Source organism: Pseudomonas moraviensis subsp. stanleyae (assembly GCF_036283065.1).
In the GTDB taxonomy this organism is placed as follows: domain Bacteria; phylum Pseudomonadota; class Gammaproteobacteria; order Pseudomonadales; family Pseudomonadaceae; genus Aquipseudomonas; species Aquipseudomonas stanleyae.
This window is the reverse complement of the sequence record NZ_JAADJI010000005.1, coordinates 342,260-431,993: the sequence shown is the minus strand read 5'-3', so window position 1 is coordinate 431,993 and position 89,734 is coordinate 342,260. Positions and strand designations below refer to the sequence as shown.

Annotated in this window: 73 protein-coding genes, 4 tRNA genes, 1 pseudogene and 1 riboswitch; of the genes and pseudogenes, 48 read left to right on the top strand and 30 right to left on the bottom strand. The window is 59.2% G+C overall.

Annotation, left to right across the window (positions count from 1 at the left end):
- Positions 1–11 precede the first annotated feature (11 nt).
- Positions 12–770, bottom strand: a complete 759-nt coding sequence (locus GXB78_RS11700) for an SDR family NAD(P)-dependent oxidoreductase (protein ID WP_329515489.1) — start codon at positions 768–770, stop codon at positions 12–14.
- A gap of 121 nt (positions 771–891) precedes the next feature.
- Between GXB78_RS11700 and GXB78_RS11695 the strand changes: the two genes are divergently transcribed.
- Positions 892–1,788 carry a LysR family transcriptional regulator gene (locus GXB78_RS11695; protein WP_329515488.1) on the top strand — a complete coding sequence of 299 codons (897 nt, stop codon included), beginning with the start codon at positions 892–894 and terminating at the stop codon, positions 1,786–1,788.
- A 118-nt stretch (positions 1,789–1,906) separates the two neighbouring features.
- On the opposite strand, the gene GXB78_RS11690 is transcribed toward GXB78_RS11695, so the two are convergent.
- Both GXB78_RS11690 and GXB78_RS11685 read right to left on the bottom strand, forming a co-directional pair.
- Complete coding sequence (locus GXB78_RS11690; protein ID WP_329515487.1) at positions 1,907–3,520, bottom strand: inorganic phosphate transporter; 1,614 nt, start codon at positions 3,518–3,520, stop codon at positions 1,907–1,909.
- Positions 3,521–3,722: 202 nt separating this feature from the next.
- Positions 3,723–4,745, bottom strand: a complete 1,023-nt coding sequence (locus GXB78_RS11685) for a transporter (protein ID WP_329515486.1) — start codon at positions 4,743–4,745, stop codon at positions 3,723–3,725.
- Between the two features lie 199 nt (positions 4,746–4,944).
- Here GXB78_RS11685 and GXB78_RS28305 point away from each other — a divergent pair.
- Positions 4,945–5,760, top strand: a pseudogene (locus GXB78_RS28305) (HAMP domain-containing protein); the annotation flags it as partial.
- A 117-nt stretch (positions 5,761–5,877) separates the two neighbouring features.
- A complete protein-coding gene (locus tag GXB78_RS28300) occupies positions 5,878–6,645 on the top strand; it encodes a methyl-accepting chemotaxis protein (protein ID WP_456239208.1) in 768 nt (255 codons plus the stop codon).
- A 453-nt stretch (positions 6,646–7,098) separates the two neighbouring features.
- Here the strand turns inward: GXB78_RS28300 and GXB78_RS11675 are convergent, their stop codons facing one another.
- A complete protein-coding gene (locus GXB78_RS11675) occupies positions 7,099–7,404 on the bottom strand; it encodes a PepSY domain-containing protein (protein WP_042607223.1) in 306 nt (101 codons plus the stop codon).
- Positions 7,405–7,560: 156 nt separating this feature from the next.
- Positions 7,561–8,688: a glycerophosphodiester phosphodiesterase gene (locus GXB78_RS11670; RefSeq protein WP_253504623.1), complete on the bottom strand. Its 1,128-nt coding sequence runs from the start codon at positions 8,686–8,688 to the stop codon at positions 7,561–7,563.
- 220 nt (positions 8,689–8,908) lie between these two features.
- On the opposite strand from GXB78_RS11670, the gene GXB78_RS11665 reads away from it, so the two are divergent.
- Positions 8,909–9,235, top strand: coding sequence for a DUF2025 family protein (locus tag GXB78_RS11665; protein ID WP_329515484.1), 327 nt, complete (start codon positions 8,909–8,911; stop codon positions 9,233–9,235).
- A gap of 148 nt (positions 9,236–9,383) precedes the next feature.
- On the opposite strand, the gene GXB78_RS11660 is transcribed toward GXB78_RS11665, so the two are convergent.
- From GXB78_RS11660 to GXB78_RS11650, 3 genes are all read right to left on the bottom strand, one after another.
- On the bottom strand, positions 9,384–10,088 hold the full coding sequence (locus GXB78_RS11660) for a CTP synthase C-terminal region-related (seleno)protein (RefSeq protein WP_329515483.1): 705 nt from the start codon (positions 10,086–10,088) through the stop codon (positions 9,384–9,386).
- A 100-nt stretch (positions 10,089–10,188) separates the two neighbouring features.
- Positions 10,189–11,508 carry a methyl-accepting chemotaxis protein gene (locus GXB78_RS11655; RefSeq protein ID WP_329515482.1) on the bottom strand — a complete coding sequence of 440 codons (1,320 nt, stop codon included), beginning with the start codon at positions 11,506–11,508 and terminating at the stop codon, positions 10,189–10,191.
- A 245-nt stretch (positions 11,509–11,753) separates the two neighbouring features.
- Entirely contained in the window at positions 11,754–12,362 is a 609-nt protein-coding gene (locus tag GXB78_RS11650) for a TetR/AcrR family transcriptional regulator (protein WP_329515481.1), read from the bottom strand.
- 212 nt (positions 12,363–12,574) lie between these two features.
- On the opposite strand from GXB78_RS11650, the gene GXB78_RS11645 reads away from it, so the two are divergent.
- Positions 12,575–13,630, top strand: a complete 1,056-nt coding sequence (locus GXB78_RS11645) for an MBL fold metallo-hydrolase (RefSeq protein WP_329515480.1) — start codon at positions 12,575–12,577, stop codon at positions 13,628–13,630.
- A 36-nt stretch (positions 13,631–13,666) separates the two neighbouring features.
- Here the strand turns inward: GXB78_RS11645 and GXB78_RS11640 are convergent, their stop codons facing one another.
- Together GXB78_RS11640 and GXB78_RS11635 are read right to left on the bottom strand one after the other, a co-directional pair.
- Complete coding sequence (locus GXB78_RS11640) at positions 13,667–13,984, bottom strand: helix-turn-helix domain-containing protein (protein WP_039758012.1); 318 nt, start codon at positions 13,982–13,984, stop codon at positions 13,667–13,669.
- A gap of 93 nt (positions 13,985–14,077) precedes the next feature.
- Positions 14,078–14,845 (bottom strand): AraC family transcriptional regulator, encoded by a 768-nt coding sequence (locus tag GXB78_RS11635; RefSeq protein ID WP_329515479.1) that lies wholly within the window; start codon positions 14,843–14,845, stop codon positions 14,078–14,080.
- Between the two features lie 112 nt (positions 14,846–14,957).
- Here GXB78_RS11635 and GXB78_RS11630 point away from each other — a divergent pair, with 112 nt between their 5' ends.
- The 4 genes from GXB78_RS11630 (at position 14,958) to GXB78_RS11620 (ending at position 17,775) form a co-directional block, all read left to right on the top strand.
- A complete protein-coding gene (locus GXB78_RS11630) occupies positions 14,958–15,773 on the top strand; it encodes a sulfite exporter TauE/SafE family protein (protein WP_329515478.1) in 816 nt (271 codons plus the stop codon).
- Between the two features lie 8 nt (positions 15,774–15,781).
- On the top strand, positions 15,782–16,360 hold the full coding sequence (locus GXB78_RS28160) for a DUF6933 domain-containing protein (RefSeq protein WP_408005125.1): 579 nt from the start codon (positions 15,782–15,784) through the stop codon (positions 16,358–16,360).
- Complete coding sequence (locus tag GXB78_RS28155) at positions 16,339–16,569, top strand: hypothetical protein (RefSeq protein WP_408005124.1); 231 nt, start codon at positions 16,339–16,341, stop codon at positions 16,567–16,569. The genes GXB78_RS28160 and GXB78_RS28155 overlap by 22 nt, the downstream gene beginning before the upstream one ends.
- 66 nt (positions 16,570–16,635) lie before the next feature.
- Positions 16,636–17,775: a hypothetical protein gene (locus tag GXB78_RS11620; RefSeq protein ID WP_329515477.1), complete on the top strand. Its 1,140-nt coding sequence runs from the start codon at positions 16,636–16,638 to the stop codon at positions 17,773–17,775.
- 3 nt (positions 17,776–17,778) lie between these two features.
- On the opposite strand, the gene GXB78_RS11615 is transcribed toward GXB78_RS11620, so the two are convergent.
- The 6 genes from GXB78_RS11615 to GXB78_RS11590 all read right to left on the bottom strand — a co-directional run bounded on the left by GXB78_RS11615 (position 17,779) and on the right by GXB78_RS11590 (position 23,863).
- On the bottom strand, positions 17,779–18,765 hold the full coding sequence (locus tag GXB78_RS11615; RefSeq protein ID WP_329515476.1) for a hypothetical protein: 987 nt from the start codon (positions 18,763–18,765) through the stop codon (positions 17,779–17,781).
- 249 nt (positions 18,766–19,014) lie between these two features.
- Positions 19,015–19,728: an HNH endonuclease gene (locus GXB78_RS11610; protein ID WP_329515475.1), complete on the bottom strand. Its 714-nt coding sequence runs from the start codon at positions 19,726–19,728 to the stop codon at positions 19,015–19,017.
- Between the two features lie 162 nt (positions 19,729–19,890).
- Positions 19,891–20,823, bottom strand: a complete 933-nt coding sequence (locus GXB78_RS11605) for an SH3 domain-containing protein (RefSeq protein WP_329515474.1) — start codon at positions 20,821–20,823, stop codon at positions 19,891–19,893.
- Between the two features lie 111 nt (positions 20,824–20,934).
- Positions 20,935–21,456, bottom strand: a complete 522-nt coding sequence (locus tag GXB78_RS11600; protein WP_329515473.1) for a BRO-N domain-containing protein — start codon at positions 21,454–21,456, stop codon at positions 20,935–20,937.
- A 348-nt stretch (positions 21,457–21,804) separates the two neighbouring features.
- Positions 21,805–23,055 (bottom strand): ribonucleotide-diphosphate reductase subunit beta, encoded by a 1,251-nt coding sequence (locus GXB78_RS11595; RefSeq protein ID WP_016773579.1) that lies wholly within the window; start codon positions 23,053–23,055, stop codon positions 21,805–21,807.
- 547 nt (positions 23,056–23,602) lie between these two features.
- Positions 23,603–23,863 carry a DUF2790 domain-containing protein gene (locus GXB78_RS11590; RefSeq protein ID WP_042607210.1) on the bottom strand — a complete coding sequence of 87 codons (261 nt, stop codon included), beginning with the start codon at positions 23,861–23,863 and terminating at the stop codon, positions 23,603–23,605.
- A 415-nt stretch (positions 23,864–24,278) separates the two neighbouring features.
- Here GXB78_RS11590 and acs point away from each other — a divergent pair, with 415 nt between their 5' ends.
- From acs to argR, 7 genes are all read left to right on the top strand, one after another.
- Positions 24,279–26,234, top strand: a complete 1,956-nt coding sequence (gene acs / locus GXB78_RS11585; protein WP_042607209.1) for an acetate--CoA ligase — start codon at positions 24,279–24,281, stop codon at positions 26,232–26,234.
- 715 nt (positions 26,235–26,949) lie between these two features.
- Positions 26,950–27,723 (top strand): ABC transporter substrate-binding protein, encoded by a 774-nt coding sequence (locus tag GXB78_RS11580; protein ID WP_039757969.1) that lies wholly within the window; start codon positions 26,950–26,952, stop codon positions 27,721–27,723.
- Between the two features lie 91 nt (positions 27,724–27,814).
- On the top strand, positions 27,815–28,504 hold the full coding sequence (locus tag GXB78_RS11575) for an ABC transporter permease (RefSeq protein ID WP_016773583.1): 690 nt from the start codon (positions 27,815–27,817) through the stop codon (positions 28,502–28,504).
- Positions 28,501–29,199: an ABC transporter permease gene (locus tag GXB78_RS11570; protein WP_130911161.1), complete on the top strand. Its 699-nt coding sequence runs from the start codon at positions 28,501–28,503 to the stop codon at positions 29,197–29,199. Before GXB78_RS11575 ends, GXB78_RS11570 begins: the two co-directional genes overlap by 4 nt.
- Position 29,200: 1 nt before the next feature.
- Complete coding sequence (locus GXB78_RS11565) at positions 29,201–30,313, top strand: succinylglutamate desuccinylase/aspartoacylase family protein (protein ID WP_329515472.1); 1,113 nt, start codon at positions 29,201–29,203, stop codon at positions 30,311–30,313.
- Positions 30,314–30,344: 31 nt separating this feature from the next.
- A complete protein-coding gene (locus GXB78_RS11560) occupies positions 30,345–31,109 on the top strand; it encodes an ABC transporter ATP-binding protein (RefSeq protein WP_007912705.1) in 765 nt (254 codons plus the stop codon).
- Positions 31,110–31,359: 250 nt separating this feature from the next.
- Entirely contained in the window at positions 31,360–32,340 is a 981-nt protein-coding gene (gene argR, locus GXB78_RS11555; protein ID WP_329515471.1) for a transcriptional regulator ArgR, read from the top strand.
- A gap of 13 nt (positions 32,341–32,353) precedes the next feature.
- On the opposite strand, the gene GXB78_RS11550 is transcribed toward argR, so the two are convergent.
- Positions 32,354–40,120: a dermonecrotic toxin domain-containing protein gene (locus tag GXB78_RS11550; RefSeq protein WP_329515470.1), complete on the bottom strand. Its 7,767-nt coding sequence runs from the start codon at positions 40,118–40,120 to the stop codon at positions 32,354–32,356.
- Between the two features lie 303 nt (positions 40,121–40,423).
- Between GXB78_RS11550 and GXB78_RS11545 the strand changes: the two genes are divergently transcribed.
- The 7 genes from GXB78_RS11545 (at position 40,424) to astE (ending at position 48,291) form a co-directional block, all read left to right on the top strand.
- Positions 40,424–41,644: an aspartate aminotransferase family protein gene (locus tag GXB78_RS11545; RefSeq protein ID WP_329515469.1), complete on the top strand. Its 1,221-nt coding sequence runs from the start codon at positions 40,424–40,426 to the stop codon at positions 41,642–41,644.
- A 206-nt stretch (positions 41,645–41,850) separates the two neighbouring features.
- Entirely contained in the window at positions 41,851–42,870 is a 1,020-nt protein-coding gene (aruF, locus tag GXB78_RS11540) for an arginine/ornithine succinyltransferase subunit alpha (protein ID WP_024014015.1), read from the top strand.
- 51 nt (positions 42,871–42,921) lie between these two features.
- Complete coding sequence (astA, locus tag GXB78_RS11535; RefSeq protein ID WP_024014014.1) at positions 42,922–43,947, top strand: arginine N-succinyltransferase; 1,026 nt, start codon at positions 42,922–42,924, stop codon at positions 43,945–43,947.
- Positions 43,944–45,413 (top strand): succinylglutamate-semialdehyde dehydrogenase, encoded by a 1,470-nt coding sequence (gene astD / locus GXB78_RS11530; RefSeq protein ID WP_329515503.1) that lies wholly within the window; start codon positions 43,944–43,946, stop codon positions 45,411–45,413. The genes astA and astD overlap by 4 nt, the downstream gene beginning before the upstream one ends.
- Positions 45,414–45,576: 163 nt before the next feature.
- The gene (gene astB / locus GXB78_RS11525) at positions 45,577–46,923 is read left to right on the top strand and encodes an N-succinylarginine dihydrolase (RefSeq protein ID WP_329515468.1); all 1,347 of its coding nucleotides are present in this window, start codon (positions 45,577–45,579) and stop codon (positions 46,921–46,923) included.
- Between the two features lie 57 nt (positions 46,924–46,980).
- The gene (locus GXB78_RS11520) at positions 46,981–47,271 is read left to right on the top strand and encodes a hypothetical protein (RefSeq protein WP_016773591.1); all 291 of its coding nucleotides are present in this window, start codon (positions 46,981–46,983) and stop codon (positions 47,269–47,271) included.
- Between the two features lie 12 nt (positions 47,272–47,283).
- The gene (astE, locus tag GXB78_RS11515) at positions 47,284–48,291 is read left to right on the top strand and encodes a succinylglutamate desuccinylase (RefSeq protein WP_329515467.1); all 1,008 of its coding nucleotides are present in this window, start codon (positions 47,284–47,286) and stop codon (positions 48,289–48,291) included.
- A 116-nt stretch (positions 48,292–48,407) separates the two neighbouring features.
- Here the strand turns inward: astE and GXB78_RS11510 are convergent, their stop codons facing one another.
- Positions 48,408–48,917 (bottom strand): 6,7-dimethyl-8-ribityllumazine synthase, encoded by a 510-nt coding sequence (locus GXB78_RS11510; RefSeq protein ID WP_329515466.1) that lies wholly within the window; start codon positions 48,915–48,917, stop codon positions 48,408–48,410.
- A gap of 103 nt (positions 48,918–49,020) precedes the next feature.
- Positions 49,021–49,191, bottom strand: a riboswitch (FMN riboswitch).
- A gap of 276 nt (positions 49,192–49,467) precedes the next feature.
- Between GXB78_RS11510 and ltaE the strand changes: the two genes are divergently transcribed.
- From ltaE to GXB78_RS11475, 7 genes are all read left to right on the top strand, one after another.
- Positions 49,468–50,472, top strand: a complete 1,005-nt coding sequence (ltaE, locus tag GXB78_RS11505) for a low-specificity L-threonine aldolase (protein WP_329515465.1) — start codon at positions 49,468–49,470, stop codon at positions 50,470–50,472.
- A gap of 146 nt (positions 50,473–50,618) precedes the next feature.
- Complete coding sequence (alaS, locus tag GXB78_RS11500) at positions 50,619–53,234, top strand: alanine--tRNA ligase (protein ID WP_329515464.1); 2,616 nt, start codon at positions 50,619–50,621, stop codon at positions 53,232–53,234.
- Positions 53,235–53,324: 90 nt separating this feature from the next.
- Positions 53,325–54,566: an aspartate kinase gene (locus GXB78_RS11495; RefSeq protein WP_253504549.1), complete on the top strand. Its 1,242-nt coding sequence runs from the start codon at positions 53,325–53,327 to the stop codon at positions 54,564–54,566.
- A gap of 187 nt (positions 54,567–54,753) precedes the next feature.
- Positions 54,754–54,942, top strand: a complete 189-nt coding sequence (gene csrA / locus GXB78_RS11490; RefSeq protein WP_002554426.1) for a carbon storage regulator CsrA — start codon at positions 54,754–54,756, stop codon at positions 54,940–54,942.
- A 62-nt stretch (positions 54,943–55,004) separates the two neighbouring features.
- Positions 55,005–55,095: transfer RNA gene (locus GXB78_RS11485), tRNA-Ser, on the top strand.
- A gap of 107 nt (positions 55,096–55,202) precedes the next feature.
- Positions 55,203–55,279, top strand: a tRNA-Arg gene (locus tag GXB78_RS11480).
- A gap of 71 nt (positions 55,280–55,350) precedes the next feature.
- A tRNA-Arg gene (locus GXB78_RS11475) sits at positions 55,351–55,427 on the top strand.
- Between the two features lie 19 nt (positions 55,428–55,446).
- Here GXB78_RS11475 and GXB78_RS11470 read toward each other — a convergent pair.
- A complete protein-coding gene (locus GXB78_RS11470; RefSeq protein ID WP_329515463.1) occupies positions 55,447–55,959 on the bottom strand; it encodes a cell envelope protein SmpA in 513 nt (170 codons plus the stop codon).
- A gap of 321 nt (positions 55,960–56,280) precedes the next feature.
- Here GXB78_RS11470 and mgtE point away from each other — a divergent pair, with 321 nt between their 5' ends.
- The gene (gene mgtE / locus GXB78_RS11465; protein ID WP_016773597.1) at positions 56,281–57,723 is read left to right on the top strand and encodes a magnesium transporter; all 1,443 of its coding nucleotides are present in this window, start codon (positions 56,281–56,283) and stop codon (positions 57,721–57,723) included.
- A gap of 114 nt (positions 57,724–57,837) precedes the next feature.
- On the opposite strand, the gene GXB78_RS11460 is transcribed toward mgtE, so the two are convergent.
- The gene (locus GXB78_RS11460) at positions 57,838–58,164 is read right to left on the bottom strand and encodes an Arc family DNA-binding protein (RefSeq protein WP_003178899.1); all 327 of its coding nucleotides are present in this window, start codon (positions 58,162–58,164) and stop codon (positions 57,838–57,840) included.
- A 388-nt stretch (positions 58,165–58,552) separates the two neighbouring features.
- On the opposite strand from GXB78_RS11460, the gene phnN reads away from it, so the two are divergent.
- A complete protein-coding gene (gene phnN / locus GXB78_RS11455) occupies positions 58,553–59,122 on the top strand; it encodes a phosphonate metabolism protein/1,5-bisphosphokinase (PRPP-forming) PhnN (RefSeq protein ID WP_329515462.1) in 570 nt (189 codons plus the stop codon).
- On the opposite strand, the gene GXB78_RS11450 is transcribed toward phnN, so the two are convergent.
- Together GXB78_RS11450 and GXB78_RS11445 are read right to left on the bottom strand one after the other, a co-directional pair.
- Positions 59,097–59,276: a PA3371 family protein gene (locus tag GXB78_RS11450; RefSeq protein WP_016773599.1), complete on the bottom strand. Its 180-nt coding sequence runs from the start codon at positions 59,274–59,276 to the stop codon at positions 59,097–59,099. The genes phnN and GXB78_RS11450 overlap by 26 nt on opposite strands.
- A 20-nt stretch (positions 59,277–59,296) precedes the next feature.
- A complete protein-coding gene (locus tag GXB78_RS11445) occupies positions 59,297–59,530 on the bottom strand; it encodes a hypothetical protein (RefSeq protein WP_329515461.1) in 234 nt (77 codons plus the stop codon).
- A gap of 298 nt (positions 59,531–59,828) precedes the next feature.
- Here GXB78_RS11445 and GXB78_RS11440 point away from each other — a divergent pair.
- Positions 59,829–59,905 (top strand) — tRNA-Arg (locus GXB78_RS11440).
- 75 nt (positions 59,906–59,980) lie between these two features.
- On the opposite strand, the gene GXB78_RS11435 is transcribed toward GXB78_RS11440, so the two are convergent.
- Positions 59,981–64,117: a CheR family methyltransferase gene (locus tag GXB78_RS11435; RefSeq protein ID WP_329515460.1), complete on the bottom strand. Its 4,137-nt coding sequence runs from the start codon at positions 64,115–64,117 to the stop codon at positions 59,981–59,983.
- A gap of 394 nt (positions 64,118–64,511) precedes the next feature.
- Between GXB78_RS11435 and GXB78_RS11430 the strand changes: the two genes are divergently transcribed.
- From GXB78_RS11430 to GXB78_RS11415, 4 genes are all read left to right on the top strand, one after another.
- Positions 64,512–66,116 (top strand): tetratricopeptide repeat-containing response regulator, encoded by a 1,605-nt coding sequence (locus tag GXB78_RS11430; protein WP_042607193.1) that lies wholly within the window; start codon positions 64,512–64,514, stop codon positions 66,114–66,116.
- Positions 66,113–66,805, top strand: a complete 693-nt coding sequence (locus tag GXB78_RS11425) for a sensor histidine kinase (RefSeq protein WP_329515459.1) — start codon at positions 66,113–66,115, stop codon at positions 66,803–66,805. Before GXB78_RS11430 ends, GXB78_RS11425 begins: the two co-directional genes overlap by 4 nt.
- Before the next feature lie 308 nt (positions 66,806–67,113).
- Complete coding sequence (locus GXB78_RS11420) at positions 67,114–68,355, top strand: glutamine synthetase family protein (RefSeq protein WP_329515502.1); 1,242 nt, start codon at positions 67,114–67,116, stop codon at positions 68,353–68,355.
- A 69-nt stretch (positions 68,356–68,424) separates the two neighbouring features.
- Positions 68,425–69,804, top strand: coding sequence for an MFS transporter (locus GXB78_RS11415; protein ID WP_329515458.1), 1,380 nt, complete (start codon positions 68,425–68,427; stop codon positions 69,802–69,804).
- 186 nt (positions 69,805–69,990) lie between these two features.
- On the opposite strand, the gene GXB78_RS11410 is transcribed toward GXB78_RS11415, so the two are convergent.
- The 4 genes from GXB78_RS11410 to flgA form a co-directional block, all read right to left on the bottom strand.
- Positions 69,991–70,737: a flagellar brake protein gene (locus GXB78_RS11410; RefSeq protein ID WP_253504530.1), complete on the bottom strand. Its 747-nt coding sequence runs from the start codon at positions 70,735–70,737 to the stop codon at positions 69,991–69,993.
- A 92-nt stretch (positions 70,738–70,829) separates the two neighbouring features.
- Complete coding sequence (locus tag GXB78_RS11405) at positions 70,830–71,297, bottom strand: flagella synthesis protein FlgN (RefSeq protein ID WP_041479278.1); 468 nt, start codon at positions 71,295–71,297, stop codon at positions 70,830–70,832.
- Between the two features lie 48 nt (positions 71,298–71,345).
- A complete protein-coding gene (gene flgM / locus GXB78_RS11400; RefSeq protein ID WP_329515457.1) occupies positions 71,346–71,672 on the bottom strand; it encodes a flagellar biosynthesis anti-sigma factor FlgM in 327 nt (108 codons plus the stop codon).
- A gap of 162 nt (positions 71,673–71,834) precedes the next feature.
- Positions 71,835–72,596 (bottom strand): flagellar basal body P-ring formation chaperone FlgA, encoded by a 762-nt coding sequence (flgA, locus tag GXB78_RS11395; RefSeq protein ID WP_329515456.1) that lies wholly within the window; start codon positions 72,594–72,596, stop codon positions 71,835–71,837.
- 82 nt (positions 72,597–72,678) lie between these two features.
- Here flgA and GXB78_RS11390 point away from each other — a divergent pair, with 82 nt between their 5' ends.
- The 6 genes from GXB78_RS11390 (at position 72,679) to flgE (ending at position 77,793) form a co-directional block, all read left to right on the top strand.
- Entirely contained in the window at positions 72,679–73,611 is a 933-nt protein-coding gene (locus GXB78_RS11390; protein ID WP_016773611.1) for a chemotaxis protein CheV, read from the top strand.
- 46 nt (positions 73,612–73,657) lie between these two features.
- Positions 73,658–74,485, top strand: a complete 828-nt coding sequence (cheR, locus tag GXB78_RS11385) for a protein-glutamate O-methyltransferase CheR (protein WP_016773612.1) — start codon at positions 73,658–73,660, stop codon at positions 74,483–74,485.
- 340 nt (positions 74,486–74,825) lie between these two features.
- Entirely contained in the window at positions 74,826–75,236 is a 411-nt protein-coding gene (gene flgB / locus GXB78_RS11380) for a flagellar basal body rod protein FlgB (protein ID WP_016773613.1), read from the top strand.
- 3 nt (positions 75,237–75,239) lie between these two features.
- Positions 75,240–75,683 carry a flagellar basal body rod protein FlgC gene (gene flgC / locus GXB78_RS11375; RefSeq protein WP_186552329.1) on the top strand — a complete coding sequence of 148 codons (444 nt, stop codon included), beginning with the start codon at positions 75,240–75,242 and terminating at the stop codon, positions 75,681–75,683.
- Positions 75,684–75,698: 15 nt separating this feature from the next.
- Positions 75,699–76,427 (top strand): flagellar hook assembly protein FlgD, encoded by a 729-nt coding sequence (flgD, locus tag GXB78_RS11370; protein WP_329515455.1) that lies wholly within the window; start codon positions 75,699–75,701, stop codon positions 76,425–76,427.
- Between the two features lie 31 nt (positions 76,428–76,458).
- Positions 76,459–77,793: a flagellar hook protein FlgE gene (gene flgE / locus GXB78_RS11365; RefSeq protein WP_329515454.1), complete on the top strand. Its 1,335-nt coding sequence runs from the start codon at positions 76,459–76,461 to the stop codon at positions 77,791–77,793.
- A 1,083-nt stretch (positions 77,794–78,876) separates the two neighbouring features.
- On the opposite strand, the gene GXB78_RS11360 is transcribed toward flgE, so the two are convergent.
- Complete coding sequence (locus GXB78_RS11360) at positions 78,877–81,771, bottom strand: ribonucleoside-diphosphate reductase subunit alpha (protein WP_024013986.1); 2,895 nt, start codon at positions 81,769–81,771, stop codon at positions 78,877–78,879.
- An 855-nt stretch (positions 81,772–82,626) separates the two neighbouring features.
- Here GXB78_RS11360 and GXB78_RS11355 point away from each other — a divergent pair.
- On the top strand, positions 82,627–83,349 hold the full coding sequence (locus GXB78_RS11355; protein WP_329515453.1) for a response regulator: 723 nt from the start codon (positions 82,627–82,629) through the stop codon (positions 83,347–83,349).
- On the top strand, positions 83,346–84,956 hold the full coding sequence (locus GXB78_RS11350) for an ATP-binding protein (protein WP_329515452.1): 1,611 nt from the start codon (positions 83,346–83,348) through the stop codon (positions 84,954–84,956). The genes GXB78_RS11355 and GXB78_RS11350 overlap by 4 nt, the downstream gene beginning before the upstream one ends.
- A 106-nt stretch (positions 84,957–85,062) precedes the next feature.
- Here GXB78_RS11350 and GXB78_RS11345 read toward each other — a convergent pair whose 3' ends face one another.
- Both GXB78_RS11345 and GXB78_RS11340 read right to left on the bottom strand, forming a co-directional pair.
- On the bottom strand, positions 85,063–85,788 hold the full coding sequence (locus tag GXB78_RS11345) for a 4'-phosphopantetheinyl transferase family protein (protein WP_329515451.1): 726 nt from the start codon (positions 85,786–85,788) through the stop codon (positions 85,063–85,065).
- Positions 85,789–85,980: 192 nt separating this feature from the next.
- Entirely contained in the window at positions 85,981–86,772 is a 792-nt protein-coding gene (locus tag GXB78_RS11340; protein WP_329515450.1) for a dienelactone hydrolase family protein, read from the bottom strand.
- 143 nt (positions 86,773–86,915) lie between these two features.
- Here GXB78_RS11340 and GXB78_RS11335 point away from each other — a divergent pair, with 143 nt between their 5' ends.
- The 3 genes from GXB78_RS11335 (at position 86,916) to GXB78_RS11325 (ending at position 89,689) form a co-directional block, all read left to right on the top strand.
- Complete coding sequence (locus GXB78_RS11335) at positions 86,916–87,521, top strand: hypothetical protein (RefSeq protein WP_329515449.1); 606 nt, start codon at positions 86,916–86,918, stop codon at positions 87,519–87,521.
- Positions 87,522–87,668: 147 nt separating this feature from the next.
- A complete protein-coding gene (locus tag GXB78_RS11330; RefSeq protein WP_329515448.1) occupies positions 87,669–88,346 on the top strand; it encodes a response regulator transcription factor in 678 nt (225 codons plus the stop codon).
- Entirely contained in the window at positions 88,343–89,689 is a 1,347-nt protein-coding gene (locus GXB78_RS11325) for an ATP-binding protein (protein WP_329515447.1), read from the top strand. Before GXB78_RS11330 ends, GXB78_RS11325 begins: the two co-directional genes overlap by 4 nt.
- The last annotated feature ends 45 nt before the right edge of the window (positions 89,690–89,734 follow it).

Here is an 89,734-nt window from a genome sequence, read left to right as displayed (position 1 = left end):
CGGGTCAAGCGCTACAGGAACATCCCGCCGGATGCCTCGACCCGCTGGCCATTGATCCACTGCCCACCCTCCGACAGCAGCAGCGCCAATGCCCCGCCAATATCATCCGGCTGCCCGACGCGACCCAGCGCGGTGTTACTGGCGACCATGGCGTTGACAGCGCTGTTGTCGCGCACCGTACCGCCACCAAAATCGGTTTCAATCGCCCCCGGCGCCAGAATGTTCACACCAATCTGCCGCGCGCCAAGCTCCTTGGCCTGATAACGGGTCAGCACTTCCATCGCGCCTTTCATCGCCGCGTAGGCGCCATAACCCGGCAGGCTGAAGCGGGTCAGGCCGCTGGAAATATTGACGATGCGCCCACCGTCATTGATCAGCGGCAGCAACTGCTGAGTCAGGAAAAACGGCCCTTTCAACTGCACGTTCATCAGCAGATCGAATTGCTCCGGGGTGGTTTCGCTGAACAGCGCATGCACGCCGATCCCGGCATTGTTGATGAGGAAATCAAAGCGCTGGCGCTGAAAGGTTTGCTCCAGCGTTTGCGCAACCTGCCCGGCGAACGCGGGGAAGTTTTCGCTGCGGCCGACGTCCAGTTGCAGCATCGCCGCGTGCGCGCCGAGTGCCTGTAATTCGCTGACCAGAGTTTGCGCCTCGTCGGCGCGGCTGTTGTAGGTGCCGATGATGTCGATGCCTTGCGCGGCGAGGTGCAGGGCGGCGCTGCGGCCGAGACCACGACTGGCGCCGGTGATCAGTGCGATTTTGCGATTCATGCGGACTTCCTCGATTGCGTTGGGTGGTGATGGAAGAAGTGTATTTATCCGCCCTGAGCTGATAAACATGGCAGAAGCGGAATCACTGATCGGTTCAGCCGAACAATCACCGGGGCTTGTCATGAACAAACTGGAACTGCTGCGTACCTTCGTTCGGGTCAGCGAACTGTCGAGTTTCACCCTCGCCGGTGAAAGCCTCGGCCTGCCGCGCTCCACGGTGTCCGAGCAGGTGCAGGCGCTGGAAGCCTTGCTCGGCACGCGGCTGTTGCAGCGCACCACGCGTAAGGTGCAGGCCACCCAGGACGGCCTGGTGCTGTACGAACGCAGCAAGGATCTGCTTTCGCACATGGACGAGATCGAAGGGCTGTTTCGTCAGGATGAGGCTTCGCTGACCGGGCGCATCCGGGTCGACATGCCGAACATCCTCGCGCGACGGTTGATCATGCCGCGCTTGCCGGAATTCATGGATCGCCACCCGAATCTGCAGATGGAAATCAGCAGCACCGACCGCCGCGTCGACTTGCTTGGCGAAGGTTTCGACTGCGTGTTGCGCATCGGCGCGCAGCCGGATCAGTCGGTGGTCGCCCGGCATTTGGGCGACTTCCCGATGGTCAACTGCGCCAGCCCCGCTTATCTGCAACGCTACGGCGTGCCGCAGACCCTGGAAGATCTGACACAGCATCGGCTGGTGCATTACGTCGGCGTGCTGGGCTCGCGTTCGGAAGGGTTTGTCTATGAGGAGGACGGTGAGGTGCGGCGGGTGGCGATGGCTGGCAGTGTCACGGTCAACAGCACCGATGCCTATGAAGCAGCGTGCCTGGGCGGTTTCGGCCTGACCCAGGTGCCGCGCACCGGCATGCAACCGCATCTGGAGAACGGCGAACTGGTGACCGTGCTGGCGCAATACAGCGCACCGCCGATGGCGATTTCCTTGTTGTATGCGCGGCAACGGCATTTGCCGCTGCGGGTGCGGGTGTTTATGGATTGGCTCGGCGATGTGGTTCGCTCGACGCTCTGACTGACCACCTTCGACCGAACTGTGGGAGCGAGCCTGCTCGCGAAGAGGGCGTTGGCGCAGAGTTGTCTGACCCAGCGCTTTCGCGAGCAGGCTCGCTCCCACAGAGATTTGCATAGGGTCAGAAGATTTGGGTGAACAGCCAGTACAGGCTGCCCGACAACAGAATCGCCGCAGGCAGCGTCAACACCCAGGCCATCAACAGATTACGGATCGTTGTCATCTGCAACCCGGCGCCATTGGCAACCATGGTCCCGGCCACGCCCGAGGACAACACATGGGTTGTCGATACCGGCAAACCGAACATGTCCGCCGCGCCGATTGTCAGCATCGCCACGGTTTCTGCCGAGGCGCCCTGGGCGTAGGTCAGGTGAGTCTTGCCGATCTTCTCGCCGACGGTCACGACAATGCGCTTCCAGCCGACCATGGTGCCCAGCCCCAGCGCGATGGCCACGGCGATCTTCACCCATAGCGGAATGAAGCGCGTGGCGTTGTCGATCTGTTGTTTGAACAACTGCAGTTTGCTGTTGGTGTCGGCATCGAAGTTACCCACCTTGTTCTTGTCCATCAGGCGAATGCTTTCGCTGGCCAGGTACATGTCGTTGCGCACGTTGCCCATGGCTTCGGCCGGGACTTTTGCCAGCGAACCGTAACCTCTGACTTCCTCACCAATGTGCCCGGTCAGGGCGGCGAGGGCGGGAATCAGTTGCGGCGTAGGTTCCTTGCTGCGCACGTAATCCGAGAGCACCGGGCGCGGATCGGCAGGTGCCGGCATTGGTGCGCTTTTCACCAGCGCTTGCTGAGTGACTTGGGCGACGGCGGCGAATTGCAGCGATTGTTCTTCCGGCATGGTCCGGTTTAACGCATAGGCCATCGGCAGCGTGCCGACCAGAATCAGCATGATCAGGCCCATGCCTTTCTGGCCGTCGTTGGAGCCGTGGGCGAACGACACGCCAGTGCAGGTGGCGATGAGCAAACCGCGAATCCACCACGGCGGCGGGGTGTTGCCTTCCGGTGCCTTGTACAGCGCCCGGTTCTTGACGAACGCGCGCAACGCCAGCAGCAACAGCGCCGCGCAACCGAAACCCACCAGCGGCGACAGCAGCAAGGCATAACCGATTTTGGTTGCCTGCGCCCAGTCGACGCCGCTGGTGCCATCGCGGCCGTGCATCAAGGCATTGGCGACGCCGACGCCGATGATCGAGCCGATAAGAGTGTGCGAAGAAGAGGCCGGCAAGCCCAGCCACCAGGTGCCGAGGTTCCACAGAATCGCCGCGATCAACAGGGCGAAGATCATCGCAAACCCGGCGGACGAGCCGACCTGCAGAATCAGCTCCACCGGCAACAGCGCGATGATGCCGAACGCCACCGCACCGCTGGACAGCAGCACCCCGAGGAAATTGAAGAACCCCGACCAGACCACCGCGACATTCGGCGGCAGTGAGTGCGTGTAGATCACCGTCGCCACTGCGTTGGCGGTGTCGTGGAAACCGTTGACGAACTCGAAACCCAGCGCAATCAGCAGCGCCACGCCGAGCAGCAGAAACGGCGTCCAGGTGGTGACGACCGTGCCGAGTTCGTGCATGTCGTGCATCAGGCTGTAGGCGGTAAACAGCATGCCCATGGCGAGCACGGCGAAAAAGATGACATAGGTGAACGGACCGGTTTTCTTGTCGAGCGCCGGTCTGCCACTGGCGGCGGACGCAGGGCTGGCGGTCAGTGAGGGCGTGGCCATGGCGGACAATCCTGAGCGAGGGAAGGAATGTCGCCCATGATCGTTGCAGAATGTTACAGAGAGACTGCGTCAGGTCAGTGTTTGGCTTATTGGTCTGACTATTGATCAGAGGGAAAATGCCAAAAGATCGCAGCCTTCGGCAGCTCCTACAGCGGAACACATTGCAAATGTAGGAGCTGCCGAAGGCTGCGATCTTTTGATTTTAGTAATCCCCACGCTTGCGAAACGCCCAGCGCCCGGCGATCACTGTGAACGTCGCCACCAGCGCAACCAGTACCCAAAATCCATGGGGATCCTCCGACAGCGGCACACCCCCCACATTCATGCCGAAAAAACCGGCAATGATGTTGATCGGCAGGGCCAGCACCGTCACCACGGTCAGGGTAAACAGCGTGCGGTTGCTCTGTTCGTTGAGGTTGGCGGCGATTTCTTCCTGCAGCAATTTGATCCGTTCACCAAGGGCGGTGAGGTCGTTGATGATCAGCGCAAACTCCTCGGTGGATTTGCGCAACTCCTTGACGTCCTCCTTCTGCAACCACGGCGGCGGGCGGTTGAGCAGGCGCAGCAGAGAGCCCGGCTCCAGTGCCAGCAGGCGTTGCAGACGCACCAGCACGCGGCGATTGGCACCGAGTTCAGCGCGGTTGGTCGACAGGCGCGAGGAAAGCAATTGGTCCTCGACCAGATCGACGCTCAGGCTGGTCTTGCGCACGATCTGTGTCAGCACTTCGCCCTGATCGCGCAGCAGGTGCACGAGCAATTCCGAGGGGGAACGAAAGCATTCGCCGGCCTTCACTGAGGAGCGCAGTTTGTCCACCGAGTGCAGCGGTTGCAGGCGTGCGCTGACGATCAATTTGCTGCGTACGCAAACCCACAGCGTCGACACGTCCGAGGAGACCATGCTGCTGAGGTTGAACACCACATCGTTGACCACTGCCAGCAGCGCCGAGTCGACATGCTCGATGCGCGTCGAACGCGAGCCTTCGTGCAACGCCTCGAAAAACTCATCGGGCAGTTGCAGATGGTTTTTCATCCAGCGCTCGCACGCGGCATGGGCCAGGTTCAGGTGCAGCCAGAGGAATTCGCCACTGTCGCCGTCGTCCTGCAAACAGCGCAACGCCGTCGCCGAATCGATCTCCCGACCGCGCTCGCCGGGCAGAAAGCGAAAGCCGTAGAGCAAGCCAAACAGGTCCGGGTCGCGATGGCTGATATCGAGGCTGTGATTCATGACGGCTCGCTGCGAGGAGGGTGTCTGGGGGCAGGATTTTCAGGTTCACCTGAGCGGCATGATCGCAAGCTCACATGACCGTTTTGTGACAGTGAAATGACGTCAAATCAATGTGTTACCGGCTGTCGGAAGAATCTCAAGCAGCGCTCTGGCGCGCCGATCTCAGGTGAGTTAGCTTGCGCGCCATTGGCTTCTTGCCATGGTGCGACGACAGGGAAGTCCGGCCATTTTTCACGCCCGCTCGGGCGTGCCTCATCCCTGCTTCGAGTACCTTGCAATGCTGCAAAAATCCCTGAGAGCGCAAATTCTCGCCCTGCTGAGCGGCAGTCTGCTGGCGATGCTGTTGATCGCCCTGGCCTGCTTTCATTTCCTCTCCAACGGCGTGCAAAGCTACAGCCAGTTGATCGCCGGCCCCTTGCACACTTCGCAACTGATCGATGAAGCCAACCTGCAATTCAAGGTTCAGGTGCAGGAGTGGAAAAACGTCTTGCTGCGCGGCAAGCAACCGGCGGATCTGGCGAAATACTGGAGCCAGTTCGAAGAGCGTCAGCGCGACGTGCAGACCATACTCGGCGAACTGGCCGGCCAGAAAGGTATCGAGGCCAGTCTCAAATCACGCATCGAACGTTTGCGCGAAGAGCATCGCCAGTTGGGTGCTGCCTATCAGAAAGGTCGCGATGCCTACGTCGCCACCGGTGGTGATCCGAGCGCCGGCGACGCTGCGGTCAAAGGCGTCGACCGCGCCACGAGCGAGCAGATGAGCGAACTGGTCGCCGAGTTGCGCAGGCAGGGCAACGAGCAATCGGCGATGATCAGTGCCAGCGCCGATCGCACTGTGTGGCTGGGCCTGTTGGTGATGCTCGGGTCAGGCTTGCTGATCGGGCTGCTGAGCCTGTGGCTGGTCAGCCGCAATCTGATCGAGCCGATCCGCAACCTCATCGATTACGTCACTCGTTTGAGCCGTGGCCAGTTGGCCGAGCGCGTGGTCAGCGCGCGTCGCGATGAGCTGGGCAACCTCGCCGCCGCCGCGAACACCCTGCGCGATTTTCTTGCCGACACCTTCACCCGGTTGCAGCGCAGCGCGAGCAATCTGGACAGCGCCAGCGGCGAGCTCAACGCCATTGCCACGACCATGGCCGGCGGCACCAGCGAGCAATTCAATCGCACCGATCAGGTGGCCACGGCGATGAACGAAATGTCCGCCACCGCCCAGGAAGTCGCCCGTCACGCTGCCGATGCCGCACGTGCTGCCGACGATGCCGATCAGTCGGCGCAGCAGGGCGAAAAGGTCATGCAGAGCACCATTCACTCGATCACGCAAATGCGCGGTGAGATCGCCAATACGGCCACGGTGATCCGTCGTCTGGAAACCGACAGCGGTCGTATCGGCAAGGTGCTGGAAGTGATTCGTGGCATTGCCGAACAGACCAACCTGCTGGCGCTCAACGCGGCCATCGAAGCGGCACGGGCCGGTGAGGCCGGGCGCGGTTTTGCGGTAGTAGCCGACGAAGTACGCAACCTCGCCCAGCGCACGGCGGAGTCGATCATCGAGATCAACCAGATCATTCAGAACGTGCAGACCGGCGCTGTCGATGCGGCGCAGGCCATCGAAAGCGGCCAGGCGCGTAGTGATGAAAGTGTCGAGCAAGTGACTCAGGCTGGCGCGATGCTGGAGCGCATCACCCTGGCCGTGGAGGCGATTCGCGACATGAACCGCCAGATCGCCACGGCGGCAGAGGAGCAGACGTCGGTGGCCGAAGATATCTCGCGCAACCTGACTGAAATCACCGCGATTGCCAGTACCAACCTGGACAACGTACAGCGCACCGAAAGTGCCAGTCAGAATCTGCATGGGTTGTCGGGGCAGTTGAACGAAGTGACGGCGCGGTTGAGTGCCTGATTTGGCTGGATACCGGTTCGTCAGCAATTCGGTGTGATGGCTCTTCCCCCTCACCCTAACCCTCTCCCAGAGGGAGAGGGGACTGACCGTGTTGATTGTTCGAGGTACGCCGACCTGCAGTACCGAGTCGAACACAAGCTCGAAGTGCTTACAAATCAGCTCCCTCTCCTTGGGATGAGGGCAGGGGTGAGGGGTGAATTCACCGCGGAGATACGCCGACCTGAGATGTCGAGGTGAACTCAGGCTAATAGTCCTTTGTGATGGCTTTTGAATTTTGAGGCGAACTCAGGCTCCGAAATTTCCCCGATCTGCTCCCTTTCCCCCTCGCCCCCTTGGGGGAGAGGGCTGGGGTGAGGGGGTAAAGTTTTCACTGACAACTCATCAACAAAGCCAAACGCAAATCATAAAAAAACCGCACGATCTTAAATCGTGCGGCTCTTTAACAGCGGTCTATCAAGTATCTTGCTTGTCGCTCAGCACTTTACCGGTGGTGGCATCAAAGTCCACGTCGAACTCTTTGCCGTCAGCAGTTTTAAGTTCAACTTCGTACTCGTAACCGTTGAAGTGGTTATCCAGGTCGGTGTCGGTAATCGTTGCGCCCGGGTGCAGTTTCAGGGCTGCTTCGTTCATCGACTCCAGCGATTTGATCTTGCCGTCCTTGACCAGTTGCGGGATCTGGTCGATGCGCACGTCAGCCTGAGCCAGGCCAGCGGTGAGGGTCAGGGCAGCGGCGGTAAACAGGGCAGTCAAAGTTTTCATCGGTTCATTCCTTGGCAGTGCGTTGAAGTGGTTGATCTGTGTAAGTGGGTTCAGATTAACCAGCGCAACTTAATTCACCCTTAAATCTCTGCCTCGCGATAAAACTGCTCTTTGTGGGAGCGAGCCTGCTCGCGAAGCAGGCAACTCGATAACGGCTCAGAAACCGTTCTTCTTCAAAACTTCATCAACACTGCCAGCCGCCGGACGCTTGTAAAACTTCAACAGTTCACTGGCGCGGTTGGTAAAGATGCCATCAACCCCGGCCGCCATCACTTTCTCGTAGTCCACCGGCTCGTCGACGGTATAAACATGCACCAGCATGCCTTGATCGTGGGTGTACTGATTCATCCACGGTTGCACCAGATCGGAATAGCTCTGGTCACCACCATGAGTCAGCTTCGCCGAAGGGCCAGTGCCGATCGCGCCCTGGGCCTTGGCGTAATCGACCCATTGCTTGAATTCAGCTTCGGATTTGGGCTCCTGCTTGCCGTAGAACACGTTTTTGTCTTTCTCACCGGACGCAGCAAACGTCACGGCGGATTTCGGCTCTATGCTGCCTTCGCCGACCCACAACAGCAGAATCTTCGGCACTTGCGGCATTTCTTTCTCAAGCAGTTCGAGGCTGGATTTGTCGAACGTCTGCAGGATCACCTTGCCTTTGCCCTGACCGACGCCCAGCGCACTTTTCGCCAGTTTCGATCCCGCCGGGCTCAACCAGCCGCGATCCTGAAGTTTTTCCTTGAGGTCATGTTCGATGCCGGGAAACAGCTGCGGCTCTTTGGTCTCGATGTACAGGCCCGGCTTGTGCTGCGGGTTGGCGCGGGCGATGTCGATGATTTCATCGAGGGTGAGAATTTTCAGCCCGGCGTAGGAAGGGCGCGCGCGATCCGGGTATTTGGTGTTGAACCAACTGCCGGCGTCGAGGGTTTTCAGCTCGGCCATGGTGAACGCGGTGGCCGGGCTGTCCTTGCGCTCGGGGAATTTGCTCGCCACGTCGGTGGTGCGTTGCAGGTTGTCGTCGTGCAGGGCGAAGAGCACGCCGTCCTTGCTGCGCTGCAAATCCATTTCCAGGTAATCGGCGCCGAGGTCACGGGCCAGTTTGTAGGCCGCTGCGGTAGATTCCGGGGCATCGAACGACGCGCCACGGTGGGCGATCACCGCCGGATGCGGAATGCCATGGGCGGCAGCGATTGCCTTGGGCTCAGGGTGGCTGTCGGCGTGCGCCTGACCGAGGCCGAACAACAGACTCAGCACCAGGGCGCTTCGGGTAAAAGTAGCAGGCATGGTCGAGTTCCTTTCGCAGGTTTTTTTCAAGACGTACCTTTTAACAACTGAAGCGCCGCAGGGCTATCGCCAGACCGACATAAAGCGTGCAAAACGGAAATTTCCTGCACTTTTGTGGCGCTGTTTGCAGTACGCTTGCCCTCGGCAGACGCCCCGGTAGAGGGCGCGCCGCTCCATTGCCCTGCGTGTAAACCATCGATCATCTTTCGTGAGGTTTACCATGCGCATCACCTCCCAACTCATCTGCCAGGCCGCCGGCGATCTCAAAGGCTTCGTCGGCCTCAACCGCAAGACCGGTCAATACCTCGTGCGCTTCAGCGAAGATTCGTTCGGCATGGACGTGGCCGACGACGGCATCATTGCAGCCAGTGAATTCGTCTGGGCACCGCTGTCGGACACCACCATGACGCTCAAGCGCGAACTGATTAAGTTGCTGCTCGATCAACACATCGACGAGCGCATCAACATCACCGAGCCGTTGCGGGTTTACATGAGCAAGGTCGAGGTGCCAGAGATTGTTGCGGTGCGGAGTCTGGTGCGCGGTTGAGGTTTTGTAGTGTGGTTGCGGGCCTCTTCGCGAGCAGGCTCGCTCCCACAGGGATCTTGTGAACGCCACAAATCCAATGTGGGAGCGAGCCTGCTCGCGAAGGCGGCGTTGGGGGCGCCGCCAACCTCAATGGCCGAGTGCATAACGCTCAATCCCGCAATCCGCAGGCTTCGATAAATGCGCGAACCAGCGGTGGCATTTTTCCTTTTAGTGCGGCGCGTTCCGGCTGGAACAGCGTGGCAACGAAGAACGGGTGGCTTTTCAATTCCACAGCGCGCAGATCCCCCGCCGAATCATGGCCGACCGCTTGTAGCCGGTCGCTCAACAATTGCCGCTCGAACAGCGGATTCACTCCATAACGGCAGCGATAGCCTTCTTCAATTTCAGACTTTTCGTACGCCTTGGCGATTAACGAAGCGGGCAAGAGGTGAATGCTGTCCACTGCCTCGACCAACGAACACGTCAAGGGCGTGAGCACAGCACGTTCGGATTCCGGAGAGGTCTCCCCGTGCTCGGCATCGTTCCACCCCAGCACATTGCGCGAATATTCCAGAACCGCATGTTGAAAACCCCCGCAGGTGCCGAGAAAAGGTCGGCCTTGTTCGCGGGCATAGCGGATCGCGCGTAGCGCACCTTCTTCACTTTTGTAAGGGCTGGCGGGTACACACCAGAACCCATCGAATTGGTTCAGCACCGTCTCGGTGCCGATTTCTTCAGTGGCCAGCCACTCGAACTGCACGGTCCGTTGCAGGTGTTCGGCGACCAGGCCGAGTGCAACCGGGATCGCTTGGTGGGCGGTGACTTGCGGATCGTAGTCGCCAATCAGGGCGATGCGGATGGCGCGATTTTCCATGGGATTGTCCCTGCGCTTGTTTATGGATGGCACCCACTATAGATGGCGCGCCATCGCCAATCACTGTCTTGATTTCAACTACGACTGCGGGCCAGCCCAATCACCCCGGCACCCGTTCATTGGCAAACATGCTCACCGCATCCACCGCTTCACTGGCGCCATCGCGAATCTGCAAAATCACCGTGCCAGCCTGATTGGCCAATTCCACGCCTTCGGCTGCACGATCGCGGGTGCCTTGCATGCTCTTGATCGCTTGTCGCGTCTCGCTCTGGATCAGACTGATCATGTTCGAGATTTCGGCGGTGGAGCCGCTGGTGCGCGCCGCCAGTTGCCGCACTTCATCGGCCACTACGGCAAAACCGCGGCCCTGTTCACCGGCGCGCGCGGCTTCGATGGCGGCGTTGAGGGCGAGCAGGTTGGTCTGATCGGCGATCGCGCGGATGGTGTTGACGATGGCGGTGATTTGCTCGGAGCGGTCGCCCAGTTGCGCGATCAGGGTTGAAGACTGGCTGATGTCTTCGGCGATTTCGCGCATTTCGCTGGCAGCCTGTTGAATCACCTGCGTACCTTGCTCGGCGACTTTTCGCGTTGCCACCGAGATGTGATAAGCGGTGCTGGCACTGCGCGCGTCCTGCTCGTGTTGCTCGACACGGGCGGTAACGTCAGACGCGAACTTGACCACTTTGTACAAGCGCCCCGAGGCGTCGTAGACCGGGTTGTAGTTGGCCTCGAGCCACACGGTCTGGCCGCGTTTATCCAAGCGCTCGAACTGACCGTGGAAGAACTCGCCCTGATTCAGACGCCGCCAGAAATCCTGATAGGCGCCGCTGTTGACCAGCGCCGGGGTGCAGAACAAACGGTGATGCTGGCCCTTGAGCTCGGCGAGGTTGTAACCCATACGCGTAAGAAAATTCTGGTTGGCGGTAAGAATGTTGCCGTCGAGATCGAACTCGATCACCGCCATCGCGCGATCGATCGCCTGGAGCTTGGCGTTGGCCTCGTTCTCCTGCTGCACCTTGGCGGTGACATCCATCGCGTACTTGACCACTTTGATCACTCGCCCCGACGCATCCTTGATCGGGTTGTAACTGGCCTCGAGCCAGATCGGCTGGCCTTGGCTGTTGACCCGCTCAAAGGTGCCGGACTGGAACTGGCCGTTTTTCAGGCGCGACCACAACTCTGTGTACTGGGCACTGCGACCGAATTCAGGCGTGCAGAAATGCCGGTGCGGCTGGCCGATTGCCTGGGCAGCCGTGTAACCCATGGTCTTGAGGAAATTGTCATTGACACGCAACACCACGCCATCAAGATCGAACTCGATCACCGCCATCGAGCGGTTGATCGCTTCGAGCATTGCAGCTTGGTCAAAAAGGCTGTGTTGCAGTTCTTCGAGGGCGGCTTTGTGGCGATTGAAAAACATGCTTGCGATACTCGGGAGTGGGGAAAATCAAAAGGATTCAGTCCCTATTCCTGCGCCGGCAGACCGAAATGCAACAGGCGACATTTCGGCGGTGACTGCTCAATGCCAGCGTTCCGTTACTGGCAGATGGCTACTTATACAAAACTTCATAAAGTTGTACAAGGAAGGAATTTTTGCCGCGTTTGTATAACTTTTTGCTAAGTTAGTTGTACACGTTTCGCGACCTGCCTCGGCTACAAAGTAAGTCAGCGTTGATATCGCGCCAGGAACATCTCCAGCGCCGACTCGGCAACCGAGTCCTGCGCGTCTGGATCAAGGGCTGCGCGTCCGAGCGAGATCTGCGGCCAGAATGCAAACGCCTTGAGCAAGCCTTGCACTTGATGCGCGGCAAACTCTGGATCCACCGGTTTGAGCCGCCCATCGGCTTGCGCCGCGCGTATCCAGACGGTTAGGCCTTCTTCACGCTCGCCCATGCGCTCGATCATGTTCTGCGCCCGCTCGGGGGAATGAATGGTTGCGGCAATCGCCACCCGGGCGAGGGTGAGAAAGTTCTCGTCGGCCATCATCTGCACCTTCTCCGTCAGTATCTGCCTGAGCTGGTCTTCCAGCGGCCGATCGCGGTTATAGCTCACCGATGGCTCGGCAATGATGCGCGCCCACAGCTGATTGAGGATTTCGGCGAACAGCTCTTCCTTGCTGGGGAAGTGGTTGTACACCGTACGCTTCGACACGCCAGCGGTGGCGGCGATCTTGTCCATGCTGGTGATTTCGAACCCATGGGCACGGAATTCGGCGATAGCTGCCTGGATGATGGCTTCGCGTTTGCGGTCGGTGAGGCGTTGTGGAGCGGTCATGAGCGGGCTTCGGCAGAGAAGGGAGGAAATTACACTCAGCAGTTTACTTGGCGTCGGCTTTGATGCAACCTAGAAACTACACCGCTCGGTGTAATGTTGAGTTAATCCTCGCGACTTACAAACCAGAGCGTTTGGCCTTTGCGTGCAGCTTGGCCATTTTCATTTCCCGTGGAATGCCGTGCAAGCACACGGTTTTTCGGAGTCGTTCAGTCATGGTCAATCCAGTCTCTCTCCCGGATAACACTCCCACGCCTGAAGCCTCTCGACAGGATCAAGGGCTGTTTCGCAATCACGCGCCGGTACAACGCGAAGGCCTGCGCAAAATGCTGCGGATCATGTGGAACATGATTTTCCACAAACCGCGCAACACCCGTCCGACCGCCGCCATTCCCGTGCAGCCGCTGACGCGCGAAGATCTGCTCGCAGCGCCCAACCACAGCGTTTACCGCTTGGGGCACTCGACACTGTTGCTGAAGATGCGCGACAAGTTCTGGATCACCGACCCGGTCTTCGCCGAGCGCGCCTCGCCCGTGCAATGGGCGGGCCCGAAGCGCTTCCACCAGCCACCGATCAGCATCGACGAGCTACCGCCGATTGAAGCAGTGATCCTCTCGCACAACCATTACGACCATCTCGACTACGAAGCGGTACGCAAACTCGCCGCCAAAACCACGTACTTCCTGACCCCGCTGGGCGTGGGCGACACCCTGATCAAATGGGGCATCGACGCCAGCAAGGTGCGCCAGTACGACTGGTGGCAGGGCACCGAAATCGCCGGCATCCGCTTCATCGCCACACCGTCGCAGCACTTTTCCGGCCGTGGCCTGTTCGACGGCAACAGCACGCTGTGGGCGTCATGGGTGATGATCGATGGCGACACACGCATCTTTTTCAGCGGCGACAGCGGTTACTTCGACGGATTCAAACGCATCGGCGAACAATACGGCCCGTTCGATCTGACCCTGATGGAAACCGGTGCCTACAACGTCGAATGGCCCCACGTGCACATGCAACCGGAAGAAACTCTGCAAGCCCACATCGACCTCAAAGGCCGCTGGCTCTTCCCGATCCACAACGGCACCTTCGACCTGGCCATGCACGCCTGGCACGAACCCTTCGATCGCATCCTCGCCCTCGCATGGGAACGCAGTATTGCGATTACCACACCGCGAATGGGCGAAGCGTTCAACATTGCGCAACCAGAACGGGGGAGCGCTTGGTGGATGGCGGTGGAGGAGGAGGGGGAAGCGGTGTTAGAGAACGCATGAATTGCTCAGTTGGTGAGGGGCATCCCCCTCGCCAGCTTATTCAGCCATCGCAAAATCCCCACGCCCCACCGATTCCCCCGCCATACCCTGCGCCCTGACACTGCGCCCCGGTGCAAACCCCGGGAAGAACACCAACCCCTGCGCCTCAAACCGATAAGCCAGTGCCAGCCTCGCGGCATCCGCCACGTCCTGCTGCGCTTCGAACCGCTGAATATCTGCCACCGCCACTTCGGCCTCGCGCGACAGTTGTTCAACGCTCCAGCCCAGCATGGCGCGGGCCTGGACGCAGTGGGTCGGGGTGAACTGGAAAAGGGCAATGCGTTCGAGGACGTGGTTCATCGCAAGAGAGGCCATGGTGTGCTCCGGGCTCAAAAGTGCTGATTGAAAATGTACTGTGTTTTTGTACAGTTGTTTTCGGCCGGGATCAAACGCAATTTTCGAATTTGCCTAGTTCCCCGGCTCCAACCAGACGGACGGTGCCTGTCCGAGCACACGCCTAAACATCGTCGAAAACGCCGCCGGGCTCTCGTAGCCGAAATCCATAGCAATCCGCGTCACCGTTTCCCCTGCCGCCAACCGTGCCAGTGCCTGCACCACGCAGGCTTGCTGCCGCCACTGACGAAAGCTGAGCCCGGTCTGCTGCCGAAACAATCTGTTAAAGGTACGCAAGCTTATGTGTAACTGGTCTGCCCAATGCTGCGGGGATTGATGGGAATTGGGCATGTTCAGAAAGGTCTGACACAGACTGAGGAGCTTTCCTTCGGCGGGCATGGGAATGTGTAGGGGAAGGGGCGCGCTACGTGTCAGTTCGTGCAACAGCAAGTTGATCAGTACACCGTCGCGTCCGGCCTGATCGTACAACCGTGGCACGTCCACCGCTTCCATCAGCAAATGCCGCAGCAGCGGCGACACACTGAGCACCTGGCAGTCCGGCCCCAGATCCACTTTGCCCGGTTCGATATAGAGGCTGCGCGTGCTCACCCCGAGCATCAAAACCTCGTGGGCCACACCCGGCGGAATCCACACCGCGCGCTGCGGCGGCACCACCCAGTTACCGTTCTGAGTGCTGACCTGCATCACACCGGTGGCGCCGTAAAGCAATTGCCCACGTCGATGCGTATGAAATGGGAGTAGGTGGCCGTGGGAATAATCGGTACCGATGGCCACGACCGTGCGAGGCGTGTCATCAAGCTGATTGATCGAAATATTGCGCATCAGGCGTGGTTCCGGCGATTGGCGTAAACGCGAACATTATTGGCTGAACTACTGAAGCCGGCCAATGCCTGCCGCACTAATGTAGTGGGCTTGCCAATCCAGGACGCTCACCATGTTCTACCTCCTGCTTACACTGTTCGGCTGCCTCACCGGCATCAGCGCCGTGCTCTTCGGTTTCGGCGGCGGCTTCGTCATTGTGCCGCTGCTTTATCGCATGCTCACCGCCAGCTACGCAGCCGACGACCCCATCGCGCAATCGGCCATGCACATCGCCGTGGCTACCTCGACCTGCGTAATGATCGTCAACGCCCTGATCGCCACACGCAAACACCAGCGCGCGGGCAATCTCATTCGGGACTACCTTTGGCCATTGGGCGGGTTTATCGGCCTGGGCGCGGTCGTCGGGGCAATTGCTGCGATGTGGGTCAGCGGCGAAGTGATCCGCTACGCCTTCATCGCCTCCCTGGGCGTGACCATCGTCGATTGCCTGCTGCGCCGCGGATTTCTCACACAGTCTCAAACCACGATCCCACGGCGACTGACCTCGACGGAAACATCCGCCGGCGGTGTAGGCATCGGCGCCATCGCGACCTTCCTCGGCGTAGGAGGAAGCGTCATGACCGTGCCGCTGCTGCGCCGTTGCGGGCTGAGCATGTCGCAAGCGACCTCCATGGCCAATCCGCTCAGCGTGCCGGTAGCATTGGCCGGGACGTTTACGTACATGGCGCTGGCCGGTTTCACTGAGTCTGACTTGGGTGTCTGGTATGTCGGATATGTCGATGTGCTGGCGTTTGCGCTGCTGACGGTTGGTTCGTTGGTGGGGATCAGATTGGCTGCGCGGTGGATTGGGCGGATACCGGATCGGCTGCATGCGTGGATCTATATTGGTTTGCTGATCGTGGTGCTGCTGAGCATTTCGCTCAAATGAATCGTTGATTGACGCAGGCGAAAGAAATCAGAATTGGCGGCAGAGCGTTGCCCGCCAGTCTTCAGCAGAGAACCACGATGTTGATCTTCAATTGCACCGAAGCCGCCAGTAAGTTCTTCAGCCGTGTTCATAAAGGCAAAACGATCACGCCGGTGGACACCAAACCGCGGTCATCAGTTATTGAGGATGATGAGCTGAACGGCGCGGACGAACAGTGGTTGGTTCATGCGATCACTGTGCAGCGCAAACATGTGTTGTTGGTCCTGCACATCAAAACCCGCTATTGCGTGATCCTGGCTGATGCGAAAAAAGCCGACGATCACGAGTTCGTTTTGCGCTTCACCGAGCGTTGGGTGAATGGCCTGATGATCAATGCCCAAAACCATGGCCTCGGACAATGGCTAGACCCCGAGGTGATGTTGGCGCGGATGCAACAGACTTGTGAGCACCAGCGATTCTATCGGCGCGGCCATCGCAGCGCGCAAAACACATTGATGAAATTGCCTGGTGTTTCCGCAACAAGGTCGCTGGAACAGGGTGCTTGCCACCCAATGAAGTCACGGCGATGGTTTTCGACGAACAAATGAACGACACGCCAAGAAACAGCAAGGGAGCCAAGTCCTACTACTTCCCGGACGAGGAAATGACGCTTCACTGGCTGCGCCATTATTGCTTCCTCGATGATGTCCAGCTGCATGCTGCGAAAGAGCGTCGGCATCAAGTCGCGAGGGAAATAGCGGAGATGGAGCGCAAGGCTTTTATGGAAGACTATGAGAGGCAGAATTCGAAGAATTGAGTCTGGCCCGTCACCATTTGCGACGCTTTTTTACGGGCAATGGCCCGCTCATTCAAGGATGGAACGATGCATCTTGGACTGTTGCGCATCAACCTGGCTTTAGCACTTGTAGGTTTATGTCTCTCACCGCGCATCTGGGCCGAAGACAGTAGGCAAGTCTTTACCGGCACCTTGGGTAAAGCCGCGATTGTTGTTGAGCTCGATGCGCGCTACAACGAAGGACGTTACTTTTACCGAAAATACCGAACCGACCTTGCGCTGGAAACTAGTAAAGAGGGCGACGCGTTGGTGATGCTGGAAGGCGCTGCAATGGACGGTGACTCGCGCCCGACCTTGCGCTTGCTGCCCACACTCAGCGGTTGGAGCGGCGAGTGGAAGGCTCCTTCCGGAAAAACGCTAAAAGTGGACTTACAACCCGCCAGGCTTCCTGATGTTCCTGCAGATGCCGCGCCCTATCTGGCGCAACTGCACGACACACAGCCCTACGAATACCTGCGGCTTGAGGGTTTGCTGTTGAAGAAAGGCACGACCGAAACCTTCATGGGCTACACCCTGCAATGGTGGCGCGAGCCGAAGTCGGGGGCTTCGCTGTTTGAAGTGGTATCGGGTTACGCCCCGGCAGCGCAGGAACGCATCAATCAATATTTGAGGGCGCGGTTATGGAGCGAAGTGTCGCAGTATTACGGTTGTTCGGGGAGTTACGCGCAATCCGCGCAGCCGCTGTGGATGTCCTCTTCAGTCATGAGCGTGCGAGTTTCCACCGAGTATTATTGCGGCGGTGCGTATCCTGATCAAAATAATGAATCGCTGAACTTCGATACGCGGACTGGGCAACTGTTGAGCCTTGAAGATGTGCTGTGGGTGGGCCAGGGCGAGCCGCTGCATCGTGAAGAATTACCAGACGCATCTTCGGAGGAAAACTCCAATTACCGCGCCAAAGAACTCGCCCCTTGGCTCGTCGAACAATTGTCGAAGCGTTACCCTACCGAAATGACCGTTGTCGCTGAGGGCGAAAATGATTGCGGCTATGACGAGCCAGAACCCTGGCAATTTCCTACGTGGCAGTTTGGAGAAAAAGGCGTCACCTTTTTTCCGTCCTATCCGCATGTCATGGCAGTTTGCGGATACGTCGAATGGGGCGTTCTACCCTATGGTCTGCTCAAGCAGCATCCGGGTGCCGTGAAACTGCTACTGCCCGAAAGCTGACTCTCACTCCAACCCCGGCGCTTCACGAATAATGAAGTGATCCAGGTTCTCGATATTGGCATTGAAGACCTCGAAAGGCTTTTCGGGGTTCTTCTTGCCGGGCACCTGCTTCAACTCCGGCGTCACCCCATAGAAGAAACAGAACAACGCCTTGTCGCTATCCACCGCGTGCTTGATCTCCTCCAGAAACGCCTTGCGCTTGCGGTAGTTGTCGATCAGCTTCTTGTTCAGATAAACACTGACCGGATACGGCTTCTTCTTGCTGTCCTCGGGCTTCTTGAACCAGACCTTGTCCTCGAAATCGATACGAAAACTGGCACTGTGGAAGTCCTCGATCTTCTTGATCCGCCCCCAGTAAATCAGCCCCTTGTTGTCCGTCAGATACTCGATCTTCTTGAAGAACGAACTGTACGGCGCCGTATGCTCGCCGACCTTCAAAGGCATGCGCTTGAGCAAGTCCTTGTCGGCGTAGTTGGAAACAAAACACTCCACCGGATGCGCAAACACACTGGTCTTGTCCGGCGCCGACTCACGACTCGCCGACTCTTTACCAGCGTCCGCCGCCGCCCGCACCGGATCATCCCGCAACACATCCGCCGCCACCGCCGGCGCGACAGGCTTGCGCACATATTCGCGCCGCGTCAGCAACAACTCTGATGGGAAGTGTTCCTCACGCCCATCATCCACCTCACCATCCGCCGTCTCAACACCAGATGCCGACGCCTTCAAACTCACATACGGACAACCCGCCACATGCTGCGTCGTGGGCAGATTCTTGAAGTGCGGCGTGCGCACGTAATTCACATTCTTGGCATTGAACGTACCCAATTCATTCGAAGCCTCGAATGCCGAACGACAGGCATCGTTGGGGCACTGGAAGTGCTCTTTCGCAGAGTCAAACGCCACCGTCTCATCGAAATTGAGATCGCGAACGTCATAGATCGACAACTTGTCGTCGAGGCTGAGGCAGTAGGCGAGATCGAATTTCATGGTGGGGCTCGGATCCTTGAGTAGGGGAGGGGTATTAATAGCGGGAGGCGGCGCGGGTTGCACTGATTGTTTTCAGGATGATGTGGAATCTGTGGGAGCCAGGCTGCTGGTGGTTGGTGGCATCAACCTAATCTCGAATCCAGACACCCACCCAGCAGCGACACATTGAATTGTGGTGAGGGGATTTATCCCCGATGGGCAGCGAAGCTGCCCCAAATCCAGCAATGAGGTTAGCCAGACAAACTGCAATTATTCCTTTTCGAGTCTTCCAACGTTGTCATAAAGCCAAGCAGTGAATTCCGATCTGTCGTCCGAATGGTGGCAACGTTGGTGACAGTTGGGACACAACGCCACAACATTCGTGTCAAGGTCCGAACCCTTTTGCGACAGGTGCTTGACGTGATGCACTTCTAAAAACGGTTTCCCATCCTTTTCAAATGGCGCTGCTTTGCCACAACCTTCGCACTTTCCATCGGCTTGCTGACGAACCCAGCCCCTCAATTCAGGATCGCGAAAGTAAACCTTTCTAGTGGAAGTCGTTTGGATCGGTGTTTTTATCCCCTTAGGGACGTAATCAAATTGCTTTCGTTCAAATTTAGCCGCGCGTTGCTCAAGCAATGCTTCGTCCGCCGTTGGATCGGAATCTTCAAGTGTCAGAACAGTGGAAGCATCAAGCGCCATACGAATGCTGCGCGCTACATTCGCGCCAACATTCTTGGCCGGTTTGTAGCCTTCAATGCGCGTTCTACCCATTTCGACCAGCACGGTAGATATGTTCTGCATCCGAAACTCAACAGAACCCTTAGTCCGACCGGCTAATGGGCCTTCACGCAAAATGCGATTTTCCTCAGTCTTGACGAATTTCTGACCGCTCTGCTCGCGTGCCAGCATCTTGAGATAGGCATCGACTGCCGCCTGAATCTCGACCTCACTCCAATCGCTGTTACTTTTTTCCGTGTCCATACAATCGCCGAGGGTTGAAAACCCTCGGACGATACTGAGTGGCCATCACTGATGTCCACGAAATTTCCTACGCCGCTGGAGGATTTTTCATTCGCGTCCTCCTAGGATGAGGGCGAGCACCGTTGCGATAGGCATTAGCGTGAGCACTGTGAGTCTGATAATTTAAATTTTTACTAAATAGCTTCTATATATCCAACCATCGATATGTTCATCGTTAACTTCTGCTCTGACATGGATCCAGTCTGATGTATCGCCTTCTAAATTTTCTATCCAAACCCCCTTCTCTAAACGGGTCAGTTCGGCTGAGTTTTTGTTGGGTTCTTTTCTAAGGATTACTTCATGGCCGGTTACAATACTCTGACCTTGGAGGAAAGCTCTTTGGCCTTTTGAGAGTGCCCGAACGGATGAGCGTATTTCTTCAGAGGTTTTTGAAGCGTCTATATTGTTTTGGTAAGTGGTGATTAGTGCTATCAATGCAACGATATTAAGAAATTTCTGTAATTTTTCCCAGAAAAAACTAAGGAATACAGTCAGATATCGATGAGCTTCGAAAGAGAGCTCAGTAAGTTTTCCGCCTCGCTCGATGACGCTAACTATTTCCTCTTCTAGTTTTGACCGGTTAGCGAGCGTTTCGGATTGGTTTTCCGCATAGGAATCAAGGTCGGATGCTTCGGCGCTAAGTTCTTTGGTTGTTCGAATGGCTTCTGACGAATGTGTCGTTAAATAATTGAACAGAAAAGAGCTCTTTTGCCTTTCGAGCCACTCTGGGCCTAATTTAGATATGTCAAATTCAGTTAATCGCACGACAGCGTTGCGAATGCTGTTGCTTACATTGGCGCCGATATTGTTCGAGGGTTTATAGCCCGAGATTCGTTGTATGCCTAACTGCTCAAATACAGTAGAAATATTTTGCATGCGGAACTCGATTGAGCCCTTCGTCCGGCCGGATAGAGGGCCTTCACGCAGTACACGATTTACATGCGCCTTATTCATAGGTTGGCCACTTTTTTCGCTTAAAAGCATCTGAAAGTAGGCTTCTACCGTTGCCTCAATCTCCTCTTCGCTCCAAGCGTTGATGCCAATCACAGTATCCATAAATCGTCCGAGGCTTGAAATTCCTCGAACGATACGTATTGGCCATCATAGGTGTCCAGGAAAAATCCTACAGATGAGGCTGTGCATCTGATCTTTCAATATGCGGTCTCGTCAGCTGATTGACTGTTTAGACAGTAGTAGTCTTTGCCACCATGGCTTGGCTGCTTTCATCTCTCGTTTGGTCGGTTCATTTAATAGATAAGGCATATCCCGAAGCCGAATCCAGCCCTCATCCTGCCAATGCAGCAAACTCAACGACATCTCCGGCCAATCCAACAAGCTCAACATTGGCCGATTCAAATCTTGCGAATCCGCAGCGTCACGCAAGGTTGGCACGACCTCGTTGGTCAACCACTCACGCAACAACCGATTCCCCGGAATGTAGTGATACACCAACAGCGCATACACCCCAGATTCACTGAGCATCAGATGCTGTTCTGGTTCTCGAAAGTACTCGATCCGCATGACGCGGCGTTGATCGTTATGTAGCTTGTTGACCACCCGATCATTCAGATGGAAACCCATCAAACGGCCGACATCGCGGGCGGAGAACCAAGGCTGGTTCTCTAATAGAAGAGCATGCAGAGAAAGATTGTGGCGAGAGAAGACGGTTACCGAGCATGGATCAGACATATCTATGACCTCTACGTTTTGGATTTTGGGAGGGCCTGATCCCAACGTAGAGCGGACTTAAGAAACCCCAACGAGCAGAGCCGTTGCCACCGACGAATTACACGTCTGTGTCACTGACCAAGCTTTCTACGTTGGGCGTTTCTTAGGCACCTGCGATAGAGCTTAGTAGTGCTCGCAGCAGGCTTCAATGGGAAGCGACTGTAAGTGCTGTAGGAGATTGAGCGCTGTGACGTAGGCGTAAATATGATTACCGATCGCCCATAAAAAAGCCCCGATCAGATCGGGGCTTTTTGCTTTCTCGACTTGGCGAATCAGGCAGTAGTCGTCAAATCTCACCAAGCGAGACTATTAGTCCCAGCTCAGAGCACCACCAGTCTGGTACTCAATCACTCTCGTCTCAAAGAAATTCTTCTCTTTCTTCAAGTCCATAATCTCGCTCATCCAAGGGAACGGATTCGTAGTCCCTGGATACTCCTCCTTCAAACCAATCTGCGACAAACGACGGTTAGCGATGAACTTTAGGTAGTCCTCCATCATCGCCGCATTCATACCCAACACCCCGCGAGGCATGGTATCTCGTGCGTATTCGATCTCCAGCTGCGTGCCCTGCAGAATCATCTGGGTCGCTTCTTCTTTCATCTCGGCATCCCACAAATGTGGGTTTTCGATTTTGATCTGGTTGATCACGTCGATGCCGAAGTTCAGGTGCATGGATTCGTCGCGCAGGATGTACTGGAACTGCTCGGCGACGCCGGTCATTTTGTTGCGGCGGCCCATGGAGAGGATCTGGGTGAAGCCGCAGTAGAAGAAGATGCCTTCCAGAACGCAGTAGTAGGCGATCAGGTTGCGCAGCAACTCTTTGTCGGTTTCCGGGGTGCCGGTTTCGAACTTCGGATCGGAGATCGAGCGGGTGTACTTCAGGCCCCAGGCTGCTTTTTTCGCGACCGATGGGATCTCGTGGTACATGTTGAAGATTTCGCCTTCATCCATGGCCAGCGATTCGATGCAGTACTGGTAGGCGTGGGTGTGGATCGCTTCTTCGAAAGCCTGGCGCAGGATGTACTGGCGGCATTCCGGGTTGGTGATCAGGCGGTACACGGCCAGGACCAGGTTGTTGGCAACCAGGGAGTCGGCGGTGGAGAAGAAGCCGAGGTTGCGCATGACGATGCGGCGCTCGTCGTCGGTCAGGCCTTCCGGGTTTTTCCAGAGGGCGATGTCGGCGGTCATGTTGACTTCTTGCGGCATCCAGTGGTTTGCGCAACCGTCCAGATACTTCTGCCAGGCCCAGTCGTACTTGAATGGTACGAGCTGGTTGAGGTCGGCGCGGCAGTTGATCATGCGCTTTTCGTCAACGGCGACACGGGCGGAGGCGCCTTCGAGTTCGGCGAGGCCTTCGGCGACGTCGAGGGAGTTCAGTGCAGCCTTGGCGCGGGCCACGGCGGCCGAGTCGTCGGCGGTCACGGCGCGGGCTTCGAGCGCCGCGGCGCCGCCGGCGTTGTCGAGGCGGTCCATGTTGGCTTCGCTTGCGTGGCCGGCGTTGGCGCCTTTCACGGTTGCGACTTCACTGTCTTCTTTATCGAATTCGTCCCAGCTCAGCATGACGTGTCGTCTCCTGCGTGAGGGCTTGTGCCCGTGTGAAACCTGAAGGGTTGGTTTTTCACACGGCCAAAGCCGCGTTGGATGTCGTTTTTTGCAGCGCTGCACGCAGGCAAATAAACAGAAATTTTGACGGGTTCCGAGAGCCTCTGATGGGCGCAATCAGCGTCTGGCACTGTTGCGGGGCTTCAGAATGGCTTTTGCTCCCTGTAAGGGAATATTGCTGACCCGTATGGGGCGGCATTATAGGGAAATTTTTACCGGCGTGGTGCGGCGAATCGGCTCATGGCGAGGCCGAGGAGGGGGTGGATTTCGGTCCGACCGAGGGATTACAGGGCTTTGCGCGGAGTCGAGGCCGGCAGATTTTTTTTCGTTAAATTTTTGGCAGGTGGTTTTCTGTTTAAAAAATAGCCAGAAAAGCGCGTTTTTCACTATATCTTGTGTTTTGCAACCCTTCTGAGCGTCTCCAGACACAACTGAGCCCGACCGAAGCCGGGCTGGAATCGACCCTCAATGTGGCGTTGAGCGATCCGATTCGGTGCAGTCTGATTCAGTTCGTGCAGCCGTTGCCCATGATGCTGTAGCGCAGGATGTGGCGTTGGCCTTTGGAGTCGTCGTATTCCATCTTCGCCGGTACTACTTCGCAGACATTTGGAATTTCGCTCATGGATACAACTTTGGCGATGTCCAGGTGTGTGGAGTAAGTGTATTCCTCGATAACCGGTTGTTGCTGTGCGACATCAGTCGGACCCTCGTTTGCCATGGCGGTTGCGCACAGACTGCTGAGGGCCAGAACCAATAAAGCTTTCATTTCTAATTCACCTTTTTGAGGTCGAGTGGGGTCACGCAACCTTTTTAGGGTTGCGTGTGGAGCTTGGGTATTTGATGCGTTACTTGGAGAGCTGGATTAACGGCCTTCGTGGGGGCTGTAACGTTGTTAATCGCGGTTGCCTTGTTGGCGAGGTGAATTTTAGGGCGGTGGGGCCGGGGTAAACAGACCGGGTTTTGATAAACACTTTTGGCATATTTGGTAACAATCCCCCGCACGGCCCTTGTAGGAGCTGTCGAGTGCAACGAGGCTGCGATCTTTTGATCTTGCTTTGGAGATCAAAAGATCGCAGCCTTCGGCAGCTCTCCTACAACCATCGTCGAATGGTTCTATGGGCCCCACCCGGCTACAACAGGGTCATACAAAAACAACTATTTATTACACCGAGGTAGGAAAGATGAGTGCGGCTTCTCTGTATCCCGTTCGTCCCGAGGTTCTGGCAAACACGCTGACTGACGAGGCGACCTACAAAGCCATGTACCAGCAGTCGGTCGTCAACCCGGACGGCTTCTGGCGCGAGCAAGCCCAGCGTCTGGACTGGATCAAGCCCTTCACCACGGTGAAACAGACCTCGTTCGACGATCACCATGTCGACATCAAGTGGTTTGCCGACGGCACCCTGAACGTTTCCTACAACTGCCTCGACCGTCATCTGGCCGAGCGCGGCGATCAAATCGCGATCATCTGGGAAGGCGACGATCCTTCCGAGAGCCGCAACATCACCTACCGCGAACTGCACGAGCAAGTGTGCAAACTGGCCAACGCCCTGCGTGGTCAGGATGTGCACCGTGGCGACGTGGTAACGATTTACATGCCGATGATTCCCGAAGCCGTGGTCGCCATGCTGGCCTGCACCCGGATCGGCGCGATTCACTCGGTGGTGTTCGGTGGTTTCTCGCCGGAAGCCCTGGCCGGTCGCATCATCGACTGCAAATCGAAAGTGGTGATCACCGCTGACGAAGGCATCCGCGCCGGCAAGAAGATTTCCCTCAAGGCCAACGTCGACGACGCCCTGACCAATCCGGAAACCAGCAGCATCCAGAAAGTCATCGTCTGCAAGCGCACCGGTGGCGACATCAAGTGGAACCAGCATCGCGACATCTGGTACGAAGACCTGATGAAAGTCGCGGGCACTGTGTGCGCGCCGAAAGAGATGGGCGCCGAGGAAGCGCTGTTCATCCTTTATACCTCCGGCTCCACCGGCAAGCCGAAGGGCGTGCAGCACACCACCGGCGGTTATCTGCTCTATGCGGCGATGACCCACGAGCGCGTGTTCGACTACCGCCCGGGCGAAATCTACTGGTGCACCGCCGACGTCGGCTGGGTCACCGGCCACAGCTACATCGTCTACGGCCCGCTGGCCAATGGCGCGACCACCGTGCTGTTCGAAGGTGTGCCGAACTACCCGGACATCACCCGGGTGGCGAAGATCATCGACAAGCACAAGGTCAACATCCTCTACACCGCGCCGACCGCGATCCGCGCGATGATGGCTTCGGGTCAGGCCGCGGTCGAGGGCGCCGATGGCAGCAGCCTGCGCCTGCTCGGTTCGGTGGGCGAGCCGATCAACCCGGAAGCCTGGGACTGGTACTACAAGAATGTCGGCAAGTCGCGTTGCCCGATCGTCGATACCTGGTGGCAGACCGAGACCGGCGGCAACATGATGAGCCCGCTCCCAGGCGCGCATGCGCTGAAGCCGGGTTCGGCGGCACGTCCGTTCTTCGGCGTGGTGCCGGCGCTGGTCGACAACCTCGGCAACATTATCGAGGGCGAGGCCGAAGGCAATCTGGTGATTCTCGATTCGTGGCCAGGCCAGGCGCGCACGTTGTATGGCGATCACGATCGTTTCGTCGATACCTACTTCAAGACCTTCCGTGGCATGTACTTCACCGGTGACGGCGCGCGTCGTGATGCCGACGGTTACTACTGGATCACCGGGCGCGTGGACGACGTGCTCAATGTTTCCGGTCACCGCATGGGCACCGCCGAGATCGAAAGCGCGATGGTCGCGCATCCGAAGGTTGCCGAAGCTGCCGTGGTCGGTGTGCCGCATGACATCAAGGGGCAGGGCATTTATGTCTACGTGACCTTGAAGAATGGCGAGGAGCCCACCGAGCAACTGCGTCTGGAGCTGAAGAACTGGGTGCGCAAGGAGATCGGCCCGATCGCTTCGCCGGACGTGATCCAGTGGGCGCCGGGGCTGCCGAAGACCCGTTCGGGCAAGATCATGCGCCGGATTCTGCGCAAGATCGCCACGGCGGAATACGACGGGCTGGGCGATATCTCGACCCTGGCGGATCCGGGTGTGGTGCAGCATTTGATTGATACGCACAAGACCATGAATGTTGCTTAAGTAGCAGGTCTGAAAAGAAGAAAGCCCCGTCCGGTGTATGCCGGGCGGGGCTTTTTTGTGTCTGGAGGTTTTGGAGTGGTTGGGCTGGCCTCTTCGCGAGCAGGCTCGCTCCCACAGTTTGACCGAGTCCCTTCAGACAAATGCAGATCCCTGTGGGAGCGAGCCTGCTCGCGAAGGCGATCTGTCAGACACCGCAGTAGTCAGCTGTAGGAAACCGCAACACCCCAACCAATAATTATCGATCTGCGCCGTCAGGCCTTTCCCGCTGTTACCCGCTACAGGCCAATGTGTAACCGTTCGCGCGAAAGCGGGGCGAAGTGAAACGCTACGCCCCGTATTAGAGCCTCAGAGCCACCTCTGAAAAATAAGACACAACGCTGCGCTTGCCGGATTAGAAGGGTTTGCGAATAATGGGCCCGCAACTTGCAATATGTATCGGTTCACTGTCTTTCGCTCTTGCATGAAATTGCAGGGCTGTCAATGAGCTCAAACCGCTTTCTCGGTGCATCTGTAATTAGTTGTCGCATTGAAGAAATATCGGCTTCGGGCCTGTCGTTAGAATGCCGATCACTCGCTCATCGTGGCTGATGTTGAAATCGCCTGCGGTTTCAACGGGAAATTTCCGCCGATGCGCAACCGATTTCCGATTCACCCATTCGCATATTGGGCTGTCGCTCATTCTGCCGTTTTTGCCCTTTACCGATGGAGTCCCAAGATGAAGAAACTTGTGCTGCTTGGCGCCCTGGCACTGTCCGTGCTGTCGTTGAATGCCGTCGCTGACGAAAAACCTGTGAAGATCGGCATCGAAGCGGCTTACCCTCCATTCGCCTCGAAAGCTCCGGACGGCAGCATCGTCGGTTTCGACTACGACATCGGCAACGCGCTGTGCGAAGAAATGAAGGTCAAGTGCGTGTGGGTCGAGCAAGAGTTCGACGGCCTGATCCCGGCACTGAAAGTGCGCAAGATCGACGCGATCCTGTCGTCGATGTCGATCACCGAAGATCGCAAGAAGTCGGTCGACTTCACCAACAAGTACTACAACACCCCGGCGCGTCTGGTGATGAAGGCCGGCACTCAGGTCAGCGAAAACCTGGCTGAGCTGAAGGGCAAGAACATCGGCGTACAGCGTGGTTCGATCCACGAGCGTTTCGCCCGCGAAGTTCTCGCTCCACTGGGCGCCGAGATCAAGCCGTACGGCTCGCAAAACGAAATCTACCTCGACGTGGCCGCCGGTCGTCTCGACGGTACCGTGGCTGACGCAACCCTGCTGGACGACGGTTTCCTGAAAACCGACGCCGGCAAAGGCTTCGCGTTCGTTGGCCCGGCCTTCACCGACGTCAAGTACTTCGGCGACGGCGTAGGTATCGCGGTGCGCAAGGGCGACGCCCTGAAAGACAAGATCAACACGGCCATCGCGGCCATCCGCGAAAACGGCAAATACAAGGCAATCCAGGACAAGTACTTCGCCTTCGACATCTACGGCAAGTAAGACGTCTCTGCGACAAGTCCGAAATGGCGCAAGCAACAGAGTCTCTGCGGTTTGCGCCATTTTTTCATCCCAACTTTCGAGGACCTGAATCATGTTGAAAGGCTACGGGGCTGTCATCCTCGATGGCGCATGGCTGACGCTTCAGCTCGCCTTGTCGTCCATGGCTCTGGCCATCGTTCTCGGGCTGATCGGTGTCGCGTTGCGCCTGTCGCCGGTGCGCTGGCTGGCGTGGCTGGGCGACCTGTATTCGACGGTGATCCGCGGGATTCCCGACCTGGTGCTGATCCTGCTGATCTTCTACGGCGGTCAGGACCTGCTCAACCGCGTGGCGCCGATGCTCGGCTATGACGACTACATCGATCTGAACCCGCTGGCCGCCGGTATCGGCACCCTCGGTTTCATCTTCGGTGCGTACCTTTCGGAAACCTTCCGTGGTGCATTCATGGCGATCCCCAAGGGCCAGGCCGAAGCGGGCATGGCGTACGGCATGAGCAGTTTTCAGGTGTTTTTCCGGGTGATGGTGCCGCAGATGATTCGTCTGGCCATCCCGGGCTTCACCAACAACTGGCTGGTACTGACCAAGGCCACCGCGCTGATTTCCGTGGTCGGTCTGCAAGACATGATGTTCAAGGCCAAGCAGGCGGCGGATGCCACGCGCGAGCCTTTCACCTTCTTCCTCGCAGTGGCGGCGATGTACCTGGTGATCACCAGTGTGTCGTTGCTGGCATTGCGTCACCTTGAGAAGCGCTACTCGGTAGGCGTAAGGGCGGCTGATCTATGATCTTCGACTACAACGTCATTTGGGAGGCGCTGCCGCTGTACTTCGGCGGCCTGCTGACCACCCTCAAACTGCTCGCCCTGTCGCTGTTCTTCGGCTTGCTCGCGGCGTTGCCGCTGGGGCTGATGCGCGTCTCGAAAAACCCGCTCGTCAATGGCGCGGCGTGGCTGTACACCTATGTGATTCGTGGCACGCCGATGCTGGTGCAGCTGTTCCTGATCTACTACGGTCTGGCCCAGTTCGAAGCTGTCCGCGAAAGCTTCCTGTGGCCGTGGCTGTCGAGCGCGACGTTCTGCGCCTGCCTGGCCTTTGCGGTCAACACCAGCGCCTACACCGCGGAAATCATTGCCGGCAGCCTCAAGGCCACGCCGAACGGTGAGATCGAAGCGGCCAAGGCCATGGGCATGTCGCGCTTCAAACTGTACAAGCGCATCCTGCTGCCGTCGGCCCTGCGCCGGGCGCTGCCGCAGTACAGCAACGAAGTGATCATGATGCTGCAGACCACCAGTCTGGCCTCCATCGTGACCCTGATCGACATCACTGGCGCGGCGCGCACCGTCAACGCGCAGTTCTATCTGCCGTTCGAGGCGTACATCACCGCCGGCGTGTTCTACCTGTGCCTGACCTTCATTCTGGTCAAGCTGTTCAAACTGGCCGAGCGTCGCTGGTTGAGCTACCTCGCGCCACGGAAGCACTGATATGCAACGCATCGATCACGTATTGCCGTGGAGCCATCTGGGCAGCGAGCGCAAGGTGTCGGTTTTCCGGTTTGGTAGCGGCGAGCGCAAGGCCTACATCCAGGCCAGCCTGCACGCCGATGAACTGCCGGGCATGCGCACCGCCTGGGAGCTGAAAAAGCGCCTCGGCGAACTCGAAGCCCAGGGCTTGCTCAACGGTGTGATCGAGCTGGTGCCGGTGGCCAATCCTCTGGGTCTCGGGCAATTGCTGCAAGGCAATTTCCAGGGGCGTTTCGAGGCCGGCAGCGGCAAGAATTTCAACCGTGATTTTGTCGAACTGAGCGCGCCGGTTGCAGCCGCGCTGGGCGACAGGCTCGGTGATGATCCGCACGCCAACGTGCGGCTGATCCGTCAGGCGATGGCCGATCACCTGGCCGCATTGCCTGAAGCGGGCACCCAGTTGCAAGGCATGCAGCGTGTGCTGCTCAGCCACGCCTGCACCGCCGATGTGGTGCTGGATCTGCACTGCGACGCCGAAGCCGCGCTGCACATGTATGCGTTGCCGCAGCATTGGCCGCAGTGGCGTTCGCTGTCGGCACATCTGAACATCAAGGTTGGTTTGCTCGCGGAAGATTCCGGTGGCAGCTCCTTCGACGAGGCTTGCTCGCTACCGTGGCTGCGCCTGTCGCGGCAGTTCCCCGATGCGCAGATTCCGCTGGCGTGTCTGGCGACGACCATCGAGTTGGGCGGGCAGGCCGACACCGGTCGCGTTGAGGCCGAGGCTTACGCCGAAGGCATTCTGGCGTTTCTGGCCGAGCAGGGCCTGATCACCGGCGAGTGGCCGGACCCGGCGTTTGAACCGTGCGAAGGCATGCCGTTCGAAGGCACCGAATTGCTGTTTGCGCCGCACCCCGGTGTGGTGAGTTTTTCCCGCAGGCCCGGCGAATGGGTCGAGGCGGGCGACGAGATTTTTCAAGTGATCGACCCTGTGTCCGATCGGGTCAGCACGGTATGTGCTGGTACGTCCGGGGTGCTGTTTGCCATTGAACGGCTGCGCTATGCCCAACCCGGTTTCTGGCTGGCCAAGGTGGCGGGGCGCGAAGCGCTGCGTCACGGGCGCTTGCTCAACGACTGACTGACTGACTGTTTTTGTGAGAACCGACCGCATGTACAAACTTGAAGTCCAAGACCTGCATAAACGCTATGGCAGTCACGAAGTGCTCAAGGGCGTGTCCCTGAAAGCCGCCGCCGGCGATGTGATCAGCATCATCGGCTCCAGTGGCTCCGGCAAAAGTACTTTCCTGCGTTGCATCAACCTGCTCGAGCAGCCGCATGCCGGCAAGATCCTGCTCAACAACGAAGAGCTGAAACTGGTGGCGAACAAGGACGGCGCGCTGAAAGCCGCTGACCCGAAGCAGCTGCAACGCATGCGTTCGCGCCTGTCGATGGTGTTCCAGCATTTCAACCTCTGGTCGCACATGACCGCGATCGAAAACATCATGGAAGCGCCGGTGCACGTGCTCGGCGTACCCAAGTACGAAGCCCGCGAAAAAGCCGAGTACTACTTGAACAAGGTCGGCGTGGCCCATCGTAAAGACGCATTCCCTGGGCACATGTCCGGTGGCGAGCAGCAGCGCGTGGCGATTGCCCGGGCGCTGGCGATGGAGCCTGAGGTGATGCTGTTCGACGAACCGACCTCGGCCCTCGACCCGGAACTGGTCGGCGATGTGCTGAAAGTCATGCAGGCACTGGCGCAGGAAGGCCGCACCATGGTTGTGGTGACCCACGAAATGGGCTTCGCCCGTGAAGTGTCGAACCAGTTGGTGTTCCTGCACAAAGGCGTCGTCGAAGAAAGCGGCAACCCGCGCGAAGTGCTGGTCAACCCGCAGTCGGAGCGCTTGCAGCAGTTCCTGTCGGGCAGCCTGAAATAAATCAGGGCTGCCGTTGTGCACCAGATTAGGTCATGCTTCGCGATCTTCTGGCTGGCTCAGATCCCCTGTGGGAGCGAGCCTGCTCGCGAAAGCGGTAGAACAGCTAGCAATCATGTTGACTGCTACACCGCCTTCGCGAGCAGGCTCGCTCCCACATTCTGATCTTCACCGGTTTCAGGAATTGTGTTCATTTCCGGGCTAGCATTGGCCCATGCCTTCATCACCGTTGTTCGTTTCGGATTGCCCGCCCATGACTGCCCATCGAATTGGTTTCCTGATTTGGCCCAGCACTAAAGCGTTGACGCTGGCGCTGGCGGAGGAGGCCTTGCGTGTTGCGCAGCGGGTGCACCCGGACGTGGTTTACGAACTGTCGTTCCTGCAGGCCGAGCCGCAGACCGAAGGCGCCTGGCAACTACCCGGCGAGCCTTGGGCCGGCAAGCTCGAGAACTTCCAGAAACTCTTTCTGCTCGCTGATGAGCCACCAACCACCCTCGCGCCGGCGCTGAGCAGTGCGCTCAAGCAAGTGGTGCGTGCCGGTTGCGTGATCGGTGGTCTGTCGGCCGGTGTCTATCCGCTGGCGCAGCTCGGTTTGCTCGACGGTTATCGCGCCGCCGTGCACTGGCGCTGGCAGGATGATTTCGCTGAGCGTTTCCCGAAAGTGATCGCCACCAGTCATCTGTTCGACTGGGATCGCGATCGCCTGACTGCCTGCGGAGGCATGTCGGTGCTCGACCTGCTGCTGGCGGTGCTCGCCCGTGATCACGGCGCCGAACTGGCCGGTGCGGTGTCGGAAGAGCTGGTGGTGGAGCGCATCCGCGAGGGCGGTGAGCGTCAGCGCATTCCCTTGCAGAACCGTCTCGGCTCCAGCCATCCGAAGCTGACCCAAGCGGTGTTGCTGATGGAAGCCAACATCGAAGAGCCGCTGACCACCGACGAAATCGCCCAGCACGTGTGCGTATCCCGTCGGCAGCTGGAGCGGATCTTCAAGCAATACCTCAACCGCGTGCCGAGCCAGTACTACCTGGAACTGCGCCTGAACAAGGCCCGGCAGATGTTGATGCAGACCAGCAAGTCGATCATTCAGATCGGCCTCTCGTGTGGCTTCTCTTCGGGGCCGCATTTCTCCAGCGCCTATCGCAACTTCTTCGGTGCCACGCCGCGGGAAGATCGCAACCAGCGGCGCAGCAGCAGTCCGTTCGAATTGTCGTCAGTACCGCCGGAGCGGGGCTGATCGCGGGTCGACCTCAATCGATCTCCATGCTGGCCGAGAAGTCATGGAAATCCTCAATCGTCTGATACACGGTGTTGTTGCTCGACTGTTGCTCGACCATGCGCGTTTGATACGCGGCGTCATAGCGTTCCAGGCGCTGCTGGCTGTCGGCAGTCAGCGGGTTGTCGCTGAAGTCGTATTCGGTCACCACCTCGCCGGGCTGTGAAGGGAACTCGCCTGGCAACTCGGTAATCGCGTTCTCGGACAAGTCCGCATACATCAATCGAGGCAGTTCGAGCAGGCCGTCAGGCACCTTGCTCAAGGCGCAATTGCCCAGGCGCACGTCGGTCATCTGCGGGAAATGGCTCAGGTCTGGAGCATTGTTGAGCGGATTGTCGCTCAGGTCGACGGATCTCAGGTTTTTCAACGCCGCGAACGCCTCTGCCGCCGGCGCAGTCAGGGTGATTCCACAATCGGGCAGATACAGGCTGCGCAGCCTGTCCATAACGAATATCGGGCTGGGAATCTCGCCCAGCGGGTAGTTGCGGATGTCGACGCCTTTGAGCTTAGGGAAAAGCGCCAGCAGGCGATCGATCCGCGGCGGGGCGGACGCCGTGGTGGTCAGTTTCAATTGTTCGATGTGGTCGAAGCGCGCGGCCAGCGGCGGCAGCTCGCCGGTAAACGACAGCTCGCAGGTAACCCTTGGACCGGTCAGGAAGGTGGGCGCCCGACGCAGGTCGTTTTCCAGGCTGTGCCTGAAGTGCTGGCGGCCGAGTTTTTCCGTGGCTGCCGCGCCGTCCCCAAGTGGCATTTGCGTCACAGGATCGCTGGGGATTTCATTGACCCAGCTGCCCAGGCGTTCGAGCAGGCTGGTGAGTTCGGTTTTCCTGCGCATCAGCTCAAGACGTCCATCGGCAAGCGTACCCGGCAGGCCGTAAAGCAGATCGTTGGCGTCGAAGCCGGACAGCGACGGGTACAGGTCTTGAGCCAGTTCGATGTCGTCTTGTTGGACCCAGACACCAAAATTATCGGCCCTGGCCTGGAAAACGGCTTTGATTCGTTCTCTGGAGGCAACCGACAACGGGTTGGCGCCAAGTTCAATGCCGCGATCGCAATAAAGCGTCAGTTGCGCCGGCAATTCGCTGATGTTGTTGTCGCTCAGCAACGCGACCTCCAGGTGCGGCAGCTGTTCCAGCCCGGCAGGCACACTGTCGATGCCAGTGTTGATCAAATCGATGAACGTCAAGTTCTGCATGCTCGATACATCGGGCGTGGCCTGCAACGCGTTGCTGTACAAGTCCAGCCACTTCAATCGGGTCAGTGTGGACAGGATCGCTTGTCCGGCAGGATCCAGAGTGATCTGGCACTTGCTCAGCATCAACCTCTCAAGCAACGGCAGGCTTTGCAGCGTTTGAGGCATCCGGCCGAGGGCGAAGCCCTGCAGTTCCAGCCCCCGCAGGCCGCTGAAGCTTCGGAAAAACCCATCCGGAATGTTCAGCCCCGGATTGCCCTGAAGGTTGAGATGCGTGATGTGGCTGAAGTCAGCGGTCAGTTCCGGCAATTCGCCGGCGAACGGCGCATTGGCTTCGAAGGTATTGAACCGCAGGGCTGAATTTTCGTTTTGCCTGCCGCGCCAGAGTTTCTCAAGGTCGTTGCTGAATCTTTGTCTGGCGGCAAGTTCTGCAAATTTTTCCGGCGCAGTCCAGGGCAGCGCCGTCGAAGGGTTGTTGACCGGCAGGCGCGCGCTCCATGTATTGAGATCACTGGTCATGCGGGCGATTTCCGCCTCCCATCTGACCAGTTGTGCCGTACCGGTCTGTAGTGTCCCGGGCAGGCGATAAATCATGTTGATCGCAGCGTTTTCGCCCAGTCGCGGGAACAGTCTCTGCGCCATGGCAATGTCAGCCGATGCCGGCTTGATCCGGAAGTTGCGCCCCTGTGCGGCGTAGTAGCGCTTGACGCGCTCGCGGGCATTCATCGACAGAGGATTGTCGTTCAGATACACGCTGTTGGCCCGATCGGGATTCAAGTTGAAGAACGCGTCCGGCAGCTCGGTAATCTGGTTGTTATTGAGGTGAAGCTCTTGCAGCAGCGGATGCTCGGCGATTCCCTCGGGCACGCTGATGAGATCGGTATGGCCAAGCCAGAAGTGGCTCACCTTGGGGAAGATTGTAAGATCGGGCGCGTTTGTCAGTGGGTTGTGACTCAGATCGAGCAACCGCAACTCGGGCAGAGCGCCGAGTATTTGCTGCCCGGCAGGCGTGAGCGTCAGCGCGCAGTCATTCAGTGTGAGCTCTTTGAGATAGTGCAGACGGCTGACGAATGAAGGGATGTCATAGAGAGTGAAGGCTTTCAATTCCAGCGTTTGAAGATTCGGGAACAATCCGGCGAACGGCTCCAGTCCTGCGGTCGTTACATTGCCAGCAAGCTTGAGGCTGGTCACGTGATCGAAGTTGACGGTCAGGCGCGGCATTTCGCCGAAGAACTTCAGGTCTGCCGCCAGAGATGCTCTGCGCTCGCCGGTTCCCATCAACCTTTCGCTCCAGAAATCCTCTATCAATTGCTTGAAGTCGGAGCGTGCGGATCGTTGCGCCAAAAGCTCGCTTGCGTTGAGGACCTGACCTGTACCCGGATGCGTGGACGGAGTTGCCAAGGCCCAGCGGGTCAGATCATCGCGCATCTGTTGCTGCTCCACTTGCCAGCGCAGGAGCTGTTTGCGGCCGTCGGCCAGGTCGCCGGGCAAGTCGTAGATCATCTCGCTGGCCTCCTGGTTGTTCAGACCGGGAAACAGCTGCCGGGCGAGGGCAACGTCTGGCTCGGCAGCCATTACGTCAAAGTCGTTTCCATGGATTCGATAGTAATTTTTGACCTGGTCCCGGGTGGCTGCCGACAGCGGATTGTCGGCAAGGTCAATGCCGTCACTGCGGTCGGCGGCGAGGTCGAACAGAGCGTCAGGCAACTGCGTGATGCGGTTCCCCGAAAGCACTGCGGTTCGGAGCCCCGGATGGCTGGTCAGTCCCTCAGGAACGACGGTCAGCCCGCAGTTGGACAGATCGAGATGGAACAATTCCGGCAACAGGTTCAGGTCGGGAAAGGTCCCCAGCGGATTGTTGCTCAGGTCCAGCGTGTCCAGAGCGTTGAGTGACAGCAGCGCAGCCTGATTTTCCGGGGTCATTATCACGCCACAATTTTTCAGCTCCAGGTCGGTCAGTCGAGGCAGTTTTGCTTCGCCGAGCGCAAGCGGTTCCAGTTCGAAGCCGTTCATTTTCAGCTTGGCAAGGTTGGGGAAACACTCCACGAAGCGCAGGGCGGCGGTGATATTGGCGTTGCCAACGAGGTTCAACCGGGTAACACGCTCGAAACCGATGCTGAGTATCGGCATGTCTCCACTGAACGTCGCGGTAGCCCTGAGTTCTTCAAGGCGCGGGTACGTCGTGGGCGGGCTGCGCCAGAATTGTTCGATCTGTCGGGCAAAATCTCGCCTCGCATCCAGTTCGCGGGTCTGCGCCTCGAGAGGCAGGCGTTCTCCCGATTGCGCGGCAGTCACGGCGGCCTGGTTGATCCATTGGTTGAGTTCCAGATGCAGAACGCCGAGCTCATTTTCCCAGCGTGACAACTGTGCACCGCACTCGGCCAATGGCCCGGGCAACCCGTACAAAACCCGTGTCGCGCCTTCGGTGTCAAGGGAAGGGAACAAGGCGATGGTGCGCTGCAGATCCTCCTGCACAGGCCGGACACCGAAGTGCTTGCCGGTGTGCTCGTAGAACACTTTGACCCGTTCACGAGAGGCCGCCGTCAACGGGTTGTCGGCAAAGGTGTAACCATCGCTGAGGGAGCTTGCCAGGTTGAAGAACTTTTCCGGTATCCGGGTAATGCGGTTGCGATCGAATTGCGCCGAAATCAACCGCGGGTGATCCAGCAGATCGTCGGGCACCGTATGAATGCCCGTATCCGACAGATTGACGTAGCGCAACGAGGGCATCGTGCGCACGTCCGGCGGCAAGCCCAGCGCGTTGCCTTGCAGATCGAGCAGGGTGAGTTGTGGCAAGGAAGCCAGCACCGACTCTGTGACCGTCGTCAGGCTGACTCGGCAATCACGTAAACGCAACTCGCGCAGCGAGGGCATTGAAGTCAGTGCTTGCGGCAGGCTCGGCAGATTGAGGTTGCGCGCATCAATATTCTGCAACTGACTGAAGGACTGCAGAAAGCTGTCGACAGATGTTGTCATCGGGCTGCCATCAATGGCGAGCGAGGTGATATGGCTGAAGTTTGCTGACAACACCGGCAAGTCGCCCATGACCGCCGGTGTAAGGCGCAACGCGTATCCGGCGGCGAAGCCCTGTTGATTGATACCCGTGACGTGCTCCCGCCTCCAGGCTTTGAGCAATTGCTCCCTGAGCAGCCGGCGATTCTGGAGTTCGGCGCGCTTCTCCAGCGGCGTCAGCGCCGTGCCGGTTTCGGGATGCACGGCGGGCGGATTGTTGGCCCAGACATGCAGCTCGTTCTGCAATTGCAAGTAGTCATTTTGCAAGCGAAGCATCTCTGCGCGCGGGCCTGCGGGACTCCTGCGCATGCTTTCGGCGAGAAAGCGCATCTCATGATTCGACATGCGTGGATAGAGCACGCGGATGTCTTCTTCGAGGGTGTGTGGCTGGTAAGCGGGACGCGGCGGACGCGGAGCATGGGCGTAACCATCGGTCCCCAGCAGGCGCAGGGTGTCGACAGTCGGCGCTCGGGACGGCGTATCGGCAATCACCTGACGCCACTCGTTGCGCTCGAGCGTACGTTCACGAATGGCCGCCTTCAGCGCCTGACTCTGACCGATGCGCAGGTCCAGGCTCTGGCGCTCGCTGTCGGGCAATGCGTACAACAGGCTGGAATAAAAATCAGTGAATGAATGCAGCTGCTGCCCACGATCGTCACAAGGTTGATATTGGCCATCGTCGCGACGAACCAGCACCTTGTGTGCAGGCGCATCGTCACGGCCGATGGTGTCCAGTAACGGGCCCTCATAGCGCCCGTCACGGATCTCGATGCGTACATCACCGCTCCAGCCCGGCAGCAATTTGAGGCTGTGCAGCGCCAGGGAATCAGAGTCGGTGTTGTTCACAGAACCCAGCTCGAGCCCTTCGTAAGCGCGGGTTACGCGCACCTCCGCACTGGCCATTTGCATGAGTGCCTGCTGGCGCGCGGGCAGCTGTCCTTCGCTTATCTGCAGCAGTTCGCTGCCGGTCGCAGTATCGAGCAGTTCGCGGGTAACGCTGGCCGGCAGTTCGGGAGGGTGCATCTTCAGTCGTGCAGCCAGCGGATCGTCGAGTTGCTGCAGGGCTTGATAGCGCGACTCGAACAGCGCGCTTCTGTTGCGTCTGGCGAGGTCGGCCACTTGCTTGCGCAGGTTCTGGCCGCGTACCTCGATGGACGGCGTCGGTCCTGCGAAGGGCTCGTCCAACAAGGCTCTGATCTGCGTCTCGTCGAGGGTGTAGAGCAGAGTTTTGAGCACGTCGCCACCAACCAGTCTGTCCTGGCGCAGTTCGATCACCGGCAGGCTTGCGTCGGCAGACGATTGCCACAGTTGCTCGCCTTGGCGATCCAGCAGACGCAGGCACTTGTCGCCTGGCCAACGGCCGTATTCGCTGAGCACCTGTAGCTGAGTGAACGGGTCGGCGCGCAAAAACTCTTCGGCGACATCGCTGTCAAGCTGGTCGATGAAGCGTTGCAACTGCTGATCAATCTTGAAGCGCTGGATGCTGTCCGCCAGCAGCGGTGGAACTTTTTCCTGCTCGACATGCATCTTGCGCAACGCGTCTTCGCTGGTTCCGCTGATCCGCAGGACGGTTGCGCGCTCGTTCGAAGATAAACTCTCGACCGAGGGACCGATACGGCGCAGCGCGGTTGCGCCATCCCACTGCAGCGGTTGCTCGAGTTCTGTGTGCCAGGCGCCTTCGCCATTGTGGCGCAGCAGCGGCTGGTAAGCGTCGGGGCGACTCGGATGTTCGATGCGGTACTGACCCGGCGCTGAGCTTTCTTTCACCGCAAAGTGCGCGTCCTCCAGGGGCAGCAGAAGCTTGTCCTGGTGCGTATGCAAACCCAGTGCATCGGGTTGTGAATCGGCGATCGGGCTCTGCGGGTGTTTGTAGCGTTCGAGATCCGGTTGCCAATAGCGGGTTTCACCATTGGCCAGTCGTACCGGTTTGAAGCGGTCGATGAACGCTACGATTTCCTTGGGCAATACCTTGCGAAACTCGGCCGCGCCAATCGCACCGCCGACGGCGAACATGCCCAGCTGGATCATCGATTCCACGGTCCCCATCAAGTGTTCGACCGCTTCGGTCGTGCGCCCCTGCGCCCACTCGACAATGCCTTCGAATACTTCATCGAGCATCTGATAGGCCATGTACGCCATCATCGCTTCACCCAGCACCGGCACGAACGGCGCGACGATCATCGCGGCGGTCTGTGCGATGGAGGAGATGATGTTGACCACCGAATCCCAGAACGCCCAGCGCGCCCTCTGATCGACCAGCGCAGTCGGTACGGCAATGGTTCGGGCGTCATTGAAGATCTTGTTCAGCTTTGCCCGGTACAGGTGCTGCCACAAGTCATCGTGAAACGGCGTCAGCGCAGTCTGCAGATCCGGCCGCTCCACCGCGGCTTCGCGCCACGCCGGCCGAGGGTCGCCGGGTTCGTGCGGGTGCCATCTGATTTCACTCAGCCGGCTGTTGAGGGTGCTGAAGAAGAAACCGCGTTGGTCGTGATTGACGAAGCGGCTGAAGAACTGCTGATACTCTCTGGAGCGCAACTGGCGCGTCAGTTCCACGACCATTTCCAATGGCGAGGCGTATTCCTTGAACGGATGTTCGGGGTCATCCGGGACGTAGGCGACGACGCGCGCTGCATTGCGCGTCATGTACAGGTCCGGGGCAAATACCAGAATGCCGGTGAGCGGTGCGCAAAGCATTGTCATGTCATGACACAACAGCGGGGCGCCGTGCACATGCAGGCCTTTCATGCCGTCGAGCATGGCCTCGATCAGGCGCACCGCATTTTCCGAGACATCACGGTTCATCCGCGCCCATTGCAGGGCAGACTTCATCGCAGCCTTCTGGCTGGCGTCGATTTTGCCGCGCAAGACCGACGCGACCATCGGATCGGAGTAGCCAAGATTGTCTTCAAGGCTGGCTTTGTATTTCGCGCCGATATCCAGTCGACGGCACAGTTTTGTGAAAGCCGGAATGCTCAGTCTGGCCTTGATGTCGGGCAGGGTTTCAAACTGCCCTGTGGCCGAGGGTGCGCTGGTGAATGTCGACTCGGCTTCGAAGGCGTCATCTTCGGTTTCCCTGTCTTCGAAGTTATGCAGCGCCGCCTCGAGCAGTGACACCGACCAGGCGCGGGCGCCGGTGCGAATGGGAAACCAAGGGGTGGTGGCGGGAATATACAGGCGCACATAGGTGTTTCTGACATCCACATCCAGATCGAAGCTGCGTTTCAGCTCGGCCTTGAGCAGGGGTTCGGCGAAGGCCGCCGCGTCTTGCAAATGCTCCAGGCTTTTATCGACCTGGCTCTGGGCGGTGATATGCGCCGCCCCAAGGCTTTTCATCAGCGCATGCTGTTCGGCTGGCGCGGTCTTGAGCGTTGCCGACTGTTGCGCAACGCTGTTCTTCAGCGCCGCTCGCCGCGTGGCTGAGGTGTCGCCCAGCCAGGCGGGAATCGCGTTCTTGAGTGGTTGATAATGTTCGTCCGCATGGTGCGCGTCATTTGCGTCATCCGGGGTTGCCGATGGGTGTCGTTCAGACAGGTGCATGGCCATTCCTTGGCGTTGAAAAGAACCCTCAGCAAATCAGCAGGAAGCGATTGCCGGGCGGTAGATATTTATATCTCTGGCGCGAGGCTGAATTGGTATTCTGCGCGGCCTGCCGCAAATCCGCCGCGCCCGGTAAACTGCGCCTTTGCGACGCTATATGTCGCATTGCCGTAAACCCGGGAAAATCCGGGGTTTGCGCTATAAGAAGTTGTCGCTTGGCGACAAGGCCGGGCACCAAACTGTCCTTACAATCCCCTCATCGCTCGCCAGTTCCAGGCGGGTGTTCCTCTTCAGGAGACTCCGATGTCCGTTGAGCACGCTGCGGTACAACGCGCCGATTTCGACCAGGTAATGGTTCCCAACTACGCGCCTGCCGCTTTCATTCCGGTGCGTGGCGCCGGTTCCCGGGTCTGGGATCAGGCCGGCCGCGAGCTGATCGACTTCGCCGGCGGGATTGCCGTCAACGTATTGGGCCACGCACATCCGGCGCTGGTCGGCGCGTTGACCGAACAGGCGAACAAGCTGTGGCACGTGTCCAACGTGTTCACTAACGAACCGGCCCTGCGCCTGGCCCACAAGCTGATCGACGCCACGTTTGCCGAGCGCGTGTTCTTCTGCAACTCCGGCGCCGAAGCCAACGAGGCCGCGTTCAAACTGGCCCGTCGCGTCGCATTCGACCGTTTCGGCAGCGAGAAATACGAAATCATCGCCGCGCTGAACAGCTTCCACGGCCGTACCCTGTTCACCGTCAACGTCGGTGGCCAGTCGAAGTACTCCGACGGTTTCGGCCCGAAAATCACCGGCATCACCCACGTTCCCTACAACGATCTGGCCGCGCTGAAAGCCGCGGTGTCCGAGAAGACCTGCGCGGTGGTGCTTGAGCCGATCCAGGGCGAGGGCGGCGTGCTGCCGGCCGAACTTGAATACCTGCAAGGCGCCCGTGAGCTGTGCGACGCGAACAACGCGCTGCTGGTGTTCGATGAAGTGCAGACCGGCATGGGCCGCAGCGGCAAGCTGTTCGCCTACCAGCATTACGGCGTGACCCCGGACATCCTCACCAGCGCCAAGAGCCTGGGCGGTGGTTTCCCGATCGCGGCGATGCTGACCACCGAAGCGCTGGCAAAACATCTGGTGGTCGGCACTCACGGCACCACGTACGGCGGCAACCCGTTGGCCTGCGCTGTCGCTGAGGCAGTGATCGACGTGATCAACACCCCGCAAGTGTTGAACGGCGTGAACGCCAAGCACGACAAGTTCAAGACCCGCCTGCAACAGATCGGCGAGAAATACGGCCTGTTCACTCAGGTACGTGGGCTCGGTCTGCTGATCGGTTGCGTGCTCAGCGAAGCGTGGAAAGGCAAGGCCAAGGACATCTTCAACGCCGCCGAACAGGAAGGCCTGATGATTCTTCAGGCGGGCCCGGACGTGATTCGTTTCGCCCCGAGCCTGGTGGTGGAAGATGCCGATATCGATGCCGGTCTGGACCGCTTCGAACGTGCTGCGGCGAAGTTGACGCAAGCCTGATGGACCTTTCGGCGCCTGAAATTTTGCAGGCGCCGAACTCAATTTTTGACACCGGGCGAGTTTCCAATGTGGGAGCGAGCCTGCTCGCGAAGAGGGAGTGTCAGTCGCCATCTATGCTGACTGACAAACCGCTTTCGCGAGCAGGCTCGCTCCCACAGTGTCCGGTGTTCTTTCTGTGATTTTTTGAAGAGAAAAGGAGTGACACCATGCTGGTGATGCGCCCCGCGCAAATGGCTGATCTGGGCGAGGTACAGCGTCTGGCTGCGGACAGCCCGATTGGTGTCACTTCCTTGCCGGATGACGTGGAACGTCTGAGCGACAAGATCGCCGCGAGCGAAGCTTCGTTCGCCGCCGAAGTGAGCTTCAACGGTGAAGAGAGTTACTTCTTCGTCCTCGAAGATTCAAGCACCGGCAAGCTCGTCGGTTGCTCGGCCATCGTCGCTTCGGCCGGCTACTCCGAGCCGTTCTACAGCTTCCGTAACGAGACCTTCGTCCACGCCTCCCGCGAGCTGAAGATCCACAACAAGATCCACGTGCTCTCGCAGTGCCACGACCTGACCGGCAACAGCTTGCTGACCAGTTTCTACGTGCAGCGCGAACTGGTCGGGTCGCCGTGGGCCGAGCTCAACTCCCGTGGCCGTCTGTTGTTCGTCGCCAGCCACCCGGAGCGCTTTGCCGATTCGGTGGTGACCGAGATCGTCGGTTACAGCGACGAGAATGGCGACTCGCCGTTCTGGGATGCGATCGGGCGCAACTTCTTCGACCTCAACTACGCCGAAGCCGAGCGCCTGTGCGGGCTGAAAAGCCGCACCTTCCTCGCCGAGCTGATGCCGCATTACCCGATCTACGTGCCGCTGCTGCCGGACTCCGCGCAAGAGGCGATGGGCCAGGTGCACCCACGGGCGCAGATCACCTTCGACATCCTGATGCGCGAAGGCTTCGAGACCGATCACTACATCGACATTTTCGATGGCGGCCCGACCCTGCATGCGCGGGTGTCCGGCATCCGTTCGATCGCCCAGAGCCGCGTGGTGCCGGTGAAGATCGGCGAGCCGGTCAAAGGCGCCGGGCGTCAGTACTTGGTGGCCAACGCACAGTTGCAGGATTACCGCGCGGTGTTGCTGGAGCTGGACTATGCGCCGGGCAAACCGGTGACGCTGGATATGGAAGCAGCCGAAGCCCTGGGCGTCGGTGAAGGTGCCAGCGTGCGCCTGGTGGCGGTTTAACGCCTTAGCGAGTTTCACGGGTGGCGCGAGCGGCCCGTTTGAGGAGATAGCATGATTGTTCGTCCCGTACGCAGCAGCGATTTATCCGCGCTGATCGATCTGGCCCGCAGCACCGGCACCGGCCTGACCACTTTGCCGGCCAACGAAGAGCGCCTGACCCACCGGGTCGGCTGGGCCGAGAAGACCTTTCGCGGCGAAGCCGGGCGTGGCGATGCCGACTATCTGTTCGTGCTCGAAGACGATGACGGCCGCGTGGTGGGCATCTCCGCCATCGCCGGCGCCGTTGGCCTGCGTGAGCCCTGGTACAACTTCCGCGTCGGTCTGACCGTCAGCGCTTCGCAAGAGCTGAACATCTACCGTGAGATTCCGACGCTGTTTCTGGCCAACGACCTGACCGGTAATTCCGAGCTGTGCTCGCTGTTCCTGCACGCCGATTATCGCAACGGTCTCAACGGCCGCATGCTGTCCAAGGCGCGCATGCTGTTCATCGCCGAGTTCCCGGAGCTGTTCGGCAACAAGATCATCGCCGAAATGCGTGGCGTGTCCGATGACGCCGGGCGCTCGCCGTTCTGGGAAAGCCTCGGCCGGCACTTCTTCAAGATGGAATTCAGCCAGGCCGACTACCTGACCGGCGTCGGCAACAAGGCATTCATCGCCGAACTGATGCCGAAATTCCCGCTGTACACCTGCTTCCTTTCGCCGGATGCGCGTAACGTCATCGGCCAGGTGCACCCGGACACCGAACCGGCGCTGGCCATGCTCAAGAGCGAAGGTTTCAGCTATCAGGGTTACGTCGACATCTTCGACGCCGGCCCGGCCATCGAATGCGAAACCAGCAAGATCCGCGCGGTGCGTGACAGTGAAGCGCTGGTGCTGGCCGTCGGCACGCCGGGCGATGACGCCACGCCGTTCATCATCCACAACCGCAAGCGCGAGGATTGCCGCATCACGGCTGCCCCAGCGCGTCTGGCAGCGGGCACCCTGGTGGTCGATCCGCAGACCGCAAAACGTCTTCAACTCAGCGCCGGCGATCAGGTTCGCGCCGTGGCGTTGTCCGCTGCACGGGAGTCGAAATAATGAATTCGCTATACATCGCAGGTGAGTGGCTGGCCGGTCAGGGCGAAGCCTTTCAATCGCTGAACCCGGTGACCCAGCAAGTGCTGTGGGCGGGTGAGGGCGCGACGGCCGCGCAGGTCGAGTCGGCGGTGCAGGCTGCCCGTCAGGCGTTTCCTGAATGGGCACGTCGCACCCTCGAAGAACGCATCAGTGTGCTCGAGGCTTTCGCCGCGTCGTTGAAAAATCACGCTGACGAACTGGCTCGCACCATCGGCGAAGAAACCGGCAAGCCGCTGTGGGAGTCCGCGACTGAAGTGACCAGCATGGTCAACAAGATCGCGATTTCGGTGCAGAGCTACCGCGAGCGTACCGGCGAGAAGAGTGGCCCACTGGGCGACGCCACCGCCGTGTTGCGCCACAAGCCGCACGGCGTGGTCGCGGTGTTCGGCCCTTACAACTTCCCCGGTCACCTGCCCAATGGTCATATCGTCCCGGCGCTGCTGGCCGGTAACACGGTGCTGTTCAAGCCTAGTGAACTAACGCCGAAAGTCGCCGAGCTGACGGTCAAGTGCTGGATCGAAGCCGGGCTGCCAGCGGGTGTGTTGAACCTGCTGCAAGGCGCGCGGGAAACTGGCATCGCTCTGGCGGCGAACCCGGGCATCGACGGACTGTTCTTCACCGGTTCCAGCCGCACCGGCAATCACCTGCATCAGCAATTTGCCGGGCGTCCGGACAAGATCCTTGCCTTGGAGATGGGCGGCAACAACCCGCTGGTGGTCGATCAGGTCGCCGATCTGGACGCGGCGGTGTACACGATCATTCAGTCGGCATTCATTTCCGCCGGCCAGCGCTGCACCTGCGCCCGGCGTCTGCTGGTGCCGCAAGGCGCGTGGGGCGACAGCCTGCTCAAGCGTCTGGTTGAAGTCAGTTCGACTATTGAAGTCGGTGCGTTCGATCAGCAGCCGGCGCCGTTCATGGGCTCGGTGATTTCCCTCGGCGCGGCGAAAGCGCTGATGGATGCGCAGGAGCAACTGCTGGCCAACGGCGCGGTGGCGCTGCTGGAAATGACTCAGCCGCAAGCGCAATCGGCCTTGCTGACCCCGGGCATCGTTGATGTGACGGCAGTCGCTGAGCGCCCGGACGAAGAACTGTTCGGGCCGTTGCTGCAAGTGATCCGCTACAGCGACTTCGCCGCGGCGATCACTGAAGCCAACAACACCGCTTATGGGTTGGCCGCCGGTTTGCTCTCGGATTCCGAAGCGCGCTACCAGCAGTTCTGGCTGGAAAGCCGCGCCGGCATCGTCAACTGGAACAAACAGCTGACCGGCGCCGCGAGCAGCGCGCCGTTCGGCGGCGTCGGCGCCTCGGGCAACCATCGCGCCAGCGCCTATTACGCAGCGGACTACTGCGCGTACCCGGTGGCATCGCTGGAAACCCCGAGCCTGGTGTTGCCAGCGGCCCTGACGCCTGGCGTGAAAATGGCGTAACGGCCAATCGCGAGCAGGCTCGCTTCCACAGGTTCAGTAGTGTTCACACATTTTGTGTTCAACATAAATCCTGTGGGAGCGAGCCTGCTCGCGAAGGCCGCGCCTCGGTCTAAAAGAATAGTTACTGAAGCCTATAACAACAGATTCTCGTGGAGCCTCGCTGATGAAATCCTATGAAGTCAATTTTGACGGTCTAGTGGGGCCGACCCATAACTACGGTGGTCTGTCCTACGGCAACGTCGCCTCGCAGAGCAACAGTCAGCAATCCTCGAATCCGAAGGAAGCGGCGCTGCAAGGTCTGGCGAAAATGAAAGCGCTGATGGACATGGGTTTCCAGCAAGGCGTGCTGGCTCCGCAGGAACGTCCTGACGTGGCCGCGCTGCGCCGTCTGGGCTTCAGCGGCACTGACGCGCAGGTGATCGAGCGCGCTGCAAAAGAGGCGATGCCCCTGCTGGTCGCCAGTTGCTCGGCGTCGAGCATGTGGGTGGCCAATGCCGCCACGGTCAGCCCGAGCGCCGATACCGCTGACGGCCGCGTGCATTTCACCGCCGCCAACCTCAATTGCAAATATCACCGCAGCATCGAGCACCCGACCACCAGCCGCGTGCTCGGCGCGATGTTCGCCAATCAACAGCACTTCGCCCATCACGCCGCATTGCCGGCAGTGGCGCAGTTTGGCGACGAAGGCGCGGCCAACCACACGCGTTTCTGCCGTGAATACGGCGAAGCGGGTGTCGAGTTTTTCGTGTTCGGTCGCAGCGCGTTCGACAACCGTTTCCCGGCGCCGCAGAAATACCCGGCGCGGCAGACCCTCGAAGCCTCGCAAGCCGTGGCGCGTCTGCACGGTCTGCGTGACGAAGGCGTGGTTTATGCGCAGCAGAATCCCAACGTCATCGATCAGGGCGTGTTCCACAACGACGTGATCGCTGTGGGCAACGGTGAAGTGCTGTTCTATCACGAGGACGCGTTTCTCGAGACCGACAAGATGCTCGCCGAACTGCAAGGCAAACTGGCCAAGGTCGGCGGCAACTTCCAGTCCGTTTGCGTGCCGCGTTCGGCAGTCAGCGTCGACGATGCCGTGCGTTCCTACCTGTTCAACAGCCAGCTGCTGTCGCGTCCCGACGGCTCGATGCTGCTGATTGTGCCGCAGGAATGCCAGGCCAACGAACGCGTCTGGGCTTATCTGCAGAGCCTGACCAGCTCGGGTGGAATGATCCGCGAAGTAAAAGTCTTCGATCTCAAGCAAAGCATGCAGAACGGCGGTGGCCCGGCGTGCCTGCGTCTGCGCGTGGCGCTGAATGAATCCGAACTGGCGGCGGTCAATCCAGGGGTTATCATGACGGCCCCGTTGTACGGTTCGTTGACCGCATGGGTTGAAAAGCACTACCGCGACCGCCTGAGCGAAACCGATCTGGCGGACCCGCAGTTGCTGCTCGAATGCCGGACGGCACTGGATGAACTTACGCAAATCCTTAAACTGGGCGCGGTTTATCCTTTCCAGATCAATTGATCGCCGACGCGCTGCCTGAACGCGGCGCGCGGCGTGTCACCCCAAGAGAGTAAAAACATGAGCGATTCCCTGCAGCTGATCCTTGAAGACACCGACGGCACGCAACTGCAAACCTCGTGCACCCGCGTCGCGGTCATGTGGCAAGGCAAAGAGCTGTGGATCCAGCAGGATGGCCGTGGCCAGCTGCTGATCGGCGTCGACGTCGAGGAAGGTGACGAAGAGTACGCCAACCTGCTGCTGCGCCCATTGGCGACTAATCTGGTAAGTCTGCAACTGGAAATGGAACCGGCTGACCTTGGCGCTGACGAGGACCACGTACACGGCCCGGATTGCAACCACGACCACTAAGGAAACCGCTCTATGCTCGCCCTCGGCAAACTGCTTGAACTGACCCTCGCCGGCCGCGAACCGGCGGAGAAGACTCAACTGACTGTCGAAGGCGTGCGCATGCGCTGGTTGAGCGAAGGGGCGCTGGAAGTCCGGCCCCCGGAAGCGCGCGACAATGGCCTGGACCTGCTGCTGTCGGCAGGCATCCACGGCAATGAAACCGCGCCGATCGAGTTGCTCGATCGGTTGCTGCACGACATCGCACGCGGCGACTTGAAGCCGCGCGCACGCATTCTGTTCCTGTTCGGCAACCCGGAAGCGATCCGCAAGGGTGAGCGTTTCGTCGAGCAGGACGTCAATCGGCTGTTCAACGGCCGCCACGAACAAAGCAGCGGCAGCGAAGCACTGCGCGCCTGTGAGCTGGAGCGGCTGGCGGCGAGTTTCTTCAGCAAGCCCGAGCGTCAGCGTCTGCACTACGACCTGCACACGGCGATTCGCGGTTCGAAGATCGAACAGTTCGCCTTGTACCCGTGGAAGGAAGGGCGCCAGCATTCCCGGCGTGAACTGGCGCGGCTGCGCGCGGCCGGCATGGAGGCGGTGCTGTTGCAGAACAAGCCGTCGATCGTGTTCAGCTCTTACACCTACGACAAGCTCGACGCCGAGGCTTTCACCCTGGAACTGGGCAAGGCGCGGCCGTTCGGGCAGAACGACGGCGTCAACGTGTCACTGCTGGAAACCCGCCTGAAGCAGATCATCGAAGGCACTGAGCCTGAGACAGAAGCAGGGCTGGACGGCTTGCAGCTGTTCAGCGTCGCGCGGGAAATCATCAAGCACAGCGATGCGTTCCGCCTGAATCTGCCGCAAGACATCGAGAATTTTTCCGAGCTGGAGCCGGGTTATGTGCTGGCCGAAGACCTGGCCAATACCCGTTGGGTGATCGAAGAGCAGGGCGCGCGGATCATCTTTCCCAATCCCAAGGTCAAGAACGGCCTGCGCGCCGGCATCCTGATCGTCCCGACCAGCGACGAAAACCTCGCCTGAGGTCACTACATCCCATGTAGGAGCTGCCGAAGGCTGCGATCTTTTGATCTTGCTCTTGAAGATCAAAAGATCGCAGCCTCGTTTCACTCGTCAGCTCCTACAGGTTTTGCCGTGCCTTAGACAGCTAGCGCGCGCTGCTCCGTGCGGCGCAATGCACGAATCTTCTGCAACGTATCGGCGCAAGTCCGCGCTGCTTCCTGGCCTTTGTGCACAAAGTGTTCGAAGAAGAACTTCTGATGTTCTTCGCCCGAATGGAAGTGATGCGGGGTCAGCGACACCGAGAACACCGGCACTTCGGTTTCCAGCTGCACCTGCATCAGGCCGCTGACCACCGATTGCGCAACGAACTCGTGGCGGTAGATGCCACCGTCCACCACCAGGGCGGCGGCAACGATGCCGGCGTAACGGCCGGACTTGGCCAGCAGCTTGGCGTGCAGCGGCATTTCGAAAGCGCCGCCGACTTCGAAGAAATCGATGTCCGATTCCTGATAACCCTGCACCAGCATTTCGGCGATGAAGCCTTTACGGCTCTGGTCGACGATTTCCTTGTGCCAGCAGGCCTGGATGAACGCGACGCGCTCGCCCTGTGGGTGTTTGCTTTTGCTGTCGATTGCGGTGGGTTGCATGTTCTGACTCCTGTTTGTGTGAAAAACAGGGCGTTATGAATCGAAAGGGATGCAAGGGTGCGAGCGCAGGCACGAATGCTCGCGGACGGCCCTTTGGCGTCGATCCCGTTCTCTCTTCATCCGGACTATGACCGTCGGCCCCGGAATCACACCGGGTCTGCTGACCTTGCCGACGCACCCGATCAAGTCGTGTGCAGCGCCAAGCGCTCGCGGGCTATGCGCAATGCGCGCAATTACCGCCGGTGGGGAATTGCACCCCGCCCTGAGAACGTTTTCGCCGCCCATAGGCGGGCGGCGGGCAGTTTGTAACACATATTTCCCAGCCATGCACATGACACTGTGGGAGCGAGCCCGCTCGCGAAAGCGGCTTCACATTCAACGAATATGCTGACTGTTACTGCGCTTTCGCGAGCAGGCTCGCTCCCACATGGATTATGGTTTTTCCTGAGAGCGGTGATTTTTGCTCGTTCAAGGCTTGATTAATCTGCGCGATGACCGCAGTAATCCCACTTCATAAAGGGATTTCCCCTGCTGACCAGAGGCCAGGTTCATGAGTGTTATCGATCTTCGCAGCGACACCGTCACCCAACCGACTCCCGCCATGCTCGATGCGATGACCGCAGCGGACACCGGAGACGATGTGTACGGCGAAGATCCAACGGTCAATCGCCTCGAAGCCGAACTGGCCAAACGCCTGGGCTTCGCCGCTGCGTTGTTCGTGCCCACCGGCACCATGAGTAATCTGCTCGGCTTGATGGCCCATTGCGAACGTGGCGACGAGTACATCGTCGGTCAGCAGGCGCACACCTATAAGTACGAAGGTGGCGGGGCGGCGGTACTTGGCTCGATCCAGCCGCAGCCACTGGAGGTGCAGGCCGATGGTTCGCTGGATCTGGATCAGGTCGCGGCGGCGATCAAGCCTGACGATTTCCATTTCGCCCGCACCCGCCTGCTGGCGCTTGAAAACACCATGCAGGGCAAGGTGCTGCCGCTGGAGTATCTGGCCCGTGCCCGACGCTTTACTCAGGAGCATGACCTGCAATTGCACTTGGACGGCGCGCGGCTGTACAACGCGGCGGTCAGGCTCGGCGTCGATGCCGAAGAGATCACCCAGCATTTCGATTCGGTGTCGGTGTGCCTGTCCAAGGGCCTCGGCGCGCCGGTCGGCTCGGTGCTGTGCGGCTCCGCGCAGTTGATCGGCAAAGCGCGGCGCTTGCGCAAAATGGTCGGCGGCGGCATGCGTCAGGCCGGGTTGCTCGCGGCGGCTGGTTTGTACGCGCTGGATCATCACGTCGAACGGCTGGCCGACGATCACGCCAACGCACAGGTGCTCGCCGATGGTCTGCGTGAGGCCGGTTTCGTCGTCGAACCCGTGCAAACCAACATGGTTTATGTGCAAATGGGCGACAAGGCCGAAGCGCTCAAGGCCTTCGCCGGCGAACGCGGTATCAGGCTCAGCGCCGCCGCGCGCTTGCGCATGGTCACGCACATGGACGTGAGTCGCGCGCAAATCGAGCAAGTGATCGCGACATTCGTCGAGTTTTCGCGCAAGTGACAGCGTTAGCCGTCCAATTGACCGTTTCTATCGTATAAACACGCTGTACCCCGCGCGCAGGGCCGATATAATGCGGCCCTTTGCCGTCGCTTCGTCTCATGACGTTTCGAACAGGCCTTTGGCCGCAGCCTCCGTGGAAGAACCTAATGAAAAGCGCAGAAATCCGTGAAGCCTTCCTTCGCTTCTTCGAAGAGCAAGGCCACACCCGTGTAGCCTCCAGCTCTTTGATTCCGGGCAACGACCCAACCCTGCTGTTCACCAACGCGGGGATGAACCAGTTCAAGGACTGCTTCCTGGGCCAGGAAAAACGTGCGTACACCCGTGCCACCAGCAGCCAGAAATGCGTGCGCGCCGGCGGCAAGAACAGTGACCTGGAAAACGTCGGTTATACCGCGCGTCACCACACGTTCTTCGAAATGCTCGGCAACTTCAGCTTCGGCGACTACTTCAAGCACGACGCGATTACTTTCGCCTGGACCTTCCTCACCGGCGTGCTGAAGCTGCCGAAGGAAAAGCTCTGGGTCACCGTCTACGCCACCGACGACGAGGCGTATGACATCTGGACACAGAAAATCGGTGTGCCGGCCGAGCGCATGATCCGCATTGGCGACAACAAGGGCGCGCCGTACGCTTCCGACAACTTCTGGACCATGGGCGATACCGGCCCGTGCGGCCCGTGCACCGAGATTTTCTACGATCACGGCGAGCACATCTGGGGCGGCCCGCCGGGTTCGCCGGAAGAAGATGGCGACCGTTACATCGAGATCTGGAACAACGTGTTCATGCAGTTCAACCGCACCGCCGATGGCGTGTTGCATCCGTTGCCAGCGCCGTCGGTGGACACCGGCATGGGCCTGGAGCGGATCAGTGCGGTGATGCAGCACGTCAATTCCAACTACGACATCGACCTGTTCAAGAACCTGCTGAAGGCTTCGGCGGAAGCGATCGGCTGCGAAAACGGCGATCAGTCTTCGCTCAAAGTTGTCTCCGACCACATCCGTTCCTGCGGCTTCCTGATCGCCGACGGCGTGCTGCCGTCCAACGAAGGTCGCGGTTACGTGCTGCGCCGGATCATCCGTCGCGCCTGCCGTCACGGCAACAAGCTCGGCGCCACCGGGAGCTTCTTCTACAAGATCGTCGCGGCGCTGGTTGCCGAAATGGGCGAAGCCTTCCCGGAACTGAAAAAGCAGCAAAGCAACATCGAGCGCGTGCTCAAGGCAGAAGAAGAGCAGTTCTCCAAGACCCTGGAGCACGGCCTGAAAATCCTCGAGCAGGATCTGGCCGAGCTCAAAGGCACCGTGGTGCCGGGCGACGTGGTGTTCAAACTCTACGACACCTACGGTTTCCCGATGGACCTGACCGCCGACATCGCCCGCGAACGCGGCCTGACCGTCGACGAGGTCGGCTTCGAGCGCGAGATGGAAGCGCAGCGTGTGCGCGCGCGTTCGGCCAGCTCGTTCGGTCTGGACTACAACACCCTGGTCAAGGTTGATGTAGCCACCGAATTCACCGGTTACGCCGCCACCAGCGGCTCGGCGAAAATCGTTGCCATCTATAAGGATGGTCAATCGGTCGACGTGCTGAGCGAAGGACAGGAAGGCGTGATCGTCCTGAATCAGACGCCGTTCTACGCCGAGTCCGGTGGCCAGATCGGCGACTGCGGTTTCATTCAGGCCGGCAACAGCCGCTTCGACGTGCGCGACACCACCAAGACCGGCGGCGCATTTCTGCACCACGGTGTTCTGGCCTCGGGCAGCCTGACCATTGGCGCGCCGGTGGAAACCCACGTTGACGCCGAAGTGCGTCACGCCACCGCGCTGAACCACTCGGCCACCCACTTGCTCCACGCCGCGTTGCGTCAGGTGCTGGGCGAGCACGTGCAGCAGAAAGGTTCGTTGGTCGACAGTCAGCGTCTGCGTTTCGACTTCAGCCACTTTGAAGCGATCAAGCCAGAACAGATCAAGCAGTTGGAAGACATCGTCAACGCCGAGATTCGCAAGAACTCCGCCGTTGAAACCGAAGAAACCGATATCGAAACCGCGAAGAACAAAGGCGCCATGGCGCTGTTCGGCGAGAAGTACGGCGACAGCGTGCGTGTGCTGAGCATGGGCGACTTCTCCGTCGAACTGTGTGGCGGTATCCACGCCAACCGTACCGGCGACATCGGCCTGCTGAAAATCATCAGCGAAGGCGGTGTGGCATCGGGCGTGCGTCGTATCGAGGCAGTCACCGGTGCTGCAGCGCTGGCCTACTTGAACGCGGCGGAAGAACAACTCAAGGAAGCGGCCAGCCTGGTCAAGGGCAGCCGCGACAACCTGATCGACAAGCTCTCGGCGGTACTGGAGCGCAACCGTCTGCTGGAGAAACAACTCGAGCAGTTGCAGGCCAAGGCAGCCAGCGCAGCGGGCGACGATCTGTCGGCCTCGGCGGTGGACGTCAAGGATGTGAAGGTGTTGGCCGCCCGTCTGGACGGTCAGGATGGCAAGGCGCTGCTGGCGCTGGTCGATCAACTGAAAAACAAACTCGGCCGCGCAGTGATCCTGCTCGGCGGTGTCCATGAGGAAAAGGTCGTACTGGTTGCTGGCGTAACCAAGGACCTGACTGGCCAACTCAAAGCCGGTGATTTGATGAAACAGGCTGCTGCGGCAGTGGGCGGGAAGGGCGGTGGTCGTCCGGACATGGCGCAGGGCGGTGGTGTCGATGCCGCTGCGCTGGATGGCGCACTGGCGCTGACCGTTCCATTCGTCGAGCAGGCTTTATAAGACGGCTCGCCGGGCCCGCAGTCCAGTGGCGGGCCTGGCGACTGTTCGAAAGATTATTGGGCGCCCTTCATGGGCAGAGGCGGCTTTGAAATGGCTTTGATCGTACAGAAATTTGGAGGCACCTCGGTCGGCACTGTCGAGAGAATCGAGCAGGTCGCCGACAAGGTTAAGAAATTCCGCGATGCCGGCGATGACCTGGTGGTTGTGCTGTCTGCAATGAGCGGCGAAACCAACCGTCTGATCGATCTGGCCAAGCAAATCAGTGGCGAGGCGCAACCGGTTCCGCGCGAGCTGGACGTGATCGTTTCCACCGGTGAGCAGGTGACGATTGCCCTGTTGGCCATGGCGCTGATCAAGCGCGGTGTGCCGGCGGTGTCGTACACCGGTAATCAGGTGCGGATCCTGACCGACAGTGCGCACAATAAAGCGCGTATCTTGCAGATTGATGACCAGAAGATTCGCGGTGATCTGAAGGCCGGTCGCGTGGTGGTTGTCGCCGGTTTCCAGGGCGTCGACGAGCATGGCAACATCACCACCCTCGGGCGTGGCGGTTCCGATACCACTGGCGTGGCACTGGCTGCAGCCTTGAAGGCGGATGAATGCCAGATCTACACCGACGTCGACGGTGTCTACACCACCGACCCGCGTGTGGTGCCGGTCGCTCAGCGTCTGGACAAGATCACCTTTGAAGAGATGCTGGAAATGGCCAGCCTCGGTTCCAAGGTGCTGCAGATCCGTGCGGTGGAATTCGCCGGCAAGTACAACGTACCGCTGCGCGTACTGCACAGCTTCAAGGAGGGTCCGGGCACCCTCATTACTATTGATGAAGAGGAAACCATGGAACAGCCGATCATTTCCGGCATCGCTTTCAACCGCGATGAAGCCAAGCTGACCATCCGTGGCGTGCCAGACACCCCGGGTGTGGCGTTCAAGATTCTCGGCCCGATCAGTGCCGCGAACATCGAAGTCGACATGATTGTGCAGAACGTCGCGCACGATAACACCACCGACTTCACCTTCACCGTGCACCGCAACGACTACCAGGCCGCACAGACCGTGCTGGAAAACACCGCTCGCGAGATCGGTGCCCGTGAGGTCGTTGGCGACACCAGGATCGCCAAGGTCTCGATCGTCGGCGTCGGCATGCGTTCCCACGCAGGCGTGGCCAGCCGCATGTTCGAATCCCTGGCCAAGGAAAGCATCAACATCCAGATGATCTCGACTTCGGAAATCAAGGTTTCCGTGGTGATCGAAGAGAAGTACCTGGAACTGGCCGTGCGCGCGCTGCACACGGCTTTCGAACTGGATGCTCCGGCCCGTCAGGGCGAGTAATCCGCTTCTGTGAAGGGCGCGGTCTGACCGCGCCCTTTATTTTTGAATGGCGTGAGCCCCGGAACTGTTCTTTTGCTCGCGCTGGTCAATACTCAGGCATGTAGGGCTACGATCGCTGCGGTTGTAGGTCGGGTGCCTTTTTTTTGCAGACTGTTGTCCCTGAAATGAATGGCGTAAGGAGAAAGGTATGCTGATTCTGACTCGTCGGTGCGCGGAAAGCCTGATTATCGGTGACGGCGAAATCACCGTGACCGTGCTCGGCGTCAAAGGAAACCAGGTGCGTATCGGCGTCAACGCTCCGAAAGAGGTTGCGGTGCACCGTGAAGAAATTTACCTGCGTATAAAGAAAGAGAAGGACGAAGAACCAAGCCATTAATTTTTATCGATTTTTATGTTTGCAAACGGGGAAGAAGCTGGTTAATATACGCCCCGTGTTGCGGAGAGCTGGCCGAGTGGCCGAAGGCGCTCCCCTGCTAAGGGAGTACACCTCAAAAGGGTGTCGGGGGTTCGAATCCCCCGTTCTCCGCCATTATTTGCTTAGTACGTCGTAATCTGGCTTCTTCTGTAAGTTGTTGAAATTACTAGAAAAAGTGTTTGACATAGAGATTAGACGGCCTATAATGCGCGGCAACAAATGCACTCGTAGCTCAGCTGGATAGAGTACTCGGCTACGAACCGAGCGGTCACAGGTTCGAATCCTGTCGAGTGCACCATTTAAGAGTTATTTGCTGTAAGGTGAGTAACTCGGTTTCAGCCAGTTGTGGTCTGGTTTAAAAACACAAATGCACTCGTAGCTCAGCTGGATAGAGTACTCGGCTACGAACCGAGCGGTCACAGGTTCGAATCCTGTCGAGTGCACCATATACCAAAAAGCCCGCGTTTAACGCGGGCTTTTTGCTGTCCGGGATTTGGCTTTTCCCTTCACACACCCTCTTTCATCAAAATCAATTTGAGCACTGCGGCCTCGCTTGAGGTCGTAACGATAGCTTGTGGTCGACGTTCGCGTGTTGATCTTGTCCGGCTTGCCCAGCGCGCTTTCGACATCACGCTGGCTCATGCCGGCAATCACTCGCCGATTGATGATCGCTTCGCGCCGCTGCCTGTTATCGATCCGGTTTCCACATTGGTGTTCGGCGCCGCCGACGATGCCCGGTTCGCGCCCCCTGTCTTTCATGCCTGTCACGGCTTCGTGATTGAACTCCGGCATGATTGCCACCCAGCCGGGAGCATAGGGATGAACCTCCTGAACTGAGAGTTGCTCGCCGGCTGCGCAGCTCATCGATGTGAAGGTGACGCCGCCGTCAGCGGCCTGGCAACGATGCAACGTGGTGGCGTTGGAAGCTGTGATGTGGAGCAGGGCGGGCAGTAGAAAAAGCGCTGGTTTTGCTGGCATTCGATGTCCTCCATGACGATCTACGCTCAAGGGTAGTCGCTGCTTTTTGCATCGACGGTGTGTTTTCTTTTCAAGATGAGTCGTCGCATTTGCACGGATCAGGAAGGCGCTCAGGTTTGTTTCGCAAGCGCTTGTTTCAGCCGTGATTTTTTCAACGTTTTAAACCGTCAGGCGTGTATCATTGCGCCCGTCAGCCCCGCCGGGGCTTATGGAAAACCTCCATGGACTTACCCAGTAGTTGTTCAGTAAACCGTTTCACCAATCATGAATTGACTGATTGATCCTTCCGGCGTGCCCCGCTGCTGGGAGTGGAGTTCGCCTATGTCCGAAATCGAAGTAAAGAAAACTCAGGAAAGCCTGCAGGACCGCCTGGCTCAGGTTGTCGAGTTGTTGCAGCGCCAACGTGTCGTTGAAGACCTGACTCATCGCCAGGAAGGTCCGCACCACGACCGCGTGGAGAACCTGGTTCACCGGCAAAACCTTGTCGAGCTGCAACGCAAGCTCGATGATCTGCACTCCGCCGACGTTGCCTATATTCTCGAAGCCTTGCCGCTGGACGATCGTCTGACGCTCTGGCAACTGGTCAAGGCCGATCGCGACGGCGACATTCTTCTCGAAGTATCCGATTCCGTCCGAGAGACGCTGATCGCCGACATGGACGATCACGAGCTCCTGGCTGCGGCCAAGGACATGGACGCCGACGAACTCGCTGACCTGGCCTCCGAGCTGCCGCGAGACGTTGTCCATGAGCTGATGGAAAGTCTGGATAACCAGCAGCGCGAACGCGTGCGCTCGGCCCTGTCCTATGACGAGGATCAGGTCGGTGCGTTGATGGACTTCGAGATGGTGACGATCCGTGAGGACGTCAGCCTCGAAGTGGTTCTGCGTTACCTGCGCCGCCTGAAAGAGCTTCCCGGCCATACCGACAAACTGTTTGTGGTCGATTACGACGGCGTGCTCAAAGGCGTGCTGCCGATCAAGCGTCTGCTGGTCAATGATCCGGAGAAGCAGGTCGCCGAAGTGATGGCCAGCGATCCGGTGAGTTTCCATCCGGACGAAGATGCCTACGACGCTGCTCAGGCATTCGAGCGTTACGATTTGATCTCCGCGCCGGTAGTCGACAAGAACGGCAAACTGATCGGCCGTCTGACCATCGATGAAATGGTCGACCTGATCCGTGAGGAAAGCGAAAGCGAAGTCCTCAACATGGCCGGTCTGCGCGAAGAGGAAGACATTTTCGCGTCGGTGTGGAAATCCCTGCGCAACCGCTGGGCCTGGCTGGCGGTGAACCTGATCACCGCGTTCGTGGCATCGCGGGTGATCGGTCTGTTCGAAGGCTCGATCGAGAAGCTCGTGGCACTGGCGGCGTTGATGCCGATCGTCGCCGGTATCGGCGGCAACTCCGGCAACCAGACCATCACCATGATCGTGCGCGCCATGGCGCTGGATCAGGTCAGCACCGGCAATACATCGCGATTGATGCGCAAGGAACTGGCGGTTGGTCTGATCAACGGTCTGGTCTGGGGCGGGGTGATCGGTGTGGTCGCGTACATGCTCTACGGCAGTTGGTCGCTTGGTGTGGTGATGACCGCAGCAATGACGCTCAACCTGTTGCTGGCCGCGTTGATGGGTGTGTTGATTCCGATGACGCTGGCGAAGATGGGCCGCGATCCGGCGATGGGCGCCAGCGTGATGATCACCGCAATGACCGACAGCGGTGGCTTCTTCATCTTCCTCGGGCTGGCGACAATCTTCCTGCTCTGAACAGCTGCAATACAAAGCCCGTCAAATTGACGGGCTTTTTTACGCCTGCGAAATCTCAAAATCGAGGCAAAAAAAAGCCAGCAATCATGCTGGCTTTAATATGTTCGGTATAACTCAGGACGCGTCTGCGGCCATCTCAGCGTCGTGGGCGATCAGCGACACCAAGGCGTTTTGCTGACGATGCGACAGCTGACGGAAGCGTTGCAACAGCTCGCGCTCGTGCAGCGACAGCTCCGGGCTGTCCAGGCGCATGCTCAGCTCTTCGCCCAGTGCGCCTTCCTGAATAAGACTCTGCTCAAGGCGCGCAATGATCTCGGAGTTCATGCTGCGATGATGATTGCGAGCCACCTCGGCAATGCGTTCACGCATTCCGTCTGGCAGACGTACGACAAACTTGTCAGCCGTACGGCTGGAATAAATTGCCTGTTTCAATGGGCGCATATATTTAACCGGTTAGTTCAGGGGAGCGGTTCTCGGGATTGGCCGCAGGATGTGTGGTAGGACAAGCATCCGGACCAATTGGTTCAACCTGAATTGTTAAGAGGCCGGCATCATGCCTCAAAATTGCCAGATCATTGGCGTCAATTCTGTGACAAATATTGAGCCGGGTAAAGGCGTAATGCCAGCACCAGTTGTCAGAAATGCGGACTGGTTGGAAAACTTTCCATCCATCCGTATCGCTGCCCGCTTCCGCAAGCACATTTGTTGATGTCCATAGACATCAGAACGTGCATGCTATGCGGCTCGCTGTCCCAGATCCCTATGGGTACAGGATAGTGGCAATTTGCCGATTTACTAGAGGCGGAACCCATCGGAGGGCGTTTTCAGGATGGATGGCAAGCTTTTTTACCTGATGGGGCCGTCCGGTTCGGGCAAGGACAGCCTGATTGAAGCATCGCGTGAGTCGTTGCGTGCGTTGAACTGTGAGGTGATGCGCCGGGTGATCACCCGATCAGCGGAGTCCGTCGGCGAAGATGCAATTGGCGTGACGCCTGAAGAGTTCGAGCGGCGACAGCACGCCGGCGCTTTTTCCCTGGCCTGGCAAGCCAACGGCCTCTCCTACGGCATTCCAAGGGAATTGGATGAATGGTTGCAAGCGGGCCGGCACGTACTGGTTAACGGGTCGAGAGCGAACCTGCGTCAAGCAATGGAAAGGTATCCAACGCTGGTTCCGGTTCTACTGACAGTCAACGATGAGGTCCTGCGCAAGCGCTTGCTCAGCCGTGGTCGGGAGACCCCCGAGCAAATCGATGCGAGGCTGGCTCGCAATGCCTTGTTCAAAGACCGAAGATCCAGCGACAGCCCCGTTCAGCAGATCGACAATTCCGGCGACCTTGCTGCCGCTGTTTCCGCGCTACTGGAATTGATTCGGCTCAACGCAGAACCGGATCAAACTTGATTTTGCGCCCTGCAATCAGCGCCAGCACAAACAGCACCGCAAACACGCCACAGCCAACCAGAGGCAAGGTGACTTCCGTCTCCTCGAACAGCGCCAGATGGGTAACGCCACTCAGTAAAGCGAGGATCAGAAATCCCGTCGCCGATTTGGACATGTTGTACTCCTGAAGATATTTCAAAAAACCAGACGTTCGGTGGTTGGCGCCGAGGCTTGCTCCGGCTCGCTGACCATTTGCGTAGAAGCGTCGCTGCGATCACTCAACACTGCCCACTGCGGCGCTTTCTGCACTTGCAGGTAATGCGGCATGCGCTGCGCCACTGGCTGCCCGACGTCAGCCTTGGGAAAAAAATGCGATCCGAGCAAGAAAGCCAGAGCCGCTGCGTTTGCAAGCAAGAGGGTGCTGTTCATGGCACGACGCTCCAAATTGTTCTTTTTGATAGAACAGGCATAGCAGTCGCCGTGCCAACAGTGTAACGGCTGATAAGTCCTTTAAAAACAAGGGTTTGGTAAGGTTTTTCGAGCGACGCTGATTGCAATCTGCAATGACTGCATTTTCGCGCAGTGCAATTTGCCCGGTAAAAGTTCCCGCAATCTTGCAGGGCGCTTGCCTACACTTAAAAAGCCCTACGGACGACATGACAAAACAGGGCCTGGCCGTTAACATGCACGCCGTCTGTCGCACCGCGTACAGCCCGCGTCAATCAGTGTCTCAGTAGCTCAATTGGATAGAGCATCCCCCTCCTAAGGGGAAGGTTGCAGGTTCGAACCCCGCCTGGGACACCACCTCTTCAAAAAACAAAAAGCCCCGTCGCACTTACTCGTGCGGCGGGGCTTTTTGCGTTGGAGCGCTGGCGAGCTTTACAGCAATTCCGAACGACGCAACGCCTCGATGGTTTCAATCAGGTCGTCGTACGCCACCGGTTTGCCCAGATGCTGATCGAATCCGGCTTCACGGGACTTCTGCATGTCACTCTGAGTGCCATAGCCGGTCAGGGCGATAGCGGGAACGTTCTTCAGCAGCGGCAGCTTGCGCAGTGCGGCCATCAGTTCATAGCCGCTCATGACCGGCATGCCGAGGTCGGAGATGATCAGATCGAAGCGCGTCGTCTCAGCGGCTTTCAGCGCTGCCACGGGATGATCGAAGGCCGTCACGTCGGCATCTTCCATTTCCAGCAGCAGCTTCAAGGTCTCCAGCACTTCCGGCGAGTCGTCGACCAGCAGGATGCTCAAGCCGGCGAGCTTGCCGGAAGACGGTTCGACCTCGGCTGTTGCAGCGGTTTCTTCGACATCAGTCGACAGCGGCAGGCGAACGGTAAAGGTACAACCAGCGCCGAGCCCCGGCGAAGCAACCTTGACCGTGCCGTGCTGGGCTTCGGTCAGTTGCCGCACCAGTGACAGGCCGATGCCCAAGCCTTCACGTTGATGGTTGGTGTGCTGTTTTTCCGCTTGGCCGAACAGATCGAAGACGTGTTCGAGGTTTTCCGCAGCGATGCCGACGCCGTTGTCCTTGACGTCAAGCTGCGCCATTTTCCCGCTCTTGCTGGCGATCAGCTCGATGCGCCCGCTCGGTGGCGTGAATTTCAGCGCGTTGTTGACCAGATTCCAGATGATCTGCTCGACCCGGGTCGGATCGGCATGGATGATCAGCGGTTCGTCAGGCAACTGCAGGTCGATGCGCGTGGCGTGCTGCTCATTGAGCACCACCGTGTGGATGTCACGCAGAACCGCGCTCAGATCGACCCGCGCCAATTGCAGTTTGAGCTTGCCGGTGCGCACCCGTGCTACATCAAGCAGGTCGTCGATGATCCGCGCCTGACTGTTCACCGCATCGCAAATGGTGTTGACCGCCTTGGTCGCCGGTCCGGCGGTGCGGATCATTGGCAAGCGGCGCAGCAGTTCGGCGTTGAGCTGAATCAGGTTCAGCGGATGCTTGAGTTCGTGGGACATGACCGCGAAGAACTCGTCACGCAGGGACACCGTGTTGCGTGTCTGCGCCAGTTCCTGGGTCTGCTCGTCCTGCTGGCGCTTGTGCCCGGTCAGGTCGCGGGCGATTTTCACGTAGCCCTGCAAGCGATCGCCGCTGAGCAGGGTGACCTCGCCGCTGCAGAAGAAACGGCTGCCATCCTTGCGCACATGCCAGCGCTCATCCTCCGAGCGGCCGTGTTGGCGAGCGGTGGACAGCTCGCTTTCGGCCATGCCGGCGGCGCGGTCCTCGGCGGTGAAGATGAAATCGTAGTACTGACCCTCAGCCTCGCTTTTGCTGTGTCCGAAGATCAGTTCGGCGCCTTTGTTCCAGCTGGTGATCAGGCCCAGTTCGTCGAGAATGATGATTGCGTAATCGCGGGTGCTTTCGGCGACCAGGCGCATGCGCTCTTCGCCCAGGCGCAGCTCTTCTTCCGCTTCGCGGCGCTTGCTGATGTCGATGAAGGTCAGCACCGTACCGTCGATGTGGTCTTCGCTGGAGCGATATGGCAACAGGCGGGCGATGTACCAGCGATGGTCGGTGCTGCTGACTTCGCGCTCGATCATGTTCAGCGACTCGAACACCTGTGCGGCGTCTTCGGCCAGCGTCGGATAATTCAGCCGATGAGTGATATCGAGCAGCGAACGGCCGGTGTCCACTGGCAGCATGCTGAAAATGTCGGTGGCGCGCGGCGTGAACCATTTGATGCGCATACTGCGGTCGACGAACACCGTAGCAATGTCAGTGGAAGCGATCAGATTGGTCAGATAATCGTTGATCTTGTCAGTTTCTTCGACTTTGGTCTTCAGCTCGAAATTGACCGTCAATAATTCTTCATTGATCGACTGCAATTCCTCCTTGCTGGTTTCCAGCTCCTCGGTGGCCGAGCGCAGCTCTTCGTTGATCGCCTGCATCTCTTCATTGGAGGCCTTGAGCTCTTCGCTGGAGACTTCCGACTGTTCGATGGTGTCCTGCAGGTGCAGCTTGGTGCGTTGCAGTTCACGCTCAAGGTTGGACAGCACCTGGCTCTCAGTCTGCAGGACTGTGGTCACTGCCTGCACGTGTGGATCAATCTCGGTTTCCTCGAAGACCACCAGCACGCATTCGCTGTCGAAATCCTCGTCTTTGTACGGCTGGGCAATCAACGTGATGCGGAACTGATGCTCCTGGCGCGTGAGCAGCACTTCACGCGAGCGCACGGTGAGATTGCTTTGCTGCACCTGGAACAGCGTCGTGCGGATTTCCAGGCGCAGCTCCGGCAGGATCAGCGTCAGCAAGTTGCGTGACAGCTCGCCGCCGACATGCCGCAGGAAGCGCCCGGCGGCTTCGCTCATGTGAAGGATATCGGCGTTGGTGTCGACGATAATGCTCGGCGGGGCGAAGCGTTCTATGGCGCGGCGGTGGATATCGGCAAACGACAGCTTGACGGGCTCGATGGCTTTCGATGGCGGTCGGGAAACGCTGGTGCGCATATAACCGCCACGCGGCATGGTCGGGGTGCGGCGGCTGTTCGCCGTACCAGTCTTGGCGCGGAAGATGCGGTTGCGCTTGTCCACTGGCGCGAACAGTTCATGGCAGGCATCGGCGCTTTCCGAGGTGCCGAGAAACAGGAAACCACCCGGTCGCAGGGCAAAGTGGAACATCTGCAGGATTTCCCGCTGCACCTCGCGATCCAGGTAAATCAGCAGATTGCGGCAAACGATCAGGTCGATCTGCGAGAACGGCGGATCGGACAACAGGCTGTGCTTGGCGAACAGCACTTTCTCGCGGATTTCCTTGCGGATCCGGTAGTGGTCATCGTCTTTGACGAAATAATGCCGAAGGCGTGTTGGCGGTACGTCGGTGACGATGGCTTGCGGATAGGTGCCGGCGCGGCCAGTGGTGATCGCGCGTTCGTCGATATCGGTGGCGAACACTTGCAGGTTGGCCTTGCTGCTTTGTACCTGCATCTGATCATCGAGCAGGATTGCCAGGCTGTAGGCTTCTTCGCCGGTCGAGCAGCCGGCAGACCAGACGCGCAGTTCTTCTTTTTCCGACGAGTCGGCAACCGATTGCACCAGTTGCGGCAGCACATCGCGCTCAATGGCTTCGAAGGCTTCGCGGTCACGGAAGAAGTTGGTCACGCCGATCAGCATGTCGCCGAGCAGGGCCTTGGATTCTTCCGGGGTGTTTTGCAGGTAGTCGTAATAGGCGCCGAGGTCAGACTGGCTGGTGACCTGCATGCGCCGCTCGATGCGGCGCAGCACGGTGGCGCGCTTGTAATGTTTGAAGTCATGGCCGGTGCTGCTGCGCAGGTACAACAGGATCTCATGCAGGCGTTGTTCGGCGATCAACGCTTCGTGTTCGTTTGCAGGCTTCAAGGCTTTCAAGTCGGGATCATTGGCGCTGGGTAATTTGATGTTCTGAGAGTTGCGCCACAGCTCCATCAGTTTCTGCGGCATCTCGACCACTGGCAGTATCAGATCGACCATGCGCGTCTCGATGGCGGCGCGCGGCATGCCGTCGAACTCGGCGTCTTCCGGCACTTGTACCAGCGTCACGCCACCCTGTTCCTTGATTCGCGACAAGCCCACCGCACCATCGGAACCGGTGCCTGAAAGCACCAGGCAAAAAGCCCGCTCGCGATGCACATCGGCCAGATCGCGGAAGAACAGGTCGATGGCAGTGTGGCGCGCTTGCGGTGAGCCAGCGGGGCTGACGCGCAGGTAGCCGTCATTCATCGTCAGCGAGTGCGCCGGAGAAATCACGTACACGCAGTTCTTTTCGATCGGCACCGGCTGCGTCACTTGGAGGACCGGCATGCGCGTTGATTCCTGGATGATCTGGTCGGCAATGCTCTGGTAATCGGGCGACAGGTGCAGAATGATCACGAACGCCATGCCACTGTCCTTCGGCATATGTTCGAAAAACAGCTTGATCGCTTGCAGGCCGCCTGCTGAGGCGCCGATGCCCACCACCGGGAAATTCAGATGGCTCGGGATCAGGTCCTTGCGCTCGGGCGCAGAGGGCGAGGCAGGGGTTTTCGAGGTCATGACTTCGGCCTTTTCTTGTGGCGGTACGAGCGTATCGCAGACGTCCGGGGGCGCAGGTAATGCAGCAGAATAAACCTCATTTGCGCATCTGCCTTCTATTTTGAGAGACAAATGCGCGGCCTGTGCTTTTGACATCCCGCAAACAGCGAGCGTGCCGATTATTGTGCGGGTGTGGTGATTGGCGGTCAGTTGTCGTTGCGTTCGAGCGGTAGACGCTTCATTGGGCGCTCAAGAATCTTCAAATGCCACCCTCAGGCCCCGGCACTTTTGGCCGATAACCCGAACGGTGAGTTCAGACTCGCGCGAAATCGCTTGATGACGCATGGCCTCCAGCTATCATCTGCGCGCCTGAAATCGCCTCGGTTCGTTTTCTTCAATTGCCTGGAAATCTTCGATGTCGTCGTATCACCAAAAAAGCTTTCTGATCGTCGATGATTTTTCCGATTTCCGCAGTTCCGTGCGTTCGATGTTGCGTGAGCTCGGCGTCAAGGATGTCGATACTGCCGACACTGGCGAGCAGGCGCTGAAGATGTGCTCGCAGAAGTCCTACGATTTCATTCTTCAGGACTTCCACCTCGGCGACGGCAAGAAGAACGGCCAGCAGGTGCTCGAAGACCTGATGTCGGAAAAGCTCATCAGCCACGAAGCCGTTTTCGTCATGGTCACCGCCGAGACCAGTCAGGCGATGGTGCTCAGTGCACTTGAGCACGAGCCGGATGCCTACCTGACCAAGCCATTCAACCGTTCCGGACTGGCCCAGCGCCTTGAGCGTCTGGAACAACGCAAGACTTTGCTTAAACCGATTCTGCAGGCCCTTGATCGCGGTAAGCCAGTCGAAGTGCTCAATGCCTGTATTGCCCTGTGCAAACAAGACATCCGCTATTCGCCGCTGTGCCTGCGTTATCGCGCCGATGCGCTGCGTGACATGAACCAGAACGAAGCGCTGGAGCGGCTCTACGACGGCATCATCGCCGACCGCCCGCTGCCCTGGGCCTTCGCCGGATTGGGCAAGTTGCTGTTCAAGCGCGGGCAGGTAACGCAGGCCAAGGAAGTCTATGAAAAAGCCCTGAAAGTCTTCCCGATGATGCCGGCGCTGTATGACGGCATGGCCGATGTGCTGGTGGCCGAAGGCGACAGCAAAGGCGCGCAGCGCGTGCTGGAAGAAGCGATTCGTCTGTCGCCGCTGGCGGTGCGTCGTCAGGCGCTGCTGGGCAAACTGGCGATGGCCAACGAAGATTTTGAAACCGCCTCGCGTGCTTATCGTCAGGCCGTGGCGCAGGGTGCGCAGTCGCGTTTCAAGGACCCGGAAAGCAATCTCGGCCTGGCTCATGCGCTGATCAGCAAGGGCAGCGATCGCGGCCTCGACACGCGCACGCGGCTGGAGATCAACACGACACTCAGCGCCGTGGCCAAAGAAAATCCAAGCGACCCGGGCCTACAGATTCGTGCGCGGCTGATGAAGGCCACCAGCCTGTTGCTCAACGACGCCGAAACCGCTGACAAACTCACCGAACAAGCGCTGATGCGCCTCGACGGCATGGAGCAATTCATGAGTCCCGAGGCGGCGTTGCTGGTGGCCAAGCAGTTGCAGATGCTCGGTCAGGCCGAGGCGGGCACTTCGATGCTCAAGAGCTGCGCGGAGATTTACGGTGATGACCCGGCGGTGATGAAAGATATTGCCAAGCTCACCGACGATCCGACGATTCTCAGTTCGAGTAACGCTGCGGCCGATCTCAATCGCCAGGGCGTGCGCGTGTACAAGACCGGCAATCTGGTCGAGGCCCGCGAGGTGTTCCGCAAGGCGCTCAAGCTGCAACCGAAAAACATCAGTATTGCGCTGAACCTGGCCCAGTCGCTGCTGCACGGCACCGACACCAGTGTGCCGTCGGCGGAGCTGGAAGAATGTCGGGCCTGCCTGAAACTGGTGGGCCTGATGCCCGACACCGACGCGCGGTTTGCGCGTTATCAGAAGCTGAAAAGCAAGGCGTTTGGCGAATGAACCCAATTGATCCGGCGCTGGATTTTTCCACGGTGATTGCCTCCACCGTTCACGACATGAAGAACTCCCTGGCCATGCTGATGCAAGCGCACAGCCAATGGCTGGCGCGTTTGCCGAAAGAGCTGCGTGACGGCTCGGAGCAGGGCGTGATCGATTTCGAGTTCGCCCACCTCAACGGCATGCTCGTGCAGTTGCTCGGGCTGTACAAGCTCGGCGTGAATCAGTTGCCGCTGCAACCGGCCTATCACGAACTCGACGATTTCATCGAGGCGCAACTGGCCGCGCATCAGGAGGTGTTCGCCAGTCGCGGGATCATCGCCACGTACGAAGTCGATCCGCTGAGCCCGCTGGGTTTCTTCGATCGCGAGCTGATCGCTTCGGTGCTCGGCAACTGCATCAACAATGCGATCCGTTACGCCCGCGAGTCGCTGCTGATTACTGCCAGTGATGAAGCCGGGCAACTGGTATTGAGCATCAACGACGACGGCGACGGCTATCCAGCAGAGATGCTCGAGCGTCAGGCCGATTATGTCCAAGGCATCAATCACAGCAGCGGCAGCACCGGCCTCGGTCTGTATTTCGCCAATCGCATCGCCGCGCTGCATCAGCGCAATGGTGTCGAAGGGCGCACCGAAATCAGCAATGGCGGGCCGCTGGGCGGTGGGGTGTTCAGCCTCTACTTGCCCTGACATGACCTGTAGGAGCTGACGAGTGCAACGAGGCTGCGATCTTTTGATCTTGAAAAATCAAAGTCAAAAGATCGCAGCCTCGTTGCACTCGTCAGCTCCTACGCAAGATCCGGGATTTTTGTGGGCGCTGCTTGATATTCCGAACAGCCGCAGCCTATTTTGTCCGGGTCGCCGTTCGCGGCTCGCACAACAACAAGGATTGCGTCATGACAACCGATGGCCAGGGTTCACTCGCGCAGCGATTGACCGGCATTGATGAGATTGAATGTGTCACCCCGGATCTGAACGGTGTGCCACGGGGCAAGGTGATGACCGCCGAGGGTTTCCTCGAGGGGCGGCGTTTGCAGTTGGCGCGGGGTGTGCTGCTGCAATGCATCATGGGCGGCTATCCGCCGGCGCGGTTCTATGGAAGCGATGACGGCGATCTGGCGCTGGTTGCCGATCCTGCGCAGATTCACCGTTTGCCCTGGAGCGACGAGCCGCGCGCCGTGGCGATTTGCGACGCTGACGAACTGAGCGGGGGGAGCTCAAGTCTCTCGACCCGTGGCCAGCTCAAAGCGGTCATCGCCCGTTACGCCGCGCACGGGCTGGCGCCGGTGGTGGCGACCGAACTGGAATTTTTTGTCTTCGCACCCAATACCGATCCGACTCAGCCGTTCCGTCCGCCGGTAGGCCTCGATGGCCGTCGCGAGGATGGCCAGTCGGCGTTCAGCGTCAGTTCCAACAACGGTCTGCGGCCGTTCTTCAGCGAAGTGTATAAATGCATGGCGGCCCTCGGCCTGCCGCGTGACACTTTCATGCATGAAATGGGCGTCAGTCAGTTCGAGATCAATCTGCTGCACGGTGATCCGCTGCTGCTGGCCGATCAGACGTTCCTGTTCAAGCATCTGCTCAAGGAAGTCGCGCTCAAGCATGGCCTGAGCGTGGTGTGCATGGCCAAACCGCTGGCGCACACGCCGGGCAGTTCGATGCATATCCACCAGAGCATCGTCGAAATCGGCAGCGGCAAGAATGTCTTCACCGACTCGAACGGCGAGCCGACGGCGATGTTCCGTCACTTCATCGGCGGGCAACAGGCCGGGCTGGCCGACTTCACTGCGCTGTTCGCGCCCAATGTGAATTCCTATCAGCGCCTGTGTCATCCGTACGCGTCGCCGAACAATGCCTGCTGGTCCCACGACAATCGCGCCGCCGGCTTGCGTATTCCCGCCAGTTCGCCGGCCGCACGTCGGGTCGAAAATCGTCTGCCGGGCGCCGATGCCAATCCGTACCTGGCGATTGCCGTCAGTCTGGCCGCGGGTTTGCACGGCATCGAACAGGAACTGGAGCCGAGCGCAGCGATCCAGGGCGAATTCGCCGTGCCGGATAATCTGGCCTTGCCGTGTACCTTGCACGCCGCGCTTGAACGTCTGAAACGTAGCCAGTTGGCGAGGGAACTGTTCGGGTCGGAGTTCATCGAAGGCTACATCGCTTCGAAGACCATGGAGTTGACCAGTTTCTTTGATGAAATCACTCCCTGGGAGCGCCGTGTGCTGGCCGCCCAGGCCTGACGTATCGCCGCCACCGGGCTATCAGTGTGATAGCCCGGTATTCACTGCAAGGAGCCGCTCGGAACGCCGATGCGCCAAATCTGGAAATCCTTTCGAGCGCTGTATTTCGCCTCGCTGATGATGTTGATCGGCTCCGGCCTTCTCTCTACTTATCTGGCTTTGCGTCTGGCCGCCGACAATGTCGACGGGCTGTGGGTCGGTGCGCTGATGGCGGCCAACTATTTCGGTCTGGTGCTGGGCGGCAAGATCGGCCATCGCCTGATCGCCCGGGTCGGGCATATCCGTGCTTACTCAGCGTGTGCCGGGATCGTCGGCGCGGCGGTGCTCGGCCATGGACTGGTGGACTGGCTGCCGGCGTGGCTGGTGCTGCGGACGATCGTCGGTCTGGGCATGATGTGTCAGTACATGGTCATCGAGAGCTGGCTCAACGAGCAGGCCGATGCCAATCAGCGCGGCCTGGTGTTCAGCGGTTACATGATCGCGTCGTATCTGGGCCTGGTACTCGGCCAACTGATTCTGGTCATGCACCCCGGCCTCGGCCTGGAACTGCTGATGCTGGTGGCGCTGTGCTTTGCCCTGTGTCTGGTGCCGGTGGCGCTGACCCAGCGGATCCACCCGGCGCCTCTGCATCCGGCGCCGATGGAGCCGCGCTTCTTTATCAAGCGCGTGCCGCAATCGCTGAGCACGGTGCTCGGCGCCGGTTTGATCATCGGCTCGTTCTATGGTCTGGCGCCGCTTTACGCCTCGCAACAGGGGCTGACGACCGAGCAGGTCGGTCTGTTCATGGGTAGCTGCATTTTTGCCGGTCTGCTGGTGCAATGGCCGTTGGGCTGGTTGTCCGACCGCTATGACCGCGCGCTGCTGATTCGCTGCTTTGCCGGGTTTCTCGCGGTGGCTGCGTTGCCGTTGGCGATCATGCCGCAGGTGCCGCTGGAGGTGCTGTTCGTCGTCGGCTTCTTCTGTTCGCTGGTGCAATTCTGCCTGTATCCGCTGGCGGTGGCGTTTTCCAACGACCACGTCGAAGGCGATCGCCGGGTGTCGCTGACCGCCATGTTGCTGGTGACTTACGGCGTCGGCGCGAGCATCGGGCCGCTGCTCGCCGGTGTGCTGATGAAGTTTCTCGGCAGTCAGAGCCTGTATGCGTTCTTCAGCTTCTTCGCGTTGGTGCTGGTCTGGCGGATTCGTCCGAAAGCGGTCACCAACCTGCACCAGGTCGACGATGCACCGCTGCATCACGTGGCAATGCCGGACAGCATGTCGAGCTCACCGCTGGTGGCGGCGCTTGACCCGCGTGTCGATGAGCAGGTGGTGCAGGAGCAGATGGTCCAGGACCCGGCGCCGGTCAATCCTGAGCCGGACCCCGTCGCCCAACCGGAGGCAGTGGTCGAAACCGATTCCGCCGATGAAGATGACTCACCTGCGGCGGATATCAGCGGCGGCAGACCCTGAGATATCACGCGCTAACTGTGGCGAGGGAGCTTGCTCCCGCTGGGGCGCGAAGCGGCCCTTTCTTTGTTTGAAGGCAAGGCCTGCTGCGCAGTCCAGCGGGAGCAAGCTCCCTCGCCACAGAAGCTGTGAAGGCATAAAAAAAGGGCAGTCCTGTGCGGGACTGCCCTTTTTATTGATCGTCGCGACTCAGAAATCGTCTTTGTCGAAACGTCGCGCTTCACGCTGCAGCTGGTAAACGAAACGCTCGACGTTGCGCGCAGCCTGGCCACTGATGTTGTGGAAGCGCAGACCGGCAAAGGTGATATTGAGTTTTTCTTCGAAGTGCAGGTAGCGCAGCTCGACCGATGTTGGTTGGTTGCCGAACAGCGGCGGGGCGACCAGGCGATCGTAGACCTGGCCCAGTTGCAGACGGTCAGTGATGTCGCCTTCGAAGCGGAACTTGCAACCGGTCGCAGAAATATCCAGCAGCTTGCCGTGCAGAGGGGTCTTGAGCTTCTCGCCGCCCAGTTCAACGCTGACCAGGTCAGTGAGTTTCAACGCAGCGCGGAAGGCGTTGCGGCGCTGGTGGTAAACCACTTCGCTGGGCAGGTCGCCAGTGTAGAAGCGGTCGCCGTCGGATTCTTCGATATTCAGCGTGCCGTTGCATTCCCAGGCGATGCGCACGCCGTCATGAAAACCTTCGACCTTGAACGGTTCGCCCGCTTGCAGGAAGCGCTCGCCATCGCGCGGGATCATTTCGTCGAGTGCAATTGTCGCGGTTTCACGGTCGACCTTGATCAGGTAACTCTGAAAACGCTGGCTGCGTTCATGGAAGGTGATGATCAGCGGATCGTGGCTGTCTTGCAGCTGGCGCAGGTTGCTGGAGATTTCCAGTGGCGTGGTGAGCACCTTCGGAGGCTGCGGAGCATCATCCGCGCTTAGGGTGTTGGACACGGTTCTTCAATCTCCAGACAAAATAAGACTACGACTGGCCAGTATTTTGCCAGCATGTTGCGCGGGTGGATAGTGCAGGGCCACCGAATGGCTCATGCCTGGCTGAGCGTTCGCGGCTTGACCGGTTTGGCAAAGGTCCCGCTGGCGTCGTACAGCGCTGGCGGCTCGCCGCCGGTGAGGATTTTCAGCTGATTGGCCGTGGTCGCCTGCTGGATCTGGATCGACTGGCCGTTCTTGACGTTGGCAGCCTGGCACTGGGCGATCAGCGCGGTCAGGGCATCGCCCTGGGTCAGCAACTGGTCGCCAATGCTCGACTGGCTGGCCAGTTGCTCAAGACCTGTGCGATCGGTCGGCAGGTTGAGGCTGGCGAGGATTTCGCTGCGCTTGCGGCCATGCTGCTCGAGCAAAATGATCAACGCCTGCTTGGTTGCCAGAATTTCTTCCAGCAACGGCATGTCGCGACCATGCAAAGCGAGGGATTCGGTTTGCAATAACTCCAGCAATTGTTGCGCTGGAGCAAAGTCGTCGTTGATCAGTTGCAATAAGTTAGTGTCGTGCATGGCTGGCCTTGGGGTTTAAGCGTCCAAAAGCCTGGCGCCGGCAAAAGCCTAGCGCTGGGCTTCGAAGTTGAGCAGTTTGCTGGCTACACGGTTGCTGTCGACTTTATAGCTGCCATCGGCAATCGCGGCTTTCAACTCGGCCACGCGGGCTTTGTCGACAGCAGGCTGATCGCGCAGCTTGTCAGTGACCTTCTGCAACTGTTGAGCCTCATTGCTGAGGTGTACCGATTCCCCGCTTTTGGCGGCACTGGCCGGTTCGGCCTGGGTATTCAGCGGCGCGGAGGGGCTGTTTTCAGCGCTTTCCCTGGCGTTGCTGGTACGTGTACTGCCGGTAAGTGACGAGGAACTGTTCAATCGGTTGAAATCGATAACCATGATAAAAAACCTCTGGGAATTTGGACGCTTGCCATGTTTTCGGCTATCCCCTGAAAAACTTTAGGCCCAATCAACCATAAGCTTGCATGCGCCGTTGCGAGACCTGCTGCGGCACAGTTTAGGGAAGCGACGGGATCGGCGCCAGTTTTCTCCACGAGGCTTTTACATGGCCACTTCGACCTGCCCGGGCGCAATCACCTGCGCCTTGATAACTCTTTGAGAATTAAGGTTTTTTACTCGAATCTGTTCTTTCATGCCCCCATTGGAGAGGGCTTCCCCCGGCATGCGTACGGCAAGGGTGCCGCTGCGCGCAGTGATCACCACCTGGTCGCCTTTACGGATCACTTCAGCCTGTTCCAGATGCACCAGGGTGATGACCTGATCGGCGACCGTTGGTCGGGTCAATTTCTGCCCGATCGCTTCGTCGACCGAGGTCAGGAAACCTTGGTTGATCGTGCTGACATCGCGCTCGCGCAACGTCACGTCCTGCGGCTCGATGATGCCGGCGCGTTTCAGCGGACGGGTGGTCGTGACGATCTCGCGAAACAGGCGGACTTGAGCGGGTACGAACACCGTCCAGGGCGAGCTGCCTTCGCAGCGGACCTTGACGGTAACGCGGCCCAGCGGGCGCGCCGGGCTCTCCAGCGTGGCTGTCAATTCCTTGTCGCACATGGGCATGCGCATGCGCGGGTCGAGCTGGTTGACTTCGATTTCGTAGCGGCCTTCGGTTTGACTGGAAGCCAAATAGTCTTCTACGGTGAATTCAAGAAAGCCCTGAGTCACGCCGATAAGCATATCAGGCAAGGTAACCGCATCTGCATTGGCAGGACTGCCAGCAAGCAAGCAGCAAACGGCGGACACCGCGCAAAGCCCTTTGCGAAGGGAAGATGTCAGGCGTCGGGAAAATGTCGTTTGAGCGTTCATACGAGTTAAAAAGCAAGCGCCGTGCCGTTTAGCAATGAATGTGCGTCGCAACAACACTTGGCGTTGGTGTAGGAGTCTGGGCATGGCTGGTGTAATGGATTCGGTGAACCAGCGCACGCAACTGGTAGGGCAGAATCGCCTCGAGCTGCTGTTGTTCCGTCTCGACGGGCCGCAGCTCTACGGGATCAACGTGTTCAAGGTACGGGAAGTGTTGCAATGCCCGTCACTGACGTTGATGCCCAAATCCAGTCCTGTCGTGTGCGGGGTAGCAAATATACGGGGAGCGACCATTCCGATCCTGGATCTGGCAATGGCAACGGGCTCCGGTGCGTTGAAAGACAAGAACAGTCCGTTCGTGATCATCACGGAGTACAACACCAAGACCCAGGGTTTCCTGGTCCGCTCGGTGGAGCGCATCGTCAACATGAACTGGGAAGAGATCCATCCGCCACCCAAGGGTACCGGTCGCGATCACTACCTGACCGCTGTGACTCGGGTCGACAACCAATTAGTCGAAATCATCGACGTCGAGAAGGTGCTGGCGGAAGTGGCGCCGACGCCGGAAGCGATTTCGGTGGGCGTGGTCGATGTCGAGACGCAGACCAAGGCGTTATCGCTGCGGGTGCTGACGGTCGACGACTCGTCGGTGGCACGCAAGCAGGTCACGCGTTGCTTGCAGACCATAGGTGTCGAAGTGGTGGCGCTGAACGACGGCAAGCAGGCGCTGGATTACCTGCGCAAGCTGGTCGACGAGGGCAAGAAGCCGGAAGAAGAGTTCCTGATGATGATTTCCGACATCGAGATGCCGGAGATGGACGGGTACACCCTGACGGCGGAAATCCGCGGCGACGCACGCATGCAAAAGCTCCATATCATCCTGCATACTTCGTTGTCGGGGGTATTCAATCAGGCGATGGTGAAGAAAGTCGGTGCTGATGACTTTCTGGCCAAATTCCGTCCTGATGACCTCGCATCCCGGGTAGTCGACCGGATCAAAGCAGCAGATATCAGCTAGGGGCCTTCTGCCCCTGGCGGTCAACACGATTTAAGAGGCGGCATCATTGTCTACGGGTAATTTGGATTTCGAACAGTTCCGGGTCTTCCTGGAAAAAGCCTGTGGCATTCTGCTCGGTGAAAACAAGCAGTATCTGGTCTCGAGCCGTCTCAACAAACTGATGGAGCAGCAGGGCATCAAGTCTTTGGGTGAGCTGGTCCAGCGCATCCAGACCCAGCCGCGCAGCGGTTTGCGCGAGCAGGTGGTCGATGCCATGACGACCAACGAAACCCTGTGGTTTCGTGACACCTATCCGTTTGAAGTCTTGAAGAACAAGGTACTGCCGGAAGCGATCAAGGCCAGCCCCAACCAGCGTCTGCGGATCTGGTCGGCGGCCTGCTCGTCGGGTCAGGAACCGTACTCGCTGTCGATGTCGATCGACGAGTTCGAGCGCAGCAACCTCGGCCAGTTGAAGATGGGCGTGCAGATCGTTGCCACCGATCTGTCGGGGCTGATGCTCAACAACTGCAAGACCGGCGAGTACGACAGCCTGGCGATCGGCCGCGGTCTGTCGCCGGAACGCCTGCAACGCTATTTCGACCCGAAAGGGCCGGGGCGCTGGGTGGTCAAGGCGCCAATCAAGAGCCGGGTGGAATTCCGCTCGTTCAACCTGCTCGACAGCTACGCAGCGCTGGGCAAGTTCGATATCGTGTTCTGCCGCAACGTGCTGATCTACTTCTCTGCCGAAGTGAAGAAGGACATCCTGTTGCGCATTCACAGCACGTTGAAGCCGGGCGGGTATCTATTCCTTGGCGCGTCCGAGGCGCTGAACGGTTTGCCGGATCATTACCAGATGGTTCAGTGCAGCCCGGGGATTATCTACAAGGCGAAATAACCGGTTCGCGGCAATACAAAAACGGGAGGCCCTCAAGGTCTCCCGTTTTTTGTGCCTGACACCGCATCCCCATGTAGGAGCTGCCGAAGGCTGCGATCTTTTGATGTTGCTTTTAAAGATCAAGATCACAAGATCGCAGCCTTCGGCAGCTCCTACAGGTTCGGTGTTGGCAGGCGGCTAGCGGCAGAAAAGCGGCATGCGGCGGTAACCGGTTGCCGCTTTTCTGGCATTGCCGCTTTGTCTGTTCGGCGCAAAGCCCCGGAATACGGGGCTTTGTTCATCTGGCACGGCGCTTGCTAAAGCTCAGATACGAAAAACCGGTCACCTGAAGGTTCCCGACATGAGCATCAGCTTCGACAAAGCGCTGGGCATTCACGAAAAGGCATTGGGCTTCCGCGCCCAGCGTGCCGAAGTGCTGGCCAACAACATCGCCAACGCCGATACCCCGAACTACAAGGCGCGGGATCTGGATTTCTCCAAAGTGCTCGAAGCACAGACCGAGAAGACCAAGACCGGCGGCCACTTTGCCCTGAACATGACCAACAGCCGTCACATCGAGGCTGAAGGGCTGGGCAATGGCGACGAGTCGCTGATGTATCGCACGCCGATGCAGCCTTCGATCGACCAGAACACCGTCGACGCTCAACTGGAACAGTCCAACTACGCGGAAAACGCCGTCGGCTTCCAGGCCAGCTTCACCTTGCTCAACAGCAAATTCAAAGGGCTGGTGTCAGCCCTGCGCGGAGAATAATCCATGTCCCTGTCCAGCGTTTTCAACATTGCCGGCAGCGGCATGAGCGCGCAGACCACCCGTCTGAACACCGTGGCGTCGAACATCGCCAACGCCGAAACCGTTTCGTCGAGCATCGACCAGACCTACCGCGCCCGTCACCCGGTATTCGCCACCATGTTCCAGGGCGGCCAGGCTGGCGGCAGCAACTCGCTGTTCCAGAACCAGGACGCGGCCGGGCAGGGCGTGCAGGTACTGGGTGTCGTTGAAGACGACAGCAACCTCGAAGCGCGCTACGAGCCGAACCATCCGGCGGCCGACGCTAAAGGCTACGTCTACTACCCGAACGTCAACGTGGTGGAAGAAATGGCTGACATGATTTCCGCGAGCCGTTCGTTCCAGACCAACGCCGAAATGATGAACACCGCCAAAACCATGATGCAGAAGGTACTGACCCTCGGTCAGTAATAAGGGGCGACTGCCATGAGCGTTACGGATTCCACCAGCACCCTGAGCATGAAAGACATCCTGGCCAACTCGTCGAAAACGGCCAGCAGCACGACTCCGGGCGGCATCGCCTCGGCGACCAACAGTGCCACTGGCGGTCAAGCGCTGGGCAAGGATGCGTTCCTGCAGTTGCTGGTCACCCAGCTGAAAAACCAGAACCCGCTCGACCCGCAGGACAACAGCGCTTTCGTTGCGCAACTGGCGCAGTTCAGCAGCCTTGAAGGCATCACCACGCTGAACTCCACCGTGAGTGGACTTGCCGGTAACTACAACTCCTCGCAAGCGTTGCAGGCGTCGTCGCTGGTCGGTCGCAACGTGATCGTGCAGACCAACACCGCCCAGCTCGATGACCCGAGCAAAGGCCTGACCGGTTCGGTCAGCGTGCCGTCGTCGATTGCCGGCGGCACCGTGACCATCACCGACAAAGACGGCAAAGCTGTGCGCACCATCGATCTGGGCAGCCGCGCCGCCGGCGATGCCAGCTTCACCTGGGACGGCAAGGACACTGCCGGCACCGTGGTTCCGGTCGGCACTTACTCGTTCAAGGCCAGCGCACCGATCAACGGCACCGCGACCGACCTGGCGACTTACCTGCCAGCGACCGTCAACAGCGTGACGATCAGCCAGACCGGTGGCGAGCTGATGCTCAACCTGGCCGGCAAGGGCACCGTCGCCCTGTCCAAAGTACAAACCATTGGTATATAGAGCCGACTAACCCGGCACGAAGGAGTGGAACATGTCTTTTAACATCGGCCTTAGCGGTCTCTATGCCGCCAACAAACAACTCGACGTGACCGGCAACAACATCGCCAACGTCGCCACCGCCGGTTTCAAATCCTCGCGCGCAGAATTCGAAGACGTCTATTCGTCGACTCGTCTGGGCAGCGGCAGCAAAGTCATCGGCAACGGCGTGCGTTTGGCCAACGTTTCCCAGCAGTTTACCCAGGGTGACATCAACAACACTGGCAACGTGCTGGACATGGGTATCAACGGTTCCGGTTTCTTCACCATGAGCAACAACGGCTCGATTTCCTATACCCGTGCCGGTACGTTCAAGGTCGACAACAACGGTTTCATCACCAACACCGACTACACCTCGCGTCTGCAGGGTTACGGTGTAGATGCCAACGGCAAGATCATCAACGGCGTGTTGACCGATCTGAAGATCGACACCTCGAACCTGGCGCCGAAGTCGTCTTCGTCGGTGACCTCGAGCATCAACCTCAACTCGTCGGCGCCAGTGATCGTCGACACCGGCGCCAGCGCCGTCAAGTTTGATCCGTCGAAGCCTGAGACTTACACCAAATCCTTCAGCACACCGATCTATGACACCCAGGGCAACTCCCACGTCATGGATCAGTACATGGTCAAGACTGGCGAAAACACCTGGAAGGTTTACACCCTGGTCGATGGCCGCAACCCGGATGCTACCGGTAGCAATCCGGTGACCACTGCGCCGGTTGCCTCGACATTGTCGTTCGACAGTTCCGGCAAGCTGGTTCAGGTGAGCACACCCAACCCGGCGGATCCAGCCAACCCGATCATCAGCAGTGATCTGAAACTGACCGGCTGGGTGCCGGGCACTGTGACCAATGGCGTGTTCACGCCTAACGGCGCGGCAGCGAACCCGAATGGCGTGACCATTTCGATGGCCAAGACCACCCAGTTCAACGCTGATACCTCGCGTACGATTCCGACTCAGGATGGTTACGCCACCGGCCAGATCACCAACCTGACGATCGATGGCACCGGTACGCTGTTTGCCAACTTCAGCAACAACCAGAGCAAGGCGATCGGCCAGGTTGCGCTGGCCAGCTTCACCAACGAACAGGGCCTGCAGGCGGTTGGGGGCACCAGTTGGAAAGAGACTTTCGCTTCGGGTATTCCGGGTTACGACGCGCCGAAGACCGGTACATTGGGTGAGGTGGTGTCCAACTCGCTGGAAGAGTCGAACGTTAACCTGACCAATGAGCTGGTTGATCTGATCAAGGGTCAGAGCAACTATCAGGCGAACGCCAAGACCATTTCGACGCAGAGCACGATTATGCAGACCATTATTCAGATGACCTGATTCGGGTTTCTGACTGGTTTTTTTGGGCCCCTCGGTTTTGAGGGGCTTTTTTTTGGCCTTGGCGGCCTGTGGGCCGACCAGGCTCTTGGGGCTTTGGGTGAATATCCGTTGCTTCGGTAGCGGCTGCTGGCGGTTTCGCCCTTACGGCGAGGCACTTTTTCCAGACGCCCGGAATGCCGGCCCAGAAAAAAGTACCCAAAAAGGCTTGCTCCTGCGTTCGGCCCTCGCAGGCTCGGGTTCCTTCGCTGCGGGATCGATCCGGGCGCAGCGGCTCCGGTTTGCTTCGCTGCACCTCCTTGCGCTGTGTACGACTGCGTCGTACGGTCGCTGCGCTCCCACGCCCGGATCAATCCCTCCACTCAGCCTTCCGAAGTCGCCCGTGGATCAAGATCAAAAGCGGCACTCGAGCTAACGCTCATTGTGTTGAGTCGTGAAGGGCGTGCGGTTGGCTTTGGAGTTGTGGTGGATTCGCCCCTCACCCCAGCCCTCTCCCGAGGGAGAGGGAGCCGATTTCTGAATTGTTCGAAATCTGCATTCGACTCGGTATCTCAGGTCGGCGTACTTCGCCCAAACAACCCGGTCAGTCCCCTCTCCCTCCGGGAGAGGGTTAGGGTGAGGGGCTCTTGATCTGGCTTTTGCTTTTGCTTTTGCTTTGCTTTGGCTCTTGATCTTCCGCCCCTTCGGCAGGCTTCGTTACGGGATCGATCCGGGCGTGGGAGCGCAGCGACCGTACGACGCAGTCGTACACAGCGGGAGGAGGTGCAGCGGAGCAAACCGGAGACGCTGCGCCCGGATCGATCCCGTAACGAAGGAACCCCGAGCCCCAGCGAGCGGGCCGTACGCCGGGGCAAAGCCTTTTGGGTTACCTTTTCGGCGTTTGGAAAAGGTGACTCGCTGTAAAAGCGAAACCGCCAGCCGCAGCACCGAGAAAACGGATATTCACCCAAAACCCCAAGAGCCTGGTCGGCCCAGAGGCCGCCAAGGCCGCCAAAAAACAAAACCCCCAACAAACCAGAAGTCTGTCGGGGGTTTTCTTTTGTCTGAAGATCCCAGGCGTCTCGCAACGCCTGAAATCAGCTCAGCTTATTGGCAAGCTTCGCAATCCGGCTCGTCGATCGCGCAAGCCTTTGGCACTGGCGCCGGACCTGCCGGAGCGGCCAGAACCGAATCGTCGCCGTGGTTGCCGCCGCTGGAAACAGCGTTCAGCTTACCGGTGTTGATGGTCGACTTCTCGGTGCTGGTCGCGGCCAGGGCACGGAGGTAGTAAGTGGTTTTCAGACCACGGTACCAGGCCATGCGGTAGGTCACGTCGAGCTTCTTGCCCGATGCGCCGGCGATGTACAGGTTCAGCGACTGGGCCTGGTCGATCCACTTCTGACGACGGCTGGCGGCGTCAACGATCCACTTGGTGTCCACTTCGAACGCGGTCGCGTAGAGCTCTTTGAGTTCTTGCGGGATGCGCTCGATCTGCTGCACCGAACCGTCGTAGTACTTCAGGTCGTTGATCATTACCGAGTCCCACAGACCGCGAGCTTTCAGGTCGCGAACCAGGTACGGGTTGATCACGGTGAATTCGCCCGACAGGTTCGATTTCACATACAGGTTCTGGTAGGTCGGTTCGATCGACTGCGAGACGCCGGTGATGTTGGCGATGGTCGCGGTCGGGGCGATGGCCATGATGTTCGAGTTACGGATACCTTTCTGTACACGGGCGCGAACCGGTGCCCAGTCGAGGGTTTCCTTCAGGTCGACGTCGATGTACTTCTCGCCACGCTGTTCGATCAGGATCTGTTGCGAATCCAGTGGCAGGATGCCCTTGGACCACAGCGAACCGTTGAACGTCTCGTAGGCGCCGCGCTCGTCGGCCAGGTCGCAGGAAGCCTGGATCGCGTAGTAGCTGACCGCTTCCATCGACTTGTCGGCGAACTCGACGGCAGCGTCGGAGCCGTAGGCGATGTGCTGCAGGTACAGAGCGTCCTGGAAGCCCATGATGCCCAGACCGACCGGACGGTGGCGGAAGTTGGAGTTCTTCGCTTGCGGCACCGAGTAGTAGTTGATGTCGATCACGTTATCGAGCATGCGCACGGCGGTGTTCACGGTGCGTTGCAGCTTGGCGGTATCGAGCTTGCCGTCGACGATGTGGTTCGGCAGGTTGATCGAGCCCAGGTTGCAAACGGCGATCTCGTCCTTGTTGGTGTTCAAGGTAATCTCGGTGCACAGGTTCGAGCTGTGGACCACGCCGACGTGCTGCTGCGGGCTGCGCAGGTTGCACGGGTCTTTGAAAGTCAGCCATGGGTGGCCGGTTTCGAACAGCATGGACAGCATCTTGCGCCACAGGTCTTTGGCCTGGATGGTCTTGAACAGCTTGACCTTGCCCGGGTACTCGGTCAGCGCTTCGTAGTACTCGTAGCGCTCTTCGAAGGCTTTACCGGTCAGGTCGTGCAGGTCCGGTACTTCGGATGGCGAGAACAGGGTCCACTTGCCATCATCGAAGACACGCTTCATGAACAGGTCAGGGATCCAGTTGGCGGTGTTCATGTCGTGGGTACGACGACGATCATCACCGGTGTTCTTGCGCAGCTCGATGAACTCTTCGATGTCCATGTGCCAGGTTTCCAGGTAGGCACACACAGCGCCTTTGCGCTTGCCACCCTGGTTCACGGCCACAGCGGTGTCGTTCACTACTTTGAGGAACGGGACAACGCCTTGCGACTTGCCGTTGGTGCCCTTGATGTACGAACCCAGCGCACGCACCGGCGTCCAGTCGTTGCCCAGACCGCCGGCAAATTTCGACAGCATGGCGTTGTCGTGGATCGCGTGATAGATGCCCGACAGGTCATCCGGCACGGTGGTCAGGTAGCAGCTCGACAGCTGTGGACGCAGGGTGCCGGCGTTGAACAGGGTCGGGGTCGAAGCCATGTAGTCGAACGAGGACAGCAGGTTGTAGAACTCGATCGCACGGTCTTCTTTCTGCTTCTCTTCGATCGCAAGACCCATGGCCACGCGCATGAAGAAGATCTGCGGCAGTTCGAAACGCACGCCGTCCTTATGGATGAAGTAACGGTCGTACAGGGTCTGCAGGCCGAGGTAGGTAAATTGCTGATCGCGTTCGTGGTTGATCGCCTTGCCCAGTTTTTCCAGGTCGAAGGTGGCCAGCACAGGGTTCAGCAGTTCGAACTCGATACCTTTGGCGATGTAGGCCGGCAGTGCCTTGGCGTACAGGTCGGCCATTTCGTGATGGGTGGCGCTTTCGGCGACTTCGAGGAAGTTCAGGCCTTCGGCACGCAGAGTGTCCATCAGCAGGCGGGCGGTGACGAACGAGTAGTTCGGCTCGCGCTCGACCAAAGTACGGGCAGTCATCACCAGCGCGGTGTTGACGTCGGTCAGGGCCACGCCGTCGTACAGGTTCTTCAGGGTTTCGCGCTGGATCAGATCGCCGTCGACTTCTTCCAAACCTTCGCAGGCCTCGGTGACGATGGTGTTCAGGCGGCCCATGTCCAGCGGCGCGAGGCTGCCGTCGGCGCGGGTAATGCGGATCGACGGGTGCGCGTTGACGGCGGCTTCGGCGGGGGCGTGGGCAGCGCGTTCTTTCGAGCGGCCGTCACGGTAGATCACGTAGTCACGCGCGACTTTCTGCTCGCCGGCGCGCATCAGGGCCAGTTCGACCTGGTCCTGGATTTCTTCGATGTGGATGGTGCCACCCGATGGCATGCGACGCTTGAAGGTCGCGGTGACCTGTTCGGTCAGGCGCGCAACAGTGTCGTGGATTCGCGACGAAGCGGCAGCGGTGCCGCCCTCAACTGCGAGAAACGCTTTGGTGATAGCGACGGTGATCTTGTCATCGGTGTAAGGAACGACAGTGCCATTACGCTTGATCACGCGCAGCTGGCCAGGCGCGGTGGCTGCCAGATCCGAAGTCGAATCGGCGGCCTGCGGCAAGGTGCCCTGCGGGTTCTCGCGAGTTGTGTCGGTTTGCATGGGGGGTGGTCTCCACATTCTCTATGTTTGTTTGGCACCGTCGTGGTGCTCACCGTTCTGTACCGAAGCACTGCAACCGACGGGCGTCGGCATTACAAACTTCGGAACAGTAGGAAAAAGGCTGCAACGCCGCATCCTTGCCGAAGTTTTGGTCGCAAGCACAAGCTCGCTTCCGGATTCCTTCGCGGGTGACAGTCATGACTGCAACACCCATACCGTTTCGTCCGTTTCGGACCAAATAAAACGGTGCCATCCGCCAGCGCGGTTTGGGCTTGAAAAAACTCGCTCGTTCAACCCGAAACTCACCATAAAGCACTTGAGTTTCAGGTCTGAAATGTGGTTGGGCGTTTTAGGCGAAAACCCTATATGTAGGGTCTCCGTTTTCGCCGTGCTACAAGATAATGCGTTTCAGGGGGGGATTGCAACGTACTACCTGTGGATAAGCCTGTGCGTAATTTGTGTAAGAAACAGGGAAAACGCGTGTAGGCCGCGAACCTGCTGAGCCTGACCGTTTGTCACTGTTTTTTTGCCCGGAAAAACGCTTCAGCGGTTTTTTAAGGGCGCGAACCCTATCACAGAATTCCGCCTTGTCCGAACGCATTTACCGACTTGTTTTCCGGGTGACCGACGTTTATACAAACGCTGGCTGCACGGGCATATTTATCCTCCCGAAACATGACAAATGAACGGGAGGACTCGTGTAGGAGCTGCCGAAGGCTGCGATCTTTTGATTGTGATTTTTCAAGAGCAAGATCAAAAGATCGCAGCCTCGTTTCACTCGTCAGCTCCTACCTGAACCGCGTTCATTCAGCGAAACCTTCATATATCAATAAAAACAGCAAGCAGAGGTCACCGGTGGAGCAACAAACCTGGCAGGTATTGATCGTCGAGGATGACCAGCGACTGGCCGAGCTGACCCGCGATTACCTGCAAGCCAATGGCCTGCGCGTGGAGATCGAAGGCAACGGTGCGCTGGCGGCGGCGCGGATCATCAACGAGCAACCGGATCTGGTGATCCTCGACCTGATGCTGCCCGGCGAGGATGGCCTGAGCATCTGCCGCAAGGTGCGCGACCGGTACGACGGGCCGATCCTGATGCTCACCGCGCGCACCGACGACGCCGACCAGATCCACGGCCTCGACCTCGGTGCCGACGATTACGTGTGCAAACCGGTGCGTCCGCGCTTGTTGCTGGCGCGGATCCAGGCGTTGCTGCGACGCAGTGACACACCGGAGCCGGTCGCGGAAAAATCCCGTCGTCTGCAATTCGGTCCGCTGGTGGTCGACAACGCGTTGCGTGAAGCCTGGTTGAGCGACAACGGCATCGAGTTGACCAGCGCCGAGTTCGACCTGCTCTGGCTGCTGGTCTCTAATGCCGGGCGGATTCTGTCGCGCGAAGAAATCTTTACCGCATTGCGTGGCATCGGCTACGACGGCCAGGATCGCTCGATCGACGTGCGCATCTCACGCATCCGCCCGAAAATCGGCGATGACCCCGACCATCCGCGCCTGATCAAGACCATCCGCAGCAAAGGCTACCTGTTCGTCCCTGAAGCCTGCGCAGACCTGGCGCTGTGAATTCGATTTTCCTGCGCATCTACGGCGGCATGTGCGCCGCGCTGATTCTGGTGGCGGTGCTCGGTGTGCTGGCGCTGAACCTGCTCAATCAGGTGCGCAGCGAGCAATACCGCGAGCGTCTGGCCCACGGCACCTTCTCGCTGATGGCCGACAACCTGCAACCGATGAACCAGACCGAGCGCCATCGTGCGCTGCTGGTGTGGGAGCGCCTGCTGGGCATTCCGCTGACACTGAAGAAATTCACCGAAAGCGAACTCGATATGGCCCAGCGCACCCGTGTGCTGCGCGGTCAGGCGCTGGTCGAACAGACCGGTCCGCACGCGGCGAAGGTCTATCGACTGGTCAGTGAGAAAGAGCAGCTTGTACTGGTAGGAGAGGTGCAGCAGATCAGCGAGCAACTGGCCCGGGCGACTATTTATCTGCTCGCCGATGAACTGGTGCGGGTGCCGGTCGGCGAACAGCCCAAACGTCTGGCGCAGATAAAGCAGGAAAAGGGTTTCGGCTTCGACTTGCGGCTGGTCACGGTGAATGATGCCGACATGGACGAGGACCAGAGCCGCCGCGTGGCCGAGGGCGATACGGTGATGGCGCTGGGCAAGGGCGGCGATTCGATCCGCGTGTTCGCTGGCATGGTCGGTACGCCGTGGGTGCTGGAAATCGGCCCGTTGTATCAGATGAATCCTTACCCGCCGGAATGGCTGGTGCTGATCGCCGCGCTGGGGCTGACGCTGATCGGTCTTATCGTCTATCTGCTGGTGCGTCAGCTCGAGCGGCGTTTGCGCGGCCTCGAAGCAGCGGCCACGCGCATCGCCAAGGGCAGTCTGGAGACCCGCGTACCAGCACGCGGTGCCGACTCGGTCGGGCGGCTGGCGTCGGCGTTCAACGGCATGGCCGAGCACTTGCAGCAGTTGCTGGCGATCCAGCGTGAACTGGTACGCGCGGTGTCCCATGAACTGCGCACGCCAGTCGCGCGGCTGCGTTTTGGTCTGGAAATGATCGGCACGGCGACTACGCCGCAAGCGCTGGAGAAATACCGCGAAGGCATGGATCACGACATCGAAGACCTCGATAAGCTGGTCGACGAAATGCTCACCTACGCGCGACTGGAGCAGGGCTCGCCGGCGCTGACCTTCCAGCGCATCGATCTGGATGCGCTGGTCAATCAGGTGATTGAAGAACTGGCGCCGCTGCGCGCCGAAGTCACGGTGCAGCGCGGTTTGTGTCTGTCATCCGCTGACAACGACGGCGCCTGGGTCGAGGCCGAGCCGCGTTATCTGCATCGGGCCCTGCAGAATCTGGTGGGCAACGCCATGCGCCATGCGCAATCACAGGTGACGGTGAGTTATCAGGTCGGCCAGTTGCGCTGTCGAATCGACGTCGAGGACGACGGGCCGGGGGTGCCGGAAGTGGCCTGGGAGAGGATCTTCACGCCGTTTCTACGCCTCGACGACAGCCGCACGCGGGCCTCGGGCGGGCATGGTCTGGGATTGTCGATTGTGCGGCGGATCATTCACTGGCACGACGGCCGCGCGATCATTGGCAAGAGCAAGAGCCTGGGCGGGGCGTGTTTCAGTCTGAGTTGGCCGAGGAACCAGGAGCGCCGTTGAGATTCGGGATACCGCATTCGCGAGCAGGCTCGCTCCCACATTTGCAATGCAATCCCTGTGGGAGCGAGCCTGCTCGCGAAGGGGCCACAACTGGCAATGCAAAACTTCAGGCTTGAATACTGACCAGACTCAACAACTGCCCATCCTGCACCCCGAACTGCGCTTCAAGCTCCGATCCGTTGCGCCATTCGCTGGATAAATCAGTCAACAAGCGCAGCCTGACCTGACCCGCCTCAGTCCACTCCAACACCTCGGCATGCTCGAAATAAAAGCGCTGCTGCACGATCGGGTACAGCGCTTTGAACAGACTCTCTTTCACTGAAAACGTCAGGGTTACCAGCAGCGCCACCTGATCCTGAGATCCAGCCGCCATGCGCTGCAATTCCGCCGGGGTGAGAATTTCCCCGGCCAGACGTTCGGCGCGCTCATGGCTCAGCAGGTTTTCCAGATCCATGCCCAAGCCTCGCCAGTGCTGCTTGTTGGCAACAATCGCTGCCGCACGGCCGGTGCTGTGAGTGATCGAACCGCAGATATGCGCTGGCCACACCGGCGCGCGGTCTTCGCCGATCGGCGGGATGAAGTTCAAGCCTTCGAGTTGGTGCAGCGCGGCACGGGCGCAAATGCGCCCGGCGAGAAACTCGGCCTGACGCTTGGCCACCGAGCGCTGGATGCTCGGCGGCGCCAGCACAGCGCTGCGCTGAAAGTCATCGGCGAGCAACTGCGCCGGATTGAAATGGGTGCTGAGCAGCACGGTGTCGGCCAACCGCGTCGGCAACGGCCAATGGCTGTCGAGCGCGGTGCAGCAGGCGGGCAGGGCGGGGGTGGTATGCATGGCGGGCATTTTGCCGGTTAGCTTCGAGGCTGAACAGTAGGCCCTGTTTTTGTGGCGAGGGAGCTTGCTCCCGCTGGGGCGCGAAGCGCCCCCAAAAAAACCTGCTGATATCTGTCAGCGAGAAGGTCGCCAGCAGGTTTGGCGACGACTGCGTCGCCGAGCGGGAGCAAGCTCCCTCGCCACAAAGGGGCGTTAGCCGAAAATCTTCTGAAAGAACGCTTTCATATCCGCCCACGACTTCTCGTCCGCCGCCTTGTTGTAACCAATATCCGGCCCGCCATGCTCGCCATGGCTCAAGCGGTCGGCATCCGGGTTGCTGAAGCCGTGCTTGGCGCCATCCAGACTGACGAACTGGTAGTCCGCCCCGGCCTTGTCCATCTCAGACTTGAATGCAGTGACGTTGTCCTGCGTGACCATGCTGTCCAGCGCACCATGCTCGACCAGGATTTTCGCCTTGACGCTGCCCGGCGTCGCCGGGGTCTTGGTCGCCAGCGCGCCATGGAAACTCACCACACCGGCCAGCGGCACACCCTGACGCGCTGCATTCAGCACCACGCCGCCACCGAAGCAGTAGCCGATGGCGGCAATCTCGTTCGGGTCGGTCTGCTTTTGCTTCTTCAACAGATCGAGCCCGGCGGCGAAGCGTTTACTGGCGGCGTCGGCATCCTTGGTCGCTGCCTGCATGAAGGCCATGGCGTCTTTCGGGTGCTCGGTGTTTTTGCCGTCGCCGTACATATCGATGGCCAGCGCGCTGTAGCCGAGTTCGGCGAGATCCCGCGCGCGGCGCTTGGCGTAATCGTTCAGCCCCCACCATTCGTGGACCACGACGATGCCGGGGCGTGGGCCTTTGATCGCGTCGTCATAGGCGTAGTAACCGATCAGTTTGCTGCCGTCGGCGCTTTGATAAGGGATTTCTTCAGTCTTGATCGCAGCCTGGGTGAAGCTGCTGACCGCCAGCAAAGCAAGGGCGAGGAACAGGCGCATGGTCGGATCTCCTTATTGAAAGTGGTCAGAACAGCCTAGTCGATCCGGTTCAGGTCAGGTTCAGAGACGGTTCAGGGGCCGTACAGGGGCGGCTCAGTAACCTTGCGCCATACCCAAACAGCACTGTGAAAGAGGAAATACCCATGACTCGTTTAAACAAATTGCTGCTGGCTTTTACCCTGTTAGGCTCCAGCATCGCGGCCAACGCCGACGACACCAGCAACTTCGCCGGCCTGACGTTCGGCCAGACCAGCGACAAGATCGACAAGTCCCACGCGCTCAACAACAACCTCGGCAACCCCAACATCACTGGGGCCATCGACGGCAACAACACCTATGGCATGCGCCTCGGTCAGCAAAACAGCCAGGGCCGCTACTACGCCACCTACGACAACGTTTCCGGCTCGCACAATGGCGTTAAACTGCGCCAGGAAAACCTGCTCGGCAGTTATGACCTGTTCTACCCGGTGGGCGGCAGCACCAAGTTGTTCGGTGGCGCCACGGCTGGTCTGACCAAGCTGACGCAGGATTCGCCAGGCTTCAGCCGTGACAGCGACATCGGTTACGCCATCGGTGGTCAGGTCGGTGTCTTGCAGCAAGTTTCGCAGAACACCTCGGTGGAACTCGGTTACCGTTACCTGCGCAGCAACGCCAGCACCGAAATGAAAGAGAGCGGCGGCAGCAAACAGGGCTCGCTGGACTTGACCAGCAGCGCGCAGACCTACCTGTCGGCCAACTACTATTTCTAAGCAGTTGCCGCCGATTCAAAGGTGGGAGCGAGCCTGCTCGCGGAAGCGATGTTTCATTCAACATACCGTTGACTGAATGACCGCTTTCGCGAGCAGGCTCGCTCCCACAGGTTGTGTCTGGAGTGTTCAAGTGATGGGGAGAAAGGTATGAAACTGTTGGTCGTCGAAGATGAGGCGCTGTTGCGTCACCACCTGCAAACCCGCCTGACGGAAAGCGGTCACGTGGTCGAGTCCGTGGCCAATGCCGAGGAGGCGCTGTACCAGACCGGACAGTACAACTTCGATCTGGCGGTGATCGATCTCGGTCTGCCGGGCATGGGCGGCCTCGACCTGATCCGCCAGTTGCGCTCGGGCGGCAAGGCCTTTCCGATTCTGATCCTCACCGCGCGCGGCAATTGGCAGGACAAGGTCGAAGGGCTCGCAGCCGGTGCTGACGATTACGTGGTCAAGCCGTTCCAGTTCGAAGAACTCGACGCACGCCTGAACGCATTGCTCCGGCGCTCCAGCGGTTTCACCCAGTCGACCATCGTAGCCGGGCCGTTGCTGCTCGACCTCAATCGCAAGCAAGCCAGCCTCGATGAACAGCCGCTGGCGCTGACCGCCTACGAGTACCGCATCCTCGAATACCTCATGCGCCATCATCAGCAAGTGGTGCCCAAGGATCGTTTGATGGAGCAACTCTATCCGGATGACGACGAGCGCGATCCGAATGTCATTGAGGTGCTGGTCGGCCGTCTGCGGCGCAAACTCGAAGGCCCGGCCGGGTTCAAGCCGATCGACACCGTGCGCGGCCTCGGTTACCTGTTCAATGAGCGCTGCACTTGATCCGTTCCCTTCGCGTTCGTTTGATGCTCGCCGCCACCACGTTGGCGGTGTTGTTCATGCTCGCTTTGCTGCCAGCGATGCAAGGCGCGTTCAGCCTCGCCTTGCAGGATTCGATCGAGCAGCGCCTGGCCTCCGACGTCACCACATTGATCTCCGCCGCACGGGTCGAAAACGGTCATTTGGTGATGCCGTCGCAATTGCCCGACGAGCGCTTCAACCTCACCGATTTCCGCTTGCTCGGCTATATCTACGACCGCGACGGCAAGTTGGTGTGGCGTTCTAAAGCCACTCAGGAAGAGCAGATCAACTACAAACCGCGCTACGACGGCCTCGGCAATGAGTTCGCACGGATCCGTGAAGCCAGCGGTCAGGAGTTCTTCGTCTATGACGTCGAAGTCAAACTGCTCGGCGGCAAGAGCGCGGCGTTCAGCATCGTCGCTCTGCAACCGGTACGTGAATACGAAACCACCCTCGAAGGGCTGCGCGAAAACCTCTATCTGGGCTTCGGCGCGGCATTGCTGGTATTGCTGGCGCTGCTGTGGATCGGCCTGACCTGGGGCCTCAAGGCCTTGCGCCGATTGAGCCAGGAACTCGACGAAATCGAAGGCGGCACCCGTGAAAGCCTGACGGAAAAACACCCGCGCGAACTGCTGCGCCTGACCGGATCGCTCAACCGCCTGCTGCTCAGCGAACGCCAGCAGCGCAGCCGCTACCGCGACTCCCTCGACGACCTCGCCCACAGCCTGAAAACCCCGTTGGCGGTGCTGCAAGGCGTCAGCGAAGACATGGCCCAGCGCCCCGACGACCGCGATCAGGCCTGGGTCCTGCAAAGCCAGATCGAACGCATGAGCCAGCAGATCAGCTATCAACTGCAACGGGCCAGCTTGCGCAAAAGCGGCCTGGTGCGCCATCAGGTGCGCCTGCAACCGGTGCTCAAAAGCCTGTGCGACACGCTGGACAAGGTCTATCGCGACAAACACGTGCGCGTGACCTTCGATCTGCCCGAGCATTGCTACGTGCCGATCGAGCAGGGCGCCTTGCTGGAAATGCTCGGCAACCTGCTGGAAAACGCCTATCGCCTGTGCCTGGGCGAAGTGCGCGTCAGCGTACGCGAGTCACTGGCCGGGATCGAATTGTGTGTCGAGGACGATGGGCCTGGCGTGCCGCTCTATCAGCGAGCGCGGATTCTCGAGCGCGGCGAACGCCTGGACGCCCAGCATCCGGGGCAGGGCATCGGGCTGGCGGTGGTCAAGGACATCATCGAAAGCTACAACGCCCGTTTGGCTTTGGGCGATTCGCCGATGGGCGGGGCGGCGTTCAGGATTCATTTTCCAGCGGTGTGATTGGGAGTTGCCCTCACCCTAACCCTCTCCCAGAGGTAGAGGGGA

Bases quoted from the DNA above. Each gene is read 5' to 3' on its own strand.
- GXB78_RS11700 (WP_329515489.1), bottom strand. From the start codon at position 770: ATGAATCGCAAAATCGCACTGATCACCGGCGCCAGTCGTGGTCTCGGC.
- GXB78_RS11695 (WP_329515488.1), top strand. From the start codon at position 892: ATGAACAAACTGGAACTGCTGCGTACCTTCGTTCGGGTCAGCGAACTG.
- GXB78_RS11690 (WP_329515487.1), bottom strand. From the start codon at position 3,520: ATGGCCACGCCCTCACTGACCGCCAGCCCTGCGTCCGCCGCCAGTGGC.
- GXB78_RS11685 (WP_329515486.1), bottom strand. From the start codon at position 4,745: ATGAATCACAGCCTCGATATCAGCCATCGCGACCCGGACCTGTTTGGC.
- GXB78_RS28300 (WP_456239208.1), top strand. From the start codon at position 5,878: ATGGCCGGCGGCACCAGCGAGCAATTCAATCGCACCGATCAGGTGGCC.
- GXB78_RS11675 (WP_042607223.1), bottom strand. From the start codon at position 7,404: ATGAAAACTTTGACTGCCCTGTTTACCGCCGCTGCCCTGACCCTCACC.
- GXB78_RS11670 (WP_253504623.1), bottom strand. From the start codon at position 8,688: ATGCCTGCTACTTTTACCCGAAGCGCCCTGGTGCTGAGTCTGTTGTTC.
- GXB78_RS11665 (WP_329515484.1), top strand. From the start codon at position 8,909: ATGCGCATCACCTCCCAACTCATCTGCCAGGCCGCCGGCGATCTCAAA.
- GXB78_RS11660 (WP_329515483.1), bottom strand. From the start codon at position 10,088: ATGGAAAATCGCGCCATCCGCATCGCCCTGATTGGCGACTACGATCCG.
- GXB78_RS11655 (WP_329515482.1), bottom strand. From the start codon at position 11,508: ATGTTTTTCAATCGCCACAAAGCCGCCCTCGAAGAACTGCAACACAGC.
- GXB78_RS11650 (WP_329515481.1), bottom strand. From the start codon at position 12,362: ATGACCGCTCCACAACGCCTCACCGACCGCAAACGCGAAGCCATCATC.
- GXB78_RS11645 (WP_329515480.1), top strand. From the start codon at position 12,575: ATGGTCAATCCAGTCTCTCTCCCGGATAACACTCCCACGCCTGAAGCC.
- GXB78_RS11640 (WP_039758012.1), bottom strand. From the start codon at position 13,984: ATGGCCTCTCTTGCGATGAACCACGTCCTCGAACGCATTGCCCTTTTC.
- GXB78_RS11635 (WP_329515479.1), bottom strand. From the start codon at position 14,845: ATGCGCAATATTTCGATCAATCAGCTTGATGACACGCCTCGCACGGTC.
- GXB78_RS11630 (WP_329515478.1), top strand. From the start codon at position 14,958: ATGTTCTACCTCCTGCTTACACTGTTCGGCTGCCTCACCGGCATCAGC.
- GXB78_RS28155 (WP_408005124.1), top strand. From the start codon at position 16,339: ATGGTTTTCGACGAACAAATGAACGACACGCCAAGAAACAGCAAGGGA.
- GXB78_RS11620 (WP_329515477.1), top strand. From the start codon at position 16,636: ATGCATCTTGGACTGTTGCGCATCAACCTGGCTTTAGCACTTGTAGGT.
- GXB78_RS11615 (WP_329515476.1), bottom strand. From the start codon at position 18,765: ATGAAATTCGATCTCGCCTACTGCCTCAGCCTCGACGACAAGTTGTCG.
- GXB78_RS11610 (WP_329515475.1), bottom strand. From the start codon at position 19,728: ATGGACACGGAAAAAAGTAACAGCGATTGGAGTGAGGTCGAGATTCAG.
- GXB78_RS11605 (WP_329515474.1), bottom strand. From the start codon at position 20,823: ATGGATACTGTGATTGGCATCAACGCTTGGAGCGAAGAGGAGATTGAG.
- GXB78_RS11600 (WP_329515473.1), bottom strand. From the start codon at position 21,456: ATGTCTGATCCATGCTCGGTAACCGTCTTCTCTCGCCACAATCTTTCT.
- GXB78_RS11595 (WP_016773579.1), bottom strand. From the start codon at position 23,055: ATGCTGAGCTGGGACGAATTCGATAAAGAAGACAGTGAAGTCGCAACC.
- GXB78_RS11590 (WP_042607210.1), bottom strand. From the start codon at position 23,863: ATGAAAGCTTTATTGGTTCTGGCCCTCAGCAGTCTGTGCGCAACCGCC.
- acs (WP_042607209.1), top strand. From the start codon at position 24,279: ATGAGTGCGGCTTCTCTGTATCCCGTTCGTCCCGAGGTTCTGGCAAAC.
- GXB78_RS11580 (WP_039757969.1), top strand. From the start codon at position 26,950: ATGAAGAAACTTGTGCTGCTTGGCGCCCTGGCACTGTCCGTGCTGTCG.
- GXB78_RS11575 (WP_016773583.1), top strand. From the start codon at position 27,815: ATGTTGAAAGGCTACGGGGCTGTCATCCTCGATGGCGCATGGCTGACG.
- GXB78_RS11570 (WP_130911161.1), top strand. From the start codon at position 28,501: ATGATCTTCGACTACAACGTCATTTGGGAGGCGCTGCCGCTGTACTTC.
- GXB78_RS11565 (WP_329515472.1), top strand. From the start codon at position 29,201: ATGCAACGCATCGATCACGTATTGCCGTGGAGCCATCTGGGCAGCGAG.
- GXB78_RS11560 (WP_007912705.1), top strand. From the start codon at position 30,345: ATGTACAAACTTGAAGTCCAAGACCTGCATAAACGCTATGGCAGTCAC.
- argR (WP_329515471.1), top strand. From the start codon at position 31,360: ATGACTGCCCATCGAATTGGTTTCCTGATTTGGCCCAGCACTAAAGCG.
- GXB78_RS11550 (WP_329515470.1), bottom strand. From the start codon at position 40,120: ATGCACCTGTCTGAACGACACCCATCGGCAACCCCGGATGACGCAAAT.
- GXB78_RS11545 (WP_329515469.1), top strand. From the start codon at position 40,424: ATGTCCGTTGAGCACGCTGCGGTACAACGCGCCGATTTCGACCAGGTA.
- aruF (WP_024014015.1), top strand. From the start codon at position 41,851: ATGCTGGTGATGCGCCCCGCGCAAATGGCTGATCTGGGCGAGGTACAG.
- astA (WP_024014014.1), top strand. From the start codon at position 42,922: ATGATTGTTCGTCCCGTACGCAGCAGCGATTTATCCGCGCTGATCGAT.
- astB (WP_329515468.1), top strand. From the start codon at position 45,577: ATGAAATCCTATGAAGTCAATTTTGACGGTCTAGTGGGGCCGACCCAT.
- GXB78_RS11520 (WP_016773591.1), top strand. From the start codon at position 46,981: ATGAGCGATTCCCTGCAGCTGATCCTTGAAGACACCGACGGCACGCAA.
- astE (WP_329515467.1), top strand. From the start codon at position 47,284: ATGCTCGCCCTCGGCAAACTGCTTGAACTGACCCTCGCCGGCCGCGAA.
- GXB78_RS11510 (WP_329515466.1), bottom strand. From the start codon at position 48,917: ATGCAACCCACCGCAATCGACAGCAAAAGCAAACACCCACAGGGCGAG.
- ltaE (WP_329515465.1), top strand. From the start codon at position 49,468: ATGAGTGTTATCGATCTTCGCAGCGACACCGTCACCCAACCGACTCCC.
- alaS (WP_329515464.1), top strand. From the start codon at position 50,619: ATGAAAAGCGCAGAAATCCGTGAAGCCTTCCTTCGCTTCTTCGAAGAG.
- GXB78_RS11495 (WP_253504549.1), top strand. From the start codon at position 53,325: ATGGCTTTGATCGTACAGAAATTTGGAGGCACCTCGGTCGGCACTGTC.
- csrA (WP_002554426.1), top strand. From the start codon at position 54,754: ATGCTGATTCTGACTCGTCGGTGCGCGGAAAGCCTGATTATCGGTGAC.
- GXB78_RS11470 (WP_329515463.1), bottom strand. From the start codon at position 55,959: ATGCCAGCAAAACCAGCGCTTTTTCTACTGCCCGCCCTGCTCCACATC.
- mgtE (WP_016773597.1), top strand. From the start codon at position 56,281: ATGTCCGAAATCGAAGTAAAGAAAACTCAGGAAAGCCTGCAGGACCGC.
- GXB78_RS11460 (WP_003178899.1), bottom strand. From the start codon at position 58,164: ATGCGCCCATTGAAACAGGCAATTTATTCCAGCCGTACGGCTGACAAG.
- phnN (WP_329515462.1), top strand. From the start codon at position 58,553: ATGGATGGCAAGCTTTTTTACCTGATGGGGCCGTCCGGTTCGGGCAAG.
- GXB78_RS11450 (WP_016773599.1), bottom strand. From the start codon at position 59,276: ATGTCCAAATCGGCGACGGGATTTCTGATCCTCGCTTTACTGAGTGGC.
- GXB78_RS11445 (WP_329515461.1), bottom strand. From the start codon at position 59,530: ATGAACAGCACCCTCTTGCTTGCAAACGCAGCGGCTCTGGCTTTCTTG.
- GXB78_RS11435 (WP_329515460.1), bottom strand. From the start codon at position 64,117: ATGACCTCGAAAACCCCTGCCTCGCCCTCTGCGCCCGAGCGCAAGGAC.
- GXB78_RS11430 (WP_042607193.1), top strand. From the start codon at position 64,512: ATGTCGTCGTATCACCAAAAAAGCTTTCTGATCGTCGATGATTTTTCC.
- GXB78_RS11425 (WP_329515459.1), top strand. From the start codon at position 66,113: ATGAACCCAATTGATCCGGCGCTGGATTTTTCCACGGTGATTGCCTCC.
- GXB78_RS11420 (WP_329515502.1), top strand. From the start codon at position 67,114: ATGACCGCCGAGGGTTTCCTCGAGGGGCGGCGTTTGCAGTTGGCGCGG.
- GXB78_RS11415 (WP_329515458.1), top strand. From the start codon at position 68,425: ATGCGCCAAATCTGGAAATCCTTTCGAGCGCTGTATTTCGCCTCGCTG.
- GXB78_RS11405 (WP_041479278.1), bottom strand. From the start codon at position 71,297: ATGCACGACACTAACTTATTGCAACTGATCAACGACGACTTTGCTCCA.
- flgM (WP_329515457.1), bottom strand. From the start codon at position 71,672: ATGGTTATCGATTTCAACCGATTGAACAGTTCCTCGTCACTTACCGGC.
- flgA (WP_329515456.1), bottom strand. From the start codon at position 72,596: ATGAACGCTCAAACGACATTTTCCCGACGCCTGACATCTTCCCTTCGC.
- GXB78_RS11390 (WP_016773611.1), top strand. From the start codon at position 72,679: ATGGCTGGTGTAATGGATTCGGTGAACCAGCGCACGCAACTGGTAGGG.
- flgB (WP_016773613.1), top strand. From the start codon at position 74,826: ATGAGCATCAGCTTCGACAAAGCGCTGGGCATTCACGAAAAGGCATTG.
- flgC (WP_186552329.1), top strand. From the start codon at position 75,240: ATGTCCCTGTCCAGCGTTTTCAACATTGCCGGCAGCGGCATGAGCGCG.
- flgD (WP_329515455.1), top strand. From the start codon at position 75,699: ATGAGCGTTACGGATTCCACCAGCACCCTGAGCATGAAAGACATCCTG.
- flgE (WP_329515454.1), top strand. From the start codon at position 76,459: ATGTCTTTTAACATCGGCCTTAGCGGTCTCTATGCCGCCAACAAACAA.
- GXB78_RS11360 (WP_024013986.1), bottom strand. From the start codon at position 81,771: ATGCAAACCGACACAACTCGCGAGAACCCGCAGGGCACCTTGCCGCAG.
- GXB78_RS11345 (WP_329515451.1), bottom strand. From the start codon at position 85,788: ATGCATACCACCCCCGCCCTGCCCGCCTGCTGCACCGCGCTCGACAGC.
- GXB78_RS11340 (WP_329515450.1), bottom strand. From the start codon at position 86,772: ATGCGCCTGTTCCTCGCCCTTGCTTTGCTGGCGGTCAGCAGCTTCACC.
- GXB78_RS11335 (WP_329515449.1), top strand. From the start codon at position 86,916: ATGACTCGTTTAAACAAATTGCTGCTGGCTTTTACCCTGTTAGGCTCC.
- GXB78_RS11330 (WP_329515448.1), top strand. From the start codon at position 87,669: ATGAAACTGTTGGTCGTCGAAGATGAGGCGCTGTTGCGTCACCACCTG.